Source organism: Mesorhizobium sp. M1217 (assembly GCF_040318275.1).
GTDB lineage: Bacteria > Pseudomonadota > Alphaproteobacteria > Rhizobiales > Rhizobiaceae > Mesorhizobium.
In genome coordinates this window covers 338,029-434,263 of sequence record NZ_JAMYMA010000003.1, presented here as the reverse complement: position 1 = coordinate 434,263, position 96,235 = coordinate 338,029, and the positions used below count along the sequence as shown (strand labels likewise).

113 protein-coding genes and 2 pseudogenes are annotated in these 96,235 nt (G+C 62.8%); 66 read left to right on the top strand and 49 right to left on the bottom strand.

Annotated elements, in window-relative coordinates:
• Positions 1-220 precede the first annotated feature (220 nt).
• The 5 genes and pseudogenes from NKH37_RS07375 to NKH37_RS07355 form a co-directional block, all read right to left on the bottom strand.
• Positions 221-1,242: pseudogene (locus NKH37_RS07375) on the bottom strand (branched-chain amino acid ABC transporter substrate-binding protein).
• A gap of 279 nt (positions 1,243-1,521) precedes the next feature.
• Positions 1,522-1,986 (bottom strand): DUF6644 family protein, encoded by a 465-nt coding sequence (locus tag NKH37_RS07370; RefSeq protein ID WP_353004921.1) that lies wholly within the window; start codon positions 1,984-1,986, stop codon positions 1,522-1,524.
• Positions 1,987-2,370, bottom strand: a complete 384-nt coding sequence (locus NKH37_RS07365; RefSeq protein ID WP_352483163.1) for a DUF6152 family protein — start codon at positions 2,368-2,370, stop codon at positions 1,987-1,989.
• 319 nt (positions 2,371-2,689) lie between these two features.
• A complete protein-coding gene (locus NKH37_RS07360) occupies positions 2,690-3,202 on the bottom strand; it encodes a GNAT family N-acetyltransferase (protein ID WP_352639955.1) in 513 nt (170 codons plus the stop codon).
• Positions 3,195-4,016, bottom strand: coding sequence for a transglycosylase SLT domain-containing protein (locus NKH37_RS07355; RefSeq protein ID WP_353004919.1), 822 nt, complete (start codon positions 4,014-4,016; stop codon positions 3,195-3,197). Before NKH37_RS07355 ends, NKH37_RS07360 begins: the two co-directional genes overlap by 8 nt.
• A gap of 163 nt (positions 4,017-4,179) precedes the next feature.
• Here NKH37_RS07355 and NKH37_RS07350 point away from each other — a divergent pair, with 163 nt between their 5' ends.
• Positions 4,180-4,749 carry a methylated-DNA--[protein]-cysteine S-methyltransferase gene (locus NKH37_RS07350; protein WP_352639957.1) on the top strand — a complete coding sequence of 190 codons (570 nt, stop codon included), beginning with the start codon at positions 4,180-4,182 and terminating at the stop codon, positions 4,747-4,749.
• A 48-nt stretch (positions 4,750-4,797) separates the two neighbouring features.
• Here the strand turns inward: NKH37_RS07350 and NKH37_RS07345 are convergent, their stop codons facing one another.
• Positions 4,798-5,124, bottom strand: coding sequence for a hypothetical protein (locus NKH37_RS07345; RefSeq protein WP_023719370.1), 327 nt, complete (start codon positions 5,122-5,124; stop codon positions 4,798-4,800).
• A 298-nt stretch (positions 5,125-5,422) separates the two neighbouring features.
• Between NKH37_RS07345 and NKH37_RS07340 the strand changes: the two genes are divergently transcribed.
• The 3 genes from NKH37_RS07340 (at position 5,423) to NKH37_RS07330 (ending at position 6,364) form a co-directional block, all read left to right on the top strand.
• Complete coding sequence (locus NKH37_RS07340) at positions 5,423-5,635, top strand: cold-shock protein (protein ID WP_023678332.1); 213 nt, start codon at positions 5,423-5,425, stop codon at positions 5,633-5,635.
• Between the two features lie 277 nt (positions 5,636-5,912).
• The gene (locus NKH37_RS07335) at positions 5,913-6,113 is read left to right on the top strand and encodes a hypothetical protein (protein WP_023719371.1); all 201 of its coding nucleotides are present in this window, start codon (positions 5,913-5,915) and stop codon (positions 6,111-6,113) included.
• Positions 6,110-6,364, top strand: a complete 255-nt coding sequence (locus NKH37_RS07330; RefSeq protein ID WP_353004917.1) for a type II toxin-antitoxin system RelE family toxin — start codon at positions 6,110-6,112, stop codon at positions 6,362-6,364. The genes NKH37_RS07335 and NKH37_RS07330 overlap by 4 nt, the downstream gene beginning before the upstream one ends.
• 88 nt (positions 6,365-6,452) lie before the next feature.
• Here NKH37_RS07330 and NKH37_RS07325 read toward each other — a convergent pair whose 3' ends face one another.
• From NKH37_RS07325 to NKH37_RS07315, 3 genes are all read right to left on the bottom strand, one after another.
• Positions 6,453-7,061, bottom strand: coding sequence for a glutathione S-transferase family protein (locus NKH37_RS07325; protein ID WP_352494924.1), 609 nt, complete (start codon positions 7,059-7,061; stop codon positions 6,453-6,455).
• A gap of 117 nt (positions 7,062-7,178) precedes the next feature.
• Positions 7,179-8,033 carry an EAL domain-containing protein gene (locus NKH37_RS07320; RefSeq protein ID WP_352494923.1) on the bottom strand — a complete coding sequence of 285 codons (855 nt, stop codon included), beginning with the start codon at positions 8,031-8,033 and terminating at the stop codon, positions 7,179-7,181.
• Positions 8,030-8,923 (bottom strand): EAL domain-containing protein, encoded by an 894-nt coding sequence (locus NKH37_RS07315; protein WP_353004915.1) that lies wholly within the window; start codon positions 8,921-8,923, stop codon positions 8,030-8,032. Before NKH37_RS07315 ends, NKH37_RS07320 begins: the two co-directional genes overlap by 4 nt.
• Positions 8,924-9,137: 214 nt before the next feature.
• Here NKH37_RS07315 and NKH37_RS07310 point away from each other — a divergent pair, with 214 nt between their 5' ends.
• The gene (locus NKH37_RS07310) at positions 9,138-10,340 is read left to right on the top strand and encodes a pyridoxal phosphate-dependent aminotransferase (RefSeq protein ID WP_353004913.1); all 1,203 of its coding nucleotides are present in this window, start codon (positions 9,138-9,140) and stop codon (positions 10,338-10,340) included.
• 6 nt (positions 10,341-10,346) lie between these two features.
• Here the strand turns inward: NKH37_RS07310 and NKH37_RS07305 are convergent, their stop codons facing one another.
• Positions 10,347-10,742 (bottom strand): (R)-mandelonitrile lyase, encoded by a 396-nt coding sequence (locus NKH37_RS07305; RefSeq protein ID WP_353004911.1) that lies wholly within the window; start codon positions 10,740-10,742, stop codon positions 10,347-10,349.
• 37 nt (positions 10,743-10,779) lie between these two features.
• The gene (locus tag NKH37_RS07300) at positions 10,780-11,379 is read right to left on the bottom strand and encodes a methyltransferase family protein (protein WP_353040876.1); all 600 of its coding nucleotides are present in this window, start codon (positions 11,377-11,379) and stop codon (positions 10,780-10,782) included.
• Positions 11,380-11,523: 144 nt separating this feature from the next.
• On the opposite strand from NKH37_RS07300, the gene NKH37_RS07295 reads away from it, so the two are divergent.
• Both NKH37_RS07295 and NKH37_RS07290 read left to right on the top strand, forming a co-directional pair.
• Positions 11,524-12,390: an alpha/beta fold hydrolase gene (locus tag NKH37_RS07295; RefSeq protein ID WP_353004907.1), complete on the top strand. Its 867-nt coding sequence runs from the start codon at positions 11,524-11,526 to the stop codon at positions 12,388-12,390.
• Positions 12,391-12,555: 165 nt separating this feature from the next.
• Positions 12,556-14,607, top strand: a complete 2,052-nt coding sequence (locus tag NKH37_RS07290) for an elongation factor G (RefSeq protein WP_353004905.1) — start codon at positions 12,556-12,558, stop codon at positions 14,605-14,607.
• 771 nt (positions 14,608-15,378) lie between these two features.
• Here the strand turns inward: NKH37_RS07290 and NKH37_RS07285 are convergent.
• Both NKH37_RS07285 and trxB read right to left on the bottom strand, forming a co-directional pair.
• Entirely contained in the window at positions 15,379-16,275 is an 897-nt protein-coding gene (locus NKH37_RS07285; protein WP_023719100.1) for a LysR family transcriptional regulator, read from the bottom strand.
• A gap of 97 nt (positions 16,276-16,372) precedes the next feature.
• Positions 16,373-17,347, bottom strand: a complete 975-nt coding sequence (trxB, locus tag NKH37_RS07280; RefSeq protein WP_023719101.1) for a thioredoxin-disulfide reductase — start codon at positions 17,345-17,347, stop codon at positions 16,373-16,375.
• A gap of 249 nt (positions 17,348-17,596) precedes the next feature.
• Here trxB and NKH37_RS07275 point away from each other — a divergent pair, with 249 nt between their 5' ends.
• Positions 17,597-18,073 (top strand): Lrp/AsnC family transcriptional regulator, encoded by a 477-nt coding sequence (locus NKH37_RS07275; RefSeq protein ID WP_023678347.1) that lies wholly within the window; start codon positions 17,597-17,599, stop codon positions 18,071-18,073.
• A gap of 283 nt (positions 18,074-18,356) precedes the next feature.
• Here the strand turns inward: NKH37_RS07275 and NKH37_RS07270 are convergent, their stop codons facing one another.
• From NKH37_RS07270 to NKH37_RS07260, 3 genes are all read right to left on the bottom strand, one after another.
• Positions 18,357-18,932 carry a D-sedoheptulose-7-phosphate isomerase gene (locus NKH37_RS07270; RefSeq protein ID WP_352586848.1) on the bottom strand — a complete coding sequence of 192 codons (576 nt, stop codon included), beginning with the start codon at positions 18,930-18,932 and terminating at the stop codon, positions 18,357-18,359.
• A 7-nt stretch (positions 18,933-18,939) separates the two neighbouring features.
• Positions 18,940-20,418, bottom strand: a complete 1,479-nt coding sequence (gene rfaE1, locus NKH37_RS07265) for a D-glycero-beta-D-manno-heptose-7-phosphate kinase (protein ID WP_352586847.1) — start codon at positions 20,416-20,418, stop codon at positions 18,940-18,942.
• A 139-nt stretch (positions 20,419-20,557) separates the two neighbouring features.
• Positions 20,558-21,190 (bottom strand): LysE family translocator, encoded by a 633-nt coding sequence (locus tag NKH37_RS07260; RefSeq protein WP_023678350.1) that lies wholly within the window; start codon positions 21,188-21,190, stop codon positions 20,558-20,560.
• Positions 21,191-21,367: 177 nt separating this feature from the next.
• On the opposite strand from NKH37_RS07260, the gene rfaD reads away from it, so the two are divergent.
• From rfaD to waaC, 3 genes are read left to right on the top strand one after another with little or no spacing between them, the layout of a single operon-like run.
• Positions 21,368-22,318: an ADP-glyceromanno-heptose 6-epimerase gene (gene rfaD / locus NKH37_RS07255; RefSeq protein WP_352517064.1), complete on the top strand. Its 951-nt coding sequence runs from the start codon at positions 21,368-21,370 to the stop codon at positions 22,316-22,318.
• A complete protein-coding gene (waaF, locus tag NKH37_RS07250) occupies positions 22,291-23,298 on the top strand; it encodes a lipopolysaccharide heptosyltransferase II (protein WP_352517063.1) in 1,008 nt (335 codons plus the stop codon). Before rfaD ends, waaF begins: the two co-directional genes overlap by 28 nt.
• Positions 23,295-24,269 carry a lipopolysaccharide heptosyltransferase I gene (gene waaC / locus NKH37_RS07245; RefSeq protein WP_353004902.1) on the top strand — a complete coding sequence of 325 codons (975 nt, stop codon included), beginning with the start codon at positions 23,295-23,297 and terminating at the stop codon, positions 24,267-24,269. The genes waaF and waaC overlap by 4 nt, the downstream gene beginning before the upstream one ends.
• A gap of 138 nt (positions 24,270-24,407) precedes the next feature.
• Here the strand turns inward: waaC and greA are convergent, their stop codons facing one another.
• Together greA and NKH37_RS07235 are read right to left on the bottom strand one after the other, a co-directional pair.
• On the bottom strand, positions 24,408-24,881 hold the full coding sequence (greA, locus tag NKH37_RS07240; protein ID WP_023719113.1) for a transcription elongation factor GreA: 474 nt from the start codon (positions 24,879-24,881) through the stop codon (positions 24,408-24,410).
• A gap of 327 nt (positions 24,882-25,208) precedes the next feature.
• Positions 25,209-25,766, bottom strand: coding sequence for a tetratricopeptide repeat protein (locus NKH37_RS07235; protein ID WP_023719114.1), 558 nt, complete (start codon positions 25,764-25,766; stop codon positions 25,209-25,211).
• A 237-nt stretch (positions 25,767-26,003) separates the two neighbouring features.
• On the opposite strand from NKH37_RS07235, the gene NKH37_RS07230 reads away from it, so the two are divergent.
• The 3 genes from NKH37_RS07230 (at position 26,004) to NKH37_RS07220 (ending at position 28,447) form a co-directional block, all read left to right on the top strand.
• Positions 26,004-26,429, top strand: coding sequence for a DUF3775 domain-containing protein (locus NKH37_RS07230; protein WP_352856880.1), 426 nt, complete (start codon positions 26,004-26,006; stop codon positions 26,427-26,429).
• Between the two features lie 76 nt (positions 26,430-26,505).
• On the top strand, positions 26,506-27,477 hold the full coding sequence (locus NKH37_RS07225; RefSeq protein ID WP_352592470.1) for an extensin-like domain-containing protein: 972 nt from the start codon (positions 26,506-26,508) through the stop codon (positions 27,475-27,477).
• A gap of 115 nt (positions 27,478-27,592) precedes the next feature.
• Positions 27,593-28,447: an extensin-like domain-containing protein gene (locus NKH37_RS07220; protein ID WP_353004901.1), complete on the top strand. Its 855-nt coding sequence runs from the start codon at positions 27,593-27,595 to the stop codon at positions 28,445-28,447.
• A 53-nt stretch (positions 28,448-28,500) separates the two neighbouring features.
• On the opposite strand, the gene NKH37_RS07215 is transcribed toward NKH37_RS07220, so the two are convergent.
• Positions 28,501-29,220 (bottom strand): gamma-glutamylcyclotransferase, encoded by a 720-nt coding sequence (locus NKH37_RS07215; RefSeq protein WP_353004899.1) that lies wholly within the window; start codon positions 29,218-29,220, stop codon positions 28,501-28,503.
• A 114-nt stretch (positions 29,221-29,334) separates the two neighbouring features.
• On the opposite strand from NKH37_RS07215, the gene NKH37_RS07210 reads away from it, so the two are divergent.
• Positions 29,335-30,042, top strand: a complete 708-nt coding sequence (locus NKH37_RS07210) for an LssY C-terminal domain-containing protein (protein ID WP_353004897.1) — start codon at positions 29,335-29,337, stop codon at positions 30,040-30,042.
• A 43-nt stretch (positions 30,043-30,085) separates the two neighbouring features.
• Here NKH37_RS07210 and NKH37_RS07205 read toward each other — a convergent pair whose 3' ends face one another.
• The gene (locus NKH37_RS07205; protein WP_353004895.1) at positions 30,086-31,105 is read right to left on the bottom strand and encodes a zinc-dependent alcohol dehydrogenase family protein; all 1,020 of its coding nucleotides are present in this window, start codon (positions 31,103-31,105) and stop codon (positions 30,086-30,088) included.
• A gap of 126 nt (positions 31,106-31,231) precedes the next feature.
• On the opposite strand from NKH37_RS07205, the gene NKH37_RS07200 reads away from it, so the two are divergent.
• Complete coding sequence (locus tag NKH37_RS07200) at positions 31,232-32,146, top strand: LysR family transcriptional regulator (RefSeq protein ID WP_353004893.1); 915 nt, start codon at positions 31,232-31,234, stop codon at positions 32,144-32,146.
• 190 nt (positions 32,147-32,336) lie between these two features.
• Positions 32,337-33,647 carry a hemolysin family protein gene (locus NKH37_RS07195; protein ID WP_023719122.1) on the top strand — a complete coding sequence of 437 codons (1,311 nt, stop codon included), beginning with the start codon at positions 32,337-32,339 and terminating at the stop codon, positions 33,645-33,647.
• 109 nt (positions 33,648-33,756) lie between these two features.
• Here NKH37_RS07195 and arr read toward each other — a convergent pair whose 3' ends face one another.
• Positions 33,757-34,164 carry an NAD(+)--rifampin ADP-ribosyltransferase gene (gene arr, locus NKH37_RS07190; protein WP_502895871.1) on the bottom strand — a complete coding sequence of 136 codons (408 nt, stop codon included), beginning with the start codon at positions 34,162-34,164 and terminating at the stop codon, positions 33,757-33,759.
• Positions 34,165-34,362: 198 nt separating this feature from the next.
• On the opposite strand from arr, the gene NKH37_RS07185 reads away from it, so the two are divergent.
• The gene (locus tag NKH37_RS07185) at positions 34,363-34,656 is read left to right on the top strand and encodes a hypothetical protein (protein ID WP_353004890.1); all 294 of its coding nucleotides are present in this window, start codon (positions 34,363-34,365) and stop codon (positions 34,654-34,656) included.
• A 53-nt stretch (positions 34,657-34,709) separates the two neighbouring features.
• Here the strand turns inward: NKH37_RS07185 and NKH37_RS07180 are convergent, their stop codons facing one another.
• The gene (locus tag NKH37_RS07180; RefSeq protein ID WP_352494910.1) at positions 34,710-35,000 is read right to left on the bottom strand and encodes a hypothetical protein; all 291 of its coding nucleotides are present in this window, start codon (positions 34,998-35,000) and stop codon (positions 34,710-34,712) included.
• 189 nt (positions 35,001-35,189) lie between these two features.
• Between NKH37_RS07180 and NKH37_RS07175 the strand changes: the two genes are divergently transcribed.
• From NKH37_RS07175 to NKH37_RS07165, 3 genes are read left to right on the top strand one after another with little or no spacing between them, the layout of a single operon-like run.
• Positions 35,190-36,032 (top strand): N-acyl homoserine lactonase family protein, encoded by an 843-nt coding sequence (locus NKH37_RS07175; protein ID WP_352494909.1) that lies wholly within the window; start codon positions 35,190-35,192, stop codon positions 36,030-36,032.
• Positions 36,029-36,502 (top strand): MarR family winged helix-turn-helix transcriptional regulator, encoded by a 474-nt coding sequence (locus NKH37_RS07170; RefSeq protein WP_023719127.1) that lies wholly within the window; start codon positions 36,029-36,031, stop codon positions 36,500-36,502. Before NKH37_RS07175 ends, NKH37_RS07170 begins: the two co-directional genes overlap by 4 nt.
• A gap of 7 nt (positions 36,503-36,509) precedes the next feature.
• Positions 36,510-36,920 (top strand): SRPBCC family protein, encoded by a 411-nt coding sequence (locus tag NKH37_RS07165; protein ID WP_023719128.1) that lies wholly within the window; start codon positions 36,510-36,512, stop codon positions 36,918-36,920.
• 58 nt (positions 36,921-36,978) lie between these two features.
• On the opposite strand, the gene NKH37_RS07160 is transcribed toward NKH37_RS07165, so the two are convergent.
• Together NKH37_RS07160 and NKH37_RS07155 are read right to left on the bottom strand one after the other, a co-directional pair.
• Positions 36,979-37,389, bottom strand: a complete 411-nt coding sequence (locus NKH37_RS07160; RefSeq protein WP_353004888.1) for a GFA family protein — start codon at positions 37,387-37,389, stop codon at positions 36,979-36,981.
• Positions 37,382-38,296 carry an NAD(P)-dependent oxidoreductase gene (locus NKH37_RS07155; RefSeq protein ID WP_353004887.1) on the bottom strand — a complete coding sequence of 305 codons (915 nt, stop codon included), beginning with the start codon at positions 38,294-38,296 and terminating at the stop codon, positions 37,382-37,384. The genes NKH37_RS07160 and NKH37_RS07155 overlap by 8 nt, the downstream gene beginning before the upstream one ends.
• Before the next feature lie 142 nt (positions 38,297-38,438).
• On the opposite strand from NKH37_RS07155, the gene NKH37_RS07150 reads away from it, so the two are divergent.
• Both NKH37_RS07150 and NKH37_RS07145 read left to right on the top strand, forming a co-directional pair.
• Positions 38,439-38,777, top strand: coding sequence for a winged helix-turn-helix transcriptional regulator (locus NKH37_RS07150; protein ID WP_352592494.1), 339 nt, complete (start codon positions 38,439-38,441; stop codon positions 38,775-38,777).
• Positions 38,778-38,920: 143 nt separating this feature from the next.
• On the top strand, positions 38,921-40,966 hold the full coding sequence (locus NKH37_RS07145) for an ABC transporter ATP-binding protein/permease (RefSeq protein WP_353004884.1): 2,046 nt from the start codon (positions 38,921-38,923) through the stop codon (positions 40,964-40,966).
• A gap of 41 nt (positions 40,967-41,007) precedes the next feature.
• On the opposite strand, the gene NKH37_RS07140 is transcribed toward NKH37_RS07145, so the two are convergent.
• Positions 41,008-41,259 carry a hypothetical protein gene (locus NKH37_RS07140; protein ID WP_156948077.1) on the bottom strand — a complete coding sequence of 84 codons (252 nt, stop codon included), beginning with the start codon at positions 41,257-41,259 and terminating at the stop codon, positions 41,008-41,010.
• On the opposite strand from NKH37_RS07140, the gene NKH37_RS07135 reads away from it, so the two are divergent.
• Complete coding sequence (locus tag NKH37_RS07135; protein ID WP_352483215.1) at positions 41,252-41,725, top strand: VOC family protein; 474 nt, start codon at positions 41,252-41,254, stop codon at positions 41,723-41,725. The two genes, NKH37_RS07140 and NKH37_RS07135, sit on opposite strands and share 8 nt — an antisense overlap.
• A gap of 120 nt (positions 41,726-41,845) precedes the next feature.
• On the top strand, positions 41,846-42,622 hold the full coding sequence (locus NKH37_RS07130) for a class I SAM-dependent methyltransferase (RefSeq protein WP_023719131.1): 777 nt from the start codon (positions 41,846-41,848) through the stop codon (positions 42,620-42,622).
• 61 nt (positions 42,623-42,683) lie between these two features.
• On the opposite strand, the gene gcvA is transcribed toward NKH37_RS07130, so the two are convergent.
• Positions 42,684-43,577: a transcriptional regulator GcvA gene (gene gcvA, locus NKH37_RS07125; protein WP_353040878.1), complete on the bottom strand. Its 894-nt coding sequence runs from the start codon at positions 43,575-43,577 to the stop codon at positions 42,684-42,686.
• A gap of 206 nt (positions 43,578-43,783) precedes the next feature.
• Between gcvA and NKH37_RS07120 the strand changes: the two genes are divergently transcribed.
• The 6 genes and pseudogenes from NKH37_RS07120 (at position 43,784) to NKH37_RS07095 (ending at position 46,898) form a co-directional block, all read left to right on the top strand.
• Positions 43,784-43,969, top strand: coding sequence for a DUF1127 domain-containing protein (locus NKH37_RS07120; RefSeq protein ID WP_352859299.1), 186 nt, complete (start codon positions 43,784-43,786; stop codon positions 43,967-43,969).
• 72 nt (positions 43,970-44,041) lie between these two features.
• Positions 44,042-44,527, top strand: a complete 486-nt coding sequence (locus NKH37_RS07115; protein ID WP_352483124.1) for a VOC family protein — start codon at positions 44,042-44,044, stop codon at positions 44,525-44,527.
• Between the two features lie 35 nt (positions 44,528-44,562).
• Positions 44,563-45,291 (top strand): SDR family oxidoreductase, encoded by a 729-nt coding sequence (locus NKH37_RS07110; RefSeq protein ID WP_352859301.1) that lies wholly within the window; start codon positions 44,563-44,565, stop codon positions 45,289-45,291.
• A 237-nt stretch (positions 45,292-45,528) separates the two neighbouring features.
• Entirely contained in the window at positions 45,529-45,963 is a 435-nt protein-coding gene (locus NKH37_RS07105; RefSeq protein ID WP_023719136.1) for an FKBP-type peptidyl-prolyl cis-trans isomerase, read from the top strand.
• Positions 45,964-46,053: 90 nt separating this feature from the next.
• A pseudogene (locus NKH37_RS07100) lies at positions 46,054-46,137 on the top strand (helix-turn-helix domain-containing protein); the annotation flags it as partial.
• 83 nt (positions 46,138-46,220) lie between these two features.
• A complete protein-coding gene (locus NKH37_RS07095) occupies positions 46,221-46,898 on the top strand; it encodes an HAD family acid phosphatase (protein WP_353004883.1) in 678 nt (225 codons plus the stop codon).
• A gap of 49 nt (positions 46,899-46,947) precedes the next feature.
• On the opposite strand, the gene NKH37_RS07090 is transcribed toward NKH37_RS07095, so the two are convergent.
• Positions 46,948-47,928 carry a quinone oxidoreductase family protein gene (locus NKH37_RS07090; RefSeq protein ID WP_353004881.1) on the bottom strand — a complete coding sequence of 327 codons (981 nt, stop codon included), beginning with the start codon at positions 47,926-47,928 and terminating at the stop codon, positions 46,948-46,950.
• A 98-nt stretch (positions 47,929-48,026) separates the two neighbouring features.
• Here NKH37_RS07090 and NKH37_RS07085 point away from each other — a divergent pair, with 98 nt between their 5' ends.
• Complete coding sequence (locus NKH37_RS07085) at positions 48,027-48,419, top strand: winged helix-turn-helix transcriptional regulator (protein ID WP_352483120.1); 393 nt, start codon at positions 48,027-48,029, stop codon at positions 48,417-48,419.
• Positions 48,420-48,479: 60 nt separating this feature from the next.
• Here the strand turns inward: NKH37_RS07085 and NKH37_RS07080 are convergent, their stop codons facing one another.
• The gene (locus NKH37_RS07080) at positions 48,480-49,085 is read right to left on the bottom strand and encodes an NADPH-dependent FMN reductase (RefSeq protein WP_023719141.1); all 606 of its coding nucleotides are present in this window, start codon (positions 49,083-49,085) and stop codon (positions 48,480-48,482) included.
• A gap of 90 nt (positions 49,086-49,175) precedes the next feature.
• Here NKH37_RS07080 and NKH37_RS07075 point away from each other — a divergent pair, with 90 nt between their 5' ends.
• Positions 49,176-49,544 carry a winged helix-turn-helix transcriptional regulator gene (locus NKH37_RS07075; RefSeq protein WP_023719142.1) on the top strand — a complete coding sequence of 123 codons (369 nt, stop codon included), beginning with the start codon at positions 49,176-49,178 and terminating at the stop codon, positions 49,542-49,544.
• 50 nt (positions 49,545-49,594) lie between these two features.
• On the opposite strand, the gene NKH37_RS07070 is transcribed toward NKH37_RS07075, so the two are convergent.
• From NKH37_RS07070 to NKH37_RS07045, 6 genes are all read right to left on the bottom strand, one after another.
• A complete protein-coding gene (locus tag NKH37_RS07070) occupies positions 49,595-50,038 on the bottom strand; it encodes a hypothetical protein (protein WP_353004879.1) in 444 nt (147 codons plus the stop codon).
• A gap of 18 nt (positions 50,039-50,056) precedes the next feature.
• Positions 50,057-50,452, bottom strand: a complete 396-nt coding sequence (locus tag NKH37_RS07065) for an acyl-CoA thioesterase (protein WP_023678380.1) — start codon at positions 50,450-50,452, stop codon at positions 50,057-50,059.
• A gap of 157 nt (positions 50,453-50,609) precedes the next feature.
• A complete protein-coding gene (locus NKH37_RS07060; protein ID WP_023719144.1) occupies positions 50,610-51,581 on the bottom strand; it encodes an MBL fold metallo-hydrolase in 972 nt (323 codons plus the stop codon).
• A 583-nt stretch (positions 51,582-52,164) separates the two neighbouring features.
• Positions 52,165-52,617, bottom strand: a complete 453-nt coding sequence (locus tag NKH37_RS07055; RefSeq protein ID WP_353004877.1) for a nuclear transport factor 2 family protein — start codon at positions 52,615-52,617, stop codon at positions 52,165-52,167.
• 39 nt (positions 52,618-52,656) lie between these two features.
• On the bottom strand, positions 52,657-53,298 hold the full coding sequence (locus tag NKH37_RS07050; protein ID WP_353004875.1) for a hypothetical protein: 642 nt from the start codon (positions 53,296-53,298) through the stop codon (positions 52,657-52,659).
• A gap of 130 nt (positions 53,299-53,428) precedes the next feature.
• Positions 53,429-54,577, bottom strand: coding sequence for a LuxR C-terminal-related transcriptional regulator (locus NKH37_RS07045; protein ID WP_353004874.1), 1,149 nt, complete (start codon positions 54,575-54,577; stop codon positions 53,429-53,431).
• Between the two features lie 21 nt (positions 54,578-54,598).
• Here NKH37_RS07045 and NKH37_RS07040 point away from each other — a divergent pair, with 21 nt between their 5' ends.
• Positions 54,599-55,006 carry a hypothetical protein gene (locus NKH37_RS07040; protein WP_353004872.1) on the top strand — a complete coding sequence of 136 codons (408 nt, stop codon included), beginning with the start codon at positions 54,599-54,601 and terminating at the stop codon, positions 55,004-55,006.
• Positions 55,007-55,352: 346 nt separating this feature from the next.
• Here the strand turns inward: NKH37_RS07040 and NKH37_RS07035 are convergent, their stop codons facing one another.
• A complete protein-coding gene (locus NKH37_RS07035; RefSeq protein ID WP_353004871.1) occupies positions 55,353-56,258 on the bottom strand; it encodes a LysR family transcriptional regulator in 906 nt (301 codons plus the stop codon).
• A gap of 106 nt (positions 56,259-56,364) precedes the next feature.
• Here NKH37_RS07035 and NKH37_RS07030 point away from each other — a divergent pair, with 106 nt between their 5' ends.
• The 5 genes from NKH37_RS07030 to NKH37_RS07010 all read left to right on the top strand — a co-directional run bounded on the left by NKH37_RS07030 (position 56,365) and on the right by NKH37_RS07010 (position 61,553).
• Positions 56,365-57,156: an alpha/beta fold hydrolase gene (locus NKH37_RS07030; RefSeq protein WP_352910554.1), complete on the top strand. Its 792-nt coding sequence runs from the start codon at positions 56,365-56,367 to the stop codon at positions 57,154-57,156.
• 115 nt (positions 57,157-57,271) lie between these two features.
• The gene (locus NKH37_RS07025) at positions 57,272-57,856 is read left to right on the top strand and encodes a GNAT family N-acetyltransferase (protein WP_353004867.1); all 585 of its coding nucleotides are present in this window, start codon (positions 57,272-57,274) and stop codon (positions 57,854-57,856) included.
• Positions 57,857-58,022: 166 nt separating this feature from the next.
• Positions 58,023-58,580: a hypothetical protein gene (locus NKH37_RS07020; protein ID WP_352815450.1), complete on the top strand. Its 558-nt coding sequence runs from the start codon at positions 58,023-58,025 to the stop codon at positions 58,578-58,580.
• A 148-nt stretch (positions 58,581-58,728) separates the two neighbouring features.
• Positions 58,729-60,345: a GMC family oxidoreductase gene (locus tag NKH37_RS07015; RefSeq protein WP_352516009.1), complete on the top strand. Its 1,617-nt coding sequence runs from the start codon at positions 58,729-58,731 to the stop codon at positions 60,343-60,345.
• On the top strand, positions 60,342-61,553 hold the full coding sequence (locus tag NKH37_RS07010) for a mandelate racemase/muconate lactonizing enzyme family protein (RefSeq protein ID WP_352815449.1): 1,212 nt from the start codon (positions 60,342-60,344) through the stop codon (positions 61,551-61,553). The genes NKH37_RS07015 and NKH37_RS07010 overlap by 4 nt, the downstream gene beginning before the upstream one ends.
• Positions 61,554-61,658: 105 nt before the next feature.
• Here NKH37_RS07010 and NKH37_RS07005 read toward each other — a convergent pair whose 3' ends face one another.
• Positions 61,659-62,597 (bottom strand): diacylglycerol/lipid kinase family protein, encoded by a 939-nt coding sequence (locus tag NKH37_RS07005; protein WP_352815448.1) that lies wholly within the window; start codon positions 62,595-62,597, stop codon positions 61,659-61,661.
• A gap of 212 nt (positions 62,598-62,809) precedes the next feature.
• Here NKH37_RS07005 and NKH37_RS07000 point away from each other — a divergent pair, with 212 nt between their 5' ends.
• From NKH37_RS07000 to NKH37_RS06980, 5 genes are all read left to right on the top strand, one after another.
• Positions 62,810-63,268, top strand: a complete 459-nt coding sequence (locus NKH37_RS07000; RefSeq protein WP_352815446.1) for a carboxymuconolactone decarboxylase family protein — start codon at positions 62,810-62,812, stop codon at positions 63,266-63,268.
• A complete protein-coding gene (locus NKH37_RS06995) occupies positions 63,268-64,143 on the top strand; it encodes a sigma-70 family RNA polymerase sigma factor (protein WP_352910539.1) in 876 nt (291 codons plus the stop codon). Before NKH37_RS07000 ends, NKH37_RS06995 begins: the two co-directional genes overlap by 1 nt.
• Before the next feature lie 628 nt (positions 64,144-64,771).
• Positions 64,772-65,206: a DUF4383 domain-containing protein gene (locus NKH37_RS06990; RefSeq protein ID WP_023719157.1), complete on the top strand. Its 435-nt coding sequence runs from the start codon at positions 64,772-64,774 to the stop codon at positions 65,204-65,206.
• Between the two features lie 6 nt (positions 65,207-65,212).
• Entirely contained in the window at positions 65,213-66,343 is a 1,131-nt protein-coding gene (locus tag NKH37_RS06985) for a hypothetical protein (RefSeq protein ID WP_353004861.1), read from the top strand.
• Positions 66,344-66,503: 160 nt separating this feature from the next.
• On the top strand, positions 66,504-67,019 hold the full coding sequence (locus NKH37_RS06980; protein ID WP_023719159.1) for a hypothetical protein: 516 nt from the start codon (positions 66,504-66,506) through the stop codon (positions 67,017-67,019).
• An 8-nt stretch (positions 67,020-67,027) separates the two neighbouring features.
• Here NKH37_RS06980 and NKH37_RS06975 read toward each other — a convergent pair whose 3' ends face one another.
• Positions 67,028-68,650 (bottom strand): FAD-binding oxidoreductase, encoded by a 1,623-nt coding sequence (locus tag NKH37_RS06975; protein WP_353004859.1) that lies wholly within the window; start codon positions 68,648-68,650, stop codon positions 67,028-67,030.
• A gap of 117 nt (positions 68,651-68,767) precedes the next feature.
• On the opposite strand from NKH37_RS06975, the gene NKH37_RS06970 reads away from it, so the two are divergent.
• Positions 68,768-69,262 (top strand): YegJ family protein, encoded by a 495-nt coding sequence (locus NKH37_RS06970; protein ID WP_353004857.1) that lies wholly within the window; start codon positions 68,768-68,770, stop codon positions 69,260-69,262.
• A 15-nt stretch (positions 69,263-69,277) separates the two neighbouring features.
• On the opposite strand, the gene NKH37_RS06965 is transcribed toward NKH37_RS06970, so the two are convergent.
• Together NKH37_RS06965 and NKH37_RS06960 are read right to left on the bottom strand one after the other, a co-directional pair.
• Positions 69,278-70,249, bottom strand: a complete 972-nt coding sequence (locus tag NKH37_RS06965) for a DUF3137 domain-containing protein (protein ID WP_023719162.1) — start codon at positions 70,247-70,249, stop codon at positions 69,278-69,280.
• A gap of 73 nt (positions 70,250-70,322) precedes the next feature.
• A complete protein-coding gene (locus tag NKH37_RS06960) occupies positions 70,323-71,360 on the bottom strand; it encodes a CapA family protein (protein WP_353004855.1) in 1,038 nt (345 codons plus the stop codon).
• A gap of 142 nt (positions 71,361-71,502) precedes the next feature.
• Between NKH37_RS06960 and NKH37_RS06955 the strand changes: the two genes are divergently transcribed.
• The 8 genes from NKH37_RS06955 (at position 71,503) to NKH37_RS06920 (ending at position 80,253) form a co-directional block, all read left to right on the top strand.
• Entirely contained in the window at positions 71,503-72,756 is a 1,254-nt protein-coding gene (locus NKH37_RS06955) for a hypothetical protein (RefSeq protein ID WP_353004854.1), read from the top strand.
• A 113-nt stretch (positions 72,757-72,869) separates the two neighbouring features.
• Positions 72,870-76,040: an excinuclease ABC subunit UvrB gene (gene uvrB / locus NKH37_RS06950; RefSeq protein ID WP_353004852.1), complete on the top strand. Its 3,171-nt coding sequence runs from the start codon at positions 72,870-72,872 to the stop codon at positions 76,038-76,040.
• Between the two features lie 62 nt (positions 76,041-76,102).
• Entirely contained in the window at positions 76,103-76,579 is a 477-nt protein-coding gene (locus NKH37_RS06945; protein WP_352856839.1) for a hypothetical protein, read from the top strand.
• 30 nt (positions 76,580-76,609) lie between these two features.
• A complete protein-coding gene (locus tag NKH37_RS06940) occupies positions 76,610-77,170 on the top strand; it encodes a hypothetical protein (RefSeq protein ID WP_352856837.1) in 561 nt (186 codons plus the stop codon).
• Positions 77,171-77,463: 293 nt separating this feature from the next.
• A complete protein-coding gene (locus NKH37_RS06935; RefSeq protein ID WP_352591769.1) occupies positions 77,464-78,993 on the top strand; it encodes an ABC-F family ATP-binding cassette domain-containing protein in 1,530 nt (509 codons plus the stop codon).
• 104 nt (positions 78,994-79,097) lie between these two features.
• Entirely contained in the window at positions 79,098-79,271 is a 174-nt protein-coding gene (locus NKH37_RS06930) for a hypothetical protein (protein ID WP_023719167.1), read from the top strand.
• A 128-nt stretch (positions 79,272-79,399) separates the two neighbouring features.
• Positions 79,400-79,828, top strand: coding sequence for a VOC family protein (locus tag NKH37_RS06925; RefSeq protein WP_352591766.1), 429 nt, complete (start codon positions 79,400-79,402; stop codon positions 79,826-79,828).
• A 71-nt stretch (positions 79,829-79,899) separates the two neighbouring features.
• A complete protein-coding gene (locus tag NKH37_RS06920; protein ID WP_352591762.1) occupies positions 79,900-80,253 on the top strand; it encodes a DUF1428 domain-containing protein in 354 nt (117 codons plus the stop codon).
• 119 nt (positions 80,254-80,372) lie between these two features.
• Here the strand turns inward: NKH37_RS06920 and NKH37_RS06915 are convergent, their stop codons facing one another.
• From NKH37_RS06915 to NKH37_RS06905, 3 genes are all read right to left on the bottom strand, one after another.
• Positions 80,373-82,007 carry a tetratricopeptide repeat-containing sulfotransferase family protein gene (locus NKH37_RS06915; protein ID WP_352483092.1) on the bottom strand — a complete coding sequence of 545 codons (1,635 nt, stop codon included), beginning with the start codon at positions 82,005-82,007 and terminating at the stop codon, positions 80,373-80,375.
• A gap of 172 nt (positions 82,008-82,179) precedes the next feature.
• Positions 82,180-82,446 (bottom strand): DUF1488 family protein, encoded by a 267-nt coding sequence (locus NKH37_RS06910; protein WP_023719171.1) that lies wholly within the window; start codon positions 82,444-82,446, stop codon positions 82,180-82,182.
• A gap of 9 nt (positions 82,447-82,455) precedes the next feature.
• The gene (locus NKH37_RS06905; RefSeq protein WP_023719172.1) at positions 82,456-82,638 is read right to left on the bottom strand and encodes a hypothetical protein; all 183 of its coding nucleotides are present in this window, start codon (positions 82,636-82,638) and stop codon (positions 82,456-82,458) included.
• A 334-nt stretch (positions 82,639-82,972) separates the two neighbouring features.
• Between NKH37_RS06905 and NKH37_RS06900 the strand changes: the two genes are divergently transcribed.
• The 4 genes from NKH37_RS06900 to NKH37_RS06885 are packed head-to-tail and all read left to right on the top strand — an operon-like array spanning position 82,973 to position 83,917.
• Positions 82,973-83,239: a hypothetical protein gene (locus NKH37_RS06900; RefSeq protein ID WP_023719173.1), complete on the top strand. Its 267-nt coding sequence runs from the start codon at positions 82,973-82,975 to the stop codon at positions 83,237-83,239.
• On the top strand, positions 83,236-83,481 hold the full coding sequence (locus tag NKH37_RS06895) for a hypothetical protein (protein WP_023719174.1): 246 nt from the start codon (positions 83,236-83,238) through the stop codon (positions 83,479-83,481). The genes NKH37_RS06900 and NKH37_RS06895 overlap by 4 nt, the downstream gene beginning before the upstream one ends.
• 38 nt (positions 83,482-83,519) lie before the next feature.
• Positions 83,520-83,657, top strand: a complete 138-nt coding sequence (locus NKH37_RS06890) for a hypothetical protein (protein ID WP_023719175.1) — start codon at positions 83,520-83,522, stop codon at positions 83,655-83,657.
• A 35-nt stretch (positions 83,658-83,692) separates the two neighbouring features.
• Positions 83,693-83,917 carry a hypothetical protein gene (locus NKH37_RS06885; RefSeq protein WP_254819206.1) on the top strand — a complete coding sequence of 75 codons (225 nt, stop codon included), beginning with the start codon at positions 83,693-83,695 and terminating at the stop codon, positions 83,915-83,917.
• A gap of 10 nt (positions 83,918-83,927) precedes the next feature.
• On the opposite strand, the gene NKH37_RS06880 is transcribed toward NKH37_RS06885, so the two are convergent.
• Positions 83,928-84,323 carry a Kazal-type serine protease inhibitor family protein gene (locus NKH37_RS06880; RefSeq protein ID WP_353040873.1) on the bottom strand — a complete coding sequence of 132 codons (396 nt, stop codon included), beginning with the start codon at positions 84,321-84,323 and terminating at the stop codon, positions 83,928-83,930.
• A gap of 506 nt (positions 84,324-84,829) precedes the next feature.
• Here NKH37_RS06880 and NKH37_RS06875 point away from each other — a divergent pair.
• The 3 genes from NKH37_RS06875 (at position 84,830) to NKH37_RS06865 (ending at position 86,086) form a co-directional block, all read left to right on the top strand.
• On the top strand, positions 84,830-85,042 hold the full coding sequence (locus tag NKH37_RS06875) for a cold-shock protein (protein WP_006202520.1): 213 nt from the start codon (positions 84,830-84,832) through the stop codon (positions 85,040-85,042).
• 229 nt (positions 85,043-85,271) lie between these two features.
• A complete protein-coding gene (locus NKH37_RS06870; RefSeq protein ID WP_006202521.1) occupies positions 85,272-85,484 on the top strand; it encodes a cold-shock protein in 213 nt (70 codons plus the stop codon).
• A gap of 191 nt (positions 85,485-85,675) precedes the next feature.
• A complete protein-coding gene (locus NKH37_RS06865) occupies positions 85,676-86,086 on the top strand; it encodes a BA14K family protein (RefSeq protein WP_023719178.1) in 411 nt (136 codons plus the stop codon).
• 80 nt (positions 86,087-86,166) lie between these two features.
• Here the strand turns inward: NKH37_RS06865 and NKH37_RS06860 are convergent, their stop codons facing one another.
• The 3 genes from NKH37_RS06860 to NKH37_RS06850 all read right to left on the bottom strand — a co-directional run bounded on the left by NKH37_RS06860 (position 86,167) and on the right by NKH37_RS06850 (position 88,343).
• Positions 86,167-86,808 (bottom strand): MBL fold metallo-hydrolase, encoded by a 642-nt coding sequence (locus tag NKH37_RS06860; RefSeq protein ID WP_353004849.1) that lies wholly within the window; start codon positions 86,806-86,808, stop codon positions 86,167-86,169.
• 181 nt (positions 86,809-86,989) lie between these two features.
• The gene (locus NKH37_RS06855) at positions 86,990-87,304 is read right to left on the bottom strand and encodes a hypothetical protein (RefSeq protein ID WP_023719180.1); all 315 of its coding nucleotides are present in this window, start codon (positions 87,302-87,304) and stop codon (positions 86,990-86,992) included.
• Between the two features lie 145 nt (positions 87,305-87,449).
• Positions 87,450-88,343, bottom strand: a complete 894-nt coding sequence (locus NKH37_RS06850; protein WP_352483089.1) for a branched-chain amino acid aminotransferase — start codon at positions 88,341-88,343, stop codon at positions 87,450-87,452.
• Positions 88,344-88,592: 249 nt separating this feature from the next.
• Here NKH37_RS06850 and NKH37_RS06845 point away from each other — a divergent pair, with 249 nt between their 5' ends.
• The 4 genes from NKH37_RS06845 (at position 88,593) to NKH37_RS06830 (ending at position 92,520) form a co-directional block, all read left to right on the top strand.
• Entirely contained in the window at positions 88,593-89,120 is a 528-nt protein-coding gene (locus NKH37_RS06845) for a MarR family winged helix-turn-helix transcriptional regulator (RefSeq protein WP_023719182.1), read from the top strand.
• A complete protein-coding gene (locus tag NKH37_RS06840; RefSeq protein WP_023719183.1) occupies positions 89,107-89,826 on the top strand; it encodes a response regulator in 720 nt (239 codons plus the stop codon). Before NKH37_RS06845 ends, NKH37_RS06840 begins: the two co-directional genes overlap by 14 nt.
• A 51-nt stretch (positions 89,827-89,877) precedes the next feature.
• Complete coding sequence (locus tag NKH37_RS06835; protein ID WP_023719184.1) at positions 89,878-91,293, top strand: ATP-binding protein; 1,416 nt, start codon at positions 89,878-89,880, stop codon at positions 91,291-91,293.
• Positions 91,294-91,497: 204 nt separating this feature from the next.
• Positions 91,498-92,520: a glycosyltransferase family 4 protein gene (locus tag NKH37_RS06830; RefSeq protein ID WP_023719185.1), complete on the top strand. Its 1,023-nt coding sequence runs from the start codon at positions 91,498-91,500 to the stop codon at positions 92,518-92,520.
• 11 nt (positions 92,521-92,531) lie between these two features.
• Here NKH37_RS06830 and NKH37_RS06825 read toward each other — a convergent pair whose 3' ends face one another.
• From NKH37_RS06825 to NKH37_RS06815, 3 genes are all read right to left on the bottom strand, one after another.
• Positions 92,532-92,891 (bottom strand): tRNA-binding protein, encoded by a 360-nt coding sequence (locus NKH37_RS06825; protein WP_023719186.1) that lies wholly within the window; start codon positions 92,889-92,891, stop codon positions 92,532-92,534.
• A gap of 6 nt (positions 92,892-92,897) precedes the next feature.
• Positions 92,898-93,398, bottom strand: a complete 501-nt coding sequence (locus NKH37_RS06820) for a type III secretion system chaperone family protein (protein ID WP_023678420.1) — start codon at positions 93,396-93,398, stop codon at positions 92,898-92,900.
• Positions 93,399-93,727: 329 nt separating this feature from the next.
• The gene (locus tag NKH37_RS06815) at positions 93,728-94,030 is read right to left on the bottom strand and encodes an accessory factor UbiK family protein (RefSeq protein ID WP_023719187.1); all 303 of its coding nucleotides are present in this window, start codon (positions 94,028-94,030) and stop codon (positions 93,728-93,730) included.
• A gap of 130 nt (positions 94,031-94,160) precedes the next feature.
• Here NKH37_RS06815 and lgt point away from each other — a divergent pair, with 130 nt between their 5' ends.
• Positions 94,161-95,012 carry a prolipoprotein diacylglyceryl transferase gene (gene lgt / locus NKH37_RS06810; RefSeq protein WP_352483082.1) on the top strand — a complete coding sequence of 284 codons (852 nt, stop codon included), beginning with the start codon at positions 94,161-94,163 and terminating at the stop codon, positions 95,010-95,012.
• On the top strand, positions 95,009-96,097 hold the full coding sequence (locus NKH37_RS06805; protein ID WP_353004845.1) for a class I SAM-dependent methyltransferase: 1,089 nt from the start codon (positions 95,009-95,011) through the stop codon (positions 96,095-96,097). The genes lgt and NKH37_RS06805 overlap by 4 nt, the downstream gene beginning before the upstream one ends.
• Positions 96,098-96,235 lie beyond the last annotated feature (138 nt).

Here is a 96,235-nt window from a genome sequence, read left to right as displayed (position 1 = left end):
GTCAGGCAAGCCATCCTCACCGCGCTCGCGCAGCCGCCCCCAATCCGTTGTCCCCACTGCCGCAGAACCATCTCCGCTAAAAATCTGCCAAAGTAGTGCTAGGGCGATTAGCCAATCTCCCTCCTTGTGGGGGAGATGGCCGGCAGGCCAGAGGGGGGCGCTGTCCCGCCGGCGCTTGTGAACCTGCCACTATCCGCTCAGCGCTGATACCGACAAACGATTAATCCGCCGCATCCAGCATGAAATGGCGGTCGGCTTGCTTCCTCCAAACATACATCCTCACGTCACGCTCACGCCGATCGCCTTTTGCATCGAACGTCAGATCGCCAACCACGGTAGGGATCGGCTGGCCTGATCTTATGGAAGCGGCAACAGCCCTTGGTGCCTGGACTCCAGCCATTTTGATACCATTGGCGATCACTTGAACAGCCGCGTAAGTCTTCAACGTATAGGCTTCCGGCTCGAAACCTTGCGATCGAAAGCGCCTGACGACGTCCTGTGCGGCTGGGTTATCACGGTCCTCGAATGAAAACATGATCAGGGTGCCTTCAACTGCCGGCCCCGCTATTGCCGACAGATCTTTGACCATAGCTCCGTCCCCGGAAATGAACTGGACTTTCAATCCGGCCTCGCTGGTTTCCCGAATAAGCCGCCCGAAATCATCGGCGAGCCCCGCGAAAAAGACCGCTCCGATCTTTGCGGCCTCGATCTTGGCGACGAGTCTGGAGAAGTTGGCTTGTCCAGGCTCAATCCTACTGAACAGCTTTTCGGGTCGGCGCTTGGCCAACAATGCCTTTCTCGCTTTTGCGGCTAAGCCATCGCCATAGGTGTGCCGTCGCTCACAATCGCCAGATTTCTTGCGGAAAAGTGTCCTGCCATATACTCGCCAGCAAATGTGCCCTGCACATCGTCTCGTCCCGCCGTACGGATGGTGTTCCATAGCTTGGCGTCGGTGAGTGCAGGATTCGTCGATGCCGGACTCACCATCAACGTGTTGTTCTTCGCGTAGATGATCGAAGCCGGGATTGAAGCGCCGGAATTGTAGTGGCCAATGACGAAGCGAACACCGCCTTTTGCCAGCTTCCTAGCGACGGAAATTGCCGCGTCCGGCCTGCCCTCGTCATCAAGAAATGTGAGTGTTATCTTCCGCCCACCGATGCCGCCCTCACCGTTGATATCGTCCGCTGCCAGTTGGGCACCACGCCGCATCTCCTCGCCATAGACGGCCCAATCTCCGGTCATCGGCCCGACCACCGCCATAGGGATGTCGGATGATTCCGCGACGGCAAGGCGGGGTGCAATTGTCGCCAGCAAGGCAAACACCGCCAATCCAAGCAAGCGCAAAAGGACAAATCTCTTCGGCAATTTGCTCAATCACCCTCCGTATCCCCGGGCGAGATCTGAGGAGGAGTTCACTTGAAACACAAGCAGAAATTGCCGCTTTTCTCTAGGCACCATATGATCCCAGCGCGTAAATAAAAACAGCTCAGCCGCCTGCTTGTCCCACCCCGATCAGTTGGACTAGCCGAGAAAACCAATAAACCGCCCCGCAAACAGCACGGACGTCCACAACACCAGCGAAAGCACCGCCAGGACGATGGCGACCCCGCCGGCCGGCTCGTCACCGTCTTTTGCGCGGCGCATGAAGACGAGAAAGTTGGCCCCGGCGAGGAGGATAAGTGTCATTTTAGCCAGGAAAACCGGCATCGCCACATATTCGCTCGCCCTGACTGAAAACAGCAGCGAGCCCGTGACAAGCGCACCGCCGAACGCGCCCAATGCGGTGCGGCGCAGCAGCGCCACGAACGCCGCCTGCGGCAGCGACCGGAAGGCGCCCAGAATCCTGAGGTCGATCAGCCAGACGCTGGTCAGCAACGCGCCGATCGACATGATGTGCAGCGCATTGATTATGGGGTAGGCGACGAAGGAGGCCTTCAGCCCCCGCACCAAAGCGAGTTGCTCGATGCCGGCGAAAAACCCGTCCATTCAGGCCGGCGGCACGCGGTCGGGATAGACATCATAGGTCTTGCCGCCGACGATGATGCGGACTGCCTTCATGCGCTTTTCGCTCTCGTCGCGCGAGCGATGGCCGATCGCCGTCACCTCGTCGCTGACCTTGGCAACACCTTCCGTGAAGCCGGCAGCGATCGTGCGGGAGGGCGGAGCCATCTCCACCCGCCAGACCGCGCCCTCGGCGTCGACATCCAGCGTGGCGTGCGGGTTGCCGATATAGATGGCCGTGATCCGGCCCTTGAGTTCGAAAAACCCGTCCTGCGTCCACGACCAGCCATGATGGGCATAGGCTGCGGTGGCGGCGACAAGGATCACCGCCGCGGCCAGCGCGACGCTCCGGTTGAAAGGTGACTGCATCGCTCGTCTCCTCGGTTCCGGCATTAGAGGGTAGGTCAGCGCGCCGCAGCGTCAAATCACATGAGGGCCTTTGGGGCGCTGCGCTCCACAGCCATGGTAACGGCATGGATCCTAGGGTCTGCGCTCCGCTTCGCGTTCGCTCCGCCCTAGGATGACGAAGCGAGGGGAGGTTTCCAGCCAATCTCCAACGTCCGCGATTGGCTTATGCACTGTACCTTCGTCATCCTAGGGCGGAGCAGGAGCGAAGCGACGTCGCGGAGACCCTAGGATCCATGCCGTTACCTTCGAGCGTCGGAGCCTCTGCTGAACATCGCCGCACTTACCAAGGCGCTTGCCCCGACCTCTCACCCGCCCAGTCCACCTCGACCATCCCCAGCCGCTCATAAAGCCGCACCGCAGCCGCGTTCTCGACCGTGTTGGTCTTGAGATCGACATGCGTCGCGCCCCTTGCCTGAAACACCGCGAAGGCGTGCCGCATTAGCGCCTCGGCAATGCCCTTGCCGCGCGCCTCGGGATGGACGGCAAGATCCTTGACGAAAGCCCGCGTCCAGCAGAGCGCGGCACCCGCCAGCCGGCCCTTGCGATCGATGACCAGGAAACACAAAGCCGGGTCGAATTCCGCGTCGCCCGAAATGCGCGGCCACCATTCGTCGAACGGCCCGTCGGCGCCGTCGTCGAACACCGCGGTCAACAGCGTATGCAAAGCGAGTGCATCGGCGGCTTCGAAGGCGCGCATGAAGAAACCTTCCGGCCAGCGCGGCGCCAGAAGCGTGTCGTCGAGGATCTTGCGCAGTCTTATTTCGTTTGGCGCCGGCGGACGCGGCTCAGGCATCGGGCTGCATGCGGCGGCGCAGGCGGTCGCTGCCGAGTCCGGTTTCGCCCAGCATCCCCTTGCGCTTGGCGTCGTAGTAATAGCCGCTCTGGTAGAGCCGGTCGGCGCGCTTGGGGTTGCCGCCTGAGACTAGCCAGGCGCCACGCAGATATTTCACCGCATATTTCAAATTGGTCTCGGCGTCGAACAGGCCGCTTGCCGGTCCATCATAACCCATGCCGCGCGCCGTCGCGTGCTTGATCTGCATCAGCCCCCAATGGCCGCGATTGTAGGCTTTCGGGTTGAAGGTGCTCTCGCGGTTGACGACGCTGCGCACCAGATCGACCGGTACCTGGTAAAGCGCGGAATATTTCTCGATCAGCCGCTCGATCTCGCTGCGGCCGCCGGCGTTCGACTGGCCCTCTGCCAGGTCGGTCGCGGCCAGAGCGGCCGGGTTCTGCGGCACGGTGTAGGAAACCGGCTGAACGCCGGGCATGGCGGCGGTCTGTTCGGTGACCGGCATGGCGACAGCGGCCGTTGCGATGGCTGGCTGGGCATTGGCGGTCATGACGGCGGGCGCAGAAGCCGCCAGCGGCGTCGGCCCGGCAAAGGCGGCGGCCGGCTCGACCGGCAGCGCTGCCGTCTGGGCGAGGTCGGACGGTTCCGGCAGCACCGAAACCGTGTCGGGCAGCGCCAGCGTGAAGCCGGCATCGGTGTTGGCCGTATTTTCTATGAAGGCGGGCGCCGGGGTCACCGGCGAAGTCGAGGTGCAACCGCTGAGAGCGGCCACGGCCAACACCGCCGCAAGGACGGGAAAGAGGAATTTTGCTGGCAAGCGGCGCTCGGGTCCGGTTCGTCGGGTGTTAAGAAAGTCCTTACACCAGCATCTTTCCCCCTGCAATCCGCGGTAGAAGGTGGTTTTCGGGTGGCGAGCCGGGCCGGGAAATGCGATATTGTTCTGGATTTGTACTTCGCAGGATTCCGGAAAGGAGCACGCCATGAATGCCTCTCATGCTACCGCCGGCCACGCGGTCTTCGAAACCGTGCTCGGCTTCATGGGCATCGCCTGGAGCGAGGCCGGGCTGACCCGGCTCTGCCTGCCGCAGCGCAATCGCGACGCGGTCGAGCGCCGGTTGCTGCGCCATGCCGCCGCCGACCAGGCAGCGAAGCCCGAGCCGCAATGGGTTGCCGAACTGATCGCGTCGATCAAGGCCTATGCCGCCGGCGAGGACGTCGATTTCTCCGGTGTGCCGGTCGATCTCAGCGGCGTCGACGAGTTCCGCCTGGCGATTTATGACGCGGCGCGAAAGCTCGCCTTCGGCGAAACCACCACCTATGGCGAACTGGCCAAACGCGCTGGCCATGCCGGGCTCGCGCGTGAGACGGGCGCGGCGCTCGGCGCCAACCCAGTGCCGCTGGTCATCCCTTGCCATCGCATCCTTGCCGCCGGTGGCAAGATCGGCGGATTTTCCGCGCCCGGCGGCTCGGCCACCAAGGAAAAGATGTTGGCCATGGAAGGCGTGCGGGTTGGCCCGCCGCCGCCCGCGCAGGTGTCGTTCGGGTTTTAGGTATGTCGATATTCAGGTGATGCCGGCACCCTGGGACGTCAACCGCCCCTAATCCGGAAGCAGGCGCCGGCGGAAACGCCGGTCGATCTCCACCCGCTTGCACTTATAGACGGTGCAGGAATTCGTATCGGCGCTCGGCACCGAGGCCCGCGCCCTGACCTCGCCGATGTCGCAGAATTGCTGGCTCCGCACATAGCGGTCGTAGAGCGCCAGCCCCGGCACGCGCGCCGATCTGTAGCGCAGGATGACCGCACCCTCGCGCGCGATCGTCGCCTGCACCTTGCCGCAGCTCATGCGCGTCGGATCGTAGCGCGAGACCGCCTGCGCCTCGGCGGCCACCAGCGTCAGGCAAGCGGCAAGTAGAACGATTTTCATGGCCCTCTCCCCAAACCCGGTCGCGCCTGAAGCCGGCGCGATCCTCTCGCGTCAGGCGCGCAACGACGACGCTCTCACGCGATTGGGGCGGCCGTTGGGCAGCGTTGCCGCGGCGCCATTTTCCGCCCCGTCTTGTTTTTTGTGCGGAAGCATATTATATGCGGTCCATTGATATTTCGGCCGATCGATCCGGGCCTCGCGATATTCGCGTTTGCTGACGTTCTATCTCCAAAATCTCGATACAAACCGGCTGGGTTTCGGTCCAGTCAAACTAAAGCAAACGTAAAGGACTATCGAAATGGCAACAGGTACGGTCAAGTGGTTTAATTCCACCAAGGGTTTTGGCTTCATCCAGCCTGACAGCGGCGGCGCGGACGTTTTCGTTCACATCTCCGCAGTCGAGCGCGCTGGACTGTCGACCCTGGTCGAAGGCCAGAAGATCAACTTCGAGATCGAGCAGGACCGCCGCACTGGCAAGTCGTCCGCTGGATCTCTGAGCAAGGCAGCCTGATTTTGCGAATGGTGCGCGCCGGGCGATAGCCCGGGGCGCGCGGCAAGTCACGGATGTACTGGCGGTCGCGCGAGAAGCGCGCCGGAGCGAAAGACCCCGACAAGTCGACGCAGCAGATTGCTGCCGGCCCGGCCAAAACGCTCCCGATCAGGCTACCAAGCATGGGAAGGCGGGATTTTGTCCCGCCTTTTTGCTGTCTGGATTCCGATGAACCACCGCCTTGGTCCTATGGGACCACTTTGTGGTGTTTTTACCCCGGTCATGGTATCATCAACCCATGAGCAAGCTTGAACAGATTGAGAAATCCGTCGCCGAACTAAACCCCGAAGAGCTCAAGGCGTTTGCCGCATGGTTCGAGGCGCTGCAGGCCGACATGTGGGACCGTCAGTTCGAAGCCGACGCCAAGGCCGGCAGGCTGGACAGGCTTGCCGAGCAGGCCTTGGCTGATCATCGGGCCGGCCGGACTCGGCCTCTGTGAAGCATTTTGCCACTCCCTCGTTTTGGGAGGCTTACGCAAAACTGCCCTCGTTGATCAAAGCAAAGGCGAACAGACGTTTCGCCAAACTGAATTCTGAGCCGTTCCACCCGTCGTTGCATTTCAAACAGGTCGGGCGCTATTGGTCGGCGCGGGTTGATGTCAATTACCGCGCCGTAGCTGTTCGCGACCACGATGACGTGGTCTGGTTCTGGATAGGCACCCATTCGGAATATGATCGCCTGCTGAAATAGCCGTGCGGCCATTCACGCCGCCGGCCGAAAGCCGCTAGCGCGACGTCCGGAGCGAGCCGCGAAGCGCGCGACAAGCATGAGGACAGAACTAAGGCAACCACTCCAGCGGCACATGCCCCGGGTCGGCCTCGACCCGTTGCAGCCAGGCGGCGACCGCCGGATAGGCGTCGAGCTGAAAGCCGCCCGTCTCGGCCGTATGCGTATAGGCATAGAGCGCAATGTCGGCGACGCTGAGCGCACTGCCGGCGAAGAAGCTGCTCCCGGCCAGGTGCTTATCCATGACGCCGAGCGCCTTGTTGCCGCGCTCCAGCGTCAGCGCCAGCCGCTCGGGCGTCGCGTCCTTGGCTCTTTCAGGGAAGGTCAGCAGCGCTCTGCGCACGGCGATATAAGGCTCGTGGCTGTATTGCTCGAAGAACAGCCACTGATAGGCCAGCGCGCGTTCGTATCTGTCCGCCGGCAGGAACCGCGTGCCTTCGGCGAGGTAGAGCAGGATGGCATTGGATTCGGCCAGCCGGCGGCCGTCGTCGAGTTCGAGCAGCGGCACCATGGCGTTCGGGTTTTTCGCGACATAGTCGGGCTTGCGCGTGTCGCCGGCATGCGAGCTGACCTCGACATTGGTGAAAGCGATGCCGAGCTTGGCCATCAACAGGCGCGGCTTGTAGCAATTGCCGCTGTCGATCATTCCATAGAGTATCATCGGTGCTCCCCCTTGCTCGCAACCACCCGTCTCAGGGCTTGATCCAGCCTCTATCGCGGCAGCGGCGGCTTCATCCAGTGATTTGTTTTGGCGTAACCATCAGCGCCGCTGATGCATTCATCCGAACAAAGGGATGACGTTGCTATCCCTGCCAAGCAGTCTGTCGCTCGACAGCGGCTCCTCATCGAACATCGTACCGGCCAGCGCCGGCCGGGCAAGATAAAAGCCCTGCAGCAGGTCGACGCCGCCATCCAGCGCGACGCGCAGATGCGTGGCGTTCTCGATGCCTTCGACCAGCACCTTGGCGCCACGGTCGTGCAGCGTCGAAACCAACGGCCGGAAAAACCGCTCGGCGGCGGCATGGCGGCAGAATTCGGCGAACCAGGTGCCGTCGATCTTGACGATGTCGGGCTGCACCAGCGCGACCCTTTCTTCCGTCGAATGCCCGGTGCCGAAATCGTCGATGGCGATACGGACGCCGTCGCGCCGCATCTCGCGCGCCAGGCTGACAAGCACCTTGTCGCCGGCAGCCTGCTCGGTGATCTCGCAGACCAGCATGCCGGGATGCAGGCCGAAATCCGCCAGATGCCTGGTCATCAGCCTGATTTCGGCCAGCGCCCGTGCGGGGTCATCGTTGATCAGCGGATTGTAGTTGAAGAACAGGTCGAGCCCGTCGACGCCGATGTTGCGGAAGTTGCGCAAATGCAGCACCCGACATATGGTTTCGACAAATAGCCGATCCGCTGCCGGCACGCCTTCGAAGAACATTTGCGGCGCCACCGGCCTGCCTGCACGATGCGGCTCGATCAGTCCCTCGACCGCGACGGCGGCGAGAAATCTGCCGCGCGGCGCGAAGACCGGCTGGTAGGCGCTCCTCAGCCGGAATGCGCCGTAGACGCCATATTCGATGCCGACCTCGTCGGCAAAGATCGCTTCGCCGACCTTGCGCCGCATATCGGCTTGCCCGGTCACGATGCCACCCTGCGGCCAAAGGGCCGCATCGGCCGTCGCGATGGCGGAACCGCCGCAGGCACCTTCTCCGCATCGGCCGACACCGCGGCCGCCTGCCCGCTCATGTCGAAGACGCGAAAGCTGGTCGGCGCAAGTTCGGGGCGCGCCAGCACGTAGCCCTGCACCATCGAGGCGCCCGACTTTTCGGCAAGCTCGAGCTGCCAGCCCGTCTCGATGCCCTCGAATACCGTACGGATGCCTTGCTCTTCAAAGCTGGTCACCATGGCGGTCAGCAAGGCGAAGCCGGCACCGGATTCCATCAGCGTCATGATCCAGTCGGCGTCGAACTTGACGATGTCCGGCCTGAGTTCCTTAATGCGATTGATGTCGGATTCGTCGGCGCCGTAATCGTCGACGGCAATGCGCAAACCATTGCCCCTGAGCGCCTCGACGAAATTGTAGAGCGTTTCCTGCGACGCCGATTTCTGCTCGGTGACCTCGCAGACGACGCGGCGCGGATCGATGTCGGCCTCGTGCAGCACCAGCCGCATGTCGCGCAGCGCCTTGTCGGCGATGCCGCGGTCGGTGAACACCGACGGATCGAAATTGATGAAGATGGAGGCGTCTCGCGGCAGGCAGGCGCCGGCGTTCAGAAGGTGCAGTGTCCGTGTCAACGCCTCGATATGCAGGCGGTCGACCGCCGGACAGCTGTTGAAGAAATTCATCGGCTGCTGCGGCTCGCCGTCGCGGAACGGCCGGATCAGCCCTTCGAAGGCGACGACGGAAAGCTTGCCCTTGTTGAAGGCGAAGATTGGCTGGAAAGCGCTTTGCAGCGTATAGAGCCCCCAGACACCGCTGACGGTGCCGTTATCTTGACGGATGATATGGGCAAGCTCGATGCTGCGCGTCACGGTTCCTCGCTGTGCGAGACTGGCAGACTGCCACGGTCCTGCCGTTCAAGCTTTTACCGATCGTTGATGAATTTATTGTTGCCAGCATTGCGCGCTGGCTCATCCGACAATGCCTGCGCTGGGCTTGCGCCGGGGCTTGCGCTTGACCAGATGATGCGACATGAGAGGCGCCGCGGCGCCTTCGCCGCGCCGGTCCTTTCTGGAGATATCTCTCATGGCCTTTCTTGCCGACGCCCTTTCGCGCGTAAAGCCTTCCGCGACCATCGCGGTGACGCAGAAAGCGCGCGAGCTGAAAAACGCCGGCCGGGACGTGATCGGGCTGGGCGCCGGCGAACCGGACTTCGACACCCCCGACAACATCAAGAACGCCGCAATCGAGGCGATCCGCCGCGGCGAGACGAAGTATCCGCCGGTCTCCGGCATCGTGCCGCTGCGCGAAGCAATCGCGAAAAAGTTCAAGCGTGAGAACAATCTCGACTACCGGACGGAGCAGACCATCGTCGGCACCGGCGGCAAGCAGATCCTGTTCAACGCCTTCATGGCGACACTGAACCCCGGCGACGAGGTGATCATCCCGCGGCCCTATTGGGTGAGCTATCCCGAAATGGTAGCGATCTGCGGCGGCACCTCGGCCTTTGTCGAGACCTCGATCGACAACGGCTTCAAGTTGACGGCGGCCGTGCTGGAGAAGGCGATCACGCCGCGCACCAAATGGCTGTTGATGAACTCGCCGTCCAACCCCTCGGGCGCCGCCTATACCGAAGCGGAGCTCAAGAGCCTGGCTGACGTGCTGTTGAAGCACCCGCATGTCTGGGTGCTGACCGACGACATGTACGAGCATTTGACCTATGGCGACTTCGTCTTCAAGACCATCGCCGAGGTCGAGCCTAAGCTTTATGAGCGCACACTGACGATGAACGGCGTGTCGAAGGCCTACGCCATGACCGGCTGGCGCATCGGCTATGCGGCAGGCCCGGTGCCGCTGATCAAGGCGATGGACATGATCCAGGGCCAGCAGACCTCCGGCGCCTGCACCATCGCCCAATGGGCGGCGGTCGAAGCGCTGAACGGGCCGCAGGATTTCATCCCGAAGAACAAGGCGATCTTCCAGGGCCGGCGCGATCTCGTCGTCTCGATGCTCAACCAGGCGCGCGGCATCACCTGCCCGTCGCCGGAGGGTGCGTTCTACGTCTATCCCTCCTGTGCCCAGCTGATCGGCAAGAAGACCAAGAGCGGCAAGGTGATCGACAGCGACGAAACCTTCTGCTCGGAACTGCTCGAGGCCGAGGGCGTGGCGGTTGTTTTCGGCTCGGCCTTTGGCCTCGGCCCGAATTTTCGCATCTCCTACGCCACGTCGGAGGCTCTGCTCGAAGAGGCCTGCACGCGCATCCAGCGCTTCACCGCCGCGCTGGCCTGAGACGTTTCAGTCGCCATACTGCTCGTCGCTGACCTTCTCCAGCCAGTCGACATGCACACTCTCGAGTGCCTCCTGCATGGCGATGTGGGTCATCGCCGATTTCGGCGCTGCGCCGTGCCAGTGCTTTTCGCCGGCCGCAAAGGAGACGACGTCGCCGGCCCTGATCTCCTGGATCGGCCCTCCCCAGCTTTGCGCGAGGCCGGCACCGGACGTGACATAGAGCGTCTGGCCGAGCGGATGCGTGTGCCAGTGGGTGCGGGCGCCGGGCTCGAAGCTGACCAGCGTCGCCCTGAGCCGCGCCGGCGCCTCTTTCTCGATGATCGGCGTCTGCAAAACCCGGCCGGTGAAATATGTCTCCGGCGCAACGATCGTCGGCACGCTGCCGCAGGCAATGATCTTCATCGTCGCAATCCTCGATTTGATTCCTCGGTGTGGGGACTTAGACCCTACCACTTTCGTCCGATGCCGGCTGCATGTCCTGCCGGCTACGGGCAAGGCGCGGCCAGAACAGGCCGGTGCGCGTGCGGTAGGCGTTGTAGGCATCGGCCAGCCTTGTCCGCGAAAATTTTCGCTCTTCGTCCAAGGCCGCGATCACATAGATCGTAACGATGCCGGCGACCGGCACCACCGCCCACACCGACCAGGTCGCGATGCCCCATCCGATCCAGAAGATGATGTAGGACGTGTAGAACGGATGGCGGACATGGAAATAGGGACCTTCGGTCACCAGGCTGTCGGGATTGTCCGGATCGAACGCGAAACGCAGCCGCGCCTTGCGCGAGACCGAGATCGCCCACCAGAAAAGCGCCGAGCTTGCCAGTTCGATGGCGAGCCCGACGATCTTCGCTGCAACCGGCTGCCGCTCGATCCACAGCAGTGCAAGAAAGAACACCGCCGTGCCGACCACGACGGCCGAAATGATCATGGCGCCTTGAGACATGCTCGATGACTGGAAATGCGCGCGCATCGACCAGGCATATTGGCCGAGCGTGGCGATGCTGCTGATCGAGAGGAGAAGGTCGAGTGTGGATTCCATCATCAGGGTCCCGGGGTTAGCTGTGGTGGATTCGCTGCATCATACTCGGCAGAAACCGAGAAATCATTTCTTAACCACCGTTCTAAACAACATGGTGACCTCGGCATGCGATGTTGACCTTGAGACAATCCGAAGGTCCAACCAGCTATGGCCGTTTCCCACCGCACGATCCGCACGCCGCAAGCGGATTTGCGCCTCAGCCAGTCGTCGGGACCAGGCATCCCGCTTGTCCTGATCCACGGCTCGGGCAGTTCGCGCGCCGTATTCGCCCGCCAATTCGACAGCCCGTTGGCCGCTGCCCATCGATTGATTGCTTTCGACCTGCCCGGCCATGGCGAATCGTCTGACGCCCGCGATCCGGCGACGGACTACACCATCGCCGGCCTTGCCCAGTCGGCGGCTCAGCTCCTCGATACCTTGGGGATCGGCCGCGCCGTCGTCTTCGGCTGGTCGCTTGGCGGGCACGTGGCAATCGAGCTCGCGAGTTTCCACCGCGCCGTCGGCGGGCTGATGCTAACCGGCGCGCCGCCGGTATCCAAGGGCCCTTTCGGCATGCTGCGCGGCTTCCATGCGCATTGGGACATGCTGCTGGCGTCCAAAAAGACGTATTCCGAACGCGATGCCGAGCGCTTCGAAACGCTCTGCTTCGGCGACACCGCCGACCCGTCCTTCCGCAAAACCATCCTGCGCACCGACGGCCGGCTGCGCGCCGCGGTGACGCGCGGCATGCTCACCGGCAAGGGCGCCGACCAGCGACAGGTGGTCGAGCAAGCCGCATTTCCGGTCGCCATCGTCAATGGCGAGAACGATCCGTTCGTCCGGCTCGGCTATTTTGAGACGCTCGCCTACGGCTCGCTGTGGGAGCATTGCCAAATCGTCCCCGGCGCCGGGCATGCGCCTTTCTGGGAACGTGCGGACCTGTTCAATCCGCTGCTCGCGCGCTTTGCCGAGACGGTGGCAGTGCAGCGCGTGGACGCAACCCCGCTGGCGTCGCGCCTAGCCGGCACCGGCTGAACCCGAACGTCAACTTCAAATCCCTTCAACTTCAAATCCCTTGCCCTCCCGGCCTGCCCGTGGGACGATGCCCTTTGGGTAGGTGGCAAATTGAAAAAAGCCTCGCCCGCGACGGCCGACAGGCCGGCCGCCGCTCACAGGGAAACGCCTGAGTGGAGGTCAGCCATGGGTACTCGCGCCGGAGGACGACGCACGGGACCGAAATGCATTGCCATAGTCGGTCCCTTCGCAAGCGGTAAGACGACACTTCTCGAAGCCATACTCGCCCGTACAGGCGCCATTCCCCGCCAAAATCCCGTTTCGTCGGGAAATACCGTTTCCGATCATTCGCCCGAGGCGCGTGCCCATGCGATGAGCGTCGAGGCGACCTTCGCTACCACCGAATTCATGGGCGAGCCGTTCACCTTCGTCGATTGTCCCGGTTCCATCGAATTCTCCTTCGAAGCCGAGCCGGTGCTGGCCGCCTGCGACGTCGCCGTCGTCGTCGCCGAAGCCGACGAGAAGAAGATTCCTGCCCTGCAGCTGATCATGCGCAAGCTCGATGATCTCGGCGTGCCGCGCATCCTGTTCCTGAACAAGGTCGACAAGGCGATAGCAGGCGTGCGCGACACGCTGAAGATGCTCCAGCCTGCAAGCTCGGTGCCTCTGCTGCTGCGCCAGATCCCGCTGCGCAAGGACGGCGTCGTCATCGGCTCGATCGATCTTGCTCTGGAGCGAGCCTACATCTACCGCGAATATGCCGAGAGCGAGGTCGCGCAGATCCCGAGCGACGACAAGGCGCGCGAGCTCGAGGCGCGCTTTTCCATGCTGGAGACGCTCGCCGACCATGACGACCGGCTGATGGAGCAATTGCTGGACGAGATCGAACCGCCAAAGGATGCCATCTTCGACGATCTTGCCGCCGACCTGCGCGACGGCATAGTGACGCCGGTGCTGATCGGCACCGCCGAGAAGGGCAATGGCGTGCTGCGCCTGTTGAAGACAATCCGTCACGACGCACCCGACATCGAGGCGACGCGCCAGCGTCTCGGCGCGCCCGATGGCAACGCCACCGTGGTCCAGGTGATGAAGACCGTCCACACCGCGCATGGCGGCAAGCTATCGGTGTCGCGCATCCTGTCCGGCCAGGTCGCCGACGCCGCCGAGCTGTTCCTTTCCAATGGCGAAACGGCAAAGGTCTCCGGCATCTACAAGATGCTCGGCAAGGACCAGATCAAGCTGACTTCGGCCAAGGCCGGCGACACGGTCGCGCTCGGCAAGCTCGACGCCGTCAGGACCGGCCAGACGCTGAGCTCGACCAAGGGCGGCATCAAGCCGCTGGTCACGCTGGCGCCGCCGCAACCGGTCTTCGCCTTCGCGCTGCGGCCGAAAGAGCGCAAGGACGAGGTGAAGATGTCGGCGGCCATCCAGCGCCTGGCCGAGGAAGATCCCTCGCTCAACCTGCATCACAACCAGGATTCGGCCGAAACCGTGCTGTCCGGCCATGGCGAGATGCATCTGCGCGTCGTGCGCGAGCGGCTGGAAGGCAAGAACCAGATCCCGGTCGAAGGCCATGTGCCGGCCGTGCCCTACCGCGAGACGATCCGCAAAGCGACGCAGCAGCGCGGCCGCCACAAGAAACAATCGGGTGGCCACGGCCAGTTCGGTGACGTGGTGATCGAGATCAAACCGCTGCCGCGCGGGTCAGGCTTCCAGTTCACCGATACGATCACCGGCGGCGTCGTGCCGAAGACCTACATCCAGTCGGTCGAGACCGGCGTGCGCGATTACCTGAAATCCGGGCCGCTCGGCTTCCCGGTCGTCGATGTTGCCGTCAACCTTTCCGACGGCTCCTACCATGCCGTCGATTCCTCCGATATGGCCTTCCAGATGGCGGCGAAGCTGGCGATGAAGGAAGGTATGGCCGCGTGCTCGCCGGTGCTGCTCGAACCGGTGATGAAGGTCGAGATCGTCACGCCGTCGGATGCGACGTCGAAGATCATCGCACTGATCCCGCAGCGGCGCGGCCAGATCCTCGGCTACGACGCGCGGCCTGATTGGCCCGGATGGGACGTTGTTGAGGCGACCATGCCGCAGGCCGAGATCGGCGACCTCATCATCGAGCTGCGCTCGGCCACTGCGGGTGTCGCCAGCTACCGGGCCCTCTTCGACCACATGGCCGAACTCACCGGCCGGCTGGCCGACGAAGCGCTGAACGCCAACGGCAAGGCCGCCTGAAACGGCAGCTTGCGGCCAGAACACAAGGAAGCACACAAGGAAACGGCGCCCGGATCATCCGGGCGCCGTTTCGTTGCGGACCGTCTTCGTGGGAGGCGAAACGGCAGGTCCGCCGCATGCTTGCCGCCGGTGTCTGGCGGCGGAGGAAGGTTCGGACGCGGTAGCTGCCTGAGCCCGGGTCGTCCGAGTGATGCCCCCATCCCCCGGACGAGCCACACCGCGTCCTATGCTCTGCTTACCCGATTTGGCGTGCTCACGCATGTTACCCGAGGTTACATGTCACTGTTACGCGCCAGTTCCGGCCGATTTTCTGGCGATGTGTTGGTTTCGGGCAACAAAAAAGCCGGATCAATGAAGACCCGGCTGAGTTTGATTGGAAGTGCCTGTTAAGGCTAACCTCCAGAGGGGAACACTCGAGAGCGCTAATGGGAGGAGAACGCGCTCAGGAGATGATCTATATATGTGCTCTTCATGCCCAAGAAACAAGCATCTATTTTGCAACACTCACATGCAAAAAGGCGCCGGCTGTGGTCTAATCCGTCCCGAAGCGCAATAGGACCAGTTGAATCGCTGAAATGCAGCCTGCGGCAAGGCAAAAATCGATCCGCGGCCGCGAATCAGCAGCGATTCCTGCTCCGAAAGTCGAAAACCGCAGGATGACGTGGAATCGTGCAGCACGCGTTTGTTTTTTCGGCAGCCAGACCTTGCTGGGTGCATGTCGCCCAAAAGCCCGCCATCGGCGTCGCAACCTAGGCTGACTATCGACGCACTCTAAAACGACCAGCTGCGCGCCTTGGCGATGATGAAATCGCGGAAGACATGCAGCTTCGCCTGGTTCTTCATCGCGTCGGGATAGGCGAAATAGGTATCGAAGGACGGCACTTCGGTTTCGGGCAACAACTGCACCAGCCCGGAATCCTTGCTGACCACATAATCCGGCAGCATGGCGATGCCGGCGCCGCCCTGCACCGCCCGCTTGATCGACAGGATGTCGTTGATCTGCAGCGTCGGCACCCTTTGCCCGCCTTCGAAATCGCCGACCGTCTCCAGCCAGTTCAGTTCCGACAGATGCGCCGGCACCGGCACGCCGAAGGTGACGATGCGATGGGCCTTCAGCTCGGCGATCGAATTCGGCTTGCCGTATTTATTCACATAGGAGGGCGCCGCGTAGAGATGGAAATGCACGGTGAACAGGCGGCGCTGGATGAGGTCCGGCTGCTGCGGCTGGCGCAGCCTGATGGCGCAGTCGGCCTGGCGCATGGTGAGATCGAGCTCCTCATTGGCCAGGATGAGCTGCAGGCTGACCTCGGGATAGAGCTCGATGAATTCCTGCACGCGCTCGGTCAGCCAGCCGGCGCCGAGGCCGACCGTGGTCGTCACCCTGAGCACGCCGGAGGGCCGGTCCTTGGTTTCGGTCAGTCGCGATTTGATGGTTTCGAGCTTCATCAGCACGTCGTGTGCCGTGCGGAACAGCATCTCGCCCTGCTCGGTCAGCACCAGGCCGCGGGCGTGGCGATTGAACAGCGGCACGCCGACGTCATGCTCGAGCGCGCTGACCTGCCGCGAGATCGCCGATTGCGACAAATGCAGTGTTTCCGCGGCATGGGTGAACGACCCCGCTTCTGCTGCGGCGTGAAACACGCGTAGCTTGTCCCAATCCAACGCCATGATTTCCCCTCGTCCTGTTTTCTGGCGTCCGCCTGTTTTGGCGTCTGAATGAAAAATCAGGCTTTTGCGCGGCTTTTCTCAGCCGCTTGTTCAACAATCACTCCGCCGCTTCGCGGTGAACCTCGATCCCTGCGAGATATTTTTCCGCCTCGAGCGCGGCCATGCAGCCGAGCCCGGCCGCCGTTACCGCCTGGCGGTAGATATCGTCGGTCACGTCGCCGGCGGCGAACACGCCCGGCATGTCGGTGCGGGTCGAATCCGGTGCCGTCCACAGATAGCCGTTCGGCTTCTGCTTCAGCTTGCCGGCAAACAGCTCGACCGCCGGCGCGTGGCCGATCGCCACAAACACGCCGTCGACCACCAGATGCATCTCCTGCCCGGTCACCACATTGCGCAGCTTCAGCCCTTCGACCGAAGGCGGCATTGGCGCCTTGCCGGGCCGGCCGGTGATCTCGTCGACCACCGTATCCCAGATGACGCGGACATTGTCCTTCTGCAGCAGCCGCTCGCGCAGGATGCGCTCGGCGCGGAAATCGCTGCGCCTGTGGATGACGGTGACGCTCTTGGCCAGGTTGGAGAGATAGAGCGCTTCCTCCACCGCCGAATTGCCGCCGCCGATCACCGCGACATCCTTGCCGCGATAGAAGAAGCCGTCGCAGGTGGCGCAGGCCGAGACGCCAAAGCCCATGAAGGTGTGTTCGCTCGGGATGCCCAGCCACTTCGCCTGCGCGCCGGTGGCGATGATCAGCGCGTCGGCGGTATAGGTCGTACCGGAATCGCCCTTGGCGCGGAACGGCCGCACATTGAGGTCGACCTCGGTGATGATGTCGTTGACGATGTCGGTGCCGACATGCTCGGCCTGCTTGAGCATTTCGCTCATCAGCCATGGGCCCTGGATCGGGTCGGCGAAGCCCGGATAGTTTTCGACATCGGTGGTGATCATCAGTTGCCCGCCCTGCTGCAGGCCGGCGACCAGCATCGGCTTGAGCATGGCGCGGGCGGCATAGATCGCCGCCGTATAGCCGGCGGGGCCGGAGCCGATGATGAGAACAGGCGCATGCTTGGTGATCATGAAAAACCTCTGCGGGGAGCAGCCATGGATTGTGGCATGAACTCTCGTCGATTGTTGCGCGTAATGTAAGTGTTGCCTGCGACGCGAGCAAGGCAAGTTGCCGTTCGTCCCCGGAAAGCTTCGGCGCCGGCGACAAGCAACCCGCAGCAAGATGATGCAAAAATCCTCGATCCAGCGGATGGAATAGACAGCAAAGTCGTTTAATTACAAAGTCGCGAAAGATTCTTTCGCGTCATCACGGAAGCCACCATGCCGATCAAGGCCGATCTCGATGCCATCGACTGGAAGATCCTGCGCGAGCTTCAGCAGGACGGACGCATGACCAATGTCGAACTGTCGAGCCGCGTCGGCATTTCGGCGCCGCCGTGCCTGCGCCGCGTCAGGCGGCTGGAAGAGGCCGGCATCATCCGCGGCTACCGCGCTTTGCTCAACGCTCCGGCGCTCGGCCTCGACGTCGTCGCCTTCTGTCTGATCGGCCTGCATCACCAGGCCGACGCCGAACTCAAGACCTTTGCCGAGCGCACCCGCGGCTGGCCGATCGTGCGCGACGCCTGGATGGTGTCGGGCGAGTCCGATTTCCTGCTACATTGCGTGGCGAGCGATCTCGGCACCTTCCAGACCTTCGTCATCGAGGAACTGGCCTCGGCCCCCAATGTCGATACGGTGCGAACCGCGCTGACCATCCGCCGGGTCAAAGACGAAGGGCTGGTGGCGTTTTCGGCTTAAGAGAGCAGGCAAAGCGGCTGCGAAACAAAAACCCGGAAACAAAAAACCCGCCTCGGCGGGCGGGATCGTCGGTGGAAATCATCACCATAGCCAAATTAGTAGCATAGCTGCCGGCACAAAGCAAGAACAAAATGTGGCTATGCGTCAAATAATAATCGCTACAGGCTAGGGCTGCCCCTCACCTTACCCTCTCCCCGTGAAGGACGGGGAGAGGGGTCGCCAGCGTTGCGGCTAGTCCCTTCTCCCCGTTGACAATTGACGGCCTCTACCCGGCCTGGCGCAATCACCCTGCGTCGCAGAGGCGCGTTTCGACCATTTCGCACAAATGGTGGTAGAGGCACAAATGCCCCTGCTGGATGATCGGCGTCGAGGTCGAGGGTACGTTGAGCAGGATGTCGGAGAGCGGCTTCAGCTTGCCGCCGGTGTCGCCGGTCAGGCTGACCACCGTCATGCCCATCATGCGCGCCTGTTGGGCGGCGGCGAGGATGCTTGGCGAATTGCCGCTGGTCGAGATGGCGAGCAGCACGGCGCCCGCCGAACCATGCGCCTCGACCTGGCGCGCAAACACCGTGTCGAAGCCGTAATCATTGCCCCAGGCGGTCAGCACCGCCGCGTTGGCCGGCAGCGCGATGACGTTGTAGGCCTTGCGCTCCCTGAGGAAGCGGCCGACCAGCTCGCCGGCGATATGGATGGCGTCGCTGGCCGAACCGCCATTGCCTGCTATCAGCAGCGCCTTGCCCTGCGAAAGCGCGGCGACGACGGCACTGACCGCCCGCTCCATCTCGCTGGTCAGGTCGCGCTCGACCATCGCCGAAATCGCGGCCGCCGAGCGGGCCAGGTAATCGTTCAGTTCGGACATGAAACCCTCAGTTCCCGGCGCGCAACCTGCCGATAGTGCCGGTCGTGCTCTTGCCGGCGACGAGGTCGACCAGCACGACGCGCCCGCCGGCCTTCTGCACGACATCGGCGCCAACCACCTGATCGACCGTATAGTCGGCACCCTTGACCAGTATGTCGGGGCTCAGCGCCTCGATCAGCGAAAGCGGCGTATCCTCCTCGAAGATGACGACGGCGTCGACCGAGGCAAGTGCTGCCAGCACGCAGGCCCGGTCATGCTGGTCGTTGACCGGGCGCCCCGGCCCTTTCAGCCGGCGCACCGAGGCATCGCTGTTGAGGCCGAGCACCAGCCGATCGCACTGGCTGCGGGCCGCATGCAACAGGCTGACATGGCCGGCATGCAGGATATCGAAACAGCCATTGGTGAAGCCGACGCTCAAGCCCTCGTCTTTCCAGCCCGCCACCAGCCGCGCGGCGGCGGCGGCATCGAGGATCGCATCCAAGTGGGCGACCGGACCATGCGAGCGAAACAGCGCACCGGTGAGTTCCTCGATCGTCAGCCGCGCCGTGCCGCGCTTGCCGACGACAACGCCGCCGGCGGCGTTGGCGATCGATCCGGCCATGACGCGGTCGGCGCCTGCTGCAAGTCCCAGTGCAAACGTCGCGATCACCGTGTCGCCGGCGCCCGAAACGTCGAACACTTCGCGCGCCTGCGTGGCGATATGGCGGGCGTCGTCCGCACCGATGACGCTCATGCCCTTTTCGCTGCGCGTCGCGACGACGAAATCGAAACCGTGCGCCGAAATCAGCTGGCGCGCCGCCGCCTCGATTTCGTCGTCGGCAAACACTGCGCGGCCGACCGCCTCGCCGAGTTCCTTGCGGTTGGGCGTGATTGCCGTCGCGCCGGCATAACGCGCATAGTCGCGGCCCTTCGGGTCGACCAGCACCGGCTTGCCCGCTTCCCGACAGATCGAGATCAGCTCGCCGGCGGCGCCGTCGAGCAGCACGCCCTTGCCATAGTCGGACAGGATGACGATGTCGGCGCGCGCCAGCGCTTCGCGAAAATGCCCGACCAATGTCGCGCGCTCGGCATCGCCCAGCGGCTTGATTTCCTCTTCGTCGAAACGCAGCACCTGCTGGTTGAGCGCGCTGAATCGGCTTTTGGACGACGTCATGCGATCGGCATCCTGCGCCAGCCCGCCGGTGTCGACGCCAAATTCGCCGAGCATGCGCATGAGGTTCTTGCCGGCCTTGTCAGCGCCGATCACCGAGACCGGTATGACGGCAGCGCCGAGCGAAACGATGTTGGCGACGACATTACCGGCGCCGCCCATCGCCAGCGTTTCGCCGCGCCCGTGCAGCACGGGGATCGGCGCTTCCGGCGAAATGCGCTCGATCACGCCGTTGACGAAACGGTCGAGGATGAAATCGCCGACCACCAGCACAGTGGCGCTGCCGAAGCGCGAGATGGCGCGGTGAAGGGGTTCGGGAGAGGGCAGCTTGATCATGTCAACGCGTGGGAGGGCCGATTTTCGGTGACGGGAAATTCGATGGGCAGGGCCGGCCGTTCATGGCGATGCCGATATACCGCAATTTCAGCCGACGCAACGGCAGGCCTTCGACCGATCGCCGCGGCGAGACAGTGCGTCAGCTTTTCTGCAACGCGACATGCACGCCCAGTCCGACAAGCACCGCACCGCCGGCGCGCCGCATCAGGCGCTGCGCCCGGCTCGACTGCCGCAGCCTGGCGATCACCGCGCCGGCCAGTATCACGCAAACAATGTCGGCCGACGAGAACATCAAATTGACGATCGTTCCAAGCACGACGAACTGCAGCCAGACCGGAAACGCTGCCGAGGCATCGATGAATTGCGGCAGGAACGCCATGAAGAAAATCGCCGTTTTCGGGTTGAGCACCTCGACGGCAACGCTCTCCAAAAACGCGCGGCGGGCGGATTTCGGCTGAATTCCCGGCAAGACAACGTCGCCTTGCGCCTTGGCGCGAAACAAAGAAACACCGAGCCAGACCAGATACAGCGCACCGACCAGCTTGACCGCCATGTAAAGCACCGGCACGGCATGGAAAAGCACCGACAGGCCGACAGCGGCGGCGAAGACATGAACGTAGCCGCCGAGATGGATGCCGAGCGCCGCCATCAGCCCGGACCAGCGGCCGCGCGCCATGGTTTGCGCGGCGGCATAGAGCATGGCGGGACCGGGGATATAGGCGAAGATCGCCGTGGTGGCGAAAAAGGCGACAAGCAGTTCGGTTGACGGCATTACCTTGCTCCTGTCACGCTTCGCCGGTGGTCACCGACTGAAGCGAGAGCTTTGCGGCGGCACTGTGGCGCTCATCCGGCCGCCCCGCCACCTGCTTTGTCGACAGCCCGGCCCGCCTCCCCTATAAGGCCAGAATCCCACAAGGGCTACAACCGGCACAAGGTACCAGAGGCTTTCATGATCATCGTCACGGGCGGCGCCGGCATGATCGGTTCCAACATCGTCGCCGCGCTCAACGCCGAGGGTTTCAGCGACATCCTCGTCGTCGACGACCTCACCGACGGCCACAAGATCGCCAACCTCGCCGATCTCGAGATCGCCGATTATCTCGACAAGGACGATTTTCTGGCGCGGATGGAGGCCGGCGACCTCGGCCGCATCGAGGCCGTCTTCCACCAGGGCGCCTGCTCGACCACCACCGAATGGAACGGCAAGTTCATGATGGAGGTCAACTACGCCTATTCGAAGCGCCTGCTGCACGCCTGCCTGGCCCTGCGCTTGCCCTTCCTCTATGCCTCGTCCGCTTCCGTCTATGGCAGCGGCGCCGAGTTCCGCGAGGAGCCGCAATACGAGCGCCCACTGAACGTCTATGCCTATTCGAAAAAACTGTTCGACGACTATGTCCGCCGCACTGTCTTCGATACCGACCACTCGCCGGTGGCGGGCCTGCGTTATTTCAACGTCTACGGACCGCGCGAGGCGCATAAGGGCGCCATGGCCTCGGTCGCCTTCCATCTGTTCAACCAGGTCGAGCAAGGCCAGAACCCGAAACTGTTCGGCGCCTATGGTGGTTTCGGGCCCGGCGAACAGAGCCGCGATTTCATCCATGTCGGCGATGTCGCCGACGTCAATCTGTGGCTGTGGAAACGCGGCTCGAGCGGCATCTTCAACTGCGGCACAGGCAAGGCCCAGCCGTTCCGCGCCATTGCCGAGACGGTGATCGATACGCTCGGCAAGGGCCAGATCGAATTCATCGAGTTTCCCGACCACCTCAAGGGCAGCTACCAGAGCTTTACGCAAGCTGATATGTCCCGCTTGCGCGCAGCCGGTTACAACGGCCAGTTCCGCACAGTGGAAACCGGCGTCAGAGATTATGTCGAATGGCTGAAAGCCCAACGATCCTCGTGATCGGCCCACGCTGGGTGGGCGACATGGTCATGGCGCAGTGCCTGTTCCAGGCGCTGAAGGAGCTTCATCCCAACGCCGCCATCGACGTGCTGGCGCCGGCGTGGGCAGCACCCCTGGTCAAGCGCATGCCCGAAATCCGCCAGCAGATCGACCTGCCGCTGCAATCCGGCGCGTTCGAATTCCGCGTCCGAAGGCGCTTCGGCCGCCTGCTGCGCGGCCGCTACGACATGGCCTTTGTCCTGCCGGGAAGCTGGAAGTCGGCGCTGATCCCGTTCTTTGCCGGCATTCCGCGCCGCGTCGGCCATCTCAAGGAAATGCGCTATGGGCTTCTGACCGACATCGTGCCCTTGCCCGATCGCCTGAAACGGCGCACCGCGCAGGCGTATTTCAGCCTTGCCCGGGGCGGCGCGTTCCAGGCGCCGAAGCTTGCCGTCGATCAAGCCAACCAGGCAGCATTGTTCGGCCGTTTCGGGCTGACGGCGGGGAAATTCGTGGCACTCATGCCCGGCGCCGAATTCGGCCCGGCCAAGCGCTGGCCGAGCGAACACTATGCCGGCCTTGCCCGTGAGATGATGGCGAAAGGGTTTGGCGTCGCGCTGTTCGGATCGAAGAACGACGCTGAGGTGACGGCTGAAATCGCCGCGCTGGCGCCGGGCACGGTCGATCTTGCCGGCCAGACGCGGCTCGAGGATGCCATCGACCTGATCGCGGCGGCGAGGCTCGCCGTCTCCAACGACAGCGGGCTGATGCATGTCGCCGCCGCCGTCGGCACGCCGGTAGTCGCCGTCTACGGCTCGACCTCGCCGCAGAACACGCCGCCGCTCGCCGAGCGCCGCGAACTGGTCTGGCTCGGCCTGTCCTGTTCGCCCTGCCACAAAAAAATCTGCCCGCTCGGTCATCTCAACTGCCTGAAGACGCTGGAGGTCGAACGCGTCGTGGCGGCGGCGGAGCGGCTGCTGGAAATGCCGGCCGCCGCATGAAAGTGCTGATCGTCAAGACATCGTCCATGGGCGACGTCATCCACACCTTCCCGGCGATCGAGGACGCGCGCCGCGCTCGGCCGGATATCTCCTTCGACTGGTGTGTCGAAGAGGCATTTGCCGGCATCGTGGCGCTGCATCCAGCCATCCAAACCATCCACAGCGTGGCGATCCGGCGCTGGCGCAGGAAGCTGCTTCAGCCCGGCACATGGCGGGAAGTGATCGGCTTGCGCCGCGCCTTGCGCGATTGCCGCTACGACCTCGTTCTCGATGCGCAAGGCTTGCTGAAATCGGCGCTGGTGGCGCGGCTGGCGGCAGCGCCGATCGCCGGTTTCGACCGCTCGAGCGCCCGCGAGCCTTCGGCGAGCCTGTTTTATGGCCATCGCTACGCCGTGCCGCGCGACCTGCATGCCATCGAGCGCACGAGACGGCTGTTCGGGCTGGCGCTCGGCTACGAGCCGGATTTTTCCCGGCTTGACTCCGGCATCGTGCCGCCAGCCGGAAGATCGACTTTTGTCGGCGAAAAGACCGCCTTCCTGCTGCACGGCACCAGCCGCGAGGACAAGAAATGGCCGGTCGCGGACTGGATCGAAACCGCCCGCCTGCTGGTGGATAAGGGGATGACGCCGGTCACCACCTGGTCGAACGACCGGGAAAAGGCAGTTGCCGAGGCGATCGCCGGCGCCGTTTCGCAAACCGTGGTGGTTCCCAGGTCGCCGCTTGCCGAGATCGCCGCTGTCATCGGCGGCTCAGCGCTGGTGATCGGCGCCGACACCGGCCTGACCCATCTCGCCAGCGCCTTCGGCCTGCCGACGGTGGCGGTATTCCTCGCCACCGAGCCCGGCCTGACCGGCCCGCGCGGCCCGTTCTCATCGACGCTGCTTGCCAGACCCGGCCGCAGCATCACGCCGCCGGAGGTGATGGCGGAAGCCGAGAGATTGCTGGCGCTTAAATTACAAGGCGCTGCATAGGACCTTTTCAGAACTCGCTCTGGCGAGTCGAATAGCGTGGTTTTCGAGAACCGGAGCGGAGCGTACTTAAAGTACGTGAGCACCGGAAGCGCAGAAAACCGCGCTAGTCGGCCGCCAGAGTAGAATTATCAAAAGGTCCTAGATGAACTGCACCTGGACGATCTCGTAGCCCCTGGCGCCGCCCGGTGCGTTGACCTCGATGGCGTCGCCGACTTCCTTGCCGATCAGGGCACGCGCGATCGGCGAGGAGATCGAGATGCGGCCGGACTTCACGTCAGCCTCCTGGTCGCCGACGATCTGGTAGGTCTTTTTCTCCTCGGTATCCTCGTCGACCAGCACCACGGTGGCGCCGAACTTGACCTTGTCGCCGCTGAGCTTGGTGACGTCGATCACCTCGGCCCGCGCGATCAGATCCTCGAGTTCGTTGACCCGGCCCTCATTGAGGCTCTGCGCCTCTTTTGCCGCGTGATATTCGGCATTTTCGGAGAGGTCGCCATGCGAGCGCGCTTCGGAGATCGCCTCGATGATACGCGGCCGCTCCTGTTGCTGGCGCCAGCGCAGTTCTTCCTTCAATGACGCGAACCCCTCGCCTGTCATCGGGACCTTGTTCATATGCCTGACCTTTCCTGCCGCCGCCCCCGCAATCGGGAGCGACCTTGTCGATGGTACAAAAAGAAAACGGTCCGGCAGCCTCGGGCTAACGGAACCGTCTCACCACAATTTCGCAAGATATAGCAATCTTCGCGGGTTTTTCACGTCCAAAAAGTCGGTTTTTGAAAAATCATCGACCGATTGCGCGGCTGACCCAACGTAAAGCGGGGTTCCAAGATCGTATCGCGTGTACCGTGATGCCAGATCCCGGTTGTGCCAAACGTGCGCAGCACAGCAAAAAACCGGCTGCGATCGCTCACAGCCGGTTATGACGAGCGTTCCGGAGGATCAGCTCCTCATGAAATGATCGATCTGCTCCGACAGCATGCCGTATTCGCGAGATCCCTTGCCCGTGCGCTTCTCGATTTCGCGGAGCTGTTCCTGGGCGCCGGCAAGATCGCCGATCTGCAGGTGCGCCTCGCCGAGATATTCGCGCACCAGCGTGTAATTGGGGTCGATGCGCAGCGCTTCCTCGTAATAGCCGAGGCCGACGGTAATGCGGCCGGAATGGCGGTGCGAATAGCCGAGATAGTTGAGGATGCGCGGGTCCTGCTTGTTGGCGGCGAGGCTGAGCACGGCGATCGCCTCGTCATAGCGTCCATCCATCGCCAGCGCGCGACCGGCATCATAGATGCTGTCGTCGTCCAGCATACCTTGCTTCGGCGAGACACATTTCTTCTGCTTCTTGTCCCAGGCCTCCCCCTTCTTGCACTGGCTCTGGCCGCCGCCGCCATTGCCGCCGCCGCCGCCACCACCTCCCCCGCCTTCACCAGCCGAAAACGCCGGAGCCGCAATCAGCGGCAGGGCGGCCATGGCCATGGCACAAATCAGCAATCGTCTGCGCATCGAACTCTCCTTAGAACCTGACAATGCAACACTAACGCCGGGCCGAAGCCGTTTCGTCCCCGGAAAATGCCATTCTATCTCAAAACCGCGATCTCTCCCAGCAAGGCCATCTTATCCCTGGAACAGAGGGCATCGGAAATCATGGTTCACGATCAACGCCGACGCGCAAGAGAACGTGACGAGCGCTGCAAATCCGCTATCATCGGGCCGACCGAGCACGAAGCAGGGAGACGGCCGGTGCAGCAACGCGTTGAACGAGACTGGGAGCTTTCGATCGGTCCCGACACCGTGCGCCTGTTCATCCTGAAGGCGAAGGCGCTCAGCGCCGCCGTCAACGAAGACTATGCCGACGGCGCCGAGCACGAGGTAGAGCTCGACGGCAACGCGCACGACAAACACCATCACGACGGCCTTGCCGAGGAAAGCTCCGAAAATCTCACCGAGGAGGAACTGCGCGAACTGATCGACGACCTCAATGTCGACGAAGCGGCCGAACTGATTGCGTTGGCCTGGGTCGGCCGCGGCGACTATGACGCGACGGAATGGACGGACGCGCTGACCGCCGCCCGCGAGCGCGCCAACAAGCGCACGGCAAAGTACCTGCTCGGCATGCCGCTGCTGGCGGACTGGCTCGAGGAGGGCCTGGAAGCGATCGGCGCGTGACGGCGCGGTTACCGATTGTGATCGCCGGCCCGCCTCGCCCAAGGCAACTTCCCTGCATTCTGGCCGTTGCGAAGTAATGGCGGCGTTTGGCTTTTTCAGATTGGGTAGATTGCTCCTGGCCGTTACGGCTACGTCGCTGACGGGACCCGCTCTGGCCAAGGCGCCCGAACTGCCGCAAACTGCACCGGTTCCGCAGTTCAACCAGGAAGCCACTCCGCCGTCGCCAGCCGACATCCCGGTCCCCGAACCGCGCCCGGCGGATGCCCCGGAGGCTGAGCCGCCCCAAAACGAGCAGCCGCAAAACGGGCAGCCCCAAAATGGCCAGCCCAAGACCCAGCAGCCGGAGCCGCCGGCGATTGCACCACAGCCTCCTGAAAAGCCGGCGCAGGCTGAGCCGCCGGCAAGCCCACCGGCCGCGCCACCAAACCCGGCCGAGGCAGACAAAAAGGCGGAGCAAGAAATCCTTCCAGATCCTCGCTCGGCCGCCATTGCCGGGAAGGAAATGCCGGCCGAAGAATTGGCCTGCCGCAGGCGGCTGAAGTCCATGGGCGTCGATTTCGAGGAGCGCAAGCCCGAGCATGATACGGCGGTCGGTTGCTCGATCCCTTACCCGGTCGTGCTGAAAACGCTCGGCAAATCCATCGCCATCGGTCCCGAAACCGAGCTCAATTGCCAGATGGCGGAAGCGGCCGCCCGCTTTGCTGCTTCGGTCATCCAGCCTGCCGCAAAGGCCGAGTTCGGCACGGATATCAAATCGATCGGCCAGGCCTCCGCCTTCGTCTGCCGGCCGCGCCACGCCGGCGGCAAACTGTCGGAGCACGCCTTCGGCAACGCCCTCGACATCGCCAGCTTCACGCTTTCCGACGGGAAAGAGATCGATGTCGGTCCAACGCCGCCGCAGAAGGACGCGGAATTCCTGGATGCAGTGCGCAAGGCCGCCTGCGGGCCGTTCAAGACCGTGCTTGGCCCGGGCAGCGACGCCGATCATTCCCTGCATCTCCACTTCGACCTCGAACCGCGCCGCAATGGCGGCACGTTTTGCCAATGACGCCGGGCGCCGACAGTGGCGCCGCAATTTGGCCGCAGGCGTGAACGGCGCCGCTGATTTTTCCTTTACACTTCAGGTTTAGAGTCTGTGCCATCCAGGGACAGGGACCCTTCCGATGGCCGGGCTATTTGGCGCTGCGCTTGCCGCTGCGCGGCACACAGGACGCGCGCGCATGGCCGGCAGGCTTGCCGCCGTGCTTGCCATTGCAGCGGTCTCGGCCTGCAATACCGGCAGCGTGCTGTCGCTGCAGCCGGCCGTCGATGTCGGCAGCCAGACCGCTGCCGTTCCGCCCAATTCCGGCCCACAAGATTCCGGTCCCCAAGATTCCGGCCCGGAATATTCCGGCATGCAGCGCCTCGTCCCGTCCGACCCATATATGACGGCCGCCTATCCGCGCATGGACAACCCGATGTCGCCGGCCGAACAGATGCCGGCTACAGAGATCGATTGCCGCAAGGAACTGAAACGCCTCGGCGTCGTCTACACCGACGTTGCGCCGATCCATGAAGGCCAGTGCGGCATCGACTATCCGGTCAAGGTCTCGGCCATCGGCAGTGTCGAGATGAAGCCGGCCGCGACGCTGACCTGCGACATGGCCGCCACCTTTGCCGGCTGGACCAGGAACGAACTCGTCCCGTCGGCCCGCTGGCGCTATTTTTCAGGCGTCAAGACCATCCACCAGGGCTCGAGCTATTCCTGCCGCAGGATTGCCGGCGAAGGTGTTTTGTCGGAACACGGCAAGGGCAATGCGCTCGACGTGATGAGCATCGAGCTCAACAATGGTGACGACATCGACGTCCGCAAGCCCGGCCTGTTCGCCTTCCGCACACGCGGCTTCCTCAACAATGTCCGCGCCGACGGCTGCCAGTACTTCACCACCGTGCTCGGCCCCGGCTACAATTACGATCACCGCAACCATTTCCATTTCGACATCAAGAACCGCAAGAACGGCTACCGCGCCTGCCGCTGACCGTTCCGGTTTTCAGATGAAATTGGAACAAGCATTTCGCGAGAGCGTCCGGATCAGCTGCGTTGCGTGCCGCCGGTGGAAGCCTTGATGTGCTGCGCGACCAGACCCTGGACGTGCCACAAGTTTTTGTCGCGGATTCCGCTTTCCTCGAGCATGCTGACGGTGCGGAACAGATACTGGGCGGACGAACCCCAATGTCCGGCTGCGCGCGCCAATGTCTGTGCCACCTGATCGAGCGGCAGCCGCCCGGCATAAGCCTTGCCGTCGGGTGCCGCGACGAAAGCCAGGGCGCGTAGCGGACCGTCGCTGGCCTCGACCCAGATCCAGCGCGGCACGTTGGTAGGCGGGTTGGCGTCGATCTCCCGTCGCATCAGCCGACCGAGTTGCCCGAAATGATCTTCTGCCGGAAGTCTGTAGACAACGCCTTTGCAGCTGCCGCCCCGGTCCAAAGCCAGCATCAAGGCCGGAACATCACGGGTTCCCCGCCAGCGGGTCAGCTTCAGGCAGAACGAGCGGTGCCACCCTGGCGCCGTGGCCGGGCGCTGCTCGACATAGTCGAATTCGGGATTCCAGATCAGCGAGCCGTAGGCAAAGACCCAGAGCATTTCGGGCCGGTATTCCAGCAGCAGTTGCTCGACAAGACCATCGAACTCCGCGTCGGTGTGCTCTGTCGTCCCGGGCTCGGGGCCGGGGTCGGGCTCGACACGTTCGACCAGCGCGACAAGGTCGGCGGTCAACGCCATGGCAGTGCCGCGCGCCGGTTTGCCCTTCATCACGCCCTCATTCGTGCTAGCCGGTTCTACGCCATTTCATGCTAAAATATAACGATAGACCGGCTGAGCGCCGCTTGCCAAGGATTTCCGGCCTGCCAGTTTGAGCGCCAATGCATGAGCCAACGAAGCCTTCGACGACGTGCAACGACCTGGCTGGTGGCATGCTGTGCCGCTTATCTTTCGCTCGCCTATTTCGCCGCGCCTGAGTTCTGGACGTTGCGGGACCGCAATTTTCGCAATCAGCAATTCGAGATGGTGACGCACACGCCGCAAGGCATTCCGGGCGATCCGATCAATGTCGGCCTGGTCGGCACCAAGAAGGAGCTTGTCCATGCTTTTGCCGTCGCCGGCTGGGATACGGCAGACGCGATCACGCTGAAGACCGCCATCGAGATCGGCGAAAGCGTGCTGTTTAACCGCCCCTATCCCGACGCGCCGGTCAGCCGGCTGCTGTTCGAAGGCCGCGCCCAGGACCTCGCCTTCGAAAAACCGGTCGGCGCCAGCGCCGACCGGCGCCACCACGTCCGCTTCTGGCAGACCGATGCGACCGGCGACGACGGCCGGCCGCTTTGGCTGGGCTCGGCAAGCTTCGACCGCGGCGTTGGCCTCAGCCATGACACCGGCGCGATCACTCACCACATCGGCCCCGACATCGACGCCGAGCGCGATGGGCTGATGCGCGACCTCTCCGCCGCCGGCATGCTGATCTCGACCAGCGAGATACCAGGCGTCGGCGCCACAAAGACCGGGCGCAACGGCGAAGGCGATCCCTATTTCACCGACGGCAAGGCCACCATCGGCATCTTGCTGCAACTGCCGTAGGCGCGCGATCAGCCTTCCCGTCTGACAACCATTTCCGACCGGCTCAGGGCACGGTGATCACGATCTTGCCGAACGGTCCCGTCTCCAATCGCTCGAATGCCTGCGGCACCTCGTCGAAGCCAAAGACCCTGTCGATCACCGGCTTGATCGCGAGCGTCTCGATCGCCTGGTTCATTCGTTCGAAGGCGCGGCGGTGGCCGATCGATATTCCCTGCACGACGATCCGGTTGCGCAGGAACGGAATGATCGGGAAACTAAGCTCCATGCTGCCGAGAAGGCCGATGAGCGACAGCCTGCCGTCGGCGCCCAGCGCATTGAGCGAGTGCCGCGCATTGTCGCCGCCGACCATTTCCAGCACATGCCTGACGCCGGCCCCGTTTGTCAGTTCGCGCGCCGCCTCGTCCCACGCCGGCTGACTGCGATAGTTTATTCCTCGCCAGGCGCCGAGCGCCTTCGCCCGTTCGAGCTTCTCGTCGCTGCTCGAGGTGACGATGGCGCGCAGGCCGAAGGCGGTCGCGAACTGCAGCGCAAACAGCGACACGCCGCCGGTGCCCTGGATGAGAACGGTTTCGCCCGGGATCGGCTTGGCCGCCTCGACCAGCGCGAACCACGCCGTCAGCGCCGCGATTGGCAGCGTCGATGCCTCGACATCGCTGAGCGACGGCGGCGCCGCCACGGCGGCATCCTCGTGAAAGAGCACATGCTCGGACAGCATGCCGGGCAGTGACGAACCAAGCGTATGCTTGTGCAGCACCGGCGGGGCGTCGCCGTCCGGCCAGTCGGCGATCACCTGGCCGAGCACGCGCTGCCCGATGCCGAAGCGGCTGACTTCGCTGCCGGTGGCGACTACTTCGCCTACCGCGTCCGATGTCGGCACGAACGGAAAGCTGAGGTCCGGTATCAGCACGCCATCGACGATCATCCTGTCCTTGTAATTCAGCGATACCGCTGTGACGCGCACCAGCAGGTCATGCGGCCCGGGTTCGGGCAGCTTTCCCTCAGCCGGCTTCAGCCTGGACAGGCCGAAACCGTTCATCTGCCAGGATTTGTTTTCGGTGCTCATTTGGTTCGCGCTCCGCGGTTGATGGCTGCGCGGACATTTACGCCGTTTCACTATGGAGAAAAGCGCTTCGATGTGGCATGTTTCGCAACAGATTAATGAGCGAAACTCTACAATAGGAGCGCTTCATTGGAAACGGCCAATCTGCAGGGCATCGTCGCATTCGTTCATACGGTGGAGGCTGGCAGCTTCACCGGCGCCGCTGTCCGGCTGCATGTCACGAAATCGGCGGTCGGCAAGTCGATCGCACAGCTGGAACAGCGATTGGGCGTTCGCCTGCTCAACCGTACCACCCGTAGCCTCAGCCCAACCAGCGAGGGCCTGAGCTACTATGAAGCCTGCGTCAGGGCGCTGGCCGAGATCGAAGCCGCCCAGTCACTGCTCGCTTCCCGCAAGCAGGTGCCTTCCGGGCGGCTGCGCGTCGACCTGCCTCTGGCTTTCGGCCGGCGATGCGTCGCCCCGGTGCTGTTCGACATTTCCAAAAAATTCCCGGATCTGACGATGGAAATCTCGTTCAACGACCGGCGCGTCGACCTGATCGAGGAAGGCATCGATCTAGCGGTGCGCATGGGCGATCTCGAGGACAGCCTTTCGATCGCCGCGCGCCGCATCTATGCCCAGCGTTCGGGCATCGTCGCCGCCCCCGCCTATCTCGACGCCCATGGCAGGCCGCAATCGATCGAGGATCTCGCCAGGCACAGCCTCATCGGCTACGGCCGCGACGGCGCTGTCCATCCCTGGACCGTCAGGCATGCCGACGGCCCTCTCGAAAAATTCGCGCCCAAGGCGCGGCTGGTGCTCGGCCACGGCGAACCGATGCTCGATGCGGTACTGGCCGGCTGCGGCATCGTCTTTCTGCCGACATGGCTGACGGCCGACAGCATCAGGCGCGGTGAGCTCGAAATGGTTCTGTCGGACTGTCTTGTCGAAAATACCGTGGTGCATGCCATCTGGCCGGTAACACGCAACCTCGCGCCAAAGGTGCGCGTCGTCGTCGACACCCTGATCGAGCATTTTTCCGCGCCGCCCTGGGATGCCGCTTGATTGCTCCGCCGGCTAGTTGAAAAGACAAAGGGCCATTGCTTAAGGTTTGCGCTGCCAGGGCGGCGCCGACTTCGACAATTGATAACCTCCAACACGAATTGGGCATTATCTTTTCTGTCTGAAGCGATTGCCCTGAAAAATCGCGACCGTCCTATTTTCGAAAACCGCGTGGCAATGCTATGGACCCGGCATGCTTTATGCTGAAATAGCCATCGTGGTCGTCCTCATCTGTGTGAACGGCCTTCTGTCGATGTCCGAGCTCGCCATCGTCTCGTCGCGGCCGGCGCGGCTCAAGGCGATGATCGACCGCAACGTCAAGGGCGCCGGCCGGGCTCTGGCGCTCGGCGCCAATCCGGGAAAATTCCTGTCCTCGGTGCAGATCGGCATCACTTTGGTCGGCGTCTTGTCCGGCGCCTTTTCCGGCGCCACGCTTGGCGAGCGGTTGGCCACCTTCCTGGCGTCGGCCGGTATCCGCGAAAGCCTCGCCGACCCGCTCGGCGTCGGCATCGTCGTTGCCCTAATCACCTATGGCTCGCTGATCATCGGCGAACTGGTGCCCAAGCAGATCGCCTTGCGCGACCCCGAACGGGTCGCCGTCAGGGTCGCTCCGGCAATGACCATCCTCGCCAGCTTCTCGGCGCCGCTGGTCTTCCTGCTCGACTTTTCCGGCCGTGCCCTCCTGTGGCTGCTTGGCCAGCGCGGCCAGAGCGAGGAGAAGGTCACCGACGAGGAGATCAAGATGCTGGTCGCCGAGGCCGAGCACCACGGCACCATCGAATCCGACGAACGCCGCATGATCGCGGGCGTCATGCGGCTCGGCGACCGTGCCGTGCGCGCGGTGATGACGCCGCGCACCGAGGTCGATTGGATCAATTTGCAAGCTGACGAGGCCGCCATCAGGAAGCTGCTGATGGATACCCAGCATTCGCGCCTGCCGGCCGGCGACGGCGGCGTCGATGCCATGATTGGTGTCGTCCAGACCCGCGACGTGCTGGCCGCGATGCTGGGCGGCCGCGCCCTGGACCCGCGCCGGCACGTGCGCACCGCCCCGATCGTGCATGACCAGGCCGACGCGCTGGATGTGCTTGCGACGCTGAAGGAATCCGACGTGCCGATGGCGCTGGTGCACGACGAATACGGCCATTTCGAAGGCATCGTCACCCCGGCCGACATACTGGAAGCGATCACCGGCGTCTTCCGCTCGGACCTCGATGCCGGCGACGAGGAAAACGCCGTCAAGCGCGAGGACGGCTCATGGCTGCTCGCCGGCTACATGCAGGCCGACGAGATGGCGGAGGTTCTCCGCATCGATCTGCCCGAGAACCGCGACTACGAAACCGTCGCCGGCTATGTGCTGTCGCATATGCACCATCTGCCGGCGACCGGCGAATGCGTCGACGCGCAAGGCTGGCGCTTCGAGGTCGTCGACCTCGATGGCCGCCGCATCGACAAGCTCATCGCCACCCGACTGCCCGGCGCCCACCGCGAGGTCGTGCGATAGGAGGCGGTGCGGTTGGGTCCTGACCTATTGCGGACGGCGAGCCGTGTTTCGCGGCGACTGCCGCCGACCGTAGGTCAGAGCCAGGCCTGGCAATTGCAGGACTTAGCGATCAATCGATCGCCTCGATGCCTTGCGCCTTCAGCCGTTCGATATGGTCCTTCATCTCTTTCAGCCGCTCGGGGGAGTGGCCCTGCCACTCGGCGACCTCGCCCGTGATCCTGAGCGGCTCACGGGAGCGATAGGACTGCGTCGGATTGCCGGGAAATTTCTTGCCCGTAAGATTGGGGTCGTCCATGATCGGGCCGGTTGGCTCCACGATATAGACCCTTTCCCGTCCGTCACCAGCGGCCAGCTCTGCACCCCAGATGGCCGCATCCAGAGTGCCGGTCAGATAGACCCAGGCTGCCTGCTTTCTCGCGCCGTAATTGGAGCTGTAGCCGGCTTCTATCAGGTCTCCCGGTTTAAGGTCGACCCGGGTGCCGTGGTAGAATTGGCGTGCGTTGTCGGGGGCTGTCATCGGCTCGCTACCCATCCTCGCTGTCTCAGGCATCATGGTGCCGTGGTGCGCACTATTTCATGCACGTCACCAAATCAAGCATCTGGCCGTGCGGTTATCGGCTCCCGACACCCATTCCGGTTATCCCGCCCGATGCACGCTATCGGTCGGCTGCCGGTGCGGGTATTATCGGCGCCTGTACGTCGCTATGGTGGAAAAATGGATCTGCAAACCTTCAGGGATTCGATTGCGAAACCACAGCCGCCAGACGGTTTGAGCCCTGCCCTGCAGGCGCTGTGGTGGGATGCAAAGGGCGATTGGGCTAAGGCGCACGAGTACGCGCAGCGGCGCGACGATACTGCGGGCATGCACGTGCATGCCTATCTCCACCGCAAGGAAGGCGACCAGTCGAATGCGGAATATTGGTATCGCCGCTGCAGCGCCGCGCCATCGACCTTAAGTCTTGACGAGGAATGGGAAGAGTTGGCGCGTGCACTTTTAGGGCAAAGCTGACGCCTGCTCGGCCCCTCGCAAAATAGCCGGTCCTGCAACCACTTGCCGGGGCTTCAGCTGGCGCCCTGTGGCATGTCCCTGCCGTTCCATTCCGCAGTGCGCGCCCGCGCCTCTTCGGCGATCAGCTTGAACTCCCGCATCTTCGCAGCCTCGATGGCGAATGCGCTGCTTGGCAGGACGCCGGGGTCCTCCTGACTGTTCTGAAACTGAAAACGGGCCTCCAGCTCGGCCCATATTCGCTCGGGTGCCGTATCCTTGCTGGCAAGCAGTGCGACGACCAGCGCCAAAGTCTCGCGCTGGGCGTTCAGCCGCCCTTCGATCTCTTCATTCGGCAATTCGGACATGCGGGTCGCTTCCAGTTTCTGGCTCAACGGCAAAATCGCACCCTTGTTCCGGAATTCAGCGCCTGCGCGGTCGGGCTGAGCGGCAGATGCTCGCGATCGCTGTCGCGCTGATCTTTTCTCCTCCGTTCTATTGACTCCTCAATATATGACGTGTCATACGATGACATATCATCTAATGGAGAGGAAAAAATGAAAGTACATGCCATCCGGACCGGGTCGGTCCGCATCAAGACGGCCCAGATCGAAGGACGCGGCCATGGGCTTGCCAGCATCTTTGCCGACAGGAACTGGTCCGGCTGGTTGCCGACCTTCGCCTGGGCCATCGAGCATGACGAAGGCGTCATTGTTGTCGACACTGGACAGGCGGCGCATCTGCTGAACGGGCACGGACGCTCGCTGCATCCGTTCTTTCGCTGGGAAGTGCACTTTCGTATCGAGCCGGAAGAAGAGATCGGGCCGCAGCTGCGTGGCCTGGGCATCGGGCCGCGCGACGTCAAACGGGTGGTGCTCACGCATCTGCACATGGACCACGATGCGGGCTTGGTGCATTTTCCCCATAGCCAGATACTCGCCGCCCCCAGTGAGATCGACACGGCGTCGGGTTTCATGGGAATGCTCCGCGGCTACCTGCCGCAGCGCTGGCCCGACTGGTTCAACCCCATACGGCTCGAGCTCGACGATGGACCGTTCGGCCAATTTGCGGCGAGCAAGCGCTTGACCAAAGCGGGCGACGTCGTGGCGATCGCAACTCCTGGTCACACTGCCGGTCATCTTTCGGTGCTGGTGGAGGATGGCGACGCAACGCTCTTTCTCGCCGGCGACACGTCTTACAACCAGGCACTGATGCTTGCCGGCAAGGTGGACGGCGTGGGACCCGATACAAAAATTGCCGCCGCCACCCTGCGAGCCGTCCGGCACCTCGCCGAGCAGCAGCCGACGATCTATCTGCCGACCCATGATCCGGAGAGCGCCGTGCGGCTGGCGACGCGTCAGCTGGTGACCGCCCCGGTCGAACTGGGAGCGGCGGCATGAAACCAGAAGAGGAGCTCCGATTCCTCATTCTCGGCGCCCAGCGCGAAGGCAACAGGCTGCTTACCGACTTGCTCTCGCCGCTTGGCGTCACCCCTTCCCAGGCTGAAGTCATCAGCTGCCTGAAGGCCGGCGGACCAATGTCGCTCAATGCTGTTGGCAAGCTGCTGGTCTGCGAGACCGGCAGTCCCAGCCGGCTGGTAAGCACGCTGGTCGAGCGGGCGCTCGTCGTCAGGCGGGAAAACTCCGACGATCGCCGGCAGGTGGAGCTCGAACTGACACAGGAGGGGCACCGGCTCGCCGCCGAAATCCGGCAGGTCGAATCCCGGCTTTACGGATGGCTGGGCCAGCGGCTCACGCCGAACGAGGTCACAACCGCCGTCGGGCTGCTGCGAGTTCTGGTCGCCGGAACAGCCGCCGGCAACGCAATCGCCCGGCGCGATGGGCCATCATCCGATCTCCCGAAGGAATAAGTCACAAATGTTCGACATATCAATCGAGATCGACAGGCCTGCCCAGACCGTCTTCCGTCATATCGAGGATATTGAAGCGGCTCCGGCCTGGTACTCGGCTGTGCAGTCCGTAGCCAAGCTCACGGCCGGCCCGGTCGGGCGGGTCCTCGAAAACATCGTGGAGGTCACCGAGTTCGAAGTCGATGCACTGCTGACTTTGTCCAGCTTGAGCGGGCCGACGCCATTCACCTACCGCTTTCGGCTGGCGCCGACAGGCCACAGAACGCATCTCCACCTCGAGGGTTCGATTACCGGAAAAGGGCTTCCCGGGCCGATGGCGCTTCTCGCGCCGCTCGCGTCCAGCTTCTTCGAACGCGGCATGCGAATAAATCTTGAGAGCCTGAAGCGAATTGTCGAGACTGCTCGTCCAGCAGAGTGATCCCTGAAGTTCTGTTGCAACTCTGTGCCAGCGTCTGCACGCATCGCCATTTCGCTCCTCAAGAGACCTCGGGCAAGCCTTCCAAACAAAGCCATTTATGTTTCCTGTCAGGCCAGTGGAGCGTTGCCGGGGCCGGAAAATGCGGGTCCTCCAGACAGCCGACCGAGACCGACAGCGCATCCCCCAATCCTTCTGCCCGCATGAAGACGACCGATCCGCAAATGGTGCAGAATGTCTGCTCCAACCATTGTCCCGACGACCCGGTTCTGCGCCACGATCTGGTCTCCCCTTTCTGTCCGACGAGGGCCGCGTCGGCGTAGATGGCCCGGTACGAAAACGCCGTCCCGGTACATCGCTGACACTCCAGGCAACTGCACGCGTAGACACGCCGCGGCTCTCCGGTGAGGATAAGTTCCACCGCCCGGCATGAGCAGGTCGCGGTTCGTCTCGTCTTACCGCCGCTATGCATGCGCCGTTTCCCTGCTCTGATGCGGCGAACCGTTCCGAAACAGAGGCGCGAGAGATGCAAAATCATCTTCCATGCGCCCGAGCGAAAGCGCCTGCCGAAAGATCGTATCCATGGCGCGAGACATAGCCGCGTCGAGCCCTCGCTCGTCACAAATCTCGAGCAGGTGCTGGAAGGCGCTGTAGTGGGCCGCCAATGATGCCAGCGTTGCGTCGTCGCCGGCAAAGCGCCTGACATTTGTCCTATCGACCAGGTCGAAGAGAGCCGCATCGACCACCGGCTTGAATGCCGAGAGATGGCTCCGGAACATCTCCAGGCTGAGACCTTCGACCCCGGCAACAGCCATCCCCTGCAATGCTCCGAAGAGCCCGCCCCACATCTGGGTGAGCAGTGCAATATCGAGCGCCGAAGCCTGGCCGGGAATCTCCCCGACATAGCTGGTACCGCCGCCGAGCGCGAGAAGCAGGGGTTTGTGCGTCTCGTAGACGCTGCGGGAACCCGAATAGAGCAATGCGGTCTCGGGTTTTCCGATGAAATCCGGAGTGGCCATGATTGCCCCGTCCAGATACCCGGCACCATGCGCCTCCACCCAGCGAGCTTCTTCCCGCGCCAGACGCGGTGAGCCGGAGGTGAGTTGCACGACGGCTTTACCGGCCAATACCGAAGCGACGCCGTCCTGCTTCAGCAAAGCGTCGCTGGCGGCATAGTCGAGAACATTGATGATCACGACATCGGCCGCTCGGAACCCATCCGCCACCGAAGGGGCGACCTTGGCGCCCAAAGCCGTCAGCGGGCTGCACTTTGCCGCGGTCCGATTCCAGACCCATGTTGGATAGCCGCGGTCGAGCAGTGTTCGAATAATGGACGAGCCCATTCGGCCCGCGCCGAGCACGCAGACATTCGATACCATGATAACTTCTCCGATAGGCGTTGGCCCTCGCGACGAGGGTTGGTTTATGTTTGGCGCGCCGGAGCCGAAGATATAAATTCTCAATGCGCTGAGAAGTACGCACCTTGAGGTAAGCTAGCGGCATCATGACAGGGACTGCCAAATGAGATGCAAGGAACCGGACAGCTGCGGTTTTGCCGCCGCACTGCAGGCCATCGGCGGAAAATGGAAAACCTCGCTGCTGTGGGAACTGCATCTGCGGCCATACCGCTTCGCGGAATTGCGCCGGTTGTTGCCCGGCGTCAGCGAGAAAATGCTCACGCAACAATTGCGGCAGATGGAAGCCGACGGCCTGATCAGCCGGCGCTCTTACGACGAGGTTCCGCCGCGCGTGGAATACTCGATCACGCCGCTGGGCTTTAGCCTGAACGATGCCGTGACGGTGATGTCGGCGTGGGGAAAGCACCACGAAGCATGGAAATCCCAGCGGAAGGCGGCCTGAGGCAGTCGCTTCGGGAAAAGCGATGTCAGGCCGACCTTGCAGCTAATTTAGCGCGGCGCTTCTCCAAGCCCAGGCGCTGTTGGCAGCTGACCATCTCGAGCGGACGCTATGAAACCTTCTGATTTTTAAGCCGTTATCGCCGGATGCCCGAGGCTAGATTCAAGCCGAAATCGGTTGACGCCGCCCAATTGCGCGATGCCGAGAAGTCGCGCCACGAGAAACAATCGACTGTCGAAGCCGCGTCCGAGGTCGTCGGCGAGGCCGCGCCGCCGCCGGATTTCATCGAACCCGATCCGGAGCTGACACCCGAAGAGGCCGAGCAGGCGCGCAAGAGGTACCTGCTGAAGCGTTTCTGGATCAGCGCGCGCGGTTACTGGGGCAGCATTGGCGATAGGCTCGCTTGGCCGTGCACGATCGGGCTGTTGGTCCTGATCGTCACCAATGTCGGCTTCCAGTATGGGATCAATGTCTGGAATCGCGCAATTTTCGACGCCATTGAGCAACGCGACGCCCATACCGTATATCGGCTGAGCGCCGTTTTCGTGCCGCTCGTGCTCGGAAGCACAAGCCTTGTGGTGGCACAAGTCTTCTTTCGTATGACGATACAGCGCCGCTGGCGCTCCTGGCTCACCACCGCAGTCATCGCGCGTTGGCTGGCAAGCGGCCGCTACTATCAGCTGAACCTCGTCGGCGGTGACCACAGCAATCCCGAAGCCCGCATCGCCGAGGATTTGCGGATTGCCACAGAATCGCCCGTCGATTTCATTGCCGGTGTCATCGTCGCATTTCTGTCGGCCTCGACCTTCATCGTGGTGCTGTGGACGATCGGCGGCGCCTTGACCCTGCCGATTGCAGGTTCGACCGTCACCATTCCCGGCTTCCTGGTCGTCACCGCGGTAATCTATGCCGCAATCACGTCCACCTCGATGGCGGTCATCGGCCGCCATTTCGTCCACCTCTCCGAGGAAAAAAACCAGGCGGAAGCCGAGTTCCGCTACACGCTGACGCGCGTGCGGGAAAACGGCGAGAGTATCGCATTGCTCGGCGGCGAGGAGGAGGAGCGCAGCGGCATGGACAAGACATTCGCCCATGTGCTCAGGCAATGGGCGCTCCTTGCAGGCCAGCACATGCGCACAGCGCTGGTGTCGCAGGGGTCGAGCCTGTTTGCGCCGGTCGTGCCGGTTCTGCTTTGCGCTCCAAAGTTTCTCGAAGGCAGCATGACACTTGGACAGGTCATGCAGGCTGCCTCGGCCTTTGCCATCGTGCAGGGTGCGTTCGGATGGCTGGTCGATAACTACCCCCGTCTCGCTGATTGGAATGCCTGTGCACGGCGCATCGCCTCGCTGATGATGTCGCTCGACGGGCTCGAGCGGGCGGAACAGAGCAACACCCTTGGACGCATAAAGCGCGGCGAAACAGAAGGCGATGCGATGCTTGGTCTGAACAATCTCTCCGTGTCGCTCGACGACGGTACCGCCGTGGTCAAGGAGACCGAAGTCGTGATCAAACCAGCCGAGCGGGTGCTCGTTGCCGGCGAATCCGGCTCAGGCAAGAGCACGCTGGTGCGGGCCGTCGCAGGCCTGTGGCCGTGGGGTAGCGGCAGCGTCAACATCCACGCCGACAGACGGTTGTTCATGTTGCCGCAACGGCCTTACATCCCCACCGGGACGCTTCGCCGCGCAGTCGCCTATCCAGGCGCCGCCGACAACTGGACGCTGAAAAAGATCAAGGCGGCTCTCGACAAGGTGGGACTCGATTATCTCAACGCCAAGATCGAGGAGGACGCGCCATGGGACCAGACCTTGTCGGGTGGCGAAAAGCAGCGGCTCGCCTTCGCGCGTCTCCTGCTGCACAGCCCCGACATCATAGTGCTGGATGAAGCAACCTCAGCACTTGATGAGAAGAGCCAGGACAAGATGATGGAGATGATCATTCGCGAATTGCCGAAGGTCACCATCATCAGCGTAGCGCATCGCGCCGAGCTGGAAGCCTTTCATAGCCGCAAGATCACATTGGAGCGTCGCGAGGGCGGCGCAAAGCTTGTCAGCGATATCGATCTCGCCCCGCGGATGGGCAGACGGAACTTGCTTGTGCGCCTCCTGAGGCACCGGGGCGCCCAACCGAAAGCCAGCACGACCTTGAGCAAAGCGGCGCTGCCCCAGACAAAGCTGCCCCAGACAAAAAAGTGAAGGCCACCGGTCGGGACCCGGCGGACCGTCGCCCGTTCGAGTCACTGCCCACATCTGGTCTTAAAAGTGCCAGCCGTGATACCTTGATGCCGTGCAGGTGTTGCTGTCGGAACGTCAGATGGCACGAGCGCATTCCATTTTCGTAGTGCAACGCCGAGGCTGGCTGTGCAAAAGCCCGGATTGACTTCAAGGCCCGGGTTGATTTCAAAAGCCCAGGTTGTTTCCAAAAGCCCAGGTTGATCAAAAGCCCAGGTTGATTCAAAAGCAAAGGGACCAGCAATGACAATCGCCAAGAACACGATCTGCCTTTGGTATGACAAGGACGCCGAGGCTGCGGCCCGCTTCTATGCCGAGACTTTCCCCGACAGCTTGGTGAAATCCGTCCACCGCGCTCCCAGCGACTACCCGTCCGGCAAGGCGGGCGACGTGCTGACGGTCGAGTTCACGGTCGCCGGCATCCCCTGCCTCGGCCTCAATGGCGGTCCCGCGTTCAAACACAACGAAGCCTTCTCCTTCCAGATCGCCACCGACGATCAGCAGGAGACCGACCGCTACTGGAACGCCATCGTCGGCAATGGCGGCCAGGAAAGTGCCTGCGGTTGGTGCAAGGACAAATGGGGCATCTCCTGGCAAATCACGCCGCGCGTTCTGACCGAGGCGATGGCTGCCGGCGGCGACGAAGCAAAGCGCGCATTCGAGGCGATGATGGAGATGAAGAAAATCGACGTTGCCGCGATCGAGGCAGCGCGGCGCGGCTGATAGTGCTGGGGTGACCCGAAGCAGAAGTCGGTGCATCACCCGGCTGAGGAGATCATCGACAAGATCAGAGCGGAGCGGCTGGGAATGCCGCCGTGCCCATCATGTCCAGGCAGGCGTGCGATGGTGTTGAACTGCGCCGAGTTTTACGACGCCGAGCTGCGACGGCACAACGAGGTCTTCAGGGCTGCCGTCAAGGCGGGAACGCGTGATCGCGTGCTCGATATCGGATGCGGCTCGGGACAATCTTCTCGCGATGCTGCCCGCGTCGCGGTGGAAGGCAGCGTGCTCGGGGTGGACGTATCGGCCGAGATGCTCGAGTTCGCCCGGAGGCGTAGCGCGGACGAGGGATTGCGAAACGTCGCCTTCGAGCGCGGCAATGCGCAATTGCTGGCGTTTCCGCCTGCCGGCTTCGATCTGTGCATCAGTCGCTTTGGCGTGATGTTCTTTGCCGATCCGGCGGCGGCGTTCGCCAATATCGGCCGGGCGATGCGACCAGGGGCACGTCTTGTGTGGATGGTATGGCAGGGCCAGGACCGCAACGAGTGGGCGACTGCCATTCAGCGGGCGATTGCGCCGGGGACCGCCATATCGGCAGCCGCCGCCACCCCGTTTTCGCTCGGTGACCCCGTCATCACCGCGGAGGTCTTGCGTGCGTCCGGTTTTGTTTCGGTCGACTTTGCCGAAGTGCATGAACCGGTTTTCTATGGCCTGGACGTCGATGCGGCTTATGACGCTTTGCTTGGCCTGCAACTGGTGAAGGATCCGCTGGCTAGCGCGGATGTGGATGTCGCTGCGGCGCTGCGGCGGTTGCGCGAACTGCTCGACGCGCGCTTGACCGCGGACGGCGTGCTTTTCGACTCGCGTGCCTGGATCATCACCGCAGTTCGGGCGAGCTGATAGTAGCGGTTTTTCGGACATTGATCTGTAGGCGAACTGTCCCCTCGGCTCGGCCTTCCCGTCACCCTATTTGCGGCGTGACTTCTGAAAGCAGCCAATCCCGAAAAGCCCTGACTTTGCGCTGACGGATCGCCGCTGGCGGGTAGACGAGATAGAAGCTGGAGGGGGATTTCAGGGCGTGGCCGAAGGGGCGGACAAGTCGCCCGGCGGCAAGGTCGGCTGCAACGAGCATGGTCCGGCCCAGCACCACCCCTTCGCCTTGTGCTGCCGACTCCATCGCAAAGGTGGCAGAGTCGAAGGTAATCCCGCTCTGCGGGTCAACGCCCTCGACCCCGGCGCTTGCGAGCCAGGTCGCCCAGTCGATCGGAAAGCTGTCACGGATCAGCGTGTGATGTTTAAGATCCTGAGGAGTGCGGAGCGGATGTGCACCCTCAAGAAGCTTTGGGCTGCACACTGGAAACACCTCCTCGCCGGTCAAGAACTCTGACGTGAGCCCCGCATAATTTCCGCTGCCATAGCGGACCGCGACAGCGATGCCGTCGCCGAGGAAGTTGGTCAGCTTCCCGCTCGTCGAAACCCGCACATCGATGTCGCCATGCGCACGGTGAAAGCGATAGAGGCGTGGCACCAGCCATCTCCCCGCGAAGCCATCGGAGGTACTGACGTTCAGTGTCGAGCTCGAATAGCGGGCCGTTGCTGCAGCGGTGGCGGCAGCCAACTGGTCGAGCACCTCGCGCACCGCCCGCGCATAGGGCTCGCCGACGGCGGTCAGGCTCACCGAACGCGTACCGCGCTCGAACAGCTGCACACCGAGCTGATCCTCAAGGTTCTTGATCGCCCGGCTGATGGCGCCGTGGGTGACATGAAGTTCCTCTGCCGCCTTGGAGAAACTCAACAGGCGCGCCGCCGCCTCGAAGCTCGGCAAGGTGGTGAGGGGAGGCAGTTTCCGGGGCATGATCGATACCTGCATGTGTGAGCGATGCTCACACATTGTCGCCGATAAGTCGTTTGTCGTCCAGACCGGAAGACGGCATGTTTGCTCACGTAATCAGCCATCCACCGCCGCTGCAAAAGGCAAGTCTGATGTGACTGATACTCTCGCTGACGAAAGTCGCGGGGCAACTACCAACACCAAAACTGCCGCAACCCTGGGAGAGCACCATGAGCGCCAAACGAGTTGAACCCATCGTCGACGTCCTGACCGGCATGGCCGGCCGCATCCTCGCCTCGAGCAGCCGGCGCCGGACCGAGCGGCTGATTACACGCTTCTCGACCCGCCGGCTCGAAGACCTCGGGTTTGCCCGCGACTGGGACGGCTCGGTCTATCGGCCGTCGGATTACCGCTAGCCTGAACGAAAGTAACGGCGGACAGGTTCTTCGCGAAAGATCGCTGTCGCAAGGAATTAACGGAGAACGGACATGGCCACCATCCATCCATTCCTCTGGTTCAACACCGACGCCAAGGAGGCCCGCGATTTCTATCTCTCGGTCTTCAAGAACGGCAAAGTGCTCGAGACGATCGAATACACCGACTGGGTGTCCGGAACCAACAAGACGGTCCCGCATGCCACCTTCGATTTCGAGCTCGAGGGACTGCACCTTACAGCGCTCAACGCCGGGCCGCAGCCGCCCTTCAACGAGCGGCTCTCGCTCTACATCGAGACCAAGGACCAGGCCGAGACCGACTACTACTATGAGGCGCTCACCGCCGGCGGCGGCAGGGAACAACCCTGCGGCTGGCTCACTGACAAGTTCGGCGTCTATTGGCAGGTCATCCCGGAAATCCTGCCGCGGCTCAGTGCCGATCCGGATCGCGAAAAGGCCAACCGCGTCCGGCAGGCGATGTATGGGATGCGCAAGATCATCATCGCCGACCTCGAAGCCGCCTACGCCGGCAAGGCTTGACCCTCACCTACATCGCAAACGAATGGAGACCTCCCGTGACATCGCTCGTGGACAGGAAAGTCATCGTCGTCGGAGGCAGCTCCGGCATCGGTCTTGGCGTCGCGGAAGCTGCGCTCAACAGCGGAGCGACGGTCGTGATCGTCAGCCGGTCGCAAGAGAAACTGCAGGCGGCCGAACGGACGCTCAATGCGGGTAATCGCGTGACAAGTTTGGTCGCCGACATGACCGACGAAGCAGACGTCGCTCGCCTGTTCGAAGAGGCCGGTCATTTCGATCACCTCGTATCGACCGCCGGAACACTGCCGCCCGGCGACCCCATCGAGCGCGCCGACATGGAGGCGGTGCGGCGCTTCGTCGACAACAAGCTGATTGGCGCCGTCATGCTCGCCAAGCACGCTGTGCGCACCCTGAGGGCCGGCGGCTCCATGACCTTCACGTCGGGTATCAACAAGGACAAGCCGCCGGTGCCGGGAGGTGCAGTCGTCTCCGCGATTGCCGGCTCATTCAGCTACTTCGCCCGCGCCCTGGCGCTCGAACTGGCCCCGACACGCGTCAATGTCGTGTCTCCCGGATGGGTCGACACACCGATGTGGGACATCGTTGGAGAAGCCAAATCCGGCTTCTTTGCCGACATGGCTGCCCGGTTGCCATCGAGAAAAATTCCGACCGCCGCGGACGTCGCCGCCGCCTACCTCTACCTCATGGAAAGTGACTTCACGACCGGCGAGACAATCCGCATCGATGGCGGCCATAACCTGATCTAGCCGCCATTTGCACGCCGCCTGAATGGGTTGAGGCGGCATGACCGCCAGTCCGGCGCACTGCTGCCGGAGGCGGCGAGCGCCGGCGGCGTCATGCCGGCGTCGCTCAATCGGGGTTTACATCGGCAGCCAGGCACCTAGTTTTAACGTTTCGCGCCGTGCACTTGAGTGCGTGGATGATCGAGGACGGGACCGTGAGCTCTGGCCGGCCCCTCAAAACCTTCCAAAAGGATGACTACCATGACACAGGCCAAGAATGGCGACACCGTGCGCATCAATTACAATGGCCGCCTCGCAGACGGCACCCAATTCGATTCTTCCGGCAACGAACCGCTGCAATTCACGCTGGGTGAAGGACAGGTGATTCCCGGTCTTGAAACCCATGTCGAGGGCATGGAGGTGGGCGCGAAAAGCACCGTGACTGTTCCCGCCGAGGCCGCCTATGGCCCCCACCGCCCCGAAGCGGTGATGACCGTTGACCGCGCCCGCGTACCAGACAACATCAACGTCGATATCGGCACTCGATTGCAGGTCAGAACCCCAGAAGGGCGCCCCATGCCGGTAACAGTCGTCGGCGTGGACGACGCCAGCGTCAAGCTCGACGGCAATCATCCGTTGGCCGGGCGGGATCTGGTGTTCGACGTTGAACTGGTCGAGATCGTTCAGGCGGCGTAGGGCACGGTCAAGGCCGTGTTGGCTATGACCTGGGGTGACGCACTTGCGCCGGAGATTTCGGCGGTGCGTCACCTGTCGGAGGAAAAGACCGCGAGCAGCACGGCGTTCGCGGTCGGTTACGAAAGCGTGTCACAATTCACCCGGGAGCACGGTCGTCTGTTCGGTCTCGCTTGACAGCGGACTTCTCGTGACCGCAAAGTCTCGTGATGCGGGCGATTGGTTGGAATAGAATTGCGCGTGTCGGGGCAATCGTGCTGATGATCGGCACAAATGTTCCTGTGCCGGCACGTTCCGATTCGCTCCTTCTCACAAGCCCGTCCCAGCCAGCCAATGTCGGCGATGCGATGCTGGCGGCCGCCAATTATCATGCTTCCGGCGACTATGATCGCGACCTTGCCGCAGTGGCGAAGCAGGCCGGCGACTGGGTCGTCAAGCGCGCGACGGAGGTGCCTCGCCCCGCACTGGTGCTCGACATCGACGAGACGGCTTTGGCCAACTGGGAAGTGATCACACGTGACAATTTCGGCCGCCCGATCAGCGGCGCCTGCGATATCGCAATCGACGGTCCCTGTGGCTGGGCCGCCTGGGACCAGCTTGCGAAGGATCCGGCCATCGACCCGGTGCTGGAGGTCTTCCGGCAGGCGCAAACGGCGAAAGTCGCGGTGTTCTTCATCACCGGACGTCCGGAGGACCAGCGTCAGGCAACCGAACAGAACCTGCAGTCGGCCGGCTATGCCGGCTATGAGCACCTTTACATGGTCCAGCCTGGGGCCAAATACGGCTCCGCCGCAGATTTCAAGGCACCCATAAGGGCCGAAATCGAAAATGCCGGCTACACGATAATTGCCAATGTCGGCGACCAGCCATCCGACTTGTTCGGGGGGCATGCCGAGAAGCTGTTCCTGCTGCCAAATCCGTTCTATCGGGTTCGCTGACGGCCGGAACGGCACAAGCCCGGATCCCCGGCTCCTTGCCGAGCACCTACTAGGGTATCAAGACGACCTTGCCGGTCGCGCCGCGCTCCTCCAGCAGGCGATGCGCCTGACTGGCCCGGTCGAGCGGGAAGCGACCGCCGTTGGTCACTTTAAGCTCACCATTTGCCGCCAGATTGAAGAGCCCCGACAGGCCGTCACGGAGCACGTCTGGAGAAAGCAGCGGCAGCAGTGCAAAACCCCTCAGCGACTGGTTGCGGCCGATCATCGCCTCCATCTCCGGGGCGCCGAGCGCGTATCTGCCAAGTGCGGCAAACGCCAGCTCTCCGCGAGGTGCCAGAGCCTCCAGCGCAACCGCCGTCAGCGGGCCGCCGACAATGTCGTAGACGATGTCGACGCCGGCGCCGCCTGTCGCTACCCGGATGCGCTCTGGCCAGTCCGTTTTGCTGTAGTCGACGGCAACGTCGGCCCCCAGCGACAAAGCAAGATCGAGCTTGGCCTTGCCGCCGGCAGCCGCGATGACATTGCTCGCCCCTGCCCGCTTCGCAAGCTGGACAAGCAACGAACCGACGCCGCCCGCGGCAGCGGCGACCAGCACCGATTTGCCGGCCGGCGGGCTTTGCCGCGACAGATGCAACGCCGTCAGTCCTTGCACCATCAATGCCGTCGAGGCTTCGAACGAGAGCGCATCTGGCAAGGGCACGGCCAGGCTTGCGTCAATCGTCACATAATCGGCATAGCCGCCTAACGGGCGGCTCGAGGCGAACAACGGCGCGGCGACGCGCGTGCCGAGCAAGGAAGCATCCACCCCATGCCCGAGCGCCTCCACGATCCCGGCGGCCTCGACGCCAAGGATCATCGGCAGTTGCGGCGTCACCGCGTAGCGATCTGCGCGCATCAGCACTTCGAAGAAATTCACCCCGGCCGCACGAACGCGGACCAGGACCTCGCCGGCTTGCGGCTCGGGCTTCGGCACCTCAACCATTTCGAGAACGTCAGGGTCGCCGAAACGGTTCAGTTGAATGGCTCTCATCACATGCACCGATCGTTATTGGCATCGGCCGCTGTTTGCCACTATCTGCCTGGCTTCGACCACACACCGATTTGTCCGCCGCTGACCGGGAGGTGACCATGGCCAAGCTGATCAAGAGACTGCCGATGCTGCCGGCCGAGCGCGCGCTGAAAGTGATTTCGGGCCGCTGGAAGGCGATCATCCTCTACCATCTCTTCGACGGGCCGCGGCGGCTGTCGGCGCTGCAAGGATTGATGCCCAATATCACGCAGAAAGTGCTGATCCAGCAGCTTCGCGACATGGAAGAGCACGGCCTCGTTCGCCGCGAGATCTTTGCCGAGATCCCCTCGCGCGTGGAATATTCGGCGACGCGGCTCGGCCTCAGCCTCGAGCCCATCCTGCTGGCACTTTGCCAGTGGGGTCAGCACCACGCCGACGAGTTGAATGAGATGGACCGCCTTGCCGATTGCATCATCAGGCCAAGGCAAGCGCAGGACGCGCATGCCGTCTGAAAAAAAACGGGCGGCGCATGCGCCGCCCTGAATCCTTGGGAGGATTGTTCGAACCTGCGCTCAGGCCGCCTTGACTTCCTCGGCGACGGCATCGGCCTGACGCGCCGTCTTCAGTACCCTGGCCCACCATGCAATGTCGTTGACGAGCGCGGTTGCCGCCTGGTTGAGGTGCTCGAATTCATCGAGCTTCTTCTCACCTTGCTTGACGGCAAGGAAATCGGCCCAGGCGATGTGGACGGCGGACTTCACCGGCGCCATCTGCAACTCGACCGCATGCAGCCTCAGCTGCTCGACCGCACGCGCGCCACCAACGCTGCCATAGCCGACGAAGCCGGCCGCCTTCTTGTTCCACTCGTTGGCGGCGTAGTCGATGGCGTTCTTCAGCACGGCCGTCGGGCCATGATTGTATTCGGCGGCGGTGAAGATGAAGCCGTCGAATCCGGCGACCTTCTTTTGCCAGCGCTGCGCCACTTCGTTCTGCGACGGCGCCCAGGCGGAGGATGCGACCTCATCGAAGAACGGCAGCGGGAAATCGCGCAGGTCGACGACTTCGACATCGATGTCGGCATGCGACCTGGCGATCTTGGCAATCCATTGGGCCGGGACGTCGGCAAAGCGCGCGGCGCGGGTCGAACCAATGACGATGGCGATTTTGGGTTTTGACATAGAGGGGCTCTCCTTACAGGAATACTGGTATCGTTTAGATACCTGCGCTATATGAGTAACTGGCCGCTCAATGTGCAAGGAGGCACTTTTTTGTTACCAAGGCACCCGCACCGCACCGAGGACTGCCGCGCCATCTCGGAAATCCTGCAGCGCGTCGGCGACAAATGGACCGTGCTCGTCGTCGGCAAGCTCGGCGACGGGCCGCTGCGTTTCAACGAGCTGCGCAGCGCGGTCGGCGGCATTTCACAGAAGATGCTGACCACCACTTTGCGCGGGCTCGAGCGCGACGGCTTCGTCACGCGCACCGTGTTCGCGACCATCCCGCCGCGGGTCGACTACGAATTGACCGACCTTGGCTACGAGCTTCTGGTGCCGGTCGGTGCACTCGGCGAATGGGCGCGCAAGAACACCGAGCGTGTCAAGGTCGCGCGCGAAAAATTCGACGCCATGCACAGCTGAGCCCTTGCGCTGCAAGGGTTTGAACCTGACGGGGATCCTCCGGATGAGCCCTACTGCTGTAATTGCATCTTGCTCTTCGGCAGCTTCTCGATCCGGTTCCATTTCGGGTTGGGACTGACCACCTTGCCGCCAATCGTGCAGGTCGTGGTCGTCTCCTTCCGGCAATTGCTCACCGTCGTACCGCTGGTGTCGCATTTCGTCGCCGAGCAGATCTCGCACTTGGCCGCCTGCCCGTTGATGGTGCGGTTTTCCGACGTGCAGGTGGCGCCTGGATCGCCTTTTTTGACCTCGGCAAAAGCGCTTGCGGACGACAGGCAGAGCAAGGCTGCAAACGCACCGGCCAGGGCAGCGTTCAGCATGTGTTGACGCATTGTCTTCCTCCCAAGATCCCGTCGCTCGCGCTGCAGGCGCGCATGCGGGAACCCGTTGGTCAAAGACCACGCCGGATCGCTGCCCGCATCCCCCGCGCGGGAGAGACGGCTGTTTAAATCCATCTTCTGGAATCAGGCCGGTCAGCCTTCCGCGGGAACCGCCTTCGGCTTGCCTTCGCCGTCCAGCGCCACCATGACGAAGTCGGCATGGGTGACCTTCTCCATCAGGTCGGAGAGATAGCGCTGCGCCCAGGCCTCGACCTTGAGCGTCATCGAGGTGCGGCCGACCCGTTCGACATGCGTATAGATGCACAGCGTGTCGCCGATCTTCATCGGCTTGGCGAAGGACATTTCCTTCACCGCCGCCGTCACCACGCGGCCCTTGGCGCGCTCGGCGGCGCGGATGCCGCAGGCGAGATCCATCTGCGCCATCACCCAGCCGCCAAAGATATCGCCCGCCGCATTGGCATCGGAAGGCATGGCCAGCGTCCTGAGCGTCAGATCGCCGATCGGCCGCCCGTCCGCGTAATGCACCATTTGGCCAATCCTCTCGAAGCCGATCGTCCGATCCCGTATCGTCATGGCACGGACAGGTCAACGCCACTGAATAGTGTCGCGGCCTGACGTTCGGCGATGCACTCTATGGCCGAGGTGAGAAAGCTGGCGCGCCCGAGCGCTTACCAATAGGTGCGCTTTACAAAGCGGGCCACGGCGTCGGGACGTAGGCGTAGGCGTTGCCTTCGCGGATCACATGACCGATGCCTGGGAAGGGCAGGTGCATGCCTGCGACGAGCAGGCCATCCGCTGACACCATGTCGAGCACCTTCTTGCGTGTGGCGATTGCGGCCTCCTGGTCCACGTCGAAGGCGATTGCCCATTCCGGATGCGCAAATTGCAGCGCGGAGGCGTGGATTACGTCAGTGAAGAGCAGCAGGTTGGCATCACCAGAGCCAATCCGAAGCGCGAGATGCCCCGGCGTATGTCCGGGCGCAGGCAATGCCCTGATTCCGGGCGCGATCTCGACCTCGCCTTCGATCTTCCTGACTTTGCCATCGTAAGGCACCAGCGATTTGCGCGCTATTTCGAAGTACGGCTTCATCTGGTCGGGCGCCTTGGATAGGATCCCGTCATCGTGCCAGAAAGCGAATTCCGGCGCGGCAACCACGACCTCCGCTGCCGGGAAGGCGGCCTTGCCGCCAATCCCGACAAGGCCGTTGGCATGGTCGGGATGGAGGTGGGTGATGATTACCGTGTCGATTTCTTCCGGCCTGACGCCGGCGGCTGCGAGCGCCTCAGGTATATGTCCCAGTATAGGCCCCATCGCCGATGCCGTGCCGGTATCGATCAGCACCCGCCTGTCGCCCCTGGTGACAAGGTAAGCGTTGACCGAGGTCGGGAGTGCCTTTGGCAGGAATGCCTTTGCCAGGAGCGCTTCAGCGGCAGCCGGATCGGCGGAAGGGAAGAGTTCGAGGCCAAGATTGAGGTAGCCGTCGCTCAGCGCAGTAATCTCGAGGTCGCCGAGCATAAACCTGTGGGCGCTCGCAAGCGAAGCCGGAGACGGGGCGGCGATAGCCGCAGCGTTGCTCGCAAAGAGGTTGATAGGGGAAAGTAGCAGGGCGCTGGCACTAAAGGCGCCAAGGCCGAACGTTCGACGGTCGATATTCATGGTCTTGTCCTTCGAATGTGCAGATGAAACTAGTCGCAGGCTACGGGGTCGCCGCCAGGGCAGATGCCGACCCCTCGGACCACTCTTCGAGCGGGGTCGGCGCGGGTCATGGCGAACTCCTTGCGACATCAATAATGCGCCTCACAAGCAGCTGGAATAGCGACGGGATGCAGTTCACTGCTGCAAATTATGCAGCAATCAATTTAGGCGGGTAAGGCCGCTCGTTTGGCCGTCCGCTGAACGGCCTGGCCGAGCCCCGGCTTTGCCTACTGGACAGGCTTCCGAGGCTCGAGCGCTCGACGCAACGTCGGCGCCTCTTGCTCGATATGATCCCACAGACGGTTGGAGATCGGCCCGTGCGGCCGGTCGCGGCGCGCCACCGCGAACTCCTCGGTACGGCCTGGCAGATGACGGCCGGACGCTCCACGCGAACGCAAGGAATGGCCGGATTGCTGGACTAGCCGGACGTTGAATGTGGATCAATTCGGCTGAAAAGAAGCAAAGTTCTGGCTCCATGACGGCGGCAGAGCCGATGGTCCCGCCAGCGCAATTCCTTTCCCTGCCCGTTTCGGACCGACGCTTTTCAGAACGCGAAATCCGCGGACTGAACGACATCGGCTGGGAGCCAGGTTTCATGAACCTGCAAGATCTCGGGCCCGCGGCTGTAGCCGCGATCGCGGACCACCATCGTCGTGACCCGGCCATTGTTCGGTTCATCGGAGTCCTTCGCGTCGCGTTGCCATTCGTGGTAGTTCACGACCGCCAGGTCGGCGCTTTGATGGCTGATCCGGATGTCGTGTATTTTGATACGGAAGGCCGGATTCGATCCGTAGATGCTCTTCATGTAACCTGCGAAGTCTTTTTTCCCGAACGCCCTGCCGCCTGGCATGATGGCGACCAGATCGTCGCTGATCCGGTCGAGCGCGTTCTTCTTGAACGTCGCGTCGTCGCCAGGGCATCGGCCCGCCACCCAGTCGGTGAAGAATTCGTGGATGTCGTGGATCGTCGCCTCGATTTCCTTCGTTTGAAGGGACATTTTTTCCTCCTGTCTCAAGATGATGCTGGATCAGGCGCTTTACGCCGTCGCTTGCCCCGACCGGACGCTGCTTGAGGACAGCCCGTACCACGCGAGCCACAGGCACATGAGAAGCGAGGAAACCAGCCAGATCGGACCCCCGATGCCGATCCCGAGCTGCTCACCGAGTGTCCACCCGGTTGCCGAAAGGATACCGAACGCCGAGCCGACGATCGCGGCCCATCGGGGCAGTATCCCGACGTTATCGCGGGCGTCGTGATACGCGACAAGCGCTGTCGCCAAGGCCAGCGCCCAGAATCCGTTACCCATGCCGCCGGAAAACGCCCACCAGGTCATGAAGGCGTTGGTGTCACCCCGGTCGGCCACGACCGCGACCACCGATGCCTCGGCGACTGCGGTGGAGAACGTGGTCAGGGCGCCGAGAGCCATCACCATCCAGGCGGAACTCAGCATCGGCGAATGCCGGACCCGGAGGTTGAGCGCCAGGTTCAGGAACGAAGCGCCGGCGATCAGGAACAGCGCCGCTGCCGCCGTCCAATGGACCGTAGCCCATCGCCCATGGCCCTCGGCGATATTCTGCATCTGAACAGACAAATCCGCGTCCGGTGGCCCGTGAAAGACGAGCGCAGCCGCCAGCAGCAGCGTTCCGGTGGCGAGCCAGACACCGCCGGGCCCGCTCATGCTGTTATTATTCGTTTGCATCGGGAAAACCTCCTGTGGCCTTTGCCACGCCATGAAGTTTAGACCCGCGCCACGGTTGCCCGCTTCGGCGTAAATACCCACGCAGCGAGAAATTTTGGCTTGGGTAGGATTACCCAGATACGCCCATGCCGATCAGGCCGTGCTCGACCGCAAAGGCCGTGGCTGCCGCGCGCGTGCGCACGTTCAGCCGCGTCAGGATATCGCTAACGTGACGGTCTACCGTCCGCTGGCTCAGACTGAGCTCGCCGGCAATTTCCGGGTTGGTCAGGCCTGACGCGATCAGGCGCAGAACCTGCGTCTGTCTGGGGGTGAGAGCTTCGCTGCCTGTCGCCGTCATGATAGCCCGCAGCTTGCCGGCAACGGCTTCGTCGGGGCGCGCGCCGAGCTCGCGGAAAAGTCTTATCGCTTCGTCCAGTTCGGTCTGCGCCGCTTCAGTATCGCCGGTTGCGAGACAGGCCCGCGCTGTCAGCACCCGCATCCGGGCAAGATGATAGGGCGCCCGAAGGTCCCAGAGGATCTCCACTGCGCGCCGGATATGGGCCAATGCCTCCGCGGCTCGACCAGCATGGATCAGCACCCGCGCGGTAGCCTCGGCGGCTGCGGCGCGGACTGCATCCGCGGAATATTGGCGCGCGCAGTCGCGCAGTGTTTCGCACAGTTCCCAGGCGTCATCGGCCGAACCGACAGCGAGAGTGATTTCCACCGCAGCCCGCAAGAGGCGGAGTTTGCCCGGCATGTCATCGACCGACTGCAGTGCGCGGCGGATCGCCGAAAGGGCCGGCTGCTCGTGCCCCTGCTGCAATCGCATAAGCGCCAGTCCCGGCTGCGGATCGAACCCGAGCCTGCTCGCTGCGCGATAGGCGGCATCGGCCTCGTCCCATTGGCCGCGGAGGCGAAAGACCTCGCCCTTCTGGTAGAATGCCGGACCGGCGTGGTGCTTCGAGGGCCCCTGCTGAAGGCGGATGCTGGCGACACTGGCCTCGCGGCCGGCCTCGTCCCAGTGGCCGTCGAGGATCAGGATTTCGGCCCGGTGGATCAGGCATCGGCCGGTGAAGGCAACGATGTCGGGCTGTCCCGCGCACCATCCGATCAGCGCCGATGTCCATTCCCTCGCCCGGCTCGTGGCATGAAATTTCTGACAGATCTCGATCACGCTGCAGTAGACCAGCCCGGTAACGATCGGTGAGAGCCGGCCCGAGGTGACCGAAACCATCGCTTCGTCCAGCAGTTCGAAGCCGCGCACATAGTCGCCGCGCACGATCAATATCCGACCCTGAAGGTGGCGCGCGATAGCCAAGAGGTCCGGATCTTCGCAGCGCTGTCCGATCTCCGCGGCACGTGTTGCGTGAGTGAATGCTTCGTCCGGACTGTCGGCGGCGAGGCATTGTTCGACCATTGGGAGCTGAAGGTAACCTTGTTCTGCACATTCCGGCGCATGATCCGCGACCAACCGGTTGGCGCGGGTCAGCCATCCGCTGCCTTGGGCGAATTCGCCGCGAAACATCAGGGTGAGCCCGATCCAAAAGCCGCAACGCGCTGCGGATCGTTCGCGTCCGTTCCGGAGATGCTCTTCGAAGGCCCTCTCGTAGTCCCGAACGAATTCCTCCTCGCGCCCAAGCATGTAGGCGGCTTCCCCGAGGCGCTGGAGCTCGGCGCCGCCAAGTTCACTGCGGCGGTCTCTGTCTGACAGTTCGCGGTGAAGCCTGGACCAATCTCCGCGATTGGCTAGCTCCGCATACGGATCCGATGCAACTGCACCGTCTTCCGGCGACTTGTCGGGTGATCGGTCGGAGGGCGCGGGCATATCCTCAGAATAGCACATATCTTGCTGAGGAGGTGGCGGCAGGTTACCGATATGGCAGAAGTTCGTTTCGGGCTCAATCGAGCCGTTCATCGCGTCCGCCGCCGAGGACCGGGAAGGGTCGCACCCTGCCGTCTGCAAGGTGTTTGTCCAGCGACTGTTGTGTGGCGAAACCGGCTAAAATCCCAGTCGTGTGAAACTTGTCATGGCCGCTTAGGTGTCATTTCGCCCTCTACCGAACCGCCCCCAACGTCGGCGCCTCTTGCTCGATATAATCCCACAGACGGTTCGAGATCGGCCCGTGCGGCCGGTCGCGGCGGCGCGCCACCACCAACTCCTCGGTACGGCCTGGCAGATGACGGCCGGCAATAGATTGCAGGCGTCCGTCGTGCAGCTCCTCCTCGATCAGGAAGCGGGGCATATGGCCCCATCCGAGGCCCTGCAAGATGATTTCCTTCTTCATGCCCTGATCGGCCACCATGCATTGCGGCGCACCCTCGATCATGAAGTAGTCTTGTCGCGGTGAATGGTGGGCCGTGTCGCGCATGACACATTGGGTGAACGCGTGCATCTGATCCGGCGTGATTGGGTGCTTGATGCGCTCCGGCAGAAAGCCCGACGCCACTACCGGAACAAATTGCACCTTGCACAGATCGATCCATTCCACCCGCGGGTCGCTCTTGTCGATCCAGTGCAGGATCAAATCGGCTTCGTCATCGAAGAGGCGCTCCCACGGGCCGCCCACCGCCTCGAAGTGCAGATGCAGGCGTGTGCCCGGACACTGGGCGAAGAACCGTCCGAGCATGCCCAGTGCGTGCGGACGCGGGCACAGGTCACCGATCACCACATGGATCTCGCTTTCTTCGCCCATTGACAGCTGAGCAGCATGAAGCCGCAAGCCCTCGAGCTCGCGCAGCAGCGATTGTGCCCTGCGATGGAACGACAGCCCTGCCTCGGTGGGGCGCACGCGATAGCCGCTGCGATCCAAAAGAACGAGGTCGAGTTGCCGTTCCAGCTTTGCCACGGCGGCGAATATAGCCGGGTGCGAGCGATGCAGCATGGCCGCCGCAGGCTGAAAGCCGCCGCAGCGGACCACCGCATCGAAGCATTGCAGGTCGTGCAGGGTAAATTCGGCCATGTCAGCTTACATTACAGAGATTATCCTATCTTTGTAATATCATCAAAAGCGTGCCGCAGCTAGGCTTCGCCACATTCAACGCTCCAAAAAGGAAGGCGTATTCACCATGAATGAGATGGATTTCGTGATCGTCGGCGACGGCACGCGCATCGCCTACCGCATCGACGGCGACGCCGGGCAACCTGTGCTGATGCTGTCGAATTCCATCGGCACCACGCTGCGGATGTGGGACTTGCAGGTCAACGAGCTGTCGAAGCATTTCCGTGTTCTGCGCTATGACTTTCGCGGCCACGGAGGGTCGAGTGTTCCGGCCGGTGCTTATTCGCTCGACCGGCTTGGCCGCGACGTGATCGAGTTGCTCGACGCCCTGGGCATTGAACGCGTACACTTCCTCGGTCTGTCGTTGGGCGGCTTCGTCGGGCAGTGGCTCGGCATCCACGCGCCCGAGCGGATCGATCGCCTGATCCTGAGCAACACCTCATCCTACCTCGGACCAGCAAAGCAGTTTGACGAACGGATTGTCGCCGTGCTGCAGGCGCCGGACATGTCCGAAACCGCCGAGATGTTCCTGGGCAACTGGTTTCCTGCAAACATGCTGGCGGCCAGCGGGCCCGTCATTGAAGCATTTCGCACCATGCTGCTGGGCATAGACCGGCAAGGCTTGGCTGGTTTGTTCGCAGCGGTTCGCGATGCGGACCTTCGCCGAACCGTGGCTCTGATTTCCAGGCCAACGCTGGTGATCGCCGGCCAGCACGACACTGTCACAGCCGCCAGCCATAGCGATCTGATCGCCGCGACGGTGCCCGGCGCGAAACTGGTTGTCCTGCCCGCGGTTCACTTGTCGAACGTCGAGTACCCTGCAGAGTTCATGCAGGCCGTGCTCGGTTTTCTGCGCTGAGCCGGAGCACGACGGGGATGCTGAGTGAAGCCCCGTTTCGAACATCACCCGCATGGACCGCAACCTATGATGCGCTAGCGCGCAGTGCAGGCTAGACTGGTAACATCGATAGCGGATGACGGCTGACATGGAACTTGGCTTTCGCCCACTGACGCCCGATCTGTGGCCGGCGCTCGAGGACCTGTTCGGTGAGAGCGCCGTCTGCAGTCGTTGTTGGTGTATGTACGGGCGGATCGGTCGTTCTTATCGAAAGCGACCTGGCGAGGAAAACAAGGCGGCGTTCCGGCAAGCCGTCCAGCATGGTCCGCCTCCGGGTTTGCTTGCTTTCGACGGCGATATGGCTGTCGGCTGGTGCCAGGTGACGCCGCGGGATGCCCTGCCCTGGCTCGATCGGCTATGGCAGCTCAAGCGCGTGGATGACAGGCCGGTCTGGTCCCTGTCCTGCCTCTACGTGCGAAAACGATACCGCAGGCGGGGCGTAACATTCCAGCTGATTGCAGAGGCGCTGGAAGTCGCAAGGCGCGCAAATGCGCCTGCGCTCGAAGCCTATCCTTTTGACGCCGACGTTTCGCCGAGCGCTTCCGGCAGCGGATATGCCTCCACCTTCGCGCGCGCCGGGTTCAAGGTCGTTGCCCGCAGGACGCCGGCCCGCCCGATCATGCGCTATGATTTCAAGCAGATTGCCGATCATCGCCAGTGATGCTCGGACGGGCTTGCCGACAAAGCACAGGCGAAGGCGTGGCCAACGTCCTGAGTTCAGATGGCGGGGCTTGAAATTCGGCAATGGGTCGACGCGGTCGCAGTGCCATCGCGCAGCCGACGTGATCCCGGTATACAGATGTTTCAACTTTGGTCAGGGGCACAACGTGGATTGGTTCACACGACGAAAGCCGTTCTCAGGCGTTGCGAAGTGGGCTTTCCCATTCAGCATGTTGACCACCATGGCAGAGGAGGAGCTGACGCCCTTTGTCGACGACACTTACCGAACGACGTCCCGGCATCTCATTTCTGATGGAGCGGGCATCTATATTCCTTATCGGTTACATTTTCTGCCAAGCGTGCGAGAGCATCACCTTGGCTTTTCGTTTCCGTCGCATTGCCTGCTGACACGATCGACAGATGGCTTTTTGCGGCAGAAATCAGCCAGGGTGATCCTTTCGCTGAACGAAAGTTGGAGCATCGCCTTCGTCGTTCTGCTGTTGGGCGAATATGTCGTCGAAATCGCCGAAGATATCTACGCGGCAGTACCTGATCTGGACGCATCAGCCTATGCCAGTTTTGTCCGACAGAACCGAAACATAATGCGTACGATGCGCACCAGGGCCACAAGCTATTGGAATGCCTATTATAGGCATGCTTATCCCAACCGAAAATCCTATCCAGCGATTGCTGTCCTCAATCAACTCGATGCGTGGGCAAGTTAGGTCTTCATCAATCTTCTTGGCGCTGAAAGTCGAAATTCAAACGAAGTTGCCAGTCGCTTTTTTCACATCGGATGCCGGAAGACCCGGCGACGCCGCGTCGCGCCGAAGCCTAGGTTAGAGCCGAATTCCGGAGCCAGCCGCAGCCACCATGCAGACCTATGACTTCATCATCGTCGGTTCCGGTTCGGCCGGCTCGGTCCTGGCCGAAAGGTTGTCGGCTTCCGGCCGCTTCTCGGTGCTGGTGCTTGAGGCCGGCGGCAGCGACCTCCGCTTCTACGTCCAGATGCCGCTCGGCTATGGCAAGACCTTCTTCGACCCGGCGGTCAACTGGAACTACAAGGCCGAGCCTGACCCCGGCCTCGCCGGCAATGTCGACCACTGGCCGCGCGGCAAGCTGCTCGGCGGCTCGAGCTCGATCAACGCCATGGTCTGGATCAGGGGCGCGCGCGAGGATTTCGACGCCTGGCGGGATGCCGGCAACCCCGGCTGGGGCTTCGACGACCTGCTGCCCGCTTTCAAGGCGCTGGAGGACAACCAGGCCGGCGCCGACCAATGGCGCGGCGTCGGCGGGCCGCTACATGTCACCGACTGCTCGACCTCCGTCCATCCGCTCACCAAGCGCTATCTCGCCGCCGCCAGCCAGGCCGGCCTGCCGCTCAACCCGGATTTCAACGGCGCCACGCAGGAAGGCGTCGGCGTCTATCAGATCACCACCAGGAACGGCCGCCGCATGTCGGCGGCGCGCGCCTTCCTGCGCCCGGCGATGAAGCGCAAAAATGTCCGCGTCGAGATCAATGCGCTGGCGACAAAAATCCTGTTCGAAGGCAAGCGCGCCGTCGGTGTCGAGTATCTCCAAAATGGAGAGACGAAAACCGCCCGCTCCGGCCGCGAGATCATCCTGTCGGGCGGTTCGGTCAATTCGCCCCAATTGCTGCAGCTTTCAGGCATCGGCCCATCGGCGTTGCTTGGTGCGCTCGGCATTCCCGTCATTTGCGCCAACGAGAATGTCGGAGCAAACCTGCAGGACCATGTCGGCATCAACTACACCTTCAAGGGCAGGCTGCCGACGCTCAACCAGATCCTGCGCCCGTGGTGGGGCAAGCTGCTGGTCGGCATGCAATATATCCTGCTGCGCTCGGGCCCGTTGTCGCTGTCGATGAACAATGCCGGCGGCTTCTTCCGCACAGATCCGGCCGCGGCACGGCCCAACATGCAGCTCTATTTCCAGGCCTTCTCGACCGTCATTCCGAAGAGCGGCGAGCGACCGATCCTGACGCCAGATCCGTGGCCGGGTTTTTCCATCGGCCTGTCCAACTGCCGGCCGTCGAGCCGCGGCGAAATCATGATCCGCTCCGCCAATCCGCGCGATTACCCGAAGATCGTCGCCAACGCGTTTTCGACCGATGCGGACGTCGCCGAAATGCTGGCGGCGGTGAAATTCGTCAGGAAGATCGCCTCGATGCCGGCGATGGCCGAGATCATCGAGGAGGAGGTTTTGCCGGGTCCGTCGATCGCCTCCGATGCAGATCTCATTCAGGATTTCAGGGAGCGCTCGGGCACCGTCTATCACCCGGTCTCGACCTGCCGCATGGGGCCGGACCCGGCGCGCGCCGTCGTCGATCCGCGCCTGAAGGTGCATGGCCTGGAAGCCCTGCGCGTCATCGATGCCTCGATCTTTCCAGACAACATCACCGGCAACACCAACGCTGCCGCGATCATGACCGGATGGAAGGGCGCCGAACTGGTTCTGGAGGATCAAAAATGAAGATCACCGACGTCAAGACCTGGGTTGTCGGCAATCCGCCGCCCGGCATCGGCGGCAAGTATTTCATCTTCGTCAAGCTCACCACCGACGGCGGCGTCGTCGGCTATGGCGAGGCCTACAACGCCACCTTCTCGGCCCATATCACCGCCAAAATGGTCGAGGACATGGCCGAGCGCTATCTCGTCGGCCGCGATCCGCACGACGTCGAAAGCTTCTTCCGCCGCGCCTATTCGTCCGGCTTCACCCAGCGCCCCGACGTGTCCGGCATGGGCTGTTTCTCGGCGCTCGAAATCGCCTGCTGGGACATTATCGGCAAGGAGGCCGGCAAGCCGGTCTACAAGCTGCTCGGCGGCCAGGTTCACGAAACGCTGCGTTCCTATACCTACCTCTACCCGCACACCGGCAGCGTCCATTCGGAGGATGCGCGCGGCAAGAACGTCTACAACGACCCCGATCTGGCCGCCGCCTGCGCGCTCGAATATGTCGAGCAGGGTTTTGATGCGGTCAAGCTCGACCCGGCCGGCCCCTACACCGCCTTTGACGGCCACCAGCCGCGCCTCGTCGACATCGACCTCTCCGCCCGCATGGTCAAGGCGATCCGCGAGGCGGTCGGCACGCGCGCCGATATCCTGTTCGGCACCCACGGCCAGTTCACAGCTTCGGGTGCGCTGCGCCTCGCCCGCGCCATCGAACCCTACGATCCGCTGTGGTTCGAGGAGCCGGTGCCGCCCGACATGCCCGAGGTCATGGCTCAGGTGGCGCGCGGCACGTCTATCCCGATTGCCACCGGCGAGCGGCTGACCACCAAGTTCGAATTTGCCCGCGTCATCGAGAACCGTGCGGCGACCATTCTTCAGCCCGACCTTGGGCGCTCCGGCGGCATTCTCGAAACCAAGAAGATCGCCGCCATGGCCGAGGCCTATCACATCCAGGTCGCGCCGCACTGCTATTGCGGACCGATCGTCGGCGCCGCCAATATCCAGCTCGCGGTGACGCTGCCCAACTTCCTCATTCTGGAATCGCTGAAGCAGTGGGACGGTTTTCACGAGAAGCTGCTCAAGAAGAAAATCGAATGGCAGGACGGCAACGTCATCCCGTCTAAGGAGCCGGGCCTCGGCGTCGAACTCGATGAGGCCGTCTGCGAGGCGCATCCCTGGACCGGCAAGGACCTGCATTTGCAGATGATGCAGACACCGTTGATGCCGTGAGTTGTCCAGCGGGACCTACCAACAATGTCACGCGATTTCAACGTGTTGGACCTAGGATCGGAATCACCGCCGAAACAACTTGAATCAATCCCTCAACGGCTTGATTCAATATCTCAGCGTCAATGCGCCGGGCAGGATCTCGAAGGTCGCCGGTATGCGACCCGGCGATTCGCCGTCTATGTCGATCAGCGCGGCGTTCTTTTGCACATCGCCGAGCGGCTCGACAACCACTTTCTTGCCGCGCAGGATGGTGATCGCCGGATGGTTGCGGTGCCGCCCGCCATAGAGCAGGCGGATGTCCCAGATCAGCTTCAGCTTGCCGGCGGCGCGCAGGATAACGATGTCGAACTCGCCGTCGTTAAGCTCGGCGTCGGGCGCGATCATCATGCCGCCGCCAAAGAATTTTCCGTTTGCCACCGCCACCAGCGCCATGCGCGCCTCGACCGGGGCACCGTCGTCGACAGTGATCGCAACCTCCTGGAAGCGGTAGCGGAGGAACTCCCAGACCGTGCGCCAATAGAACAACGCCTTGGCCGAAACCTTGCCCTTGCGCTTGTCGGCATTGACCGCGCGGTCGGCGGCGCCGGAAAGCCCGAGGCTGGCGATGTTGATGAAATGGCGGCTGGCCAGCGCGCCATGGTCGTCGACATAGCTGATGCACCCGGCATCGACCTTGCGCCCCTTGGCCTCGGCAATCCGCTTCAGTGTCAGGTCGACATTGTCCGACAGGCCGAGCCCGCGGGCGAAGTCGATGCCGGTGCCGCAAGGCAGCAGCCCGAGTTCGGCCGTCCGGCCGCTTTCCCGGAAAGCCTTCAGCAGCCCGTCGGCGACCTCGCTGGCGGTGCCGTCGCCGCCGGCCGCGATCACCAGCTCGAAGCCGATGGCGGCAAGGTCGAGCGCCAGCCGTTCGGCATCGCCCTCGGCCTGCGTTTCACGCAGCTCGAAATCGCCGAAATGTCTTTTCAGCGAAGCCGCAACCTCGGGCCAATGCCGCTTGAGCCTGCCGCCGCCGGCGATCGGATTGAGAACCACCGCGACCTTCAAGCCTGCCTCCCCAAGGCCATCGAACACGCCTTCCACTCATTTGCCGGCATTGAAGCCCGCGCCGGCCCGCGGGGCAAGATCGAATGTCTGACAATGCGATCGAGCATGAAAAGCGATTTCGGCTGAGACTTGGCTGAAAAAGAGTCCGGCCCATGTCACATTCGGCAAATCCAACTCGTCATGTCTCCGGAAACCCTTGAAAGGAGATCACGATGGCACCCAGGCTAAACCCCTTTACCGCCAGCCCCGCGGCAATGCGGCCGTGGATCGAGCTGGGAAAAACAATTCAGACCAGCGGTCTCGAGCCCTTGTTGAGGGAACTTGTCATGACGCGGGCATCACAGATCAACGGATGCGCCTTCTGCATCCACCATCACGTTGAAGATGCCCGCAAGTACGGAGAGACCGAGGACCGGCTCCATCTTCTCAGCGCCTGGCGCGAGTCCGCGCTATATTCCGACCGCGAGCGAGCCGCGCTGGGCTGGACCGAGGCGCTGACGCTGGTGTCGGAGACCCGTGCGCCTGAGGATGCCTACCAGGCGCTGCGCCAGCATTTTACCGAGGACGAGCAGGTGAGGCTCACCTTGCTGATCGCGCAAGTCAACGCCTGGAACCGGATCAGGATCGGCTTTCGTTCCGTCCACGCGGCTGAGGAACGGCAGGCCGCCTGATGGCACCCGCATCGGGCCAGGACGCCGCTGTCGTCTTCGATCCCCTACGTCCGACCCTTGTCCGCGTTGCATATGGAATGCTGGGCTCGATCGCGGACGCGGAGGACGTTCTCCAGGACGCTTTCTTGCGCTGGCTCGATGTCGACCGAAACGCGGTGCGCGAACCGGAAGCTTTTCTGCGCCGGGTCGTCACGCGTTTGTGCCTGGACCGGCTCAAGTCGGTGCGGCGTCGGCGCGAGACCTATGTCGGCCCGTGGCTGCCTGAGCCGGTTATGGAATCGGCTGAGGACGAGACCGATGACGTAACCTTGCCCTTGCTGATGGCGCTGGAGCGCCTGTCGCCGCTGGAGCGCGCTGCCTTCCTGCTTCATGACGTGTTCGGCCTCGACTTCGCCGAGGTCGCGGCCACGATCGGCCGCGAGCCCGCCACCTGTCGCCAGCTCGCCAGCCGGGCGAGAGCCCACGTCCGCGCCGACCGCCCTCGCTATCCCGTGCCGCGGGAACAGGGCCTGGAGATCGCCGAAGCCTTCTTCGCCGCGTCCCGGGACGGCAAGCTGGACAGCCTGCGCGCACTGCTCGCGGCGGACGTCACGCTCTACGCCGATGGTGGCGGCAAGGCACCGGCGCGAAAGGCGCCGGCCATTGGGCTCGATGATGTCATGCGCCAGTACGCGACGTTCGCGTCTGTCTATGCGGTGAGCCGATCTCGCCTGCTGCGCTATGGCTTTATCAACGGCCTGCCGGGGTTCATCACCATCGAGCGAGGCGACATTCTCCAAACGACTGCGCTGGAGATTGAGGATGGCCGCGTCGTCGCCATCTATGTCGTGCGCAACCCCGATAAGCTCAGGCACATGGCTGACACCCTGCATTGACGGCCTGGCAGGCGGGCACCGCCAATCAACTGCCCACGAACCCCTCTGCGAATACGCGCCTTAGTCCCCGATAATCCCGCTATCCACAGGCGCGCGGCAGTTTCGCCAAACGCTTATCCGGCGTACATTAAACCCATCTCAGGCGGCTACCGATCGCCACGCCGAAAGGCAAAGCGGAACGGCGGATTTCCTGAGGCCCGTACGGCCCTGAACGAGAACAGGCTTGCTTGTTGGAGGGATGGAAGCCGAGACCTACGGGGCCGCGGAAAGCGTGCGAACGCCAACGGCGGACCGATGCTGCCATGAAGGACGGCAAAAACCTTCGATGGCGCGCTGGGCAAAGCTCGCAAGAGTGGAGACCGGCGTGGTCCGGAACGGACGCTGCCCTCGGGTGGCGACTGGCAGGACCGTCAAAATCAAGGCCGGCATGGCGCGACATCTTTCGGGAGTTGCCGCCGCGACCGTGTCCTGATCTGACAGGGAGGCGCTGGGAGAAATCCCGGCGCCGACTGTCTTTGTGGCTCCGCCTGACGATTTTGCCGGCGACGCTTCACCCTGCGCCAAAATCAGCTACTATCCATTAGCCGTCGGGGGCCGTTTGAGAAGGCTGACGGCAGGGGGATACTTCATGACGCTCATCCAGAAGCTTGCTGTTGCCTATGCTTTCCTGTTCTTCGGTGTTGTTGCGATCGGCTATGTGCCGGCCTTCAACGATGCCGGCGGCAATCTGTTCGGCCTGTTCTCGCTGCAATGGTATGACGATTTGCTGCACGCCTTCTCCGGCGTCTGGGCGCTGGCCGCCGCCTTCATCTCGCACCGCCAGGCGGTGTTCTATTTCAAGCTGTTCGGCTCGGTCTATCTGTTCGACGGCGTGCTCGGCCTGGTCACCGGTTCCGGCTGCCTCGATGGCGGCATTTTCATCAACGGCTTCCGCTCCTTGAACGACATCGAATTCCCGGCCCGCTTTTTCGCCAACCTGCCGCACATCGTCATCGGCGGCTTCGCCGTCTATGTCGGGTTCTGGCTGTCGAAACGCGTGTACGACCATTTCGCCACGGCCTGACCGGCCATGTTCCTGTTCCGCTGGCTGAAGCGCATCATCAAGGCGATCCTCTGGCTTGTCGTCATTGTCGTGTTGATCCCGATCGCCGGGCTGGCCTACGGCTTTCTCACAACGCCGTCGCTGGACACAACACCATTGCCGGGGATCGCCGAGGGTGCCCCGCCAAAGGCGCTGGCCGACAAGGTACGTGCCGAGATCCCCGGCTACCAGCGGCCGGAGGAATCGACCTTTCTGACCTATCCGGAATGGGCCATCGTCTACGCCGCCCGCGAATATGCCGGCTTCGTCGACAAGAACCAGCCGAGCGGTTTTCCCTATCTCTCCTATATCGGCCGCTTCTGGCAGGACTATGCGATGGTGGTCCGCGCCAGCTCCGCCTACAAGTTCAACCTCGACAACCACCAGATGCTGGTGATCATCGGCACCAGCCACACGATCGAGCACGCCATCCAGTGGGCCTATGAAAATACGGTCGGCCGCATTACCGAAGCGACGGCCGGCAAGCGCACCGCCGTCGACATCTACCAGGCCGAGGTGGCGGCGGAGTATGCCGGTTTTCTCGACCAGGTGCCGTGGTACCAGTTTCCCTATGCCGAAAAGCGTGCCGGCCTGTTTGCCGTCCAGCCGGCAGCGGACGACAGCGCCGTCCGCACCAGCGAACGCAAGCTCGCCTTCGGCCTCGCCTACACCATCAAGCAGGGTTACGCCGATCTGATCAAGTCGGCGCTCGCCGCCACCACCGACCCGGCCTTGCTCGACATCCACGTCTGGGCCAAGGGTCCGGTCAGCGAGGTGACCCGCAACGAGCCCGACACCTTGCTGGAGCGCGATCTCGGCGCCGACGGCACGGTCTTCGTCACCAGGCGCTATCAGGTGTTCACCGACATGATCCCGCGCCTGATCGGCAAGGGCGTCTCCTTCGTCGAGATCGGCGGCAATGACGAGATCATGGTCACCATGCTTTCCAATGACGAGATCAATGTTCCCCAAGGCGCACGCACCTTGTTCAGCTACCCGCTTCCGGCGGAGCCTTCGACGCGCCGCACCGGCCTGACCGTCGCCGTGCGCAAGCTGCACCTCGTGCTGCCGGCGCTGATGACGGCGGGCGCCAGGCTCGAGCACGTCTACGATTACTGAGGCCTTTCGGTCACAGCCAGCCTCGGCAAGACGTGGCGTGATGCTCCGCCACGCTCATTCCACAATCGCGGCCAAATCCCGCCTTGTTCCGCAACGATTGATGACGCCGTAGCACTTTGATCTTGCGCACATGCGCCAGGCAATTCGGAGGGACAAGACCGTGATCAAGACCGCCCTTGTCGCCATGACCATCGTCGGCTGCGACTGCGACGCCAGGCTTTGCGAATATATCGGCGAGACGCCCGCCAAATGGTCGACCATTGCCGAATGCGAAGCGGCGATGAAAAGCCAGATGCTGCACGAGCGCAATTTCGATTATCCGCTGGTCTCGGGCATCTGCCGGACACAGAACTCGTCTTCGTCATCGCAGCTCGCGGCGACCACTTCGGAGCCCGAATTGACGACGGCCAGTACGGCCGCGACAGAGCCGCTGCCAGCAGAACTGAGCCATCGGCCCAGTGCAGCGGTCGGAACGCAGGCGACGGCGACGGAAACAGAAGCCGTCCGGCCGGTCGCCTACGAAGCGGCGGTCGATGGCGGCAGCGCCCTGCTCTACCGCACGAAGACCGGGTACGCCGTGGTCAAGACCGATCTCGGCCGCGCCGCATCGGCAACGATCGGCATCGCCAGGCGCTCGGCGAACTGGCTGGCGGCGAAGCTGCCTGACGGTCTGTAACCGGCACTTCAGGCCGTGCCGATCAGTGCCTTGATGGCGCGGTAAAAAGTCGAGGAAAACAGCTCCCCCGGATCGTATTGCCGCTTCTTCGCCAGGAAGGACGGCAGTTCCGGATAGGAGGCAAGCAGCTCCTTGCCCGTGTAGTGGAGTTGGTAGGGCAGGAAAAAACGCCCGCCATGCTTGATCGTCACGTCGATCAGCGCCCTTGTCAGTGCCCGCATCCTGGCATTGCCGTCGGCGTCGGTCGGCTGATTGATGTAGAGCACCAGCGAATAGGCCGGCTCCGGCGCATAATTCAGCGCCACATCCTCCTTGTGGACGATGCGTACCGACGCGTTGAGCACCGGCAGGCTCTGGTTGCGCAGGATCTCGCGCGCTTCCGCGATGAACGGGTTATAGGCCGCCCGCGGGATGAAATATTCGTGCAGTATGTCGGTCTCGTCGAGCAGGTCGTTGAACAGATAGGGCACTGAATCGTGCATCGGGTTGTTGCGCGTGACCAGGCAGGCCTCGCCCTCGGCCATTGCCGTCGTCCGCGCCACCGTGCAGCTCTCGAATTGCGGCTCCAGCGTCTTTTCGGTGAACCATTTCAGCTCCTGGAACAGGCTGCCCCATTTCGCCAGGTTGATGATCACCCGCTTGAGCCCAACCGAGCCCGGTTCACCGATTGCCGGCTGGTCGGCCGGCGGCTGGTCGGCGACCTTGTCATAGCGATAGACGATCATATCCTCGAGGAAATTGCCCGGCGCAGTCGACAGATGCCCATAAAACAGACCAATCGCCCTGTTTGGCTCCAGCGCCTCGGCGAAGAACGTCGGGAAATCGTCCGATTTGATGATCTCGCGCGAGGTGCGGTAGACGGCGTTGTCGACGATGTCGAGTGTCGCCTCCAGCACCACGCCGAACAGGCCGTAGCCGCCGACGACGTGGCGGAACAGTTCGGTGTTTTCGGCCGGTGAGCAGGTTGTCACCGAACCGTCGGCCAGCATCACCCGCATCGAACGGATCGAGCCGGCGACCGAGCCGGCCTGGTGGTCCATGCCATGCGCGTTGACCGAAAGCGAGCCGCCCACCGAAAAGATGTCGGTCGACTGCATCGCCTTCACCGCAAAGCGCGGGTGCAAAAGATCCTGGATGTCGTGCCAGCGCGCGCCCGGCTGCAAGGTCATCGTCTTCGCCGCCGCATCGACGCGGACCTTGTTGAATTTGCGCATGTCGAGGACCAGCGCATTGTCATCGAAAGCGTGGCCGCCCATCGAGTGGCGCACCGCCGCGACCGAGACCTTCAGGCCGTTGGTGCGGGCAAAGGCCAGCGCGCTCGCAATGTGGTCTTCCTCGCTGACTTCGATAACGCCGTAGACCGGCGTCATCGAAAGGCCGCTGGCATCGTTGATGTCGCCGCCCTTGGCCAGCCATGGCAGCAACGGATCGTAGGCTGGCGCGTTCTCGAGCGGCTTCAGCGCCAGGTCGATGCCGTCAATGTCGGCAATGCGCCCGGAATTCTTCTGCGCCGACGGGCCGCGGGCCAGCCTCGCCACGGTCGTCCCGCCCCAGACCATCGCGCCGCCGACCACCGCCGCACCAAGCAGCAACCGCCGCGACAGGCGAAACCCCTTGCGTTCCTCGATCATAGCCCCACCCACTGTCCCAGGAATAGCGCCTGATGGAGACAAAAACCAGTTGCCAATCAGACGTTCGGCGAATGATGATCCGGTTTGTCTGGCGGAAATGTCGAAAGCGGTCTCACCATGAAGCTTGCAGCCCGTACCGCGCTTGCCCTGTTGCTCGCGTTTGCTCCGGCATCAGCGGACGCGCAGACTCCTGGTCAAGGCGACGACAAGGTCGTCAGCGTAGCTGGCGGCGATCCGGAGATGGCGGCCGCTATCGAGCAGGCGCGTGCCGGTCTCGACGACTTCCTGGCATTGGCCGACGCGCCTCCATCCGGAACCGCCGACTTCCAATTGAAAGTCATGGTCAGGGACGGGGACGCCACGGAACATTTCTGGGTCATTCCCTTCCACCGTACGGCGGCCGGATTTGCGGGAACCTTGGACAACGAGCCGCAGACCGTTCACAACGTCGTGGCAGGCCAGGAGATCGAATTCAGCCGGGACGATATTTCCGACTGGGGTTATATGAAGAACGGACGCCAGGTGGGAAGTTTCACTGTCTGCGTTCTCTTCAAAAAGATGTCGAAGGATGACGCCGACTATTATCGCCAGAACTATGGCTTCGATTGTTGACGGCTGAATTCCAGTTCAACCGGCTTCTACATCCTTCACGCCGATCTTTCGTACCAGTGCCGCGGTCGCCAGGATCGCGCCCATGTCGGCGATCATCGGCGCGACGTGTTTGGTGTAGTCGAGACGCGTGGAGATATCCGGCAGCTCGAAGAAATTCCTTTCCTGCGGCAGCAGCAGGAAACCGTCACTGCCGCTGAGCGCAACGCGTGCCGGATCGTTCGGCCGGGTTTCGCCGAGCCATTGCAGCGCCTGCGCCAGCCGGCCGGTCACCAGCGGCCGCGCCGCCTCGATATTGTCGGTGCGGAACTCGTAGGCGGCATCGAGCTCCGGCACGCCGCTGGACAATTCCTGCATCTTGCTGCCGAAGATGCCGCGGAAGAAGCCGACGACCTTGTTGGTCCGGCGCGCGGCGACCAATGTGCCGGGGAACGGCACGATCGTCTCGAAGGCGACGATGACGCCCTTGAACACTGCCGTCGTGCTCTTGCCCGTCCCTTCCCGGAGATCTGCTTCGTAAAGCTCGAACGGAAACCCTTCATAGCGGCCGGAAAAAACATCGTCGAAAGACTGCCGGTTGAACGGGCCAACCGTCTCGCGCGGCAACCGGTCGAACGAATTCGGCTTGACGTTGTGCCGGTATTGCATGTTCTCGATGAAGCCGAAGACGATCGGCAGCAGAGTGCTGCGGAACGACTGCCGCAATTTGCCCGCCGGCTTGATCGCCTTGAAATAGAGCAGGATCGCCGCCAGGAAGCCGCCGATATAGAGGAACACATGCGGGGTCGAGAACCACTGCTCGTTCGGGTCGGCAACCTCGTTGAAAAGCCAGGCCACAAGCGCCACGAACACCAGCAGCAGTCCGATGAACATCGGCACCCGCCAGCGCGTCTGGCGATGGGCCGAAGCTCTTTCGGCCTCGTAGACCTCGATGTTCTTCCTGATGCCGGCGATCACCGCTTCGCTCGGCATGAAATCCGCTGTTTCCATCGCCCACCCGCCGCCACAAGCCTGCCCGCGTAGCGCATGATAGCCGGTTTTGTGGACCGCGTCAGCGCAGCCGTCAGCGCGCGGCGAAGATCGCATCAAGGCGGGCCAGAACCCTTTGCCTCGATTTTCCCGCCAGCGCTTCAACCGGCACCAGCCGCTCATGATCGCCGGTGCGCAGCCGCATGAAGGCATGCAGCCGGTAGGCGGCGATGGCCCCGCGCGTGCCGGGATCGGCGCTGATGTCGACGACGAGAATGGCGCCGATACGGCCCGGCCATGGCTGGCGCGCGAAGGCGGTGCCGAAGAAATCGCCGAGCCCATAGGCGACGAGCGTCTTGCCGAGCCGCTCGATCGGCTGCACGACATGGGCATGATGTCCGGCGACCAGGCCGACGCCATGTTCGGCCAGAAGCCGCGCCAGTGCCCGCGTCTTCGCACGTGGAAAATGCCGGAATTCCCAATCCCAATGCGGTACCGCGCAGAGGAGGTCGACACTCTCAACTGTATCGCGTGGCCATTGTCCCGGATCGCTTGCCATCGAGACACGGCCCGCGAACTGGACCGCATCGGCATTGCGCCACAAGGTAAAGGCGGCAAGGCCGATGGTCAGCGCCCCGACGGCAAACCGCTCGACTGGAACCCCAGCACCGACAGTACGGATGCCGAGCCGCGCCAGCGCGGCAACGGTCTCGTCGAAGCCGGCAATGCCCTGGTCGAGCACATGGTTGTTGGCCAGCGACAGCACCAGTCTTTCCGGCGAAATGCCGGCGGCGGCCAGCGCCTCGGCAAGAAACCGCTCGCTCATCGCATGGTGCGTGCCAAGCCTTGTGCCCCAAACAGCGCTCGGCCGTTCCACCACCGGGCTTTCGCAATTGCCGACTACCAGATCGGCCGAGGCGAGCAGCGCCGCGATCGCCGGATCGCATTCCGGCGCGCTGCGATTGGCCACCGCCGAGATGTCGCCGACGAAAGCCAGCCGTGCCGTCCGCGCCGGCGCCGGTTCGAGCAGGGTTGCCGCCATCGGAGCGAAGCCGCGAGCCGCGCCGCCGAGCGAAGGCCGGAGGAAACGGGGCAGCCAGGACAGTTTGTAGGAAAGCGGATAATTCGACACGCGACGCCCAATCGTTTGCCCTGTGTAAACCGTCCGCCGGATTGATTGAAGCTTCGACTGTTATCGGTGAACCACAGGGCTACAGGCGCGCGAACCAAATGCGTGTATGATCCACTGCGGAGCGACAAAAGGGGCGATCACGATGAAGCGTTTTTCCAGGCTGATGGCAGGCGCCATCGTTCTTCTCCTGCCGCTGTCCGCGGCCGGAGCCGCGGCTCCCGAACCGGCGGCCCTGTTCGAGGCAAAAACCGTGGCCGAGCGCGACAGCGCGCTAGCCGCGCTGGAAGCCGCCGCGCCCGGCGATCCTGCATCGGCCTATGCCACCGGCGCCGGTGAATTCTTCACCGCGCTGGAGATCCTGGCCGGCGGTCTGTACCGCCACGGTTTCGAAAGCCCGCAATCGTTCATGCTGCCGCTGATGCGGCTGCCGGTGCCGGACAATGCCGATCCCGAGCCGCTGACCTACGAACAATTCCGCGCCATTCTCGTCGCCTTCCGCGACCGGTTGGAGAAATCCGCAGCCACGCTGGGCTCGGTACCCGCCGACGCCGACATCGGCATGGTCATCGACCTGACCCGTCTCGGCATCGACCTCAACGAGGACGGCCAGATCGCGCCGGACGAAAGTGCCGCCGCGGTCATGGCGTCTCTGTCACGCGGCGGCGGTGCGCCAGACGCGGCCGCACCCGCCCTCACCTTCCGCTTCGACCGCGCCGACGGCTACTGGCTACAGGGCTATTCCGAATTCCTGATGGCGCAGGCCGATTTCTGGCTGGCGCATGACTTCAGCAACACCTTCGACGGTTCGTTCCATATGCTGTTCCCGCGCGCCAACCTGCCGCTGCAGGACACGCTCGTTCCGCCGGACGGCGGCATGAGCGGCGGCATGTTGTCGTCCGAATGGCGCATCGCCGATTTCATCTCGCTGGTCCATCTCGTCAACTGGCAAGTGGTCGAGCCGGAGCGCCGGCAATCCGCGCGCCGCCATCTCATGGAAATGATCCGGCTGTCGCGCGAGGACTGGAAAGCCATCCGCGCCGAAACCGACAATGACCGTGAATGGCTGCCCGGGCCGCAGCAAAAAGGCGCCAGCCCGCTCACCGGCCTCGACGTCGGCGAGCAGCAGGTGCAGGCCTGGCTCGCCGCCTTGGCCATGGCCGAGGATCTTCTGGAAGGCCGCACCTTGCTGCCGCATTTCCGCATCGCCGACAAGGGCATCAACATGAAGCGCTTCTTCGACGAGCCGAAGCCCTTCGACCTGGTGCTGTCGATCACCGGCCCGGCCATCGCGCCCTATCTCGAGCGCGGGAAGATTCTCACCAGCGAGGAGTTCGACCAGATCCAGCGCCAATTCGGCGGCGCCGGGTTTCTGACGTTCGCGTTGTGGTTTAATTGAGCGGGAAGCTTGGAGGGTGTTCCTGACACCCTGCTGTCAGCAGCCAAATTGCGCGCAGCACCCCTCACCACTCCGCTCTTTCCATTTTGGCCGATACCTCCCATATTCGGGCCATGGCCAGACTCTCTGACAAGAAAACGCCGCCGCCGGCGAATGACGATCGCGCTTCGCCGCCCAAGCGGCGCAGCCCGCTGACCGATTTCCTCGATGCCTCGGAGCCACTGCACGGCTTTGCCGAAGCGCCGCAGGCCGAGTTCACCGGCGCGCCGCTAACCGGCTCGATCGCCGACTGGGCCGAGCAGATCGAGCAGGAAGCCGAGAAGGAAGGGCGCGTTTCCGGCAAAGTCGGCGGCAAATTAGCGAAGCCGGCGAAAAAGATCCCCGAGCGCTCGTCTTCCCCCGGCCGTACGGCACGCGGCACGTCGATGGGCGGCGCGGCTTCGGCGCGGGAGCGCACCGCGGCCGGTCTCAATCCTGTCGCCGGCCTCGATGTCTCACTGGAAGAGGCCGAGACCATGGCTTCGGGCGGCGTCACCGCCACCGTCGCGGCGCTGTCGGCGCTGATCGAATCCGGCAATCCGCTGCACAAGGACGGCGTGCTGTGGACGCCGCACCGCCCTGCCCGACCGGAGAAATCCGAAGGCGGCATCGCCATCAAGATGGTCTCGGATTTCGAGCCGGCCGGCGACCAGCCGACGGCGATCAAGGATCTGGTCGAGGGCGTCAACAGCAACGACCGCACCCAGGTTTTGCTCGGCGTCACCGGCTCCGGCAAGACTTTCACCATGGCCAAGGTGATCGAGGAGACGCAGCGCCCTGCTCTGATCCTGGCCCCCAACAAGACGCTTGCCGCGCAGCTCTATTCCGAGTTCAAGAAATTCTTCCCGGAAAACGCCGTCGAGTATTTTGTCAGCTACTACGACTATTACCAGCCTGAGGCCTATGTGCCCCGGACCGACACCTACATCGAGAAGGAATCCTCGATCAACGAGCAAATCGATCGCATGCGCCACTCGGCGACGCGCTCGCTGCTCGAGCGTGACGACGTCATCATCGTCGCCTCGGTCTCCTGCATCTACGGTATCGGCTCGGTCGAGACCTATACGGCGATGACCTTCCAGATGCAGATCGGCGACCGCCTAGACCAGCGCGCGTTGCTCGCCGACCTCGTCGCCCAGCAATACAAGCGCCAGGACATAAACTTCGTCCGCGGCTCGTTCCGGGTGCGCGGCGACACGATCGAGATCTTCCCGGCTCACCTCGAGGACCGTGCCTGGCGCATCTCGTTGTTCGGCGACGAGATCGAGGCGATCACCGAATTCGATCCGCTGACGGGCCAAAAGACCGGCGAGCTGAAGAGCGTCAAGATCTACGCCAATTCGCACTATGTGACGCCGCGCCCGACCTTGAACCAGGCCATCAAGTCGATCAAGGAAGAACTCAAGCATAGGCTGGTCGAACTCGAACGGGCCGGTCGGTTGCTGGAGGCGCAGCGGCTGGAGCAGCGCACCCGCTTTGACCTGGAGATGCTTGAGGCGACCGGCTCCTGCGCCGGCATCGAGAATTACTCGCGCTATCTGACCGGCCGCCAGCCGGGCGATCCGCCGCCGACCTTGTTCGAATACATCCCCGACAATGCGTTGGTCTTTGTCGACGAAAGCCACGTCACCGTACCGCAGATCGGCGGCATGTATCGCGGCGACTTTCGCCGCAAGGCGACGCTGGCCGAGTACGGGTTCCGCCTGCCGTCCTGCATGGACAACCGGCCGCTGCGCTTCGAGGAGTGGGACGCCATGCGCCCGCTGTCCGTCGCGGTTTCGGCAACGCCCGGCGGCTGGGAGATGGAGCAGTCCGGCGGTGTTTTCGCCGAGCAGGTCATCCGCCCGACCGGCCTGATCGACCCGCCGGTCGAAGTGCGCCCGGCCAAGAGCCAGGTCGACGACGTTGTCGGCGAAATCCGCGAGACCACCAAGGCCGGCTACCGCACGCTGGTCACCGTGCTGACCAAACGCATGGCCGAGGATTTGACCGAATATCTGCATGAGCAAGGCATTCGCGTGCGCTACATGCACTCCGACATCGACACGCTGGAGCGTATCGAGATCCTGCGCGACCTGCGCCTCGGCGCCTTCGACGTGCTGGTCGGTATCAACCTGTTGCGCGAAGGTCTCGACATTCCCGAATGCGGCTTCGTCGCCATTCTCGATGCCGACAAGGAAGGTTTTCTGCGCTCCGAGACATCGTTGATCCAGACCATCGGCCGCGCCGCCAGAAACGTCGACGGCAAGGTCATCCTCTATGCCGACCAGATCACCGGCTCAATGGAGCGGGCGATGGCCGAGACCAACCGCCGTCGCGAAAAGCAGATGGAGTGGAACGCGGCCAACGGCATCACCCCGGAATCGGTCAAGTCGCGCATTTCGGACATCCTGGACTCGGTTTACGAGAAGGACCATGTCCGCGCCGACATCTCGCAGTTCACCGACAGCGCCGGCGCGATGATGGGCAACAATCTGAAAGCCCATCTCGACGCGATGGACAAGCAGATGCGCGACGCCGCCGCCAACCTCGATTTCGAGAAGGCGGCCCGCATCCGCGACGAGATCAAGCGGCTGCGCGAGATGGAACTGTCCATCTCCGACGATCCTTTGGCCAAATATGCCGACATGGAAAGCCCGGTCTCGGGCCGCGAAAAGGGCAAGCACAACAAGGGCGTGGCCAAACATCGTACATCAGAGGAACGGGAGCGTTTCCGCAAGCTCGACGAGGCACGTGCCGCCGAAGAGGCAGCCAAGGCTGCACGGCCCAACCTCTTCCGCAAGCCGGAGCTCGACGAAATGGGCGCCGACGGTGCCGTGCCGGTCAAGAAGCCGCTCTTCGCCAAGCCCTCGCTCGACGCGATGGGACCCGGCACCGACATGCCGACGCCGGCCGGCGCTGTGTCCCGTTCGCTGTTCAAGAAACAGTCGGCCGAAGAAGCGCACGGCTCCGATTTCGGCATCCCCGGTGACTCGACAAAACCGCTGTTCAAGAAGAATTCGCTCGATGAGATGACCGTGCGGCGCACAGAAAAGCCGATCGAAGGAAAAGTGCCGGCAAAGCCACAGGCAATCTCCCCCCGTGTGGGGGAGATGCCCGGCAGGACAGAGGGGGGCGCGAAGGAACGCGGCGATTCCGCCAAGCCCATCGTCCGCCAGCGTGCCGGTATCGGCTCCTACGAAGACCCAGCCGACGCCCGCCGCGAAAAGCGCCGGCCGGGCAAGACTGGTCGGCCGGGACGGTAATTCTGCCGTGGCGCTGCTTGAGCGCCACATGCATCTTCTCGCCATCGCTTGGGTGGCTACAGATGATAACACGCCGTTTCTTTGGGCTTCTCGCGGCAGGGTTCCTGCCGTCCCGCGCGGCGTCTCAAACAACAAGCGCCCCGCGGCGCTTGCAAGAAGACATTCCTATAGCCGCGCAGTGGATATCCAACGCACTGCAAAGTTCGGGCTATGGCGCGGATTTCTCACCGCAGAGCATATCCGAGGTGGAGCGCTTCTTTCGCGAGCAGACAAAGGATGGAGAGCCCATTTCCGACGGCTTGATGGCACAAGATATCGGGTCGCGCCTGTTTGCGTTGGGATCCTACTGCGGCGAGGTGTTGCGCAAGGAACTTGGCGGGCATTGGCTGACGAATGATGACGATCCCGAGGGGGAAATCAACGCGGCTCTGGAAGTCGGAAGCGGCGTCACCTGCTGGCCCATGCAACGGGTCATGAAGCGGCTGCGCAGCAGCGAGGACGACCTGGTGGCTTGGGCCGAAGGGATCAGGCGGGGCTGAAAGGCGGAGTATCCAAACCTACGACAACAATTGGCAGCAAATCGGGGTTCGATGCGGCAACAAGGTAAACTCCACATTCTGCCCCTGATTTTAGGCAGCAAAGACACGCCTTTGCGGGCTGGCGCTGATCTTGGACCGGTGCAGAAACACCTTGGCTTTCCGAAATGGCTGTATGTCTATCAGGACCAGCCATGCGGTTTTCTTCTGGGTTATGGCGATCTGGAAATCAACATTTTGACCAGGCGCAATCGAGCGCGAGTTCACCGCATCAGCATCAAACTTTGGCGCATGCCTGATACGCCCAAGTCCCTGCCTTTGAAATGGAATGGCAATAGCCAAATCGATCTCGACGGCTTTAGTCCAGCTATGACGTTTTCGGCCGCCAAGACGCTCCTCGCAAGTTTAGGGCTGCAAGCCGAGGAATATAAGATGGAAAGCGGATATGAAACTGTCCGCCGGCTCGTGCTCCCTCACGCCGAGCTTCATTTCTTCAGTGGACCGGAAGAACCGATCCTGATGGAGATTCACTTCGAAACGCCACAGGATATCCAGCGGACCAAGGGTGACTTCATATTCCCTGTGTCAGACTAAGGGCTGCCTGCAGAGCACGCACTTGCAACCCACCCCGCCTTTGGTGTAATCGCTCCGCACACTCAAACGTCTTGAAAGGAGGGCTGCGTGCATATCGACCACCACCGTCAGCGCGGCCCTGTCTCTGCCCTGCGAGCTTGCTTGCAGGGCTGACCAGAGACGGTCCGGGTTCTCCCGCTTCGATTTTTTTGGTCCGCCCTTCGTGGTGCTGCAACGCCGAGCCTGATGGCAAACCTGCGCACCGTCAAGTGCATTGAACCGGAATTCAGTCCGGACAGACCAGAGTAATCGACATGGCCCTGATCAGCCTCAAGTCCCTCGGCGTCACCATGAGTGCGCCCCTCTTCTCCAATCTCGACCTCACCATCGGCACCGGCGACCGGCTCGGCATCGTCGCCGCCAACGGCCGCGGCAAATCTACCTTGCTGAAGTGCGTGGCCGGCGAGATGGAGCCGACATCAGGCGACATCACCCGCACGCGCGGCCTGCGCGTCGGTTATGTCGAGCAGGTCATTCCCGCAGCGCTGGCCGGGCGCAGCTTTCATGAGGTGGTGGCCGACGCCTTGCCAGCCGAGCACGCCGAAAGCGAGCTGTGGCGCGTCGATGTGGTCCTCGATTCGCTCGACGTACCCGAGCCGATGCGCGAGCGGCCGATGCGGGCATTGAGCGGCGGCTGGCAAAGGCTGGCGCTGATCGCCCGCGTCTGGGTCACCGATCCCGACGTCCTGCTTCTCGACGAGCCGACCAACCATCTCGACCTCGGCAAGATCAGCCAGCTCGAGACCTGGCTGAACGCGCTGCCGCGTGAGGTGCCCGTGGTGATCGCCAGCCACGACAGGGCGTTCCTCGACGCGACGACCAACCGCACGCTGTTCCTGCGCCCCGAACAGTCGCCGGTGTTTTCGCTGCCCTATTCGCGGGCGAGGCTTGCGCTGGACGAGGTCGACGCTTCGACCGAGCGCAAATTCCAGCGCGACATGAAAGTGGCGCAGCAGCTGCGCCGGCAGGCGGCCAAACTCAACAATATCGGCATCAATTCCGGCAGCGACCTTTTGACGGTCAAGACCAAGCAGCTCAACCAGCGGGCAGAGCGCCTGGAAGAAGCGGCGGCGCCGGCACACCGCGAAAGATTGGCGGGCACGATCAAGCTCACCAATCGCGGCAGCCATGCCAAGGTGCTGATCACGCTCGACGATTTGGTGGTCGGAACGCCTGACGGCACGGTTCTGTTCAGCACCGGCAAGCGCCACATCTGCCAAGGCGACCGCATCGTCCTGCTCGGCCGTAACGGCGTCGGCAAATCACGGCTGATCGGCCTGATCCGGAACGCCATCGTCGAGCCGGAAACGGCGGCGCAAAGCCTGAAGGTGACGCCGTCGACCGTGCTCGGCTATAGCGACCAGGCATTGTCGGGCATCGGCGGCGACGACACGCCGCTGGCGATGCTCTCGCGCGGATTCGACGTTGGCGAGCAGCGCGCCCGCTCGCTGCTCGCGGGCGCCGGCGTCAGGATCGACATGCAGGAGCGCAGGATCAGCGTGCTGTCGGGCGGACAGAAGGCGCGGCTGATGATGCTGGCGCTCAGGCTCGCCAATCCCAACTTCTATTTACTCGACGAGCCGACCAACCACCTCGACATCGACGGCCAGGAGGCACTGGACGCGGAATTGCTGGAACATCAAGCAAGCTGCCTGCTTGCCTCGCACGACCGCTCCTTCATCCGCGCGGTTGGCAACCGCTTCTGGCTGATCGAGAAACGGCGGCTGACCGAGGTCGACGACCCGGAAGCTTTCTTCCGGGAGGTTGCCGAGGCCGACGGTTGAAAAATTGTGGAAAAAAATTCCGGCGCTCTGTCGGATGATGATCGCATGCCACGTCCTTGGGTTGCCGACACGGTGATGCCGGCGCCAATCGAGGAGAAAGCATCATGTCTATTCTGTCATCCATAGGTCACGCCGTGACGCGTTACTCGGCGGCTCGCGCCCGTTATCGCAGCGAACGCGCCATCCTTTCATTGCCGATCGAGTTGCGCAAAGATATCGGCTGGCCGGAAATCGTCGTCGACGCGCAAAACAGCCCGCGGATTCGCATCGAAGGTTGAAAGGTGGCAGTTGGCCGTTGCGGCAGGCGCCATTTCGAATCCAAAAAACCATCGGCCGTGTAGGATCGTCGCCGTTCCGTTCGTCCTGTGGTTCGCAAAGGCAAATCAGACGCAAAGAGGAGCATGACATGAATGACCAGGCGCAGACCCAGCCCGCCGCCAAGGTGCTTGGCGGATTGACGCCCTACCTTCAGCTGGACGGCGCTTTTAAAGCCTCCGAATTTTACCAAAAAGCCTTCGGTGCCGAGCAGGTCTTTGCCTATCCGCCGGACGAACAGGGCCGTACCATGCATATCCATCTCCACATCAACGGTTCGACGCTGATGCTTTCCGACTTCTATCCCGAGCATGGAATGCCCGCTGTGAAGCCGCAGGGCTACACCATGCAGCTCCATCTCGGCAGCGACGACATCGACGCCTGGTGGAAGCGGGCCATCGAGGCTGGCTGCGAGGAAGTCGTGCCGTTGCAGGTGATGTTCTGGGGCGACCGCTGGGGCAATATGCGTGATCCGTTCGGCGTCGAATGGGCAATGAACGCGCCGGTGAAAGCGGCTTAGGATCCCCACACAGGTATGTACCGGAAATCACCGCTCAAGAGGGCGGAAAACAATCGCATGGAGGAAATCAGATGTCTTATGTCGATGGTTTCGTACTTGCCGTGCCGAAGGCAAAGCTCGATGCCTACAAGAAGCTGGCGGAAACCGCCGGCGCCGTCTGGAAGGAGCACGGTGCACTTGCCTATGTCGAATGCGTCGGCGACGACGTCCCTTATGGCGAGCTCACCTCGTTCCCGCGCGCCGTACAGGCCAAGGACGACGAGGTCGTCATCTTCTCATGGGTGGTCTATGAATCGCGGCAGAGCCGCGACGCGGTGATGGCCAAGGTGATGGCCGACCCACGCCTCAAGTCGGACTGGTCGACGATGCCGTTCGACGGCAAGCGCATGATCTTCGGCGGCTTTCAGCCGTTTATGGAGCTTTGATGCATGTCGCGCAAAAGGGCGCAGCGGTTTTACGATAACGACATGCATAAAAACAAGGATCTAAAGCGCGTCGCATGAGGCCGATCGAGCGCGACGCGCTTTTAAGGCCCAGCGGCGCTCTAAGCCAGCCTGTCGAGCAGCGGCTTCAGCCGGTCGCCATAGCGCTTCCACAGATCGACCGAGCCCTGATACATCGGCTGCCGCACTTGCGCGGCGGACGCCGTGCGCACCGGCCGGTCGGTCCGGTGAAACGACAGCACGGCGTCATCCCATGGCAGGCCGAGATGGGCGATCAGTGCTCGCGACTGGCCTTCCTGGTCGGCGACGAAATCCTCGTAGCGAACGTCGTGCACGACATCAGGCAGCACGGCGTGCCAGTGCGCCATGATGTCGGTGTAGAGATTGTGGAAATCGGCGAGTTCGCCGAGATCGTAGCCGTAGCGGTGGCTGTCGCCGCGGAAGTGCACCTTGTAGATCGACAGGCAGGTCGCTGCCGCATCGCGCGCGCAATGGATGATCTTGGCCTGCGGCAGCATCATGTGGATGAAACCGACCAACAGGAAATTGCCGGGCATCTTATCGGTGACGTGCCGGAACCCGGGATAGCGGGCGTGCAGCATATCGAGATAGGCCTGGCCGGCCTCGGCATAGGCCTTATCGGACATGTCGGCGATGCCCCAGGGAAAGCCGCCCTTCATGCTGAGCGGAAACTGCTTGCCGACCGCCGTCTTCAATATGCTGAGCTCGCCAGCGCCATAGACTTGCGGGTGGCTGGCGATGATCTGCTCGACCAGCGTGGTACCGGAACGAGGCATGCCGACAATGAAGATCGGCGTGTCGTCGGTAATCCCGCTCGGCCTGTGCTTTTCAAAAAAGGCCTTGTCGAACACCGCCTTCATCGCCTCGAACTCGCCGCGCGTCTTGTCGGCGTCGTAGTCGATGCCCTGGCGGCGGATCGCGTTGCCTTCGGCGAAATAGTCGAAGGCGCGACCATAATCCCTGAGGTCGTCATTGGCCTTGCCGAGGCCGAAGGAAAGCTGCATGCGCGGCAGGCTGCCTTGCGGCGCCCTGGCGTGCTCCGCCTCCATCCGGGCAAGCTCGGCGTCGCGCTCCTTCTGGCGCTTGACCTGGGTGAGCATTAGCCAGGCCCTTGCCATGCCGGGATCCACCGCCAGCGCCTGCCTGAAAAGATCCGCAGCCTCGTCGAGACTGCCCTTTTCCATCAGCCCGACACCCAGGCCATGCAAAAGATCGGCATCCTTCGGCCGGATCGTCAGCGCCTCGCGAAAAACAGCTAATGCCTCATCCAGCCGGCCCGCTTCCTGCAGCGTCTCGGCAAGCCCGACACGGGCGCGGACATGGAACGGGTTGCGGCCGATCGTACCGCGATAAATATCCTCGGCGCCTTCGAATTGGCCGAGCTGCTTCAGCGACGAGCCGAGATTGTCGCGCGCCGCCAGTTGGTCCGGCCTGGTTGCCACCACTTTGCGGAAGAGATCGGCTGCGGCCGCGACCCGGCCGAGGTCGCGCAGCACGGTGCCGAGATTGTTGAGGAAATCCGGATTGTTCGGCTGCAGCCGAACCGATTGTTCGATCAGCGCCAGCCCCTCGGCGCTGCGCCCGGTCTGGTGCAGCAGAAGCCCGAGGAAATGCGCGGCGGCCGAGTGGTTAGCCTTTTGCGCCAGCACCTGACGGTAAAGCGCCTCGGCCTCCTGCCGGCGCCCCGCCTGGTGCAGCTGCAGCGCCTGCTGCACGTACTGGTCAAGCCCCAGCGGCGGCTGCCCGCCTGAGCCGTAACGTGCGCCTGCCGGTTGTCTCGGATTTCTGTTGATGGGAAACCTGCCTTGTTGTCCGCCTGCCGCGATCTAGGCCATCGCTGCGGCGCGTGCAAGAGCAGACGACGGGCACTATGGAGCAAACCCCAAACTAGCGGAAGTCGGCCGGCGTCAGCACATACATGTTCCTGCGGCCATGCGAGTAGGCTTCGCGCGCAATATCGTGGATCGACGAACGCTTGGCGTCGAAGGCGCTGAGAAATTCGGCTTCGGCTCCGCTTGCGGCCGGGTTTGCCGCCGAAAGTGCCGCAACCTCGACGAAGAACGGGACTTCGAACATGCCGTCATGGCCGACGAAACGAATGCGCTTGGCCGCCGCGTCGTAGGAACGGCTGGGATTGGGAAAATTGAGTGTCATGGCTGCGCGTCAAATCAGGCGGTTGCTTTCGGCAAGCTGGCGCGCCCGCCGCACCGTGCCATCGGTGTCGGCAAGCCTTCGCCTTGCCGCCTCGTCGCTTCTTATCGTGAGGCGCGGCGACATAACCTTTATCGGCTTTGCGACGGGATTGACTGCAACTGTCGGGACATCCGGTGTTCTTGCGGAATTCATGACTCTCTTCCTTTCATACCTAAATAAATACAAATGCCGGAGGAATTTTTCTGGAAGTTCTTCAAACAATTTTTGAGGTGCACCGGGATCGTATCATCGTTCTGCAAATAACTATAGAAAAGTAATTTTGCGTTGGTAGGGGTAAGAGGCCGGAATCTTCTTGAATAAGCCGCATTTTCGGACTAATGGTATGAAACCGTTTTTGGGTCATGCTTGGGCCCTCGCGGCGTCAGGGTTCTCGGCCCGCCAAACTGATCCAAATCGCCGACACCTGGTACCGCAATGCAGGCTCCGCTTTCGGAGCCAGGCCGGAAAGAAACTTCAAGGCACGAGAATGTCTGCCCGCACCACTCATTCCATCGCGCATTTCGCGGCACCTTTCGTGCTTGGCGGCCTGGATGGCATGCAGCCGGCCGGCGACTATGACATCGACCACGACGAGGAACTGATCGACGGCATGTCGTGGCTTGCCTGGCGCCGCGTCGCCACCTTCATCCATCTGCCGGCAAGGACGGTGAAAAGCCCAACCGGCCGGCTTGTCGCCGTCGACCACGCCGAACTCGAAGCAGCGCTTCGGCACGACCAGGAGAATGCCACATGATCCGCTTCCAGCAGAGTGCGCGGCGCACGGACACGCCCTCGCATATCTTCACCGTCGGCCAGACTGTTCGCATGAAGAGCCGCACCGGCCTTGCCCAAAAGACCGCGGAGCTGTTCCAGATAAAGAGCCGGCTGCCGGTCAAGGACGGCTCGCCGCAATATCGCATTCGCAGCGATCAGGAGACCTATGAGCGGGTCACCACGGAAGACAATCTCGAACCGGTCGACAACCCGGCCAACTGAGCCGAAAGCAATCCGCAACACGTATAAGGGATCAGAAAATGGCCAAGGGTCAACAGCGCAGCAATCGCGAGACACGCAAGCCCAAGAAGGACAAGGTGGCGGCAAAACCGGCCTCGCCCTTCGGCTCGGCGGTCAAGCAGGCGGAGACCGCTGTGAAACCCAAGTCCAAAGGCTAGGGTTCGATCGCACGACAATCTGCCTGGAGGCGTGCTTGAACTTCGTCATCGAGTTCTACCGCTCGCGCGATGCCGACGAAGCGACACTCGATCGAGTGTCGCTGGAGGCACCGAACCTGCGCGCCGCCCTGCAAGGCGCCGCCACGCTGCTTCACACGCTGATGATGCCGCAGATCCCCGATCGCCTGCGCATCTCCAACGAGGACGGCGCCGAACTCTACGTCGGCCCCGCCGATGGTGCCTATCCGGACGAACAGTGAGGCCGGTGCGCTAGCACGGCCCATCATCGACGACCCGATAATCCGCCGCGCGGGCCTCGCATTCATTGGGGAACGTGCGCAGTTCGCCATGGCGACGGGCACAGACCGGGCGGTATTCGCGGGTACAGAATGTCTGCTCCCCGCCGCCGCCACCGCCACGGCACTCGCCTTCACGGATGATGCGGTATCCGGCCCGTTCGGCAAGGCAGGCATTGGCGAAGGTCTGGCGGTCGCCGCCGCGCCTGGCGCAGACCGGGTCATATTGCCTGGTGCAGAATTGCGGCCCCGGCCGTGGCGGGCGCGGCCCTGGCCCCTTATCGACCACGACGGTGCAGGCCGCAAGAATTGCCGACAGGAACAAGATGGAAAAACCCTGCCGCGAGAAGATTGCCGCAAGAAGCCGCATAAATATTCCCTCCCTCGAAACTCCCGCCCCCGCGTAATCGCGCCTGCATCGGGCCGATCTTCGTCAATCTCGCCATTCTGCTGCGAAATGCAACCCCGTTTGCAGCCTGGCGCATGCAAACCAAGGCGGTATGCCGGCGCAAGTCCAAAACAGCACCGGCCCAGCTTGCTGGACCATGCCTGGGTTGCGTCTGGCCGATGACCGCGCGGAGAACCAGTTCTATCGGTGCGATGCGTCGGGATGCGCCTGTTGGGCCGCCCGCGGCTCTATCTTGCAAGCATCACGTTTCCGTGCGATAAATTTTGTGTTCGGGCATTTGCGACCCGGAGAGCGGAACGTTTTGGACGACCTTTCCCCGATACTGTGAATCTCTGACAGCCCCGTTTTCGGCGGGGGGTTTTACCATGCGCCAATGCATGACTGCCGAAGCAACCACCGGGACTTGCCCACGGCGCCAGGCGGCGGGCGGAACCACCAAGACTGACACGGGTGAAGGAGTTTCCCCAATGGCCCAGACCGGCACCGTTAAATTCTTCAACGCTACCAAAGGCTTCGGCTTCATTACGCCCGATGGCGGCGCCAAGGATGTATTCGTCCACATCTCGGCGATAGAGGCTTCCGGGCTGCGCACGCTCGTCGACGGTCAGAAGGTCACCTTCGATGTCGAGCCCGACCGTATGGGTAAGGGTCCGAAAGCGGTCAATCTCCGCGCCGCCTGAACGGCGGCGTGCCGCGCGTCCTTTCGGGTGTGTGAGGATGCTGCAAGGCTTTTGGTGTGAACTCGAATTTTATAAAGGCGCGGCGGTTTTCGTCGCGCCTTTTGTGTTCCGGGATGCTTGCCGGCACCCGCAAAACTTTCTCTTGCCGATGGCACTAAAATAAAGGACAAATTTCCGTCCGGGCATTTGCCGGCCCGAGACTGGACTTGTGGGATCAAAGGAGCTTCCCATGCCGCAGACCGGCACCGTCAAATTCTTCAATCACGCCAAGGGCTTCGGCTTCATCACGCCGGACGACGGGGCAAAGGATGTCTTCGTCCATATTTCGGCCGTGCAGGCGTCGGGTCTTCCCGGTCTTGAGGATGGGCAGAAAGTGACATTCGACACCGAGCCGGACAAGCGCGGCAAGGGTCCGAAAGCCGTCAACCTGTCGATCGGCTGAACCAGCCCCGGACAGAATGGACGTGGGCCGGTCTGGCCTGCGGTGTTTGCCGCATGTTTGAACCCCAGTTAAATGAACCGCTTGGTCAAATTTCGTTCAGCCCCCGTTCAGCCACGGTCGCATATTAATCTTCGTTAAAGCCGGACCGCATCCCCCCGAAAACGACCCGGGCCGGCACGAAGGAGACCGACATGAACGGAATTTTCAAGACTGCCATCCTGTCCGCCGCGGTCGTTGCGACCACGCTTGCGACCTTGCCTGCGGCCAGTGCCGATGAATGGCGCCATCACCGCCGCCACCACGGCCACGGCGACGCCGTTGCGGCCGGCGTCCTTGGTCTTGCGGCCGGTGCCTTGATCGGCGGTGCCCTCGCCAGCCCGCAGCCCCGCTATTACGACCCGGCCTATGATGATGAATACTACCGGCCTGCCCCGGTGCGCCGTTATTACGTGCAGCCGCGAGTAGCCTATGCCGAAAGCTATGCGGAGCCGTGGACCCGCGGCTGGTACGAATACTGCTCGGACCGCTACCAGAGCTTCAACGCGCGTACCGGCACGTTCACTGGCTATGACGGCGAACAGCATTTTTGCACCGCCAATTAAGACAGTTTTCCTGTCCTGAACAAAAGCGCTGCCCGGTGGGTGGCGCTTTTTGTTTTTCGCGGTTTCAGACCAGGCCGGCTTTAGACCAAATAAGGATTGCTCCGCCGCTCCTCACCAAAACGGCCGCCGGGACCATGGCCACAGATGAAGTCGATGTCGTCGCCCAACGGCAACAGCTTCTCCTTGATCGAGGCGATCAGCGCGGCGTGGTCGCCGCCCGGCAGGTCGGTGCGGCCGACCGAACCGCGGAACAGCACGTCGCCGACATGGGCGAACTTCGCCGCCCGGTTATAGTAGACGATGTGGCCGGGTGCGTGGCCCGGACAATGGAATACCTCAAACACCTGTGAGCCAAACGAAACGGTCTCGCCCTCGGCGAGGAACCGGTCGGGGACACAGTTGCGCACGGGATCGGTGATGCCGTAGCGCTTTGCCTGGTTCTGGAGATTGGCGAGCAGCGGACGGTCGGCGGCATGCGGGCCGATGATCTCGATATCGAGCGCCTCCTTCAGTTCCATGGCCCCGCCGGCATGGTCGATATGGCCATGCGTGATCCAGATCGCGCCGGCAGTGATCGCATTGTCCTTGAGCGCCGCCAGCACCTTGTCGATGTCGCCGCCCGGATCGACGACGACGCCCTGTCTGTCGTCCATGTCGAAGAGGATGGTGCAGTTCTGTTGGAACGGCGTGACCGGCACGATGCCGGCGTTGAGCTGACCCATATTTGTCCTTTCACACTGTCGGAGCTCCGCGCGTCCCCTCGAACGCGTCAGGAAAGCTCTAACCTTGTTGAATCAGGCCCTGATGTAGAGACACACGCGGACGGCGTCCACCGCTCCCGCAAACGGCAAACGAAATGGGCGGCCGAAGCCGCCCATTTGAAAAGCCTGAAACGTCGAAAGCTTATTTCTTCATCGCGTTCATGACCGCACCGATGATGCCGGTCAGGATGGCGCCGCCGCCGGCACCGCCAACGATGTTGGGAATGTTCAACGCGCTGCCGGCCCCTGCCGCCGTGGCGGCTGCTGCCGGATCGACCGCCCCACCGCCCAGCAGGCTGCTGAGGATGGCCGCCCCGCCGACGCCGCCAACAGCGCCGCCCAGGATTTTGGGAAGCTGACCCATCGCCGCCGTCTTGATAGCCGCGCCCACCGCCTGACCACCGATGATACCCGTAATCACCTGAATAATGATCGGAAGAAGCGTGTTCATATCCATATTTCCAATCCCTCCATAGCTGCCAGCCTCCCGGGCCGACGCCATCATGAGACGCCGAATTGGACGAAAGTCAAATGCGCAAACGCTTAAATAAAAGGGGCGGCCCGAAAACCGCCCCTACTTGATAAAAAAGCTGTGACTTTCGTTATTCTGCAGCAATCGCGTGGTTGGGTTGAACGGCTGCAGAATAGTCATTCATCAGCGTCTTGGCGATCTCACCGACCTCGAATCGGTACGGGCCGATCTCCGAAACCGGCGTCACCTCGGCCGCTGTCCCGGTGAGGAAGCACTGCTGGAAGCCTTCAAGCTCTTCCGGCATGATGGCGCGCTCGATCACCTCCAAACCGCGGTCCTTGGCAAGGCCGATGACCGTGCGGCGGGTGATGCCGTCGAGGAAGCAATCGGGCTTGGGCGTATGGATCTTGCCGTCCTTGACGAAGAAGATGTTGGCGCCTGTCGCTTCCGCCACCTGGCCACGCCAGTCGAGCATCATGGCGTCGGCATAGCCCTTGGCCTCGGCGGCATGCTTGGACATGGTGCAGATCATGTAGAGGCCGGCCGCCTTCGATTTCGACGGTGCGGTGCGCGGGTCGGGGCGGCGCCATTCGGCCATGTCGAGGCGGATGCCCTTCAGCTTCTGCGCCGGGTCGAAATAACTCGGCCACTGCCAGATGGCGATGGCGCAGTTGATCCGGCTGTTCTGCGCCGAAACGCCCATTTGTTCGCTGCCGCGCCACGCGATCGGCCGGACATAGGCGTCCTGGAAACCTTGCTTCTTCAACAGCGTGCGGCAGGCGTCGTCGATCATGGCGACCGAGTAGGGTATCTTGAAGCCAAGCAGGCGCGCCGACTCATGCAGGCGTTCGGTGTGGTCGGTCAGCTTGAAAATTTCGCCGCCATAGGCGCGCTCGCCCTCGAATACCGCGCTGGCGTAGTGCAGCCCGTGGGTCAAGACGTGGATCTTGGCGGCGGCCCATTTGACGAATTCGCCGTTCATCCAGATAAAGCCGTCCAGTTGGTCGAAGGGAACGGATGCCATGGTAACCTCCCGCGGGCGGCAGCCCGCACATCATTGTGTCGTTGCGTGTTTCGCCTCGGCCGCCGCGGGCGGCCATTGTCTCAAAGCGTAGGCGGATATTTAAGGTCTGGCAAACTCAGGAAGTTCCGGAAAAAAGGGCTTCGTTTGCCTTTTCGTTCGCAATCCGCCGAAAAGCTTGCCAAAAATTACCATCGCGCGGAAAATACGTCAATAGTGCTGACATAATTTCCTGCTTCACACGGAGAAAAGATGACGAGCCACGCAGCCGCAGAGCCGATCAGGACGGCGATCACCGACGAGGATGGCATCGATTTCGCCATCATCGAGTTGTTCTTCTTCGCCTATCGCGACTTTACCTCCGATCCGGACCAGATCCTGGCCGACTACGGTTTTGGCCGTGCTCATCACCGGGTTCTGCATTTTGTCAATCGCCGGCCCGGCCTGACGGTCGCCGAGCTCCTCGACGTGCTCAAGATCACCAAGCAGAGCCTGGCGCGCGTGCTCAAGCAACTGATCGACACCGACCATATCGTGCAATTGCAGGGCCCTCGCGACCGCCGCCAGCGCGAGCTTTATCCGACGGCCAAGGGCCGTGCGCTGGCGCTGGCACTGGCGCGGCCACAGTCGCGCCGCATCCATGCTGCATTGGAGGATTCCGGAGCCACCGAACGCGCCGTTATCGAACGGTTCCTTGAGGCGATGGTCAATCCGGAACTAAGGGCGCAGATCGACATTGTGCCCGCAAAGATGTCAGGGAAAAGCCATGGAGACCATTGAGAGGGTTGATCATCCGACAGCACCGGAAGACGACGCGCCGCATCTGCTGGTGGTCGACGACGACACCCGAATCCGCAATCTTCTGAAACAGTATCTGACCGAAAACGGTTTTCGCGTCACCGTTGCCGGAAATTCCGGCGAGGCGCGGCGCAAGCTCACCGGCCTCGATTTCGATCTGATCGTGCTCGACGTCATGATGCCGGGTGAAAGCGGCGTCGATCTCACCAAGGCGCTGCGGGCGGAAAAAAACGTACCGATCCTGATGCTCACCGCACTGTCCGAAACCGACAGCCGGATCACCGGGCTCGAGGCCGGCGCCGACGACTATCTGCCAAAACCGTTCGACCCGCGCGAGCTGATCCTGCGCATCAACAATATCTTGCGCCGCGGCGGCCCCGCGACGACGCCCAAGGTCGAACAGCTGGTCTTCGGCCCCTATACCTTCCAGATCGCCAGGCGTGAGCTGAAGCGCGGCGGCGAGGCGCTCAAGCTGACGGACCGCGAGCAGGAAATCCTGGCGATCTTCGCTGCGCGTGCCGGCGAAACGATACCGCGGCATGAGCTTGTCGGCGACGAGTCCGAGGTCGGCGAGCGCACGATCGACGTCCAGATCAACCGGCTGCGCCGCAAGATCGAACGCGATCCGTCCAATCCGGTCTGGCTGCAGACCGTGCGCGGTATTGGGTATCGGCTCAGCGTGGAATAGAATGCCGCCGACAGCGGTCCTTTGCTGGGCCGCCGGTGAGCGAAAAGACGAATGGCGACCACGCAACTCGAACGGCCGGAAGATGGCGGCTTGAGCGCCCGCGCGACGCGGGCGCTGAAGGCCGTGCCGCGCGCTTGGAACCGTTTCTGGCGCCTGGTGTCGCTTTACATGCCGAAGCGGCTCTATGCCCGCTCGCTGATCATCGTCATCGCGCCAATGATCATGCTGCAGTCGGTCGTCGCCTTTGTCTTCATGGAGCGCCATTGGCAGACCGTGACGCAGCGCCTGTCGCAGGCCACGGTGCGCGACATCGCCGCCATCATCGACCTGATAGAGACCTATCCGCACGACGCCGACTACGCCAACGTCATCCGCATCGCCCAGGATCGCATGCAGTTGAAGGTCGACCTCCTGCCGCCAGACCCACTGCCGCCACCCGGGCCAAAGCCGTTCTTCTCGATCCTCGACGAGATCCTTTCGTCCGAGATCACCCGCCAGATCAACCGTCCGTTCTGGATCGATACGGTCGGCAATTCAAATATCGTCGAGGTCCGCGTCCAGCTCGAGAACAAGGTGCTGCGGGTCTTCGTGCGCCGCAGCCAGGCCTATGCATCGAACACCCATATTTTCCTGATCTGGATGGTCGGCACCTCACTGGTGCTGCTGATGATCGCCATTCCCTTCCTGCGCAACCAGATCCGGCCGATTCTGACGCTGGCCGAGGCGGCCGAGAGCTTCGGCAAAGGCCGGCCGATGCCGCGCGATTTTCGCCCGCGCGGCGCCGAGGAAGTCCGCCGCGCCGGCTTTGCCTTCATCCAGATGCGCGAACGCATCGAACGCCAGCTCGAGCAGCGCACCGCCATGCTGAGCGGCGTCAGCCACGATCTGAGGACCATCCTCACCCGCTTCAAGCTGCAATTGGCGCTGGCCGGGACCAAGGCGGCCGACACCCAGGCACTCGACCAGGATATCGACGACATGCAGTCGATGCTGGAAGGCTACCTTGCCTTTGCACGCGGCGAAGCATCGGAAGACGCCGGCCGGTTCGACCTCGAAGCCTTCTTCGACAAGCTTCGCGAGGAAGCCGCGCTGCGCAAGCGCAAGCTGTCGACCGTGCTTGCCGGCGATCCGCATGTCCATGTGCGCCCCAATGCCTTTGCCCGGCTGCTGTCCAACGTCGTCGGCAATGCATTCCGCTATGCCAAGACGGTGGAGATCAATGCCAATCATGGACGCGGTTCGCTGCTCGTCACTATCGACGATGACGGTCCGGGCATTCCGCCCGAAAAGCGGGAGGATGTATTCAAGCCTTTCGTGCGGTTGGACGAGGCCCGCAACCTCGACGCCAGCGGCACCGGCCTTGGCCTTTCCATCGCACGCGACATTGCCCGCAGCCATGGCGGCGACATCGTCCTCGAACGCAGCCCGCTCGGCGGCCTGCGGGCGGTGATCAAGGTTCCGGCTTGACGGGAGCGAGGCCGGCCTTCATCCGCCCGTCATGAAACCATGGTGAAGAGCGCCAATGAAGCGCGCGATCCTGATTGATTCGGCCCTGCGGCCTCATTTCGACCCCGCGCCTGCCCGGGTGCGCTGGTGCGAGGCCAGAGCGGCGGCGTGGTCGCCGTTCAGGCATCGCGGCAAAGCAATCAAGCTCTCCGCCAAGGGACCGCCATGCGCATCCTGATGGTCACCGATGCCTGGCGCCCGCAAGTCAACGGCGTCGTCCACACGCTGGAGCGCCTCTCGGAGACTTTGAAATCCTTCGATGTCGAGACGGACTTCCTGACGCCGAACATCTTTCGCACCCTGCCTCTGCCGACCTATCCCGACATCAGGCTGGCGCTGACGACGCCGCACCGCGTGGCGCAGCTGATCGAGGCACGCAAGGCGGATCACATCCATATCGTCACCGAAGGACCGCTCGGCATTATGGCGCGGCGCTACTGCCGCAACGCCGGCCGTCCGTTCACGACCAGCTATCACACACGTTTTCCGGAATATCTGAGCGCGCGTCTGCCGGTGCCAGAAGCATGGGCCTATCGCTGGCTGCGCGATTTCCATAATTCAGGACAGGGCACGCTGGTCGCCACCCAGTCGCTTGCCGACGATCTTGCGGCACGCGGCTTCACCAAGCTTCGGCCATGGACGCGTGGCGTCGATACCGATCATTTTCGGCCGGATAAAAGAAAGGACCTGGGGCTTCCGGGACCGATCTTCCTCTGCGTCGGCCGCGTCGCGATCGAGAAGAACCTGCCGGCTTTCCTCGACCTGGACCTGCCCGGCAGCAAGGTGGTTGTCGGCGAAGGGCCGGAATTGGCGAAGCTGAAGGCCAGATATCCCGATACCCATTTTCTCGGCCATCGCCCGAACGACGAACTGGCCGAGATCTACGCCTCGGCCGACGTCTTCGTCTTCCCCAGCCGCACCGACACATTCGGCAACGTCATTATCGAGTCGTTGGCCAGCGGCACGCCTGTCGCAGCCTATCCCGTCACCGGGCCGATCGATATTGTGGGCGACGGCATAGGCGGCGCAGTCTCGCAAGAGCTGAGGCAAGCAGCGCTCGCCGCGCTTCTCGTCGACCGCACCGAGGCGCGGCAACGTGCTATGCGCTACAGCTGGAAGGCCTGTGCAGAAATGTTCATGGAAACGGTCGAAGGAGCACTGGGTACCACGCGAAAACTGGCCGCCTGAGCAAACCGCAGTTAGAATAACCTGCCGCCGTCCGGCACCTTACGCTCGATCGCGCCGAGGACGACGGCGCCCTCTTCATCGGGAAAACCGAGCGTCAGCACTTCCGACATGAATGGCCCGATTTGACGCGGCGGGAAATTGACCACCGCGAACACCTGCCGGCCGATCAGGCTTTCAGGTGTATAGTATTTCGTGATCTGGGCCGAGGATTTCTTCACCCCGATCACGGGACCGAAATCGATTTTCAACTTGATCGCCGGCTTGCGCGCCTCGGGAAAAGGCTCGGCCTCGACGATCGTGCCGGCGCGGATGTCGACGCGGTCGAAATCGGCGAAGCTGATCTCGGGTTTTCTCGCGTTGCTCGAACTCATCGATGATCAGGCGTTTCCGTAGGTTTCGAACAGCACGCCGGCGAGCGCGTCCTTGGCCGAAGTCCCCGACCAGACGACGAACTGGAAGGCCTGAAAATAGCATTCGCAGGCTTCCAGCGCCGACGACAGCAGCACCTCGACCTGCTGGCTCGACGGCTCAACCCCACCGGCCAGCAGCAGCGACTGGCGGAACATGATGGCGCCTTCCTGCTCCCAGAGGTCGAAATGCCCAAACAGCATCTGTTCGTTGATCAGCGAAAGCAGCCGCATCACCTCGAGCGCGCGCGCCTCAGGCACCTTGATGTCGAAAGCGCAGGCCAGGTGCAGCGCCTCGTAGTCCTCCATCCAGGAGAATGAAACGTGGTAGTCGGTCCAGCTTCCGGCGACCGAGATCGAGATCTCGTCATCGCCGGCCCGCTCGAAGGACCAATCGTTGTTGTGCGCCACCTGCTCGATAACATCCACCGGATGGATTTCGCGGGAGAATTCGAGTTCGAGAAGTTCCATGAAATGCTTCCTGTCGTTCTGGGAGCGCCACCACACGCTCCGCGGGAGAGGCACACTCGAACAATTCTGCCTAGAACTCGGACGGCCAGGACTTCGTCAACGCAAAGACCCCGGACCGGACCCCACCGCCCGGCGCATGACCCTGCTCCGAATCATGCAACAAATTCAGTCTATTGATCGGGAGTCGCGTGACCAGCCCAATTTTTCGCACTGCGTCATTCGCATGTGGAAAGGCGCTGTCGGAAAGATCCACGCAGTACCGGTAAGCGATTCACGACAAAGCGCTTTTTGCGATCCGGCTTTGTGGAAAAGTTTAACGAATATTTTTATTATTTTTTTGCACGCGGCTTTGCCGAAGCCGCAGGCGCTGCCTGACCGGTCATTTCGGCAAGCTTGGCCTCGAGCGCTTCGATGCGAGCAGCGAGGCGGGTGTTTTCTTCCCTGGCCTTCGCCGCCATGTCGCGAGCGGCCTCGAATTCCTCGCGCTGCACGACGTCCATGGAGTTGAGTATCCGCTCGGCCTGGCCCCTGAAGGCGGTCTCCACCTCGCGCCGCACGCCTTGCGCGGCACCGGCTGCGTCGGTCATCAGCTTGGCGAATTCATCGAGAATGCGGTTCGGTCCGGTCGCCATGGCAAATCCTCGCTTGGTCGAATTGACGTAGTGGCGCACGATGCGGAATGCAAGCATGTGCTCGCCTTGACCCTGCCAAAACCCTGCCGCATGGTCCGCGCCCGAACGTGACCGGAACCGGGAGACCCTGTTGAGCGAATATTTGCTGCCGCTGGCTGCCCTGCCCTTCCCCAACATCGATCCGGTCATCGTCCGGATCGGACCGCTGGCGGTGCATTGGTACGGCGTCGGCTACATCGTCGGCATCCTGTTCGCCTGGTGGTATGCCAAGCGCCTCGTCACCAACCCGAAACTCTGGCCCGACGGCACCCTGCCGATGAAGCCCGTGGATCTCGACGACTTCATCGTCTGGGCGGCCATCGGCGTGGTGCTCGGCGGACGCACCGGCTACGTGTTGTTCTACGACCTGCCGCGTTACATCGCCAATCCGCTCGATGTCGTCGCCGTCTGGCAGGGCGGCATGTCGTTTCATGGCGGCCTGCTCGGCGTCATTCTCGCCATGACGCTGTTTTCCCGGGCGCGTGGCATCCGCACATGGTCGCTGTTCGACGTTGTTGCCGCCGGCGTGCCGGTGGGGCTTGGCCTCGTTCGCCTGGCAAACTTCATCAATTCCGAACTATGGGGCCGACCGACCGACGTTCCATGGGCATTCGAATTCCCCAATGGCGGCCCATTTGCACGCCATCCGAGCCAGATCTACGAGGCGCTGCTCGAAGGGCTGGTGTTGTTCCTTGTCCTGCGCTTTCTCACTCATTCGCGGCTCAAGCTGAAGACGCCGCGCTTCGTCGGCGGCGCCTTCATTGCCGGCTATGGCGCCTCGCGCGTCTTCGTCGAATTCTTCCGCGAGCCCGACCAGCAGCTCGGCTATCTCCTTGGCACGAGCTGGCTCACCATGGGCATGGTGCTGTCGCTGCCGATGGTGCTGGCCGGCATCTGGGCGATGGCTACAGCCAAGCCGGTGACAAAACCGCAGCCCGCATGACGCCGCTGAAGACACGCATCGCCGAGCTGATCGGTGCGGTGGGACCGATCCCCATCAGCGAATACATGGCGCTCTGCCTGTTCGATCCGCAGGACGGCTATTATAAGACACGCGAGCCGTTCGGCGCCGCCGGCGACTTCGTCACCGCGCCGGAGATCAGCCAGATGTTTGGCGAGCTGGTCGCCGTCTGGCTCTACCAGGCATGGCTGGCGATCGGCCGGCCGACGCCGGTCGCCATCGCCGAAATAGGCCCCGGCCGCGGCACGCTGATGAGAGATATGCTGCGCACGCTTTCGCGGCTCGATCCGACGCTTACCGCCAGCGCATCATTCGCCTTGATCGAGACCAGTCCGCGGTTGACCGAGGTCCAGAAACGGACGCTTGCCGGGACGTCGGCCACCATCGCCTGGAATGAAACCATCGACACACTACCGCAGGGGCAGCTTCTGATTGTTGGCAACGAGCTGTTTGACGCGGTGCCTATTCGCCAGTTCGTCCGCGCCGGAGCCGGCTGGCGCGAACGGATGATCGGTCTCGACGATGCGAACCGGCTGCGCTTTTTCGTCGGCGCCGGCTCGCTCGATCCGATGCTGCTGCCGGAGGGTGCCGAGAATGCGCCGCAAGGTGCGATCGTCGAGGTGGCGCCAGCCCGCGCCGCCCTGATGGCGGCCATCGCCGGGCGACTTGCCGGATTTGGCGGCGCCGGCCTGTTTCTCGACTACGGTCACCTCCAGCCCGGCATCGGCGACACCTTGCAGGCCTTGCGCAAGCACGGTCATGAGGACGTGCTGGCGAATCCGGGGGAGGCCGACCTCACCGCCCATGTCGATTTCGCTGCCCTCGCTGCAACCGTTCGGGCACACAGCCTCGATGCCCACCTCTCCACGCAAGGTGAATTCCTGCTCAAGATGGGGCTTCTCGAACGAGCTGGCCGGCTCGGCGCCAATGCCGATGAGGCAGCTCGTGAAAAGATCGCGGCCGACGTCGAGCGCCTCGCCGGTCAGCAGGCCATGGGCGAGCTCTTCAAGGTGCTTGCCATCCTTCCTCCCGGCATTGCCGTTCCGCCGTTCGCAAGCGCGGATTGACTTTTCGCTGTCGCCTCTACCACTCTCCCCTCTCCGGCTGCGCCCGACATCAACTGCACTCGCCTTCAACTGCGCCCGCCTTCAACTCGCCTACCTTCAACTTGCCTACCTTCAACTCGCCGCCTTCAACGCGCTTGA

Bases quoted from the DNA above. Each gene is read 5' to 3' on its own strand.
- NKH37_RS07370 (WP_353004921.1), bottom strand. From the start codon at position 1,986: ATGGACGGGTTTTTCGCCGGCATCGAGCAACTCGCTTTGGTGCGGGGG.
- NKH37_RS07365 (WP_352483163.1), bottom strand. From the start codon at position 2,370: ATGCAGTCACCTTTCAACCGGAGCGTCGCGCTGGCCGCGGCGGTGATC.
- NKH37_RS07360 (WP_352639955.1), bottom strand. From the start codon at position 3,202: ATGCCTGAGCCGCGTCCGCCGGCGCCAAACGAAATAAGACTGCGCAAG.
- NKH37_RS07350 (WP_352639957.1), top strand. From the start codon at position 4,180: ATGAATGCCTCTCATGCTACCGCCGGCCACGCGGTCTTCGAAACCGTG.
- NKH37_RS07345 (WP_023719370.1), bottom strand. From the start codon at position 5,124: ATGAAAATCGTTCTACTTGCCGCTTGCCTGACGCTGGTGGCCGCCGAG.
- NKH37_RS07340 (WP_023678332.1), top strand. From the start codon at position 5,423: ATGGCAACAGGTACGGTCAAGTGGTTTAATTCCACCAAGGGTTTTGGC.
- NKH37_RS07335 (WP_023719371.1), top strand. From the start codon at position 5,913: ATGAGCAAGCTTGAACAGATTGAGAAATCCGTCGCCGAACTAAACCCC.
- NKH37_RS07325 (WP_352494924.1), bottom strand. From the start codon at position 7,061: ATGATACTCTATGGAATGATCGACAGCGGCAATTGCTACAAGCCGCGC.
- NKH37_RS07310 (WP_353004913.1), top strand. From the start codon at position 9,138: ATGGCCTTTCTTGCCGACGCCCTTTCGCGCGTAAAGCCTTCCGCGACC.
- NKH37_RS07305 (WP_353004911.1), bottom strand. From the start codon at position 10,742: ATGAAGATCATTGCCTGCGGCAGCGTGCCGACGATCGTTGCGCCGGAG.
- NKH37_RS07300 (WP_353040876.1), bottom strand. From the start codon at position 11,379: ATGATGGAATCCACACTCGACCTTCTCCTCTCGATCAGCAGCATCGCC.
- NKH37_RS07295 (WP_353004907.1), top strand. From the start codon at position 11,524: ATGGCCGTTTCCCACCGCACGATCCGCACGCCGCAAGCGGATTTGCGC.
- NKH37_RS07290 (WP_353004905.1), top strand. From the start codon at position 12,556: ATGGGTACTCGCGCCGGAGGACGACGCACGGGACCGAAATGCATTGCC.
- NKH37_RS07285 (WP_023719100.1), bottom strand. From the start codon at position 16,275: ATGGCGTTGGATTGGGACAAGCTACGCGTGTTTCACGCCGCAGCAGAA.
- trxB (WP_023719101.1), bottom strand. From the start codon at position 17,347: ATGATCACCAAGCATGCGCCTGTTCTCATCATCGGCTCCGGCCCCGCC.
- NKH37_RS07275 (WP_023678347.1), top strand. From the start codon at position 17,597: ATGCCGATCAAGGCCGATCTCGATGCCATCGACTGGAAGATCCTGCGC.
- NKH37_RS07270 (WP_352586848.1), bottom strand. From the start codon at position 18,932: ATGTCCGAACTGAACGATTACCTGGCCCGCTCGGCGGCCGCGATTTCG.
- rfaE1 (WP_352586847.1), bottom strand. From the start codon at position 20,418: ATGATCAAGCTGCCCTCTCCCGAACCCCTTCACCGCGCCATCTCGCGC.
- NKH37_RS07260 (WP_023678350.1), bottom strand. From the start codon at position 21,190: ATGCCGTCAACCGAACTGCTTGTCGCCTTTTTCGCCACCACGGCGATC.
- rfaD (WP_352517064.1), top strand. From the start codon at position 21,368: ATGATCATCGTCACGGGCGGCGCCGGCATGATCGGTTCCAACATCGTC.
- waaF (WP_352517063.1), top strand. From the start codon at position 22,291: ATGGCTGAAAGCCCAACGATCCTCGTGATCGGCCCACGCTGGGTGGGC.
- waaC (WP_353004902.1), top strand. From the start codon at position 23,295: ATGAAAGTGCTGATCGTCAAGACATCGTCCATGGGCGACGTCATCCAC.
- greA (WP_023719113.1), bottom strand. From the start codon at position 24,881: ATGAACAAGGTCCCGATGACAGGCGAGGGGTTCGCGTCATTGAAGGAA.
- NKH37_RS07235 (WP_023719114.1), bottom strand. From the start codon at position 25,766: ATGCGCAGACGATTGCTGATTTGTGCCATGGCCATGGCCGCCCTGCCG.
- NKH37_RS07225 (WP_352592470.1), top strand. From the start codon at position 26,506: ATGGCGGCGTTTGGCTTTTTCAGATTGGGTAGATTGCTCCTGGCCGTT.
- NKH37_RS07220 (WP_353004901.1), top strand. From the start codon at position 27,593: ATGGCCGGGCTATTTGGCGCTGCGCTTGCCGCTGCGCGGCACACAGGA.
- NKH37_RS07215 (WP_353004899.1), bottom strand. From the start codon at position 29,220: ATGAAGGGCAAACCGGCGCGCGGCACTGCCATGGCGTTGACCGCCGAC.
- NKH37_RS07210 (WP_353004897.1), top strand. From the start codon at position 29,335: ATGAGCCAACGAAGCCTTCGACGACGTGCAACGACCTGGCTGGTGGCA.
- NKH37_RS07205 (WP_353004895.1), bottom strand. From the start codon at position 31,105: ATGAGCACCGAAAACAAATCCTGGCAGATGAACGGTTTCGGCCTGTCC.
- NKH37_RS07195 (WP_023719122.1), top strand. From the start codon at position 32,337: ATGCTTTATGCTGAAATAGCCATCGTGGTCGTCCTCATCTGTGTGAAC.
- arr (WP_502895871.1), bottom strand. From the start codon at position 34,164: ATGACAGCCCCCGACAACGCACGCCAATTCTACCACGGCACCCGGGTC.
- NKH37_RS07185 (WP_353004890.1), top strand. From the start codon at position 34,363: ATGGATCTGCAAACCTTCAGGGATTCGATTGCGAAACCACAGCCGCCA.
- NKH37_RS07180 (WP_352494910.1), bottom strand. From the start codon at position 35,000: ATGTCCGAATTGCCGAATGAAGAGATCGAAGGGCGGCTGAACGCCCAG.
- NKH37_RS07175 (WP_352494909.1), top strand. From the start codon at position 35,190: ATGAAAGTACATGCCATCCGGACCGGGTCGGTCCGCATCAAGACGGCC.
- NKH37_RS07170 (WP_023719127.1), top strand. From the start codon at position 36,029: ATGAAACCAGAAGAGGAGCTCCGATTCCTCATTCTCGGCGCCCAGCGC.
- NKH37_RS07165 (WP_023719128.1), top strand. From the start codon at position 36,510: ATGTTCGACATATCAATCGAGATCGACAGGCCTGCCCAGACCGTCTTC.
- NKH37_RS07160 (WP_353004888.1), bottom strand. From the start codon at position 37,389: ATGCATAGCGGCGGTAAGACGAGACGAACCGCGACCTGCTCATGCCGG.
- NKH37_RS07155 (WP_353004887.1), bottom strand. From the start codon at position 38,296: ATGGTATCGAATGTCTGCGTGCTCGGCGCGGGCCGAATGGGCTCGTCC.
- NKH37_RS07150 (WP_352592494.1), top strand. From the start codon at position 38,439: ATGAGATGCAAGGAACCGGACAGCTGCGGTTTTGCCGCCGCACTGCAG.
- NKH37_RS07145 (WP_353004884.1), top strand. From the start codon at position 38,921: ATGCCCGAGGCTAGATTCAAGCCGAAATCGGTTGACGCCGCCCAATTG.
- NKH37_RS07130 (WP_023719131.1), top strand. From the start codon at position 41,846: ATGGTGTTGAACTGCGCCGAGTTTTACGACGCCGAGCTGCGACGGCAC.
- gcvA (WP_353040878.1), bottom strand. From the start codon at position 43,577: ATGCCCCGGAAACTGCCTCCCCTCACCACCTTGCCGAGCTTCGAGGCG.
- NKH37_RS07120 (WP_352859299.1), top strand. From the start codon at position 43,784: ATGAGCGCCAAACGAGTTGAACCCATCGTCGACGTCCTGACCGGCATG.
- NKH37_RS07115 (WP_352483124.1), top strand. From the start codon at position 44,042: ATGGCCACCATCCATCCATTCCTCTGGTTCAACACCGACGCCAAGGAG.
- NKH37_RS07105 (WP_023719136.1), top strand. From the start codon at position 45,529: ATGACACAGGCCAAGAATGGCGACACCGTGCGCATCAATTACAATGGC.
- NKH37_RS07095 (WP_353004883.1), top strand. From the start codon at position 46,221: ATGATCGGCACAAATGTTCCTGTGCCGGCACGTTCCGATTCGCTCCTT.
- NKH37_RS07090 (WP_353004881.1), bottom strand. From the start codon at position 47,928: ATGAGAGCCATTCAACTGAACCGTTTCGGCGACCCTGACGTTCTCGAA.
- NKH37_RS07085 (WP_352483120.1), top strand. From the start codon at position 48,027: ATGGCCAAGCTGATCAAGAGACTGCCGATGCTGCCGGCCGAGCGCGCG.
- NKH37_RS07080 (WP_023719141.1), bottom strand. From the start codon at position 49,085: ATGTCAAAACCCAAAATCGCCATCGTCATTGGTTCGACCCGCGCCGCG.
- NKH37_RS07070 (WP_353004879.1), bottom strand. From the start codon at position 50,038: ATGGATTTAAACAGCCGTCTCTCCCGCGCGGGGGATGCGGGCAGCGAT.
- NKH37_RS07065 (WP_023678380.1), bottom strand. From the start codon at position 50,452: ATGGTGCATTACGCGGACGGGCGGCCGATCGGCGATCTGACGCTCAGG.
- NKH37_RS07060 (WP_023719144.1), bottom strand. From the start codon at position 51,581: ATGAATATCGACCGTCGAACGTTCGGCCTTGGCGCCTTTAGTGCCAGC.
- NKH37_RS07055 (WP_353004877.1), bottom strand. From the start codon at position 52,617: ATGTCCCTTCAAACGAAGGAAATCGAGGCGACGATCCACGACATCCAC.
- NKH37_RS07050 (WP_353004875.1), bottom strand. From the start codon at position 53,298: ATGAGCGGGCCCGGCGGTGTCTGGCTCGCCACCGGAACGCTGCTGCTG.
- NKH37_RS07035 (WP_353004871.1), bottom strand. From the start codon at position 56,258: ATGGCCGAATTTACCCTGCACGACCTGCAATGCTTCGATGCGGTGGTC.
- NKH37_RS07030 (WP_352910554.1), top strand. From the start codon at position 56,365: ATGAATGAGATGGATTTCGTGATCGTCGGCGACGGCACGCGCATCGCC.
- NKH37_RS07025 (WP_353004867.1), top strand. From the start codon at position 57,272: ATGACGGCTGACATGGAACTTGGCTTTCGCCCACTGACGCCCGATCTG.
- NKH37_RS07015 (WP_352516009.1), top strand. From the start codon at position 58,729: ATGCAGACCTATGACTTCATCATCGTCGGTTCCGGTTCGGCCGGCTCG.
- NKH37_RS07010 (WP_352815449.1), top strand. From the start codon at position 60,342: ATGAAGATCACCGACGTCAAGACCTGGGTTGTCGGCAATCCGCCGCCC.
- NKH37_RS07000 (WP_352815446.1), top strand. From the start codon at position 62,810: ATGGCACCCAGGCTAAACCCCTTTACCGCCAGCCCCGCGGCAATGCGG.
- NKH37_RS06995 (WP_352910539.1), top strand. From the start codon at position 63,268: ATGGCACCCGCATCGGGCCAGGACGCCGCTGTCGTCTTCGATCCCCTA.
- NKH37_RS06990 (WP_023719157.1), top strand. From the start codon at position 64,772: ATGACGCTCATCCAGAAGCTTGCTGTTGCCTATGCTTTCCTGTTCTTC.
- NKH37_RS06985 (WP_353004861.1), top strand. From the start codon at position 65,213: ATGTTCCTGTTCCGCTGGCTGAAGCGCATCATCAAGGCGATCCTCTGG.
- NKH37_RS06975 (WP_353004859.1), bottom strand. From the start codon at position 68,650: ATGATCGAGGAACGCAAGGGGTTTCGCCTGTCGCGGCGGTTGCTGCTT.
- NKH37_RS06970 (WP_353004857.1), top strand. From the start codon at position 68,768: ATGAAGCTTGCAGCCCGTACCGCGCTTGCCCTGTTGCTCGCGTTTGCT.
- NKH37_RS06965 (WP_023719162.1), bottom strand. From the start codon at position 70,249: ATGGAAACAGCGGATTTCATGCCGAGCGAAGCGGTGATCGCCGGCATC.
- NKH37_RS06955 (WP_353004854.1), top strand. From the start codon at position 71,503: ATGAAGCGTTTTTCCAGGCTGATGGCAGGCGCCATCGTTCTTCTCCTG.
- uvrB (WP_353004852.1), top strand. From the start codon at position 72,870: ATGGCCAGACTCTCTGACAAGAAAACGCCGCCGCCGGCGAATGACGAT.
- NKH37_RS06945 (WP_352856839.1), top strand. From the start codon at position 76,103: ATGATAACACGCCGTTTCTTTGGGCTTCTCGCGGCAGGGTTCCTGCCG.
- NKH37_RS06935 (WP_352591769.1), top strand. From the start codon at position 77,464: ATGGCCCTGATCAGCCTCAAGTCCCTCGGCGTCACCATGAGTGCGCCC.
- NKH37_RS06930 (WP_023719167.1), top strand. From the start codon at position 79,098: ATGTCTATTCTGTCATCCATAGGTCACGCCGTGACGCGTTACTCGGCG.
- NKH37_RS06925 (WP_352591766.1), top strand. From the start codon at position 79,400: ATGAATGACCAGGCGCAGACCCAGCCCGCCGCCAAGGTGCTTGGCGGA.
- NKH37_RS06920 (WP_352591762.1), top strand. From the start codon at position 79,900: ATGTCTTATGTCGATGGTTTCGTACTTGCCGTGCCGAAGGCAAAGCTC.
- NKH37_RS06910 (WP_023719171.1), bottom strand. From the start codon at position 82,446: ATGACACTCAATTTTCCCAATCCCAGCCGTTCCTACGACGCGGCGGCC.
- NKH37_RS06905 (WP_023719172.1), bottom strand. From the start codon at position 82,638: ATGAATTCCGCAAGAACACCGGATGTCCCGACAGTTGCAGTCAATCCC.
- NKH37_RS06900 (WP_023719173.1), top strand. From the start codon at position 82,973: ATGTCTGCCCGCACCACTCATTCCATCGCGCATTTCGCGGCACCTTTC.
- NKH37_RS06895 (WP_023719174.1), top strand. From the start codon at position 83,236: ATGATCCGCTTCCAGCAGAGTGCGCGGCGCACGGACACGCCCTCGCAT.
- NKH37_RS06890 (WP_023719175.1), top strand. From the start codon at position 83,520: ATGGCCAAGGGTCAACAGCGCAGCAATCGCGAGACACGCAAGCCCAAG.
- NKH37_RS06880 (WP_353040873.1), bottom strand. From the start codon at position 84,323: ATGCGGCTTCTTGCGGCAATCTTCTCGCGGCAGGGTTTTTCCATCTTG.
- NKH37_RS06875 (WP_006202520.1), top strand. From the start codon at position 84,830: ATGGCCCAGACCGGCACCGTTAAATTCTTCAACGCTACCAAAGGCTTC.
- NKH37_RS06870 (WP_006202521.1), top strand. From the start codon at position 85,272: ATGCCGCAGACCGGCACCGTCAAATTCTTCAATCACGCCAAGGGCTTC.
- NKH37_RS06865 (WP_023719178.1), top strand. From the start codon at position 85,676: ATGAACGGAATTTTCAAGACTGCCATCCTGTCCGCCGCGGTCGTTGCG.
- NKH37_RS06860 (WP_353004849.1), bottom strand. From the start codon at position 86,808: ATGGGTCAGCTCAACGCCGGCATCGTGCCGGTCACGCCGTTCCAACAG.
- NKH37_RS06855 (WP_023719180.1), bottom strand. From the start codon at position 87,304: ATGGATATGAACACGCTTCTTCCGATCATTATTCAGGTGATTACGGGT.
- NKH37_RS06850 (WP_352483089.1), bottom strand. From the start codon at position 88,343: ATGGCATCCGTTCCCTTCGACCAACTGGACGGCTTTATCTGGATGAAC.
- NKH37_RS06845 (WP_023719182.1), top strand. From the start codon at position 88,593: ATGACGAGCCACGCAGCCGCAGAGCCGATCAGGACGGCGATCACCGAC.
- NKH37_RS06840 (WP_023719183.1), top strand. From the start codon at position 89,107: ATGGAGACCATTGAGAGGGTTGATCATCCGACAGCACCGGAAGACGAC.
- NKH37_RS06835 (WP_023719184.1), top strand. From the start codon at position 89,878: ATGGCGACCACGCAACTCGAACGGCCGGAAGATGGCGGCTTGAGCGCC.
- NKH37_RS06830 (WP_023719185.1), top strand. From the start codon at position 91,498: ATGCGCATCCTGATGGTCACCGATGCCTGGCGCCCGCAAGTCAACGGC.
- NKH37_RS06825 (WP_023719186.1), bottom strand. From the start codon at position 92,891: ATGAGTTCGAGCAACGCGAGAAAACCCGAGATCAGCTTCGCCGATTTC.
- NKH37_RS06820 (WP_023678420.1), bottom strand. From the start codon at position 93,398: ATGGAACTTCTCGAACTCGAATTCTCCCGCGAAATCCATCCGGTGGAT.
- NKH37_RS06815 (WP_023719187.1), bottom strand. From the start codon at position 94,030: ATGGCGACCGGACCGAACCGCATTCTCGATGAATTCGCCAAGCTGATG.
- NKH37_RS06805 (WP_353004845.1), top strand. From the start codon at position 95,009: ATGACGCCGCTGAAGACACGCATCGCCGAGCTGATCGGTGCGGTGGGA.